The organism is Vibrio vulnificus CMCP6 (genome assembly GCF_000039765.1).
GTDB lineage: Bacteria > Pseudomonadota > Gammaproteobacteria > Enterobacterales > Vibrionaceae > Vibrio > Vibrio vulnificus_B.
This window is the reverse complement of record NC_004460.2, coordinates 1038087-1153429: the sequence shown is the minus strand read 5'-3', so window position 1 is coordinate 1153429 and position 115343 is coordinate 1038087. Positions and strand designations below refer to the sequence as shown.

The 115343-nt window shown below is 48.8% G+C and carries 104 protein-coding genes and 1 pseudogene (2 of these 105 cut by a window edge); 51 read left to right on the top strand and 54 right to left on the bottom strand.

Annotated elements, in window-relative coordinates; all coding sequences use genetic code 11:
• The 6 genes in view from VV1_RS20135 to VV1_RS20110 are tightly spaced (at most 51 nt apart) and all read right to left on the bottom strand, a layout consistent with a single transcriptional unit that may run on beyond the window.
• Positions 1–500, bottom strand: the 5' portion of a protein-coding gene (locus tag VV1_RS20135; protein ID WP_005477517.1) for a bifunctional 4-hydroxy-2-oxoglutarate aldolase/2-dehydro-3-deoxy-phosphogluconate aldolase. It extends 130 nt beyond the left edge of the window; 500 of the gene's 630 nt are visible here — the first part of the coding sequence; it begins with the start codon at positions 498–500; its stop codon lies off the left edge, out of view.
• Between the two features lie 9 nt (positions 501–509).
• Positions 510–1487, bottom strand: coding sequence for a sugar kinase (locus VV1_RS20130; protein ID WP_011081972.1), 978 nt, complete (start codon positions 1485–1487; stop codon positions 510–512).
• Positions 1488–1490: 3 nt separating this feature from the next.
• Positions 1491–2903, bottom strand: a complete 1413-nt coding sequence (uxaC, locus tag VV1_RS20125; RefSeq protein ID WP_011081971.1) for a glucuronate isomerase — start codon at positions 2901–2903, stop codon at positions 1491–1493.
• Between the two features lie 12 nt (positions 2904–2915).
• Positions 2916–4379: a mannitol dehydrogenase family protein gene (locus tag VV1_RS20120; RefSeq protein WP_011081970.1), complete on the bottom strand. Its 1464-nt coding sequence runs from the start codon at positions 4377–4379 to the stop codon at positions 2916–2918.
• Positions 4380–4430: 51 nt separating this feature from the next.
• On the bottom strand, positions 4431–5732 hold the full coding sequence (locus VV1_RS20115; RefSeq protein ID WP_005461370.1) for a TRAP transporter large permease: 1302 nt from the start codon (positions 5730–5732) through the stop codon (positions 4431–4433).
• An 11-nt stretch (positions 5733–5743) separates the two neighbouring features.
• Positions 5744–6259: a TRAP transporter small permease gene (locus tag VV1_RS20110; protein WP_005461368.1), complete on the bottom strand. Its 516-nt coding sequence runs from the start codon at positions 6257–6259 to the stop codon at positions 5744–5746.
• Positions 6260–6581: 322 nt separating this feature from the next.
• On the opposite strand from VV1_RS20110, the gene VV1_RS20105 reads away from it, so the two are divergent.
• The 4 genes from VV1_RS20105 (at position 6582) to VV1_RS20090 (ending at position 11227) form a co-directional block, all read left to right on the top strand.
• Positions 6582–7565: a TRAP transporter substrate-binding protein gene (locus tag VV1_RS20105; protein ID WP_011081968.1), complete on the top strand. Its 984-nt coding sequence runs from the start codon at positions 6582–6584 to the stop codon at positions 7563–7565.
• 107 nt (positions 7566–7672) lie between these two features.
• A complete protein-coding gene (locus VV1_RS20100; protein WP_011081967.1) occupies positions 7673–8464 on the top strand; it encodes an FCD domain-containing protein in 792 nt (263 codons plus the stop codon).
• 129 nt (positions 8465–8593) lie between these two features.
• Positions 8594–9781, top strand: a complete 1188-nt coding sequence (uxuA, locus tag VV1_RS20095) for a mannonate dehydratase (RefSeq protein WP_011081966.1) — start codon at positions 8594–8596, stop codon at positions 9779–9781.
• Positions 9782–9988: 207 nt separating this feature from the next.
• A complete protein-coding gene (locus tag VV1_RS20090) occupies positions 9989–11227 on the top strand; it encodes a DEAD/DEAH box helicase (RefSeq protein WP_011081965.1) in 1239 nt (412 codons plus the stop codon).
• 75 nt (positions 11228–11302) lie between these two features.
• Here the strand turns inward: VV1_RS20090 and VV1_RS20085 are convergent, their stop codons facing one another.
• From VV1_RS20085 to VV1_RS20075, 3 genes are all read right to left on the bottom strand, one after another.
• Positions 11303–12469 (bottom strand): MalY/PatB family protein, encoded by a 1167-nt coding sequence (locus tag VV1_RS20085; protein WP_011081964.1) that lies wholly within the window; start codon positions 12467–12469, stop codon positions 11303–11305.
• Between the two features lie 12 nt (positions 12470–12481).
• Positions 12482–13957, bottom strand: coding sequence for a Na+/H+ antiporter NhaC (nhaC, locus tag VV1_RS20080; RefSeq protein ID WP_011081963.1), 1476 nt, complete (start codon positions 13955–13957; stop codon positions 12482–12484).
• Positions 13958–14094: 137 nt separating this feature from the next.
• On the bottom strand, positions 14095–15105 hold the full coding sequence (locus tag VV1_RS20075) for a LacI family DNA-binding transcriptional regulator (protein ID WP_043921189.1): 1011 nt from the start codon (positions 15103–15105) through the stop codon (positions 14095–14097).
• Between the two features lie 571 nt (positions 15106–15676).
• On the opposite strand from VV1_RS20075, the gene VV1_RS20070 reads away from it, so the two are divergent.
• On the top strand, positions 15677–16069 hold the full coding sequence (locus VV1_RS20070) for a hypothetical protein (protein WP_043921188.1): 393 nt from the start codon (positions 15677–15679) through the stop codon (positions 16067–16069).
• A 463-nt stretch (positions 16070–16532) separates the two neighbouring features.
• Here the strand turns inward: VV1_RS20070 and VV1_RS20065 are convergent, their stop codons facing one another.
• Positions 16533–17285, bottom strand: a complete 753-nt coding sequence (locus VV1_RS20065; protein ID WP_043921187.1) for a hypothetical protein — start codon at positions 17283–17285, stop codon at positions 16533–16535.
• 120 nt (positions 17286–17405) lie between these two features.
• On the opposite strand from VV1_RS20065, the gene VV1_RS20060 reads away from it, so the two are divergent.
• Positions 17406–18551, top strand: coding sequence for a hypothetical protein (locus VV1_RS20060; protein ID WP_011081959.1), 1146 nt, complete (start codon positions 17406–17408; stop codon positions 18549–18551).
• A 257-nt stretch (positions 18552–18808) separates the two neighbouring features.
• Here VV1_RS20060 and VV1_RS20055 read toward each other — a convergent pair whose 3' ends face one another.
• On the bottom strand, positions 18809–19498 hold the full coding sequence (locus VV1_RS20055) for an MOSC domain-containing protein (RefSeq protein ID WP_011081958.1): 690 nt from the start codon (positions 19496–19498) through the stop codon (positions 18809–18811).
• Between the two features lie 45 nt (positions 19499–19543).
• Positions 19544–19786, bottom strand: a complete 243-nt coding sequence (locus VV1_RS20050) for a hypothetical protein (protein ID WP_011081957.1) — start codon at positions 19784–19786, stop codon at positions 19544–19546.
• An 84-nt stretch (positions 19787–19870) separates the two neighbouring features.
• Between VV1_RS20050 and VV1_RS20045 the strand changes: the two genes are divergently transcribed.
• Positions 19871–20686 carry an AraC family transcriptional regulator gene (locus VV1_RS20045; protein ID WP_011081956.1) on the top strand — a complete coding sequence of 272 codons (816 nt, stop codon included), beginning with the start codon at positions 19871–19873 and terminating at the stop codon, positions 20684–20686.
• A 23-nt stretch (positions 20687–20709) separates the two neighbouring features.
• On the opposite strand, the gene VV1_RS20040 is transcribed toward VV1_RS20045, so the two are convergent.
• Positions 20710–21192, bottom strand: a complete 483-nt coding sequence (locus VV1_RS20040) for an Lrp/AsnC family transcriptional regulator (RefSeq protein ID WP_011081955.1) — start codon at positions 21190–21192, stop codon at positions 20710–20712.
• Between the two features lie 121 nt (positions 21193–21313).
• Here VV1_RS20040 and VV1_RS20035 point away from each other — a divergent pair, with 121 nt between their 5' ends.
• Complete coding sequence (locus tag VV1_RS20035) at positions 21314–21913, top strand: LysE family translocator (protein WP_011081954.1); 600 nt, start codon at positions 21314–21316, stop codon at positions 21911–21913.
• Positions 21914–21996: 83 nt separating this feature from the next.
• Here VV1_RS20035 and VV1_RS20030 read toward each other — a convergent pair whose 3' ends face one another.
• Positions 21997–23310, bottom strand: coding sequence for a 6-phospho-beta-glucosidase (locus VV1_RS20030; protein ID WP_011081953.1), 1314 nt, complete (start codon positions 23308–23310; stop codon positions 21997–21999).
• Positions 23311–23425: 115 nt separating this feature from the next.
• Between VV1_RS20030 and VV1_RS20025 the strand changes: the two genes are divergently transcribed.
• Positions 23426–24346, top strand: a complete 921-nt coding sequence (locus VV1_RS20025) for a LysR substrate-binding domain-containing protein (RefSeq protein WP_043921186.1) — start codon at positions 23426–23428, stop codon at positions 24344–24346.
• Positions 24347–24445: 99 nt separating this feature from the next.
• Here the strand turns inward: VV1_RS20025 and VV1_RS20020 are convergent, their stop codons facing one another.
• From VV1_RS20020 to VV1_RS20010, 3 genes are all read right to left on the bottom strand, one after another.
• Positions 24446–25141: a VC0807 family protein gene (locus tag VV1_RS20020; protein WP_011081951.1), complete on the bottom strand. Its 696-nt coding sequence runs from the start codon at positions 25139–25141 to the stop codon at positions 24446–24448.
• A gap of 161 nt (positions 25142–25302) precedes the next feature.
• Positions 25303–26625 carry an IS4-like element ISVvu2 family transposase gene (locus VV1_RS20015; protein WP_011079619.1) on the bottom strand — a complete coding sequence of 441 codons (1323 nt, stop codon included), beginning with the start codon at positions 26623–26625 and terminating at the stop codon, positions 25303–25305.
• 142 nt (positions 26626–26767) lie between these two features.
• Positions 26768–27616 carry an AraC family transcriptional regulator gene (locus VV1_RS20010; protein WP_011081950.1) on the bottom strand — a complete coding sequence of 283 codons (849 nt, stop codon included), beginning with the start codon at positions 27614–27616 and terminating at the stop codon, positions 26768–26770.
• A gap of 114 nt (positions 27617–27730) precedes the next feature.
• On the opposite strand from VV1_RS20010, the gene grxC reads away from it, so the two are divergent.
• Positions 27731–28000, top strand: a complete 270-nt coding sequence (gene grxC / locus VV1_RS20005) for a glutaredoxin 3 (protein ID WP_011081949.1) — start codon at positions 27731–27733, stop codon at positions 27998–28000.
• Positions 28001–28044: 44 nt separating this feature from the next.
• Positions 28045–28530: a YkgB family protein gene (locus tag VV1_RS20000; protein ID WP_011081948.1), complete on the top strand. Its 486-nt coding sequence runs from the start codon at positions 28045–28047 to the stop codon at positions 28528–28530.
• Positions 28531–28596: 66 nt separating this feature from the next.
• On the opposite strand, the gene VV1_RS19995 is transcribed toward VV1_RS20000, so the two are convergent.
• A complete protein-coding gene (locus tag VV1_RS19995; RefSeq protein ID WP_043921185.1) occupies positions 28597–29325 on the bottom strand; it encodes a hypothetical protein in 729 nt (242 codons plus the stop codon).
• 523 nt (positions 29326–29848) lie between these two features.
• Between VV1_RS19995 and VV1_RS19990 the strand changes: the two genes are divergently transcribed.
• Positions 29849–31828, top strand: coding sequence for a HAMP domain-containing methyl-accepting chemotaxis protein (locus VV1_RS19990; RefSeq protein WP_015728397.1), 1980 nt, complete (start codon positions 29849–29851; stop codon positions 31826–31828).
• Positions 31829–31836: 8 nt separating this feature from the next.
• Positions 31837–33129: pseudogene (locus tag VV1_RS19985) on the top strand (ABC transporter substrate-binding protein); the annotation flags it as partial.
• A 136-nt stretch (positions 33130–33265) separates the two neighbouring features.
• Here the strand turns inward: VV1_RS19985 and VV1_RS19980 are convergent.
• The 4 genes from VV1_RS19980 to msrB form a co-directional block, all read right to left on the bottom strand.
• On the bottom strand, positions 33266–33523 hold the full coding sequence (locus VV1_RS19980; RefSeq protein WP_011081944.1) for a DUF2999 family protein: 258 nt from the start codon (positions 33521–33523) through the stop codon (positions 33266–33268).
• A gap of 186 nt (positions 33524–33709) precedes the next feature.
• Positions 33710–33958 (bottom strand): DUF3297 family protein, encoded by a 249-nt coding sequence (locus VV1_RS19975; protein ID WP_011081943.1) that lies wholly within the window; start codon positions 33956–33958, stop codon positions 33710–33712.
• 152 nt (positions 33959–34110) lie between these two features.
• Positions 34111–34638 (bottom strand): peptide-methionine (S)-S-oxide reductase MsrA, encoded by a 528-nt coding sequence (msrA, locus tag VV1_RS19970; protein WP_011081942.1) that lies wholly within the window; start codon positions 34636–34638, stop codon positions 34111–34113.
• On the bottom strand, positions 34635–35090 hold the full coding sequence (msrB, locus tag VV1_RS19965) for a peptide-methionine (R)-S-oxide reductase MsrB (protein ID WP_011081941.1): 456 nt from the start codon (positions 35088–35090) through the stop codon (positions 34635–34637). The genes msrA and msrB overlap by 4 nt, the downstream gene beginning before the upstream one ends.
• Before the next feature lie 180 nt (positions 35091–35270).
• Between msrB and VV1_RS19960 the strand changes: the two genes are divergently transcribed.
• Positions 35271–36290: a tetratricopeptide repeat protein gene (locus tag VV1_RS19960; protein ID WP_225453762.1), complete on the top strand. Its 1020-nt coding sequence runs from the start codon at positions 35271–35273 to the stop codon at positions 36288–36290.
• 63 nt (positions 36291–36353) lie between these two features.
• Here VV1_RS19960 and VV1_RS19955 read toward each other — a convergent pair whose 3' ends face one another.
• Together VV1_RS19955 and VV1_RS19950 are read right to left on the bottom strand one after the other, a co-directional pair.
• Positions 36354–36962, bottom strand: coding sequence for an exopolysaccharide biosynthesis protein (locus VV1_RS19955; protein WP_011081939.1), 609 nt, complete (start codon positions 36960–36962; stop codon positions 36354–36356).
• Between the two features lie 93 nt (positions 36963–37055).
• Positions 37056–37589 (bottom strand): dihydrofolate reductase family protein, encoded by a 534-nt coding sequence (locus VV1_RS19950; protein ID WP_011081938.1) that lies wholly within the window; start codon positions 37587–37589, stop codon positions 37056–37058.
• A 141-nt stretch (positions 37590–37730) separates the two neighbouring features.
• Here VV1_RS19950 and VV1_RS19945 point away from each other — a divergent pair, with 141 nt between their 5' ends.
• On the top strand, positions 37731–38267 hold the full coding sequence (locus VV1_RS19945) for a GNAT family N-acetyltransferase (protein ID WP_011081937.1): 537 nt from the start codon (positions 37731–37733) through the stop codon (positions 38265–38267).
• A 124-nt stretch (positions 38268–38391) separates the two neighbouring features.
• On the opposite strand, the gene VV1_RS19940 is transcribed toward VV1_RS19945, so the two are convergent.
• The gene (locus VV1_RS19940; protein WP_011081936.1) at positions 38392–40359 is read right to left on the bottom strand and encodes an alkyl/aryl-sulfatase; all 1968 of its coding nucleotides are present in this window, start codon (positions 40357–40359) and stop codon (positions 38392–38394) included.
• A 143-nt stretch (positions 40360–40502) separates the two neighbouring features.
• The gene (locus VV1_RS19935; protein ID WP_043921184.1) at positions 40503–41402 is read right to left on the bottom strand and encodes a LysR family transcriptional regulator; all 900 of its coding nucleotides are present in this window, start codon (positions 41400–41402) and stop codon (positions 40503–40505) included.
• A 444-nt stretch (positions 41403–41846) separates the two neighbouring features.
• Here VV1_RS19935 and VV1_RS19930 point away from each other — a divergent pair, with 444 nt between their 5' ends.
• Positions 41847–43046, top strand: coding sequence for a type III PLP-dependent enzyme (locus VV1_RS19930; protein ID WP_011081934.1), 1200 nt, complete (start codon positions 41847–41849; stop codon positions 43044–43046).
• Positions 43047–43101: 55 nt separating this feature from the next.
• On the opposite strand, the gene VV1_RS19925 is transcribed toward VV1_RS19930, so the two are convergent.
• Positions 43102–43881: a phosphotransferase gene (locus VV1_RS19925; protein WP_043921183.1), complete on the bottom strand. Its 780-nt coding sequence runs from the start codon at positions 43879–43881 to the stop codon at positions 43102–43104.
• A 176-nt stretch (positions 43882–44057) separates the two neighbouring features.
• Here VV1_RS19925 and VV1_RS19920 point away from each other — a divergent pair, with 176 nt between their 5' ends.
• From VV1_RS19920 to VV1_RS19865, 12 genes are all read left to right on the top strand, one after another.
• Positions 44058–44771: a helix-turn-helix domain-containing protein gene (locus VV1_RS19920; protein WP_011081932.1), complete on the top strand. Its 714-nt coding sequence runs from the start codon at positions 44058–44060 to the stop codon at positions 44769–44771.
• A gap of 101 nt (positions 44772–44872) precedes the next feature.
• A complete protein-coding gene (locus VV1_RS19915) occupies positions 44873–45787 on the top strand; it encodes a DMT family transporter (protein WP_011081931.1) in 915 nt (304 codons plus the stop codon).
• Between the two features lie 88 nt (positions 45788–45875).
• On the top strand, positions 45876–46646 hold the full coding sequence (gene agaR, locus VV1_RS19910; protein WP_011081930.1) for a transcriptional repressor AgaR: 771 nt from the start codon (positions 45876–45878) through the stop codon (positions 46644–46646).
• A gap of 331 nt (positions 46647–46977) precedes the next feature.
• Positions 46978–47766 (top strand): transcriptional repressor AgaR, encoded by a 789-nt coding sequence (gene agaR / locus VV1_RS19905; RefSeq protein WP_011081929.1) that lies wholly within the window; start codon positions 46978–46980, stop codon positions 47764–47766.
• Between the two features lie 8 nt (positions 47767–47774).
• A complete protein-coding gene (locus VV1_RS19900; protein WP_011081928.1) occupies positions 47775–49082 on the top strand; it encodes a D-tagatose-bisphosphate aldolase, class II, non-catalytic subunit in 1308 nt (435 codons plus the stop codon).
• On the top strand, positions 49082–50257 hold the full coding sequence (locus VV1_RS19895) for an AgaS family sugar isomerase (protein ID WP_011081927.1): 1176 nt from the start codon (positions 49082–49084) through the stop codon (positions 50255–50257). Before VV1_RS19900 ends, VV1_RS19895 begins: the two co-directional genes overlap by 1 nt.
• 11 nt (positions 50258–50268) lie before the next feature.
• Positions 50269–50742 carry a PTS N-acetylgalactosamine transporter subunit IIB gene (agaV, locus tag VV1_RS19890; RefSeq protein WP_011081926.1) on the top strand — a complete coding sequence of 158 codons (474 nt, stop codon included), beginning with the start codon at positions 50269–50271 and terminating at the stop codon, positions 50740–50742.
• A gap of 16 nt (positions 50743–50758) precedes the next feature.
• Positions 50759–51535, top strand: a complete 777-nt coding sequence (agaW, locus tag VV1_RS19885; protein WP_011081925.1) for a PTS N-acetylgalactosamine transporter subunit IIC — start codon at positions 50759–50761, stop codon at positions 51533–51535.
• A complete protein-coding gene (agaE, locus tag VV1_RS19880) occupies positions 51525–52409 on the top strand; it encodes a PTS N-acetylgalactosamine transporter subunit IID (protein ID WP_011081924.1) in 885 nt (294 codons plus the stop codon). Before agaW ends, agaE begins: the two co-directional genes overlap by 11 nt.
• An 80-nt stretch (positions 52410–52489) precedes the next feature.
• Positions 52490–52945 carry a PTS galactosamine/N-acetylgalactosamine transporter subunit IIA gene (agaF, locus tag VV1_RS19875; protein ID WP_011081923.1) on the top strand — a complete coding sequence of 152 codons (456 nt, stop codon included), beginning with the start codon at positions 52490–52492 and terminating at the stop codon, positions 52943–52945.
• Positions 52935–54128: an N-acetylglucosamine-6-phosphate deacetylase gene (nagA, locus tag VV1_RS19870; protein ID WP_011081922.1), complete on the top strand. Its 1194-nt coding sequence runs from the start codon at positions 52935–52937 to the stop codon at positions 54126–54128. Before agaF ends, nagA begins: the two co-directional genes overlap by 11 nt.
• Positions 54119–54973 (top strand): tagatose bisphosphate family class II aldolase, encoded by an 855-nt coding sequence (locus tag VV1_RS19865; protein WP_011081921.1) that lies wholly within the window; start codon positions 54119–54121, stop codon positions 54971–54973. Before nagA ends, VV1_RS19865 begins: the two co-directional genes overlap by 10 nt.
• A gap of 262 nt (positions 54974–55235) precedes the next feature.
• On the opposite strand, the gene VV1_RS19860 is transcribed toward VV1_RS19865, so the two are convergent.
• From VV1_RS19860 to VV1_RS19830, 7 genes are all read right to left on the bottom strand, one after another.
• Entirely contained in the window at positions 55236–57392 is a 2157-nt protein-coding gene (locus VV1_RS19860; protein WP_011081920.1) for a TonB-dependent receptor, read from the bottom strand.
• Positions 57393–57729: 337 nt separating this feature from the next.
• Complete coding sequence (locus tag VV1_RS19855; RefSeq protein ID WP_043877668.1) at positions 57730–58686, bottom strand: GntR family transcriptional regulator; 957 nt, start codon at positions 58684–58686, stop codon at positions 57730–57732.
• 171 nt (positions 58687–58857) lie between these two features.
• Positions 58858–60855, bottom strand: a complete 1998-nt coding sequence (gene fhuB, locus VV1_RS19850) for a Fe(3+)-hydroxamate ABC transporter permease FhuB (protein ID WP_011081918.1) — start codon at positions 60853–60855, stop codon at positions 58858–58860.
• Positions 60852–61748 (bottom strand): ABC transporter substrate-binding protein, encoded by an 897-nt coding sequence (locus VV1_RS19845; protein WP_011081917.1) that lies wholly within the window; start codon positions 61746–61748, stop codon positions 60852–60854. Before VV1_RS19845 ends, fhuB begins: the two co-directional genes overlap by 4 nt.
• Before the next feature lie 17 nt (positions 61749–61765).
• Complete coding sequence (locus VV1_RS19840) at positions 61766–62533, bottom strand: ABC transporter ATP-binding protein (RefSeq protein WP_011081916.1); 768 nt, start codon at positions 62531–62533, stop codon at positions 61766–61768.
• A 140-nt stretch (positions 62534–62673) separates the two neighbouring features.
• Positions 62674–63408: a siderophore ferric iron reductase gene (locus tag VV1_RS19835; protein ID WP_011081915.1), complete on the bottom strand. Its 735-nt coding sequence runs from the start codon at positions 63406–63408 to the stop codon at positions 62674–62676.
• 192 nt (positions 63409–63600) lie between these two features.
• Positions 63601–63978, bottom strand: coding sequence for a hypothetical protein (locus VV1_RS19830; protein WP_011081914.1), 378 nt, complete (start codon positions 63976–63978; stop codon positions 63601–63603).
• Positions 63979–64289: 311 nt separating this feature from the next.
• On the opposite strand from VV1_RS19830, the gene VV1_RS19820 reads away from it, so the two are divergent.
• From VV1_RS19820 to VV1_RS19800, 5 genes are read left to right on the top strand one after another with little or no spacing between them, the layout of a single operon-like run.
• Positions 64290–65426 (top strand): efflux RND transporter periplasmic adaptor subunit, encoded by a 1137-nt coding sequence (locus tag VV1_RS19820; protein WP_011081913.1) that lies wholly within the window; start codon positions 64290–64292, stop codon positions 65424–65426.
• The gene (locus VV1_RS19815; protein ID WP_011081912.1) at positions 65419–66690 is read left to right on the top strand and encodes a TolC family protein; all 1272 of its coding nucleotides are present in this window, start codon (positions 65419–65421) and stop codon (positions 66688–66690) included. The genes VV1_RS19820 and VV1_RS19815 overlap by 8 nt, the downstream gene beginning before the upstream one ends.
• Positions 66687–67901, top strand: coding sequence for an ABC transporter permease (locus VV1_RS19810; protein WP_011081911.1), 1215 nt, complete (start codon positions 66687–66689; stop codon positions 67899–67901). Before VV1_RS19815 ends, VV1_RS19810 begins: the two co-directional genes overlap by 4 nt.
• A gap of 2 nt (positions 67902–67903) precedes the next feature.
• On the top strand, positions 67904–69187 hold the full coding sequence (locus VV1_RS19805; protein WP_011081910.1) for an ABC transporter permease: 1284 nt from the start codon (positions 67904–67906) through the stop codon (positions 69185–69187).
• Between the two features lie 22 nt (positions 69188–69209).
• Positions 69210–69902 carry an ABC transporter ATP-binding protein gene (locus tag VV1_RS19800; RefSeq protein WP_011081909.1) on the top strand — a complete coding sequence of 231 codons (693 nt, stop codon included), beginning with the start codon at positions 69210–69212 and terminating at the stop codon, positions 69900–69902.
• 39 nt (positions 69903–69941) lie between these two features.
• Here the strand turns inward: VV1_RS19800 and VV1_RS19795 are convergent, their stop codons facing one another.
• Both VV1_RS19795 and VV1_RS24105 read right to left on the bottom strand, forming a co-directional pair.
• Positions 69942–70556, bottom strand: coding sequence for a 3'-5' exonuclease (locus VV1_RS19795; RefSeq protein WP_011081908.1), 615 nt, complete (start codon positions 70554–70556; stop codon positions 69942–69944).
• A gap of 975 nt (positions 70557–71531) precedes the next feature.
• Positions 71532–71729: a hypothetical protein gene (locus VV1_RS24105; protein ID WP_243742165.1), complete on the bottom strand. Its 198-nt coding sequence runs from the start codon at positions 71727–71729 to the stop codon at positions 71532–71534.
• A gap of 82 nt (positions 71730–71811) precedes the next feature.
• On the opposite strand from VV1_RS24105, the gene VV1_RS19780 reads away from it, so the two are divergent.
• The gene (locus tag VV1_RS19780; RefSeq protein ID WP_043921180.1) at positions 71812–72813 is read left to right on the top strand and encodes a GGDEF domain-containing protein; all 1002 of its coding nucleotides are present in this window, start codon (positions 71812–71814) and stop codon (positions 72811–72813) included.
• Between the two features lie 323 nt (positions 72814–73136).
• Here the strand turns inward: VV1_RS19780 and VV1_RS19775 are convergent, their stop codons facing one another.
• The gene (locus VV1_RS19775; protein WP_011081904.1) at positions 73137–73751 is read right to left on the bottom strand and encodes an outer membrane beta-barrel protein; all 615 of its coding nucleotides are present in this window, start codon (positions 73749–73751) and stop codon (positions 73137–73139) included.
• A gap of 919 nt (positions 73752–74670) precedes the next feature.
• Here VV1_RS19775 and VV1_RS19770 point away from each other — a divergent pair.
• Positions 74671–75645: a DUF1852 domain-containing protein gene (locus tag VV1_RS19770; RefSeq protein WP_043921268.1), complete on the top strand. Its 975-nt coding sequence runs from the start codon at positions 74671–74673 to the stop codon at positions 75643–75645.
• 24 nt (positions 75646–75669) lie between these two features.
• Positions 75670–76704: a methionine synthase gene (locus VV1_RS19765; protein ID WP_011081902.1), complete on the top strand. Its 1035-nt coding sequence runs from the start codon at positions 75670–75672 to the stop codon at positions 76702–76704.
• A gap of 124 nt (positions 76705–76828) precedes the next feature.
• Here the strand turns inward: VV1_RS19765 and VV1_RS19760 are convergent, their stop codons facing one another.
• Together VV1_RS19760 and VV1_RS19755 are read right to left on the bottom strand one after the other, a co-directional pair.
• The gene (locus VV1_RS19760; protein ID WP_011081901.1) at positions 76829–77836 is read right to left on the bottom strand and encodes a DUF2955 domain-containing protein; all 1008 of its coding nucleotides are present in this window, start codon (positions 77834–77836) and stop codon (positions 76829–76831) included.
• Positions 77837–77845: 9 nt separating this feature from the next.
• Positions 77846–78910 carry an HlyD family secretion protein gene (locus VV1_RS19755; protein WP_011081900.1) on the bottom strand — a complete coding sequence of 355 codons (1065 nt, stop codon included), beginning with the start codon at positions 78908–78910 and terminating at the stop codon, positions 77846–77848.
• A gap of 99 nt (positions 78911–79009) precedes the next feature.
• On the opposite strand from VV1_RS19755, the gene VV1_RS19750 reads away from it, so the two are divergent.
• A complete protein-coding gene (locus VV1_RS19750) occupies positions 79010–79870 on the top strand; it encodes a LysR family transcriptional regulator (RefSeq protein ID WP_011081899.1) in 861 nt (286 codons plus the stop codon).
• Here the strand turns inward: VV1_RS19750 and VV1_RS19745 are convergent.
• From VV1_RS19745 to VV1_RS19735, 3 genes are all read right to left on the bottom strand, one after another.
• Positions 79864–81255, bottom strand: a complete 1392-nt coding sequence (locus tag VV1_RS19745) for a heavy metal sensor histidine kinase (protein WP_052298480.1) — start codon at positions 81253–81255, stop codon at positions 79864–79866. The two genes, VV1_RS19750 and VV1_RS19745, sit on opposite strands and share 7 nt — an antisense overlap.
• Positions 81206–81901: a heavy metal response regulator transcription factor gene (locus VV1_RS19740; protein ID WP_011081897.1), complete on the bottom strand. Its 696-nt coding sequence runs from the start codon at positions 81899–81901 to the stop codon at positions 81206–81208. The genes VV1_RS19745 and VV1_RS19740 overlap by 50 nt, the downstream gene beginning before the upstream one ends.
• Before the next feature lie 86 nt (positions 81902–81987).
• A complete protein-coding gene (locus VV1_RS19735) occupies positions 81988–82368 on the bottom strand; it encodes a DUF3316 domain-containing protein (protein WP_011081896.1) in 381 nt (126 codons plus the stop codon).
• Between the two features lie 239 nt (positions 82369–82607).
• Between VV1_RS19735 and VV1_RS19730 the strand changes: the two genes are divergently transcribed.
• On the top strand, positions 82608–84575 hold the full coding sequence (locus VV1_RS19730) for an alkyl/aryl-sulfatase (RefSeq protein WP_011081895.1): 1968 nt from the start codon (positions 82608–82610) through the stop codon (positions 84573–84575).
• 13 nt (positions 84576–84588) lie between these two features.
• Positions 84589–85053 carry a hypothetical protein gene (locus VV1_RS19725; RefSeq protein ID WP_011081894.1) on the top strand — a complete coding sequence of 155 codons (465 nt, stop codon included), beginning with the start codon at positions 84589–84591 and terminating at the stop codon, positions 85051–85053.
• 53 nt (positions 85054–85106) lie between these two features.
• Here VV1_RS19725 and VV1_RS19720 read toward each other — a convergent pair whose 3' ends face one another.
• Positions 85107–87167: a sensor histidine kinase gene (locus VV1_RS19720; RefSeq protein WP_011081893.1), complete on the bottom strand. Its 2061-nt coding sequence runs from the start codon at positions 87165–87167 to the stop codon at positions 85107–85109.
• 138 nt (positions 87168–87305) lie between these two features.
• Between VV1_RS19720 and VV1_RS19715 the strand changes: the two genes are divergently transcribed.
• From VV1_RS19715 to lhgO, 4 genes are all read left to right on the top strand, one after another.
• Entirely contained in the window at positions 87306–88682 is a 1377-nt protein-coding gene (locus tag VV1_RS19715) for a sigma-54-dependent transcriptional regulator (protein ID WP_011081892.1), read from the top strand.
• Between the two features lie 435 nt (positions 88683–89117).
• Complete coding sequence (locus VV1_RS19710; protein ID WP_011081891.1) at positions 89118–90128, top strand: TAXI family TRAP transporter solute-binding subunit; 1011 nt, start codon at positions 89118–89120, stop codon at positions 90126–90128.
• 73 nt (positions 90129–90201) lie between these two features.
• A complete protein-coding gene (locus VV1_RS19705; RefSeq protein WP_011081890.1) occupies positions 90202–92322 on the top strand; it encodes a TRAP transporter permease in 2121 nt (706 codons plus the stop codon).
• 65 nt (positions 92323–92387) lie between these two features.
• Positions 92388–93590: an L-2-hydroxyglutarate oxidase gene (gene lhgO, locus VV1_RS19700; RefSeq protein WP_011081889.1), complete on the top strand. Its 1203-nt coding sequence runs from the start codon at positions 92388–92390 to the stop codon at positions 93588–93590.
• Positions 93591–93914: 324 nt separating this feature from the next.
• Here the strand turns inward: lhgO and VV1_RS19695 are convergent, their stop codons facing one another.
• Together VV1_RS19695 and VV1_RS19690 are read right to left on the bottom strand one after the other, a co-directional pair.
• Entirely contained in the window at positions 93915–94262 is a 348-nt protein-coding gene (locus VV1_RS19695; RefSeq protein WP_015728355.1) for a DUF3316 domain-containing protein, read from the bottom strand.
• 185 nt (positions 94263–94447) lie between these two features.
• The gene (locus VV1_RS19690; protein WP_011081887.1) at positions 94448–95542 is read right to left on the bottom strand and encodes an HD-GYP domain-containing protein; all 1095 of its coding nucleotides are present in this window, start codon (positions 95540–95542) and stop codon (positions 94448–94450) included.
• A gap of 113 nt (positions 95543–95655) precedes the next feature.
• Here VV1_RS19690 and VV1_RS19685 point away from each other — a divergent pair, with 113 nt between their 5' ends.
• Both VV1_RS19685 and VV1_RS19680 read left to right on the top strand, forming a co-directional pair.
• Positions 95656–99642 (top strand): response regulator, encoded by a 3987-nt coding sequence (locus VV1_RS19685; RefSeq protein WP_011081886.1) that lies wholly within the window; start codon positions 95656–95658, stop codon positions 99640–99642.
• Positions 99643–99762: 120 nt separating this feature from the next.
• Entirely contained in the window at positions 99763–101499 is a 1737-nt protein-coding gene (locus tag VV1_RS19680) for a methyl-accepting chemotaxis protein (protein WP_086016965.1), read from the top strand.
• 124 nt (positions 101500–101623) lie between these two features.
• On the opposite strand, the gene VV1_RS19675 is transcribed toward VV1_RS19680, so the two are convergent.
• The 4 genes from VV1_RS19675 to VV1_RS19660 form a co-directional block, all read right to left on the bottom strand.
• Positions 101624–101956, bottom strand: coding sequence for a cupin domain-containing protein (locus VV1_RS19675; RefSeq protein ID WP_011081884.1), 333 nt, complete (start codon positions 101954–101956; stop codon positions 101624–101626).
• 13 nt (positions 101957–101969) lie between these two features.
• On the bottom strand, positions 101970–102626 hold the full coding sequence (locus VV1_RS19670) for a Qnr family pentapeptide repeat protein (RefSeq protein WP_011081883.1): 657 nt from the start codon (positions 102624–102626) through the stop codon (positions 101970–101972).
• A gap of 226 nt (positions 102627–102852) precedes the next feature.
• Positions 102853–103158 (bottom strand): Rho-binding antiterminator, encoded by a 306-nt coding sequence (locus tag VV1_RS19665; protein WP_011152684.1) that lies wholly within the window; start codon positions 103156–103158, stop codon positions 102853–102855.
• Positions 103159–103204: 46 nt separating this feature from the next.
• Positions 103205–104191, bottom strand: a complete 987-nt coding sequence (locus VV1_RS19660) for a D-2-hydroxyacid dehydrogenase family protein (RefSeq protein WP_011081881.1) — start codon at positions 104189–104191, stop codon at positions 103205–103207.
• Between the two features lie 348 nt (positions 104192–104539).
• On the opposite strand from VV1_RS19660, the gene VV1_RS19655 reads away from it, so the two are divergent.
• On the top strand, positions 104540–106369 hold the full coding sequence (locus VV1_RS19655) for a M4 family metallopeptidase (RefSeq protein ID WP_011081880.1): 1830 nt from the start codon (positions 104540–104542) through the stop codon (positions 106367–106369).
• An 82-nt stretch (positions 106370–106451) separates the two neighbouring features.
• On the opposite strand, the gene VV1_RS19650 is transcribed toward VV1_RS19655, so the two are convergent.
• On the bottom strand, positions 106452–106988 hold the full coding sequence (locus tag VV1_RS19650; protein ID WP_011081879.1) for a DUF924 family protein: 537 nt from the start codon (positions 106986–106988) through the stop codon (positions 106452–106454).
• Positions 106989–107126: 138 nt separating this feature from the next.
• On the opposite strand from VV1_RS19650, the gene VV1_RS19645 reads away from it, so the two are divergent.
• Positions 107127–108029: a transglutaminase-like domain-containing protein gene (locus VV1_RS19645; RefSeq protein ID WP_011081878.1), complete on the top strand. Its 903-nt coding sequence runs from the start codon at positions 107127–107129 to the stop codon at positions 108027–108029.
• 552 nt (positions 108030–108581) lie between these two features.
• Positions 108582–109466 (top strand): hypothetical protein, encoded by an 885-nt coding sequence (locus VV1_RS19640; protein ID WP_011081877.1) that lies wholly within the window; start codon positions 108582–108584, stop codon positions 109464–109466.
• Positions 109467–109565: 99 nt separating this feature from the next.
• On the opposite strand, the gene VV1_RS19635 is transcribed toward VV1_RS19640, so the two are convergent.
• Positions 109566–110402 carry an alpha/beta fold hydrolase gene (locus tag VV1_RS19635; RefSeq protein ID WP_011081876.1) on the bottom strand — a complete coding sequence of 279 codons (837 nt, stop codon included), beginning with the start codon at positions 110400–110402 and terminating at the stop codon, positions 109566–109568.
• A 74-nt stretch (positions 110403–110476) separates the two neighbouring features.
• Between VV1_RS19635 and VV1_RS19630 the strand changes: the two genes are divergently transcribed.
• Positions 110477–110686, top strand: coding sequence for a hypothetical protein (locus tag VV1_RS19630; protein WP_011081875.1), 210 nt, complete (start codon positions 110477–110479; stop codon positions 110684–110686).
• Positions 110687–110732: 46 nt separating this feature from the next.
• Here VV1_RS19630 and VV1_RS19625 read toward each other — a convergent pair whose 3' ends face one another.
• Positions 110733–111929 carry a DEAD/DEAH box helicase gene (locus tag VV1_RS19625; protein WP_011081874.1) on the bottom strand — a complete coding sequence of 399 codons (1197 nt, stop codon included), beginning with the start codon at positions 111927–111929 and terminating at the stop codon, positions 110733–110735.
• An 81-nt stretch (positions 111930–112010) separates the two neighbouring features.
• On the bottom strand, positions 112011–113309 hold the full coding sequence (locus VV1_RS19620; protein WP_011081873.1) for an alpha/beta fold hydrolase: 1299 nt from the start codon (positions 113307–113309) through the stop codon (positions 112011–112013).
• Between the two features lie 264 nt (positions 113310–113573).
• Between VV1_RS19620 and nfsB the strand changes: the two genes are divergently transcribed.
• Both nfsB and VV1_RS19610 read left to right on the top strand, forming a co-directional pair.
• On the top strand, positions 113574–114227 hold the full coding sequence (gene nfsB / locus VV1_RS19615; protein ID WP_011081872.1) for an oxygen-insensitive NAD(P)H nitroreductase: 654 nt from the start codon (positions 113574–113576) through the stop codon (positions 114225–114227).
• Between the two features lie 16 nt (positions 114228–114243).
• The gene (locus tag VV1_RS19610; protein ID WP_043921179.1) at positions 114244–114534 is read left to right on the top strand and encodes a putative quinol monooxygenase; all 291 of its coding nucleotides are present in this window, start codon (positions 114244–114246) and stop codon (positions 114532–114534) included.
• Here the strand turns inward: VV1_RS19610 and VV1_RS19605 are convergent.
• A protein-coding gene (locus tag VV1_RS19605) for a LysR family transcriptional regulator (protein ID WP_011081870.1) crosses the window boundary here: on the bottom strand, positions 114517–115343 show its 3' portion. 121 nt of this gene lie beyond the right edge of the window; the window shows 827 of its 948 coding nt (coding positions 122–948); its start codon lies beyond the right edge, outside the window; the stop codon is at positions 114517–114519. The two genes, VV1_RS19610 and VV1_RS19605, sit on opposite strands and share 18 nt — an antisense overlap.

Here is a 115343-nt window from a genome sequence, read left to right as displayed (position 1 = left end):
TCTTTGATGTTCGCAGGGTTAATGCCACCTGTTGGCATTAGTTCGATGTCGGTGTAGGGCGCGAGCAGTGATTTCACCATGTTGATGCCGCCAGAAGCTTCTGCAGGGAAGAACTTCAAGGTGGTTAATCCCATTTCTAGCGCGGCTTCAACTGTGCTTGGGTTGTTCACACCCGGTACGATATCAATGCCGATTTCTTGGCACGCTTTAACGGTATTTGGGTTAAAGCCAGGCGATACGATAAAGGTTGCGCCGGCTTCTTTTGCTGCAATTGCTTGCTCGCGGTTTAGCACCGTACCTGCGCCAATCAGCATGTCTGGCTGGGTTTCACGCAGTAGACGAATCGCTTCTGCAGCCGCTGCTGAACGGAAGGTGATTTCAGCCGCTGGTAATCCGTTTTCTGCCAGTACTTTACCCAGTGGGATAATGTCTTCTGCTTTATCAATGGCGATAACTGGGATGACTTTCAGAGCTTTTAATTGTTCTTTAATACTAGACATGAATGTTCCTTAAACGACGCCAAGCGCCGGTTGTGTGAATGCTTTGGGAATGATGGCACCGCGATGTTGAATCACAGCACCTGCCAGTGCGTTGCCTCTTTGACATGAGGTCGCGAGATCGGCGCCAGCGAGGTATGCCGATAAAAAGCCACCATTGAATGAGTCGCCCGCCGATGTGGTGTCCACCACTTGGGCGACAGGTTGGGTTGGCACGGCTTGTGGAGCCAGAGCCGCGCCCGCCCCCTGATTTGTTGAGTCCTGAACCAAACAGCCATCTGCGCCGAGCTTGACGATGCATTTGCCCACACCAAGAGAGGTAAGGCGTTCAATGGTTTGCTCTGGTGTTTCGTCACCCCAGATCAATTGCTCATCATCAAAAGTCACCAAGGCAACGTCCGTCAGTTGATACATGGCTTGGTACACGTTTTTGACGGTTAGATTATTGTCTTGAGGCCACAATGCTGGGCGGAAATTACTATCAAAAGCGATTTCAACGCCTTGGGCTTTAAGCTCGACCAACAAATTAAGCAGTGAAATTCGGTCTTCCTCTGGCAAGATGGCCAAAGAGATACCGCTGAGAAACACTGCATCTACTTGAGTTAATGCTTGCTTAACCATTCCAAAGTTTGGATGTTGAAGTAAGTAACGCGCAGCTGATTGGTTACGCCAATATAGGAACGTACGCTCGCCTTGGTCATCAAGCTGAATCAGGTACAAACCCGGCGTGCGAGTCTCATCGCGTAGCACTAAGTCTGTTGAGACGCCTTCGTCTTGCCAGCGAGTCAGCATGCCCGTACTGATTGGGTCATTGCCAAGCGCCGTAACATAAGAGACTTTGACTTCATCAGGTTTGCTATTGGCTTCGCAGCCGCGGCTCAAATAAACCGCAGCGTTGAGCGTATCCCCACCAAATGTTTGATGCATTGAGCCGAACGGTTTGCCATTCAACTCAATCATACATTCACCAATAATGGCGATGTGCTTCATTGGTTACACCCTCTCTTCAAAGTAGCGTTTTGCGTTACCAAAACAGATGTCTTCGACCATAGGGCCAAGCAACGATAAGTCATTTGGAACTTCGCCGTTCTCTGCCCAACGACCGACCATGTCACACAGGATGCGGCGGAAGTATTCGTGGCGGGTGTAAGACAAGAAGCTGCGCGAGTCCGTTAACATGCCGACGAATTGGCTGAGCAAACCAAGTTGAGAAAGCTGTTCCATTTGGCGTTGCATGCCGTCTTTCTGGTCGTTGAACCACCAACCCGAGCCAAACTGCACTTTGCCCGCGATGCCGCCACCTTGGAAGTTACCAATCATGGTTGCCATCATTTCGTTATCACGAGGGTTCAAACAGTAAAGAATAGTACGAGGCAGCTCGTTGGTTTGGTCCATTTCATCCAGTAGATGTGCCAGCTCAAAAGCAAATGGGCGATCGCCAATCGAGTCAAAACCTGCATCAGCACCTAGTAGTTGGAACATGCGTGTGCTGTTGTTGCGCTGCGCGCCAATATGAAGCTGCATGACCCAGCCCAATTGCGCGTAGCGTTTGCCGAGCCAAACTTGAACCGCGGTAGAGAACTGCGCACATTCAAGCTCTGACAATACCTCGCCATTTAAACGACGAGCCAATAACACATCTAAATCAGCCTCGCTTGGGATCGGCGCGTAACGGACGATCTCAATGCCGTGGTCTGCCGCACGACAGCCATGTGCATCGAAGTGTGCCAAACGTTTATCGAGTGCACTCAATAAATCATCAAAGCGGCGGATCTCAATGTCTGCTACTTCGCCCAGTTTGTGCATGTAATCCGCAAACAGGTCCAATTCAATCTTGAACGCTTTATCCGGACGCCAACTCGGCAGCACTTTAACGTTAAAGGTGTCGTCTTCTGCGATCGTTTTATGGTGCTTTAGTGAATCAATAGGGTCATCGGTCGTGCCCGCCATGACGACGTTCATTTGCTGCATGATGCCACGAGCCGTAAATTCAGGTGTCGCAAGCAGCTCATTGCATTGGTGCCAAATTTGGTCAGCGGTGTCTGGGCTAAACAGCGTATTGGTAATGCCGAATGGGCGACGCAATTCTAAGTGCGTCCAGTGGTAAAGCGGGTTGCCCAACGTTTGAGGAACCGTCTTCGCCCACGCCATGTATTTGTCGTAATCGCTCGCATCACCCGTAATCAAACGCTCTTCAATGCCTGCTGAGCGCATACCACGCCATTTGTAGTGATCGCCTTCAAGCCAGATTTGACCCAAGTTATCGAACTGGCGATTTTGTGCAACTTCCGCTGGATTTAGGTGGCAATGGTAATCATAAATTGGCTGGTGGCAAGCATGCTCATGATACAAGCGGCGTGCAGTTTCGTTTGAGAGTAAAAAGTCTTCACACAAGAAATTCTTCATCGTTAACTCCTATTACAGCGCAGCGACGGTGGCACGAGCACCGTGATCAATCAGCGATTGGTAAGCGCTGCTCACCGCATCAATCACTTGTGGATTTTGACCAAGCTCTGCAGGGAAGATGGTTTCAACTGAGAGCAACGCAGGCACGACAGAAACGTTCAAGCCGTGTTGATCGCAGATCTGACGTAGTGTTTCTGCCATCGGATCGCGAACATCAATGTCGTTGCCTTGCTCGTCTACGCCGGATACGTAGCGCATCCAACCTGCAATCGCTGTTGCTAACCAAGAGAAGTTAGAACCTTGAGCAAGATGGAATCGTAAGCTGCCGCCCATGCGTTGTGGGATCTTCTGGCTGCCATCCATCGCGATTTGCCATGTTTTGTGTTTCAAGCTTGGGTTAGTGAAGCGCTCGATAAGCAGCTTGGCGTAGCCTTCTAGATCGGTGCCTTCTGGCATGGTCAGCGAAGGGGCTTGCGCTTGCATCATCATGTCGAATGCCGCTTTGCGGTAGCCTTCGTCTGTCATGGTGTCAGAGATGTGCGCGTAACCACCAAGGTAACCTAGGTAGGCTAGGAACGAGTGGCTACCATTGAGCATGCGCAGTTTCATTTCTTCGTAAGGCACAACGTCGGCAACAAATTCGGCGCCAGCCACGCTCCAATCTGGACGACCTGCCACGAAGTTATCCTCGATAACCCATTGGCGGAAAGGTTCACAAGCGATACCACATGGATCTTCACAACCTAGTAGCTCAGCGATTTCGGTCAACGTCTCTTCGGTTGCTGCTGGCACAATGCGGTCAACCATGGTGCAAGGGAAGGTAACGTTGGTTTCGATCCAGTCGCGCAATTCTGGGTCAAGCAGTTGAGCGAATTCCAGTACCGCTGCTTTTGCGACGTGACCGTTCTCTTGCACGTTATCGCAAGACATCACGGTAAATGGCGTTAGGCCGCGTTCACGGCGCATCTTCAGTGCTTGCACGATGTAACCCAAGGCTGATTTTGGCTCTGTTGGGTTGGCAAGGTCAGCAATGACTAGCGGGTTGTTTTTATCAAGCGTGCCCGTCGCAGGGTCAGCGCAGTAGCCTTTCTCGGTAATCGTCATTGAAACGATCGCCACTTGTGGCTCGGCCATTTTTTCTAACACAGCTTCGATGCTGTCCAAATGTGGGTGCAGTGATTCCGTCACCGAGCCAATCACTTTGACTTCGGTCGATTGTGCGCCTTTCTCTGCCACCGTGTAGAGGTGATCTTGCGCGCGCAGCGATTGAATTAACTCTTCACCGCCAAATAGGTTGATTTCACAAATGCCCCAATCCGAGCTCGTTTTGCTCAGCATTTCATGGGTGAACAGTGCTTGGTGCGCGCGGTGGAAAGCACCGAAACCAAGGTGAATAATACGGCTTTTGAGCGTTGAACGGTCGTAATCTGGCAGCGAAACAGCAGCATTTAGGGTAGAGTTTGCAATGGTTTTCATTTTATTTCCCTTCTCCCGCAGAGTGCTCTGCGGGATGATTCATTGAAAGAGTTAGTAGCCTAGGACCAGTTTTGGTAAGAACAGACTGAGTTCAGGAATAAAGGTCACCGCCATTAGTGCCGCAATCAGTGCAACGTAGAATGGCAGCAGCGGCTTGATCACTTTGTCGATGGCAACGTTCGCTACAGAACAACCGATGAACAACGCACTACCAACCGGTGGAGTACAGATACCGATCGCCAAGTTGAAGGTCATCATGATGCCGAAGTGAACCGGGTCGATGCCCATATCCAGCGCGATTGGCAGGAAGATCGGCGTGAAGATCAGTACCGCTGGCGTCATATCCATGAAGATGCCGACAATCAGCAAGATGATGTTGATGATGAGCAGAATCATCATTGGGTTGTCAGAGATCGCCAGCAGCGCATCGGCAATCATGTATGGAATGTCGGCATTTGCCATCGCCCAAGACATGCCCATAGAAGCGCCAACCAACAGCAAAACAATCGATGTGGTGACGGCAGATTCCAAAATGATCTTAGGAAGGTCTCGCCATTTCACTTCGCGATACACCAACACCGCCAAAACAAAGGTGTAGACCACGGCGATGGCAGAGGCTTCGGTAGCCGTAAAGATACCGCCGATGATGCCACCCATGATGACCACAATCAGAGCCAGTGAAGGCGCCGCTTTTAGAAATGTATCCCAAACCATCGCTAGCGTTGGGCGAGCAGCAATTGGGTAACCACGACGTTTGGCGATGATCCCTGCCACCACCATGATGCTCAGACCCATCAAGATGCCCGGAATGTAACCAGCGAGGAACAGCGCCGCGATAGAGGTACCGCCAGAGACTAACGAGAACACGATCAAGGTGTTACTTGGCGGGATCAACAAACCCGATGGACAAGAAGTGATGTTTACCGCGGCAGAAAAGTTTTCATCGTAGCCATCTTTCTTTTGCAAAGGCGACATAGTGCCGCCAACCGCTGCGGCAGATGCGACGGCTGAGCCAGAAATTGAGCCAAACATCATGTTCGCCATCACGTTCACGTGCGCTAGGGAACCAGGCAGACGGCCACCTAACACTTTGGCAAAGTTAATCAGGCGGAGTGCAATACCACCTTGGTTCATAATGTTGCCCGCCAAGATAAAGAACGGGATAGCCAGCAGAGCAAAGTTATCAAGACCCGCCGCCATGCGCTGAGCGACAACCGCAATCGCAGGCTCTAATGGTAGGCCCATTAAAATGGTTGCCAGTGAAGAAAGACCAATGGCGAAGGAAACCGGTACACCAATTGCCAGTAATACAGCGAAGCTGCCAAATAAGGTAAGAATTAATTGCCATTCCATTGTGGAACCCTCTAAGAATCAAGTTGTGAGTCGGTGACTAGGGTTTCACCAGACATTAATTGTTTGACGCGCTCATAAGCGAAAATCACGGAATAAAAGATCATCAGTGCGCCACTGATAGGCAGGCAGAAATAGATGTAGCCCATCTCTAAGCCCAATGCCGGGGTTAGCTGGCCAGTGGCCAATGTTTTGAGTGCTAATTGTGTTCCGCCGTGGACTAACACCACATAAGAGAAGAGCGCAATGGCCACTTGGATGACGATTTCATTCACCAGTTTTTTCTTGCCTTTGAGTTTCATCGTCAAAAGGTCAATGGCGAGGTGACGTTTGAGACCTGTGGTGTAAGCGGCACCAATAAGCGCCACCCACATAAAGAGATAGCGAGCCAGTTCATCCGTGACGGTGCTTGGTTTACCGAGTACGTAGCGTGAAAGCACCTGCCAAACCACGCAGAAGACAAGAAAGGTCGAAAGAGAGACAGTAAATGCTGCCAACCCCCTGTTGATATACGTGACCAATTTATTCATTTTCATTTCCTTAAAGTAAACACGCGGACTGCATAACAATTGGTTTACCAATGTGGGCGGGCGTATTTGTGTAGGGTCTCAAAATAGGCATGTTGTTCTGAGTGGATTATAAGTTAGGCGATTTGGTTGTCACGTGAGCGGCTTCACAAATAGATTGGTTAACCAATTTGAGGGTGATTAGTGTGATTTTGGTCAATCAATTTGCTTTTTTGTTTTGACGGTTGCTTTTTTGATCGCCAATAATGGCTTCGAAACAAGAAATACCGTTTAAAAACTAAAAATACCCTACACATTGGACAACCAATCCACGGAGACAAGAACAATGATGACGCGTAAGACTCTAATAAGTGCCCTTGTCGGTGCTGCAATGACCTTCGGCGCCACTGCGTCTGCTTATGCTGCGACCACTTTGAAACTCAGTCACAACCACCCACGTGACCACGCGGTGCACAAAGCAATGGATTACATGGCAAAAGAAGTACGTGAGTTAACGGGTGGGGAAGTACGCATTCGTATTTATCCTGATGCTCAGCTAGGCACACAACGTGAATCGATGGAGCTGATGCAAAACGGCGCTCTGGATATGGTGAAGAGCAACGCGGCAGAACTGGAAGCGTTCTCGCCTGCTTACTCAGCCTTTAACTTACCGTACTTGTTCCGTGATAAAGAGCATTACTACAAAGTGACCGATGGTGAAGTTGGCCGTGAGATTCTTAACTCTTCTGCCCAAAGTGGCTTTATTGGCGTGACCTACTACGATGCGGGTGCACGTAGCTTCTACACCAGCAAGCCGGTTAACACTCCTGCGGATCTCAAAGGTTTGAAAGTACGCGTGCAGCCAAGCCCATCCGCGATTGCGATGGTGAAAGCCCTGGGCGGTAACCCCACACCACTGGCCTACGGTGAGCTATACACCGCACTACAGCAAGGCGTGGTGGATGCTGCGGAAAACAACATCCCATCGTTCAGCTTGAGCCGTCACAGCGAAGTCTCAAAATTCTTCAGCTTGGATGAGCACACCATGGTGCCGGATGTGCTGGTTATCTCGACCAAAACTTACGACAAGCTGACGCCTGAGCAGCAACAAGCGTTGATGAAAGCCGCCGCAGATTCTTCAGAATATATGAAGAAATTGTGGGCAGAATCGGAAGCCAAAGAGCGCGCGAAAGCAGAAAAAATGGGCGTGACATTTGTTGAACCCAATAAAGCAGCCTTTGTGGAAGCTGTTCAACCAATGTATCAAGAGATTGAAAAGAACAATCCTCAATTAAATCAACTTGTTGAGCGAATCAAAGCAGTACAGTAATTAAAAAAAATCGTCGTAATTGTAAAATAAAAACAAGGTGTTACCACATTCTGGTACATATAGGTTGACCAATTATAATTGGTCGTTATGATGGCGTGAGTAGTTAGATGGAATATAGTGACAATATCATCATGATGCCTTTTGAACCGAAAAGACCGTATCAAGAGATAGGCTTAGTACTGAGAAAAGAGTTGATCAACGGCCACTATAAAGTGGGGGATCGATTACCGCCAGAACGCGATATTGCTGAACGTTTAGACGTTAGCCGTACCGTGGTGCGTGAAGCGATCATCATGTTGGAACTGGAAAACTTAGTCGAAGTGAAAAAAGGTTCTGGTGTTTACGTCATTAATATTCCTTCTAAAAATAACGCTCGTGAGAACGTGATCAGCGATGACGCAGGTCCGTTCGAAATGCTCCAAGCGCGTCAGTTGCTCGAAAGCAATATCGCCGAATTTGCTGCCACGCAAGTGACGCCGGGAGACATCGTGAAAATGCGTGCCGCACTTAAGCTCGAACGAGATGAGCTGGCCAGTGGCACGGAAGATTGTAACGGTGATGAGAAGTTTCACATGTGCATTGCAGAGGCCACACAAAACTCTGTGCTGGTGGACATGTTGAGACAATCATGGGAACGACGCGAAAAAAGCCCGATGTGGAAAAAACTGCATTCTCACATCAGCAGTCAAGACTATCGTGAAGAGTGGCTTGATGATCACGCAAAAATCTTAGCGGCATTACAGCGCAAAGATCCTATCGCCGCCAAAAATGCCATGTGGCAGCACCTTGAAAACGTAAAACAGCGCCTGTTGGAACTGTCTGACGTCGACGATCCTAATTTCGATGGTTACCTTTTCAGCTCAAACCCTGTGGTGTTACTGAGCGCAGAAAAAGTGTAACCACCTTGCCAGCTTCGGCTGGTTCTCGTCAGCGCAGCCGCCTTGCCGCGGCTGCATATTAAGAAGTCGTTGTGCATTTAGCTTGAAGAATTTGAGCGGGCTAAGTGCGTCTTAAAAAAGGTGAGTGTCATGGAACAAACTTGGCGTTGGTACGGCCCGAATGATCCGGTTTCGCTAGACGATATTCGTCAAGCGGGCGCAACAGGCATTGTGAATGCCTTGCACCACATCCCAAATGGGGAAGTGTGGTCAAAAGAAGAGATTTTAAAACGTAAAGCCATCATCGAAGCGAAGGGCTTAACGTGGTCAGTGGTTGAAAGTGTGCCAGTTCACGAAGAAATCAAAACTCAGACGGGCAACTTCCAACAATGGATCGACAACTACAAGCAAACCCTGCGTAACCTTGCAGAGTGTGGTATCGACACCGTTTGCTACAACTTTATGCCGGTGCTTGACTGGACGCGCACCGACTTAGAATTTGAAATGCCTGATGGCTCTAAAGCGCTGCGTTTTGACCAAATCGCCTTTGCGGCATTTGAGCTGCACATTCTTAAGCGTCCGGGCGCGGAAGCGGATTACACCGAAGCGGAACAAGCGCAGGCATTGGAATACTTCAACAACATGTCTGAAGCGCAAATCCAGCAGCTCACCAGCAACATTATTGCAGGCTTGCCGGGCGCAGAAGAAGGCTACACCTTGGAAGAGTTCCAAGCGCAACTCGACCGCTACGCGGGCATTAGCAAAGACAAACTGCGTGAGCATATGGCGTATTTCTTGTCGCAACTGATGCCTGTGTGTGAGGCGCACGGCTTGAAACTCGCGGTGCACCCAGACGATCCACCGCGCCCAATTCTTGGCTTGCCGCGTATCGTTTCAACCATCGAAGACATCGATTGGTTGACCGAAAAAGTGCCAAGCAAAATGAACGGTTTGACCATGTGTACCGGCTCTTACGGTGTGCGTGGTGACAATGACCTAGTAAAGATGATCAAAAAGCACGGCGAGCGCATTTACTTCACCCACTTGCGTTCCACCAAGCGTGAAGAAAGCAACCCGATGACGTTCCACGAAGCGGCGCACCTGGATGGCGATGTGGATATGTACAACGTGGTGATGGCGATTCTGGATGAAGAACAGCGCCGCGCAGAAGTGGGCGACCATCGTTTGATTCCAATGCGCCCGGATCACGGCCACCAAATGTTGGATGACTTGAAGAAGAAAACCAACCCAGGCTACTCCGCTATTGGTCGCTTGAAAGGTTTGGCTGAAGTTCGCGGTTTAGAGATGGCACTAAAACGCGCGTTCTACACTAAGTAACGATTTACAATGTAAAACCATTTTTAAAAGCGCAGGGTTTCGGCTCTGCGCTTTCTTGTTTTTGCCGCACGATTCTCAGACTACGCTTGGTTTGAACTTCTAAAATGGGATGGTTCGTCCTCTAGATTGTGGTAAAGTCCGCGCCTGCGATTTACTTCATCTATATTGTTTTACTGCCTCTTCAACCAAAAGCACAAGGTTAAGCTAATGCCATTTTCTACTCTCTCATTGAGTTCTGAGCTGATTCACGCACTGCCAAAAGACTTCAAGAAACCGACCGATATTCAAGCGTTGGCCATTCCTGAGCTGTTGGCTGGTCAAGATCTACTGGCTTTGGCAAATACGGGCAGCGGCAAAACCCTTGCGTATGGTTTGCCTTTGTTGGAAAAGCTAGGTGTCAATCCAGAGCAAAAAGCGCTGATTTTGGTACCAATACGCGAGCTAGCAACGCAAGTGAGCGAGGCAATTAACCAAGTTGGTCAAGCGCTTGGCCTTAACGCGGTGTGTTTGTGCGGTGGTGTGGATAAAGAGCAGCAACTGCAAGCACTAGCGACAAATCCTCACATTCTTGTTGCCACAACCGGCCGTTTGGTTGATCTGGCAAACAACGGTTTGGACCTAAGCAATATCCATTACCTAGTATTGGATGAGGCGGATCGTTTGCTGAATATGGGCTTTTGGCCTGACGTACAAAATATTGCAGGGCAGATTTCAAATCAGCGTCAAACCGCAATGTTCTCGGCAACCTTTTCAGATGAGTTGAAGGGTAAAGCGAAGCTGCTTATGCAGGCACCAAAGCAGGTGGCTGCGCATCAAGAAAACAGCACCAACCAAGATATTGCTGAAACGCTGTACCTCGTCAACAAAGGCAGTAAAACCAAGGCATTGATTGAACTGATTCAAAAAAACGCGTGGACTCAGGCGTTAGTCTTTATTGGCGCGAAAGAGAACGCCGATGGTTTGGCGAAGAAGCTGAATAAAGCGGGCATCTCAACCAATGCATTGCACGGTGACAAGAGCCAAGCAGAGCGAGAAGCAGCATTGGCGCAGTTTAAATCTGGGCAAACTCAGGTGCTGATTGCGACCGATTTATTAGCACGCGGCATTCACATTGAACAACTGCCCGTGGTGATCAACTTCGAACTGCCGATGCATGCAGAAACTTATGTTCACCGAGTAGGGCGCACCGCCCGAGCAGGTGAGCAAGGCGTGGCGTTGTCATTGGTTTGCCACGGCGAAATGGACGCACTCAGCGCGATTCGCCACCTCACTCAACGTGAGTTGCCTGTGCAAGATTTGGAAGGGTTTCCAGTTACAGACAAACCGTCGACAGGCGAGAGCAAACGCGCGCCACGCGACAAAAAAGCCAATCGCCGTACGCAAAATAAAAAGAGCGTTAAGCAGTTTCAAAGTAAGGCGAAGCGCCCAGCGCCTAAAAGTAAGTAAACAAAAAGAACCCAATAAACAAAAAGCCACGCCTCAATGCGAGAAGCGTGGCTTTTTCATTTATCGTTGGTACGACTAGCTTAGCGCTTGTTTAATTCGTATCAAGGCTTGATCTAATGTACCTACTGGGCAGCCTAGATTAAGTCGAACAAACCCCGCTCCCTCTTTACCAAAAGCAATGCCCATGCTTGGGACAAGCCCCGCTGAGACAAACTTTTGTTCTATCTCAGTGTCAGTTAAGTTAAGTACACGACAGTCTAACCAAGCCAAATAGCCGGCTTGTGGCGCAACAAACTTCACCTCTGGCAGTTCCGTTTGTACAAACCGCTCAAGTTTGGCGATGTTAGCGCGCAGGTAGTCTTTTAAGTCCACTAACCAATCAGAGCACTCTTGATAAGCAATTGTCGCGGCACTCATTGAGAGACTGTTGAACACGTCCATGCCATGCGCATCTAGCCTGCGAGTAAACTGCGCTCGAAGTGATTCATCTGGAATCATAAAGTTAGAGATTCGCAGTGACGACAAACCAAACGTCTTACTGGCTGCCGTTGCCACAATCAGGCGTTGAGTGAGCGCTTGTGGTAGACGCAAAGCAGAGTAGTATGGCGCATCGCCAACCACCAAATCGCCCCATATTTCATCACTCAGCAGCCAGACTTGGTATTGCTCACACAGTTCGGCAACCTTTGTGATTTCGCTTTCAGACCAAACTCGCCCCGTTGGGTTATGTGGATTGCAGAAGATCATTGCTTTTGCGCCATTAGCAAAGCAGGTTTCGAGATGATCAAAGTCGAGTTGATAGTCGCCTTCGGTTTCCGTCAGTGGGTTCTCAACCACAACGCGATCGTTGAATTCAATGATCTTACGGAAAGAACCGTAACCCGGACTTTGCATCACAATGCCATCGCCTGTTTCGGTGAGCATTTGCAATGCCATTGCGAGCCCAGGAAGTACGCCATGTACTGTGGTGATCCACTCACGCTCAACACAGGTATCATGCTGATTTCGATACCAGTCGATAGTCGCTTGGTAGTACGCATCATCGCGTTCCGCGTAACCAAAGATCCCATGCTCAACTCGCTGTTGTAGTGCGTCTAACACCACTTGCGGCGCTTTAAAATCGTAATCGGATACCCACATCGGAAGTAAATCCGTCCCAGTCAATCCCAGCTTTTGTTGTATAAAGTCCCACTTTAAAGAGCCACTTTCCTTGCGGTTCAGAATTTGGTCGAAAGCGTTCATCAATGATTTACCTTATTTTGTTTCTACTGCTGGTGTATTTGAATGCTCGTCAGCAATCTGTTGTTGGTTTTGCTGTGGCTTTGCTTTTGCGATACCAAAGCCAGTGAAGCCATAAATCAAAGCGAAGATCACGCCGGTGTAACATTGAATCGCCCATGGTAGGTAATCCAATGTCGCCACACCTAGCGTACCTGCCATGTAGATACCTGCGGCCGTCCACGGAACCAATGGCTCAATAATGGTGCCGGCGTCTTCGATGGTTCGAGACAGGTTTTTGGTATCTAAGCCCATTTTGCGGTAAGCGTTTTGGAACAACTCACCTGGAATCAACAGTGCTAGCTTGCCGTCAGAAGTGGTGAAAACCACCGTGATGGTTGCCACAACCGTTGAAGCAATCAGCTGACCTGTGGTGTGAATCGCATGGAGGAATTTGCCTAGCACTACGTTTAGAGCGCCAGTTAGGCTCAGGATGCCAGCGAAGGCAAAGGCACAGAATACCAATAGAATCGTGCTCATCATCGAGAACAGACCGCCGCGGTTAAGCAGTTTGGCGATATCTGGCACCAAACCATTTACGCTGTGACCGTTTGCCTCAAACATGGCTAGATTGAAGCCGTCTACGTAAGCTTGGAAGCCTTGGTTAAGAGTGAAGTCTTGAAACACCATACCCAAACCAATTGCGATAGCCGATGCGCCAAGCATCAATGGCAGAACGGGCTTCTTAGTTAACGCGCCCCATAAGATCATCACTGGTGGAATCAGAAGTAGAATGTTGAAGTTGTAGAGATTGTCTAGACCCGAGATGATTTGAACCACTTTTTCTGGCTCATGAATATTGGTGATATCCGCGCTTTGACCTGCGAAAAAGAACACCACAGACGCAATGACAAATCCCGGTAGCGTGGTGTACAGCATGTGTTGAATATGTTCGTACAAAGTGGTGCCAGAAACCACAGGTGCAAAGTTAGTTGAATCGGATAGTGGTGAGATTTTGTCACCAAAATATGCGCCAGACACAACCGCACCGGCCGCCGCAGCGAGCGAGACGTCAAGACCCGCTGCAACACCCATGAGTGCAACACCCACGGTGCCCGCTGAGCCCCAAGACGTACCGGTACAAACGGAAACGACACTGGTTACAAAAAAAGTGGCAATAAGAATGTATTCAGGGCTGATGACTTTAAGTCCCCAGTACACCATGTAAGGGATTGTGCCGCTGACCATCCAGCTGGCAATTAAACCGCCAACCGAGACCAAAATCAGAATCACGGGCATCGCTTTGGCCAGTTTTTCTACGATGGCGTTGATGATGTCATCCCAGTTGTAACCGATCTTCCACGCGATAAGACCAGTAAAGGCAGCTGAGATCAGCAACAGAACTTCAATGCGAAGTCCGAGTATTCCGTATCCGACAGCCAGAAGCGCAAACATCACCGCAATAGGGGCGAGTGCTAATCCGAACGACGGTAGAGGCTTAGAATTTGTCATGTTATTTATCCTCAGGATCGATGTAGGGTTTGTTCGCAGTGGATAGTAACGGTCGTGTAATAGGCAAAATGAGAGCGGTGTGTTGTTTTCATGTAAGCGCTTACATGGGGTGCGCGAATGCCAAATTCATCACAATTTTAGCCGTTCTTTTGTATTGCTTTGACCGTTTGGCGACAAACTAAACTCGCTTCGAACTGATGCGAACTCGGCGGAGAATAGCCATCTTTACGCAAATTTAGCGCCAGTTTCGCCGCATAAGTCGACATTTCATCAATCGGGTTATGCATGGTGCTCAACCGTGGATAGAGGTAGCGTGCAAGCAACACATCATCAAAGCCGACCACGGAAATATCCTCGGGAACCGACAATCCTTGTTCATGCAAACTCGCCATTAAACCAGCTGCCATTACATCATTAAACGTCACCACCGCAGTGACGCCCGGGCAAGCTTGGATAAGCTGTCGTCCCGCTTCTTCACCGCCAGATTCGCTGAAGTTTTGGTTAATCACCCAGCCTGTTGGGATGGCTAAGTTGGCGGCATTCATGGCATCTCGATAGCCAGCCAATCGATCTGTGCGATCTTCAATCGGCAAGTCACTGGTGATGCACGCGATCTTGCGATGACCTTGCTCAATCAAATACTCAACTGATTTTCGTGCCCCAGCTCGGTTGTCTACCCAAACTGATCGATTGGAAATTTGTGCAATGGTGCGGTTGAGCAATACCATCGCTGGAAGCTGCGCAGCGTATTGCATCAGCGTGGTGTCATCGAGCATCTTTGAGTGCACGACCATTGCCTCACAACCTTGGCTAATGAGAAAGTCGATCCCTTCTTTTTCTCGTTGCGCGTTGTGTCCGCCACTGACTACGACCAACTGGCAACCATTGGCACGAGCAACTTCTTCAACGCTTTTGGCGATGAGAGCGAAGAAGGGATCGGCTAAATTACCAGTTAATAAACCGAGCGTGTTATTGCTGCGATTCGCCAGTGCCGTTGCGCGCGCATCTCGGCGGTAGTTGAGCGCTTTAATGGCGCGTTCAACGCGTTCTTGCGTCACAGGCTCAACATAACTGGTGCGATTGATAACACGCGAGACGGTTGCCGTGGATACACCGGCTAAGTCCGCGACGTCTTTCATGGTTGCCACTCGATTTCTCCAAGAGGATAACAAGGTAAAACAAACGAAGATGAAACGGGGCAGAGTGTAGCGATTATTTATTGTTGGTTATGTTAGTAAGCTCAAAGGATAGAACTTTAGCGCAAGTGATTGCGGTGTCTTGGATCTGTGGAGAATGGCGTTGTTAGTGGTTTTGGGTGAGTACACTAGAGTGTTTCTGCCCCATTCCAAGCTAGCACGCTATTCTGTCATACTTGACGCATGAGTTTGCTCCCTACTTTTTCTAGTTAGTGTAGTGCCTACTGAACGAGGTTCTTGTTCTTAATCATGTCTAATCAAGGTTTCTTGCCATCAGTTGAATTGACGAATTTACGATCTTTGTATATCGTGTTTAAAAACCAACCGATTCACTCACAGAACGTGAACACTAGTATTAATAGTCAAGGTAACCAAGTAGGTAGAAGACTAGGGGTAGCTCCTGTTGCTAGTTGATGAGACCTCTAAAGAGCCATTGTGAATCCTAATTGAAGTTATCCCTAAGGGAAGCTTCGCTGGACGTCTAGAGCTAAAAAGACAACCAGCATGTAATTAGGATATTAATATGCCTTTAAAAACACTTCACTCTTCTTCAGAAGCAAAAAAGCACTATAAAAGTGTCTCTTACGAAACCCTATTAGCAAGCTGGCTATTACAAGACGGCTGGGAAGTCTTTATGCCCATGATCGATCATGGTATGAAGACAGATGTACTTATTTCTGACGGGAGCAAATTCTACCGCATTCAAGTAAAGTCGGTAGAGTGCTTCGATGAAAACACCGTTGTTACCGACCAATGGCAGGATGCACAGATTGACTACGTAATATACTTCTCAAGATGCGCTAATTGGGGATACATTGCTCCACCCTTTAAGGGAAAGAGGAGGGTTAATCACATTGAGCATGTAAGGTTTCACCAACACCCCAAGAACTTTCTCAAAGCTTTTGGGCGAGCTTAATAAGCTCTGCTCGGAATGAAAATCGTGAACAGTTAATCGGTAACATATTACTGCCCCATTCCTTGCCAGTACGTTCAACCTCACAAAGAACAGTGAGGTGGTTTGACCTACTTCTTCTAACCAGCATAGTGTCTATGAAAGTGGGGTCTTACTAATTTAGCCAACTAGTTCGAATAGGCCGTCTTATTTCTATTTTTTAACCTACTGTAGTGATTAACTAAAACTGGCCATGTATATAGAGTTTTTCCATACTTTGGGTCATGCGTGCAGAGTCACGACTGACGCCATTGGTAACACGAATTTGTCCAGAGGCGTCTCAGATGCCTAGCTTGGGGGCAGAAGCAATTTAGTGTTAGCAATCTAATTGCCTTGCCTATTGCAAAGGGTCACTGCAACTGCCATTTCGATTTGAAGTGAATGCTAATACCTCAAACTATTAAGGCTGCTGCATTGCAGTGCCAGATTACTTATCGTTGTAAAACTTCCAGCCGTCTTTTTTCAGAACTTCGACCCATTTGTCACAGCCAACCAGTTTATCGACTGAATCAGAGGTTTCATTAATTGCTTCAAACAGGTATCCCTTATTACCGTAGTGTACGAGGTATCTTTTACTTCTCCCAGCCTTATCTGTGACGTTACCAATGAAATGACTTCTGTCGTCATAAGAAATAGAAAAGGTTTTAAATACCTCTGATGCTACCAATAATGCTCGGTATGCAAATGCTGGAAGCTTTGTACTGTATTTTTCGTTACCGAAATCGAAAACAAGCATCGCATCTCGGTATCCGGCAAACTCTTTTAAACCATCCATGTCAGACATAGATTTAGGGTATGTTCGCATTGGATACTTCACACTGTCCCAAACCGCCGTAATTTTTGTGATAGTGTTTATTTTGAACAGAAGTTTATATACATCCAGTAGACAGCGTGAAACTCGAATACTGATAATTTCCGGTGCATAAACAGGTAGATAGTTTTTATACTGGGTGTAAGAGACTGGATAGGATTTAACTCTACAGTAGTTCCCCAAAGTTTTTCCATTTTGTTCGAGTACACTGGAAACTATATTATCTTTTTCAAATTCTGTAGGCCATGAATATAAGTTTTTCGCTTTTTCTCCAGATGAAAACGAATAGCTTTCTACACAACGTACCTTACTTAGTAATGAAAGTGCTTGTGCGCCACTTTGTATGGTTTTTAGTATGTTTTCCGTCATTATACCTTCCTCATGTTACTGTTTTTGTTAAGAGAAAATGATAAGCAAGGTTCTATTTCGCTTGTTCAGGCGGTATTCTCACTCAGTACAGACATGTAAAAAGGGACATTTCACTGAAATATGTTTACCGAACTTTCTGACCGAGGAATTCTATTTAACGGTCTTCCCGGATTCTTTCGGGTATCAACTAAAGATATAAAGTCAGGATCCGACGCATTCGTCAAACTAATGAGAATGCTGAAAAAAGATCCCAACATTACTCATGATCAGCAGATGTTCAGGGACTATCGTAACGGAGATTTAGAGAAACTCATGCGGGAACTGATGGCAGAATGTCGTCTAAAGGGATTTGACGTCGACAGTTATTTGAGTGAAGTCGAGGGTTATGAACTTAGGCACTTAGGTGCGTGGTTCGGGATGAAGGTAGCGGTCGCATCATTCAGAAAGGCTCATCATGAATACGGCAGGTTTGAACTAGATGAGTTTTTTAGTTTCCTTCTGGCTCATTGCGAGATCGAGTATTTGTGTCTCAAAGGTAGCGATGAAAAAAACAACCACGAGGTAACTCAAAAATTTGTAAGAGACTGGCTGCTTATAGATAGTTTGCAACTCCCAGAGCCGCCAAATGAACAGGTAACTGAATATGTAATCAAACTTGTGATGTACTGGGCTGCTTTGTTTGACTTAATGATGGAGCTATCGCATCAGCCTTCTCCTACATTGAGTAATTATCTGCCAAAGCTAGCTGAAAAACAGGGTAAAACTTTGGTTGTTCCTTCTATGGAGGTGTTCCTTAAACGCTTAAAAAATCACTGGGCCAAGCATAAGTACCAAAAGGATCGTATAACGTGGATACAGTTATACAGAGATATTCTGGCTGCTCAGCGTACAGATGAAAGCTACTGTCGTTATCAGCAGGAGGCTTTATTAGACGAGAAGGAACTCAAGCTTTGGATGGTTGACCCTGATACCAATGCCATAAAAGCAAGATTTAAGCGCCTTAAGGAAGGAGATTTATTATCAGCAGATGAGTTTAAAAGTAATATCGCTATCTTGTATGTTCCATTTTCTGAAGCTGATTCTCTTGTAGATGAAATCAGCCTTGTAAGGTTCATAAACATATTTACCTATGTACAGCGTGAACTGTGCCACTCAGGAAGAGAAGCAGAGGAAATTGTGCGCTACTTCAGTGAGTATCCGGATTACCGCAACTTGGTAAAGGATCGTTTCGAACGATTCAGGCAGTCTGGCGAGCTAACCTGCTGACACGCTGCTTCTAATCGCAGATCGGGAGTGTATTATTTTGAATTGTTCAAGATGAGCTTGATATCACTTGGATTTTCAGCTCAATCAGGGACAAGAGCGACTTAGTGCCACTACCCTAAAGCGTTTCTGTCCAACTTCGAGCTAGCTGGTGAGGCTAGCTCAGATTTATCCAAAAACATTTTAGTCTCTCTCCCTTGGCCCCTCATCAATGAAGGCTCGCTTGCTTCGAGCTTTCATCCTGCTGTTTATCTAATTGGCTAGGCTGTTGGGCCAACTAAGCGCATTTTCCAATCTTCGACTTCGCCGGTCTCTAGGCGGCGTTCGACAAGTTTGCCCCAAGATTCAACCAATGGCAGTTCTGCCAGTTGGCTAAGCTCAGCTTTATCCAGGCAGCCAGTAAACACCGCGCCCATGATGCGAGCTAGGGACCAGTGTGGATAAGGTCTTTCACACAGAATAATCTCGTCACCTGCGCCGATATCGCCTTCTTCTAACACTCGGAAATACCAACCCGTTCGAAGCGTGTCTTGTAGCCTTCTTGCCATGTCGTTTTGCTCAAAGCGTACGTTGAGTTTCCAACAAGGCATGCGCCCTTGCGACACTTCTAGCAAGGTTGTGCCGATGCGGATCTTATCTTTCAAACAAATGAACGCTTCCGTCACACCGCTGGAACTGAGGTTCTCACCAAACGCGCCAGCGGATTGGAAAATTGCTTTGTTACCCAGTTCTTGCTGCCAAACTGGGTAGTGCTCGCTTGGGTAAATATGAAGGGCTTTTTGAATGCCGCCATGAAAGCGCGGATCGCCTTGCTCGTCATTGGTGAAACCCAGTTCAGTTGCGTGCAGACGCTGTGAGATAACCTGTTTGTTAATCGCACTTTTCGTACCATGCGCAAAGGCAACGGTTTTTCCTGCTAATACGCTGTTAACGACGCCTAACTTCTTCATATTCTTTCCTTATTGCGTGAAACGGATTGGGCAACAAACCCGAGGTTAACGCTCGCCCAATGAGGCAAATACCGGAATCGCTGCCAGTACTTCAATGCGCTTTTCTGTGCTTTTTAAGTAGCGTGTTTCGCTATCTGAAACCAACACATGGCGTTGATACCCTTCCGTTTTTGGAAACTTAGCCAATACGGTTTCGAGCGATGTTTCGCACTTGGCTGGGTTGATGTTATCAATATCGACTTTGAATAAGAGCTGGTTTTCTTTGGATATTTCAACTTGATATCGCATACGTCGCACCTCACGGCTTCATTCACTTTGCCGAGCATGATAGCCTAGTGAACTTGTGTCAGAGTAGGGATGTAAGGACAGTTAATGATGCCAACCCGCCAAATCGATTCTCACTCCGGTGTGATGACGTCTAATGAGATGATGGCCGCGAATCCTCACTCACCTGCGCTGGTTAAAACCATAGACATGCCCAAAGGTTACATAGATGCGATGCACCAACATACTTGGCATCAAGTCATTTTCCCGATCAAAGGGCTTCTGCAAACCCAAACCGATCACTACCAGCACCTTGTGCCCCATACCTCTGCGCTGTTTGTGCCTGCGGGCATTCAACATGAATCTATCGCGCTAAGTCATACCACGTTTGTTGGTATCTACCTCAATCCGACTTTTGGAACCGAGTATAAGCATCAAGTGCGAACCATTACGCTCACGCCTTTTTTAAATGAGCTGCTACAGGAAATTCGCCGCCAGTGCGAAGGGGTTGTGAGTGAAGGGGAAGTGTCGCGCTTGCTGGCGGTGCTGCATGATCAAATCATGAAAGACAACGTGCAGACGTTTCAGTTGCTGCTGCCAGAAGATCGGCGCTTAAAGCTGATATTTGAAGCGTTGACCGACAAGCCAGCATTGGATTGGTCGCTCAAACAGTGGGGTGAGAAAGTCGGCGCGTCGGAGCGCACTTTGTCGCGCTTGTTTGCCAAAGAGTTCAACACATCGTTTCAGTTGTGGCGACAGCAAATTCGGCTGATCTATTCGCTCTCTTTGTTAGATGAAGAACTCTCTATTCAAAGCATTGCCGATCAAGTGGGCTATCAGAACGACTCATCCTACATCAAGGCATTTAAAGCCTATTTTGATGTTACCCCACAGCAGTTTCGCGTGACAGGCCGACGGAGATAGCGAGCGCAGTCTCCTTCGTCGTCTCACTCCAATGGCAACTGGAAGGTGCTCTTGATTTCCTTAACGGAGACGTTGGATTGAATGGCGCTGATGCCTTTTACACGGCGAATGGCACTGATGCGGTCAAAGTATTCGTCTAAGTCTCTTGCTACCACTTGCACCATGTAATCTGCGCTGCCTGCAATGCAGTGACACATTAAGATCCAGTCGGTTTCCGCGACGAAGTCTTCAAAAGGTGTGGTGTTTTCCACTTCATGGCTGCCTAGAGTGACCAGCGTAAACCCCGAAACTTGAAAGCCGAGTTTCTTGCGATTGAGTTTCGCGGCGTAGCCCTCAATGTAGCCTTCCTCTTCCATTTTTTTCCAACGTCGCCAACAGGGTGTCTCGCTCAAGTTGAGGGTTTCGGCGAGTTTGGAATTGCTTATGCGTCCATCTTTCTGAATATGATCAAGAATGGCGAAATCGGTATTGTCCAATTCGAAGTTGGTGGATTCTTTCTTTTTCATAATACTTTTGGAAATAGTCTGCTCAAATTGGCGTTTATCGTAGCGCAGATAGCAATTTTATTTCTAGCCAAATCGTTAGACTGTTTTCATATTAAATCACGACTTTTTGGGGAGAGAGTGCATGAGTGCTCAGTTGTTGGCGGCGTTTTTGTTGTTTGCCGTTTCTATTTCATTGACGCCGGGAGCGGGCAATGTGGCGCTGTTAGGCATTTCAAGCCGATACGGATTTTCTGCGACCGTGCCGTTTGTGCTGGGCAATGCTGTCGGGGTGATCATCATGTTGGTTGGTGCCAGTGTGGGGCTCGTCAGTTTGTTTACCCTTTACCCAGATTTGTACACGGCACTAAAGTGGGTTGGTGCGGCGTATTTGCTGTATCTGGCATGGTCGATTGCCAATATGGAGATCGATAATGATTCGAATGCGAAAAAGTCTGGTTTTTTGTCTGGAGTGTGGGTGCAAATTTTGAATCCGAAAAGTTGGGTCGCATCGCTGACGGTGTTCTCTCAATTTATCTCGCCAAACAATGATTACCTGACTCAGGTGGTGATCATTATCAGCGTGATGGTAGGAACCGGTGTGTTAGGGATGTTTGTGTGGGCCTATTTTGGCACCGTATTGAACCGCTTTATCCAGTCACCACAAAAGGTGGTGTGGGTAAACCGATGCATGGGCAGCAGCCTCGCGTTAGTGGTGGTGTTTATGCTGAGTCAGCCGGTTTAGGCTTAGTGGCTTGTTGCAGTCAGATTTTTTAAGGGGGATGGCGCTAACCATCCCCCTTTATTTTAAGGAATCACTTTTAAGGATTAACGAAACTGCGGCATGTAATCGAGGTTCGCTTGAATGGTCTCTTCCAATGCCTGCTCTAGAATCGTTCCCGTTGTGACCAATGGGTTGAGAATCAACGCTCGGTGAGCCGCATTGCGGTTGCCAGTGACCGCGGCTTCTACAGTGAGCGATTCAAAATCCTTCATCAATTGAATCAGGCGCAGTGTATCTGTTGGGAACGGCGCAACATTCAAAGCAACGGGCCCTGATTTGGTGATCATACAGCTGACTTCCACAGTGCAGTCGTCCGGCAAGCCCGCAATCGCGCCGTTGTTGCGAGTGTTCACGTGCATGATGGTGCGTTTGTCATTGTAGATAGAGCTCATCAGCTCACACGCCGCTTCTGAGTAATATTGGCCACCGCGCTTTTCGAGCTCTTTTGGTTTCTCGTTAAGCTCTGGGTTGCGGTAGATATCGAACAGACGTTTCTCCATCGCTTTGACCACTTCGCCGCGTGTGCCTTCGCCGTTCGCTTCTTCAATTTCCTGCTTCATGATGTCTTCGCTAGTGTAGTAATAGCGAAGGTAAGCACACGGGATCATCCCCATATTGCGCAGCAGCTCTTGCGGCCATTCGAATGGAGGAATGTTTTGCGGAACGAGAGGATCGTTGCCCGATAAGATCTCTTCGACTACCTCTTGCAGCTTATCGCGACCTTCATGCAGGATCTGACGCGCCCAGATAAAGTGGTTCAAACCCGCGACTTGCAATACAAAGTCTTTCTCGTCAGCCCCCAGCATTTGCGCGATGCCTTTTTGCATGATCACTGGCACGTTGCATAAACCGACCGCTTTTACTTTGGTGTGTTTGAGAATCGCTTCGGTCACCATGCCCGATGGGTTAGTGAAGTTCAACAGCCAAGCGTCAGGACACAATTCTTCCATCTCTTTACAGATTTCTAGCGCGATAGGAATGGTGCGACAGGCATTAGCAAAACCGCCTAACCCGTTGGTTTCCTGACCGATCATGCCGTATTTAAGCGAGATGCGTTCATCGCGGATACGACCTTCCAAACAACCCGCGCGAAATTGAGAACAGACAAAATCGGCGTCTTTTAATGCGGGTTTGCGCTCCAGCGTGACGTGAACATCAATATGAGACAGGTTGTTTTTCGCCAACATTCGGCGCGTTAAATCGCCAATGATGCTGACTTTCTCTTTGCCATCTTCAATATCGACCAACCACAACTCGCCGATAGGCAGTTCATGATTGCGCTTGATAAGACCTTCGATAAGCTCTGGCGTGTAACTGGATCCTGCGCCAATAATGGTAATTTTTAGATTCTTTTTCATCGTGCTGTTTCTCGTTATGGATAAGACAGTTTGATTTAAAAGCATCGTGATTCGCTATACAAACCAATTTAAACTTGCTATGCATTAGCCTTTCTAATTTATGTTGAGTGCCAAGATGGACAGAAAACAGCAGATGCTCTCCAATATGTACACTTTCGCCGTTGCTGGTAAGTGTCTCAGTTTTACCAAAGCCGCTGAAGAGTTGTTTATTACCCAAGGGGCAGTGAGCCAGCGCATTAAGTCACTGGAAGAACAATTGGGGTTCAGCTTGTTTGTGCGCATGACGCGGCGATTAGAGCTGACCAAAGAAGGAGAGCGATTGCTGCACGCGCTTAACCAATCGTTTGAGGTGATTTTCTCTGAGCTTGAAGACATCAAATTCAACGAGCTTCGTGGCGAGCTTTACATTGGCGTGGCCCCCACGTTTGCACAGAGTTGGTTACTGCCGCGTATGGTGGAATTTCAGCGTTTGTATCCTTCTCTCAATATCAAGCTTCGAGTAAAGGCAAGCCGATTAGATTTCTTACATGAGCCCGTTGATATTGCGATTTACTACAGTGACAGCGAGCATCCGGGTTTCCGTCATCAAAGGTTATTTAATGAAGAGTTGATGCCAGTTTGTAGCCCTGAATACAGCCAAATACATTTCTCCGATGGCATGAGTAGTGTCAGCCAATTTGAAGCCGTGACTTTTATCCATTGCACCGAATCACTAGAAGCAAATGAGCCAAATCATGAATGGCAGAGCTGGTTAGCAAGCCAAAGCAACCCTGAGTTGAAATCGCTTAATGTGATGGAGAAAACCTACCTTTTTAACCATGCCGATATGGCGATGATTGCCGCCAAAAACAGCATGGGCATCGCAATGGCACGGGCATCTTTGGTGCAAGCCAGTTTGGAAAAGGGAGAGCTCGTCGCGCCTTTTGAACGCGTCCACGCAGGGAGAGGGTACGATTTGATTTGTTTAAACGGCCAACAACACAGGCCAAAAAACGCGGCGTTTATTGAATGGCTAAATGGGCAGTTGGCGTGCTGAGTTGGGTGAAAATTGGGGATTATTTACCGCGTTTAGCCCGTGGATGAGGCTTTGGCTGCCGCCATCCCGTTAGGCTCAGTAAACAATCCCACTTACAGATCATTTCGTATGAAAAATCTGCTCGGTTTCCAGTGATGTCATCGAGCGAATCTGGCGCCAAACGTAATAAAAAATACCAAACATCATCAACATGCTCGGAATGGCAATCACGGGGTAGCTGTATAAGGTCAGCTTACCGAGCTCTTCATTGAATTCCACGGTGCCTGCCGGGCTGGTGACAATCCAAGTGGCAAGGAAATAGTTCATCACAGAAGAAAAAGCAAAGGTACTGGCGAACAGGTAGTTGGACGACATTAAACAGCGCTCGAAGGCGTCTGTTTTGCCTCTTTCTTTGAGACGCTGGGTGATCAAATCAAGGTTCAATACGGTGTCGTTGAGCACCATCTTCTGCATTAACGGGTAGCGTGTAAAGGTCGAGCCAAATACCGCGAAGCCGATCAAACCTGGGATCAACGCTTCTTTTAGGGCGAGCCATTTTGTATCCAGTTCCAGCAAACCGATGCCGCCAGTCAGCAATACACTGACAAAGCCAAGGGCGGAGATGAAGTTGAATTTTTTGTTGCGGATCAGGTCCATGCCACCATAAACAATGGGAAACAACAAGGCGACCACAAGGGCAAGTGCTGTTCCTAGGTGTTCTTCTCCGCTGAATTTCATCAAGATGAATGAAGGGACAAATACGTTAAAAAGGATCTCGACAAGGGGATTCGATTTTTTCGCCGTCGTGTTACTCATATTTTTCTGACTCTATGTTATCGGCTGCGATTTTACGTTGAGGGGCAGTGTTCCTTCCCCAACTCCAGATGTAAAGCGTTAATGTGCCAAGTTATGTAACGACTTATGAAATAGGTGAGCAGAGAAACAATTAAATGACCTCAATGCCTAATGCCAGTCAGTTAAGCTGACTGGCTTTTTTTATTGGGGTATTTCTTTGCCTTTGGTTTTATTGCTCTCGGATATATCCGCTCTTCTCGTTTAATGGACAAGACATGGTGTATCGCCTCCTCTTGCAAGTGAGTAATGCGCTTAGGGATTGTTCCCGCTGACTCCAACCAGAACCCCAAAATTACGTGAATGATAGAGTGAGCACACGTTGTGAAGCTCAGTTGGTTGGGGTAGATGCCTGGCACAGCTTTAGCCATGTTAACCATCTGATATCTAATAATGTTATAGCTAAGTAATAAGCCCCATAGTTCTTGTTTTACCATCTCTGGCTTCTTGCTTCTCAGTGTGAACTCGTTGTTCAGAAGTGAAGACTTCATTTCACGATATCCCACTTCGATTTCCCATCTATGACTGTAAAGCTCTGCTATTTCCGCTGGCGGATAACGACGATGATCAGTCATCGAGGTCAAGATACTCACTTCTTTCCCTTTGATAGTTTTCTTTATCAGGCGAACTTCGATGGTTTCAGGTAGTGACAGGGACTTCTTTCTCGCTTGAGGCGTTGTCTTGAGTTCGACAATCCGATCATTGCGACCCAGCTTTCTAACTTCAGTAAATTGGGTATTCTTGCGCATTGGCATTAGCCAATGCCTTTCATTACCTGTATTTGCCCAACGATGAAGAAGGCTAAGAGAGTAAAAACCTCTGTCGAACATTGTGAGGCTGTAGTCTGGTGTTGTTTCAATCAACTGTTCCGCCAATATCATCTCATTGGTTTTGTAACTCGCGAAAGCACTGGCGACCAGCATGTGACTGGTCAACTCCATCTGGCAAACCATACGCACCTGAGGAAAGCTACCTTCACCATTCTGATTTGACGCAGATTGAAACGCATCACGGTTTTCCTTAGTGTCTGGCGTTCGCCATACCACGCCATCGACAGCGAGGAGTTTTAATCCACACCAAGTCGGATGGTCAGCTGTTTCATTCCATAAGCTCTGGCTTTGATGAAATACTTCTTTCATTGCATCAGCCCCGAGCCGTTGTCTCGCTTGAACGATAGCACTAGGGGCAACCAGACTTCGCTTCCCGGGCAACATTAATTGCGCTTTGGAGACAATTGACCACAAAGGCTCTTGTCGGTAAAGCGACATAGCAACGACCGCCCAAACGGCCATGTCGAGAGGGATACGACGTTTACGAATAGTGGCCACACCAGAAGCTTCTAAGCATTGGTTGATGAAATCAGGGCAAAGAATGTCACTGAGTTTTCCAAGTTGTTCAGTATTGGGGGCATAACGATTGGCGAGTGTTAGGGCTGTAGTTAATTGCAAAATAAAAGGCTCAAAGTTTTAGAAACTTAGAGCCTTTATAAGCCATCTGCAGGATCGTTCAACCGATCATTTATCTCTTAACTGATCGGCATTAACCTCAATGCCTCTCATTATCCTATCGCTTTGACAATTCATTTGCTCTCTACTGAGCCCGAAAACGCTTCGGTGTGGTGCCGGTGTGTTTTTTAAACGTCAGTGTGAATGCTCGCTCAGATTCGTACCCTACTTGTTCGGCAATCTCGTCAATCGGCAGCAAGGATTCGAGTAGTAATTCTTGTGCTTTTTGCATTCGCAGATTGGTTAAATACTCAAACATCGGTTTACCAACCAAGCTTGAAAAGCGATTGGCAAATGCCGCGCGTGACATACCAATTTGATTGGCGACGGTTTCCAATGTCCAGCCAGTTTCCGGATGGTCATGGAGAAGCTGCAGTGCTCGAGAGATGCGTTTGTCGTTGAGTGCTTCCAAAAAGGGACTGGTTTGCTCACGTCCAAAATTAATCCGAATCAGCTCGACCAAAATGATTTCGGTGAGCTTATTGACGATAAGCTCTGAACCAGGCCCTTGTGAAAGATACTCTGAACTTAATTGGTCAAAGGTGCTGCGTAGCCAAGGGTATTTCGCCAAATCTTGATCACGAACGATGGTGACGCGCGGAAATACATCCAGCAGCGGTGTGGTCGCTGTGCGTGTAAAGCTAAAGGAACCACATAAAAGCAGTGTCGATTCGGTTAAATCGGATTTCCCTTTTTCAGGTGATTGACTGGAGAGAAGGTGATTTTGCCCGGGGCCGAGAAAGATAAGATCGCCCGCGTTCAGCTGTTCGATACGCCCATCCACATTGGCCCAACAGGCACCACGGCGGATCATGTGAAAGCTGGCGTGATCCAAATCGTTGAAGGTTTTGGTCCACGGTGCTTCGACCTGACTGCAAAAATACACACTGCCGACAACGCGTATTGCTCGAAGAATATCGCTCATCACTTCCATGTATTGCCTCCTATGAATATACGATCGATGTATTAATTCAAGATTATTGTGCATAGATAGTACGAGTGGCAAGCGCTAAATTAAACCCATAGCGAAACACACGGGAGCAAGACCATGCCAAAGATTGAAATCTACACCAAAAGCTACTGCCCACACTGTAAAGCAGCCAAACAGACCTTGGCGAGCATGGGGTTGGTTTATCGAGAAATCGAAGTCAGCGATGACCAAGCACTGTTTAACGAGATGCTAAATCGCAGCCAACGCAGAACGGTGCCGCAAATTTTTGTCGGCGATGTGCATGTTGGCGGGAATCAAGACCTTATCACAGCAATCCGAAAAGGCCGATTTGAGAAGATTCTACGTAGCCAAGCAATCCGTCACTAAATCATTACCTATTGAATAAAAATCAGAATTGAAAGGAGAACACTATGTCAACGCTCATCAATACTCATCAAAATCGCAGCGAATTTGCCCATTCACTCAACCAGTTTGCAGATCAAGCGGTGCGTTTTTCCATCGTCATCGTACTTGCATGGATAGGGGCGATGAAGTTTACCAGCTACGAAGCGGGTGCTATTGAAGGTTTAGTGGCTTCAAGCCCTCTGACTAGCTGGTTGTATAGCGTGTTTAGCTTGCAAGGCGCATCAAACCTCATTGGTTTTGTGGAAGTGGCGACGGCGGTTGCGCTACTGTTAGCCCCAGTTCATCGTGGCTTTGCGATACTTGGAGCCGCCAGCGCAACATTGACTTTTGCTGTAACAACCAGCTTCTTGTTTACTGCTCCTATTGCTGAAGCGAGCCTAGGCGGATTCCCTGCCATTTCGGTTGTGCCGGGACAATTCTTGCTTAAAGACATTGTGTTACTTTCGGCAGCGCTTTCTTTACTCGCAAAAGCTTTGCTGCGTGATGAGTAATCTGAGCTTGGTGTGAAAGACAGAGTAAAGATAAGAATATGAAAAGGGGCTGATGCCCCTTTTCGATTAATAAACGGTTTGGAAAGTCGTACGATATGTCCAACGTTTTCCTTGCACAATGACGATAGCTCGGCTGTCTTCCGCCACCTTATAGATAACGCCGTGCATATTTGAGTCGATACGTGGATCGTTTGGATCATTGCAGGTTATTGCACCATTAGAGACACGATAGAAGTTCGACATCCTCTTTACATCAGCATTTAATTGGCACGTCAGCATAAAGTCCAATTGAGCAAACATACGATCATCATTAGAGAAGATGAGTGTCATACGCTCCCAATCCGCATAGCTTTGATACATCAGATCAAAATCAGCGAGTGTTGGCAGTTTGGTGTACGTGGTGTCAACAAGTGTTCTGTCACCCTCATCTTTGACTAGTGCGGACACATTACCCTTTGAAAAATGAAACTGAACGGTGGAGTTTTGGTAATGATAGTAGTCGCCAAGTTCCGATTTCACGAAATGGTTCGTATCTATATAAGGACCAATTAAATTGTTGTCGACCACAATGCTACGATTTGAGCTGCTAATATAACCATCCTTGTATTGTTGTGGTGGTCTATATAAATAGATCGCATCTTCATTCGAGCTATAAAAAAGCGACTCCCCGTTTTTATCTTTATAAACACCATCGTAACTTTCTGCTAACTCTGATGAAGAATCAGAAGAACCATTACAGCCCGATAATGCGATTGACAATGTTATTGTCATTAACAAGCTTAAATATTTTTTCATTTTCTTTATTAATCTCTCTTAAAAAATGCCATTAAAACATGACCTTATGATTATTATGCGAATGGTTATCATCAGCAAGATAAATATGATTGAACGGGCATATATATCTGTATTTTTCTCAGGTTTGAAAATTAGAAAAAGCTAACGTTGAATGATGTTATGAACGTAGATCTAATAACTAAAATTCGAGAGGAAATTCGCTTCGCTTGTTTTTTATTGTCTATGAATGATTTTTTTTGAAGAGGTGGATTTTTCGTCAGCGTAAAATTGCATAACTTGCTTTATTGTTGAGCAATGATGGCTATCATCTGATCATAAAGCGTGTTGATAATTGGCAGTATAAAATAAACAAATCATTAGAAGAGCTAGTCGACGTCCTTCTCTTACCGTGTAAGCTTTCGTTGTAATAACCCTTCTCTTACCAACACTCTCAAACATCACAAATCTTGATCTTCTTCCCACCAGTTTGGCAAATCACAACTATGTTTAATTTATCTTTTCATGCATCAGTGAGGATATGTTCATGAGCTTATCTATCGTGCAGCGGATCTCCGCTGGATTCGTGTTAATGCTCCTTTTGCTCATCCTGTTGGGGGTCATCAGTACCCTTAAAATTCAAGGGATTAATGACGGTTTGTCTGAAGTTTCTGATCGCGCGACACCCTTGGTGGTGGCGGTCGCTGGGCTGAAGGAAGCACTGCAAGAGAGTAACCGCTGGGTTTTGGAGTATCGAGCCAGCGAGGAGGCGGCAGAGTTGCCACAACTCTCGAGTCGATTTAAATCTCAGCAGGCACGTTTTCGTGAGTTAAGCCAAGAGATGAACCAGTTTACCTCGGCAGAAGAAAGCCAAGCGCAGTTCCAGCAAGTGTTGCAGGCAACCAATCAGTTTTACGCCGATTCGGATAAGGTGCTGGCGAAACATGGCGAGTGGGTGGATGCCTTAGTCAAACGTCGTGAGCTCGAAATTGCGTTTATTCGTCTTGAAGATACTTACCAATGGGCAGCGGATTTGCTTTTGCAACAGAGCTCTAGCCAACGCTCCATGCGCAATAAAGCGGAATTGATCACCTCTGGGATTGCGCGAGATCTGAAAAATATTCGCCGTGCCGACGCTAAAACCGATCTCAATGCACTCGAGAAGGTACTGAGTAAAGATATTGAGATGGCGCGTAAACGCCTTGAGCGCGTATTAGTGCCAGAAGATGTCAAAGCACGCTATGTGGCGAACCTCAATCGCTTGCAAGAGCTGGCGCTGGGTAAGCAAGGCTTACTTGAAACCATGCGCCGAGCTCAGCAACTGGAAAACGATCTTGTGATTCAAAACCAGCAGGTGGATACCAGCCTTTCCAACAGCTTGGCAAAATTGGATGACATGGCCAGAGCGGCGGGCACCATTGCAGAGAGAAGCCGAACGTTGGCGGATGAAGCGGTGAGCAGTGCCAACTTCTGGATCATGGCGGTCTCGGCGATTTCTGCCGCCGTGGCTTTGATCATCGGTTATACCACCGCAATGAGCATCAAAAACCCACTACAGAAGATCAACAAAGAGCTCGCCTACATGGCCAAAGGGGATATGACGCGGCGCATCAATTATCAAACGGGCTGTGAGTTTGGTGAGCTTTCACGCTCCATTGACATGTTGGCGGACAAAACGGGGGAATTATTGTCGCAAATTACCGCCGGTTCTCGTCACTTAGTGGATGAAGCGAGCCGTTCGGCGGAAATCAGCGAGCGGGCCATGGCGCGGGTGCAAGAGCAGAAAAGCCAGACAGATCAAGTGGCTGCGGCAATTACCGAGCTAGAGGTGAGCGCAACTGAGGTGGCTCGCTCCACCGATGGGGCGAAAGATGAAGTGGATCGTGCCGATGCCGAAGCGAAAAGTGGCCGCCAGAAAGTGGCCAACACGCGCAAAATCACCGAGCAGCTGGCTCATGACATGGAAGCCGCTGTGGGTATCACGCACAAGCTGGGTGAGTTCAGTAACAACATTGGCAGCATTTTGGACGTGATTCGTGGCATCGCGGAGCAAACCAACTTACTGGCACTCAACGCGGCGATCGAAGCGGCGCGTGCGGGGGATGCAGGGCGCGGTTTTGCGGTGGTGGCCGATGAAGTTCGTGCCCTCGCAACACGCACGCAAACCTCAACCGAAGAGATCCAGAAAATGATTGAGAACCTTCAGCACTCCAGTAAGGAAGTGGTTGAGGTGATGGGACGCAGCCAAGATCAAACGCGAACTTGTGTGGAGCAGACGCGAGAGATGGACACGGCGCTGCAATCGATCGCCGAGCGCATGAGCGCGATCAAAGAGATGGCCGATCAAGTGGCGCATGCCGCACAAGAGCAGATTTTAGTGAGCCAGAGCGTTGCACACCACGTGACGGGCATTTCAGAAGTGGCGCACGAGACAGAGCGTGAAGCGAGAGAGTCGGCCAGCAGCAGCGAAGTGTTGGCGGATTTAGCGGCCAAACAGCAACAACTGATTGCACATTTCAAGGTTTAGGAGGGCGTATGATCAACAAGTGGATTGGAGCGCTGGGTCTCCTAGTGTGTAGCCAAGTCATAGCAAGTGAGTTGGTGATTGAAAGTTGGCGAGCGGATGACAAGGCGCTGTGGGAGCAGAAAATCATTCCAGCGTTTGAAGCTTCACATCCGGGCATCAAAGTGACCTTTCGTCCTGTGAAAAACGTCAACTACATGCCGACGTTGTGGGAAAACCTTAAAGCAGGCAAAGCGGGTGATTTAATTACTTGCCGTCCTTTTGATGATTCCTTAGCGCTCTTTAAAGCGGGGCATCTGGCCGAGATTACCGAAATGGCTGGGATGGAGAATTTCCCGAGCTTTGCACAAGCACCTTGGCAAACCGATTCTGGCGCGCAAACGTTTTGTGTACCAATGGCATCGGTGATTCACGGTTTCTTTTATAACAAGCAGATTTTCAATCAGCTTGGTTTGAGTGTGCCAAAAACGCGTGAGCAATTTTTCTCTGTCCTCGACAAAGTGAAAGCAGATGGGCGTTATGTACCTTTGGCGATGAGCGGCAGCGAGAGTTGGGTGTCGTCCGAATTGGGCTTTCAAAACATTGGGCCGAATTACTGGAAAGGTGAAGATGGCCGCTTAGCGCTGATTAATGGTCAAGAGCGTTTAGATGATGGACAATACGTGCAGGTGTTTGAAGAACTGGCGCGTTGGCGTCGCTACTTAGGAACGGGTGGGGAAAACCGAGATTATGGGGCCACCAATGACCTGTTTACTTCCGGCAAGGCGGCGTTTTATGTCGCAGGCTCGTGGGAGATCGCCCCTTTTACCGACAAACTCGACTTTGGCGTGATGCCGCCACCGGTCGCCAATCAGGGCGATGGCTGTTTTTTCACTGACCATACCGACATCGGCATGGGGATGAATCCGGCCAGTAAGAATCCGCAAGCGGCGATGGCCTTTTTGCAATGGCTGACCACGCCACAGTTTGCAGAGCTTTATACCAACTCTTTGCCGGGCTTTTTCTCGCTTTCAAACCACTTCTTTGAGGTGAGCAATCCTGCGGCGCGTGAAATGATGGAATGGCGCGACCAATGTGATTCCACCATACGTGTGGCCACGCAAATTCTCTCCCGTGGTCAGCCTAAGCTAGGGGATGAGCTGGCGGAAGTAAGCCAAGCGGTGCTGCTTGGTAAAATGGCACCGAAAGCGGCGGCAACGCGCTTAGAAAATGGACTGAAAGATTGGTATGCACCCCATAAAAACAGCAAAGCCAAAGGTCAGGAATGCCAATGTTCAGCGGTGACGCCATTGGCGACCTCAAGCGTCAATGTTGCAGAATCGGCTGTCGTTTCGGTGGAAGGAGAAGAGAGCCTTTCGGAATAACATCGACTCTGGGGTATGGCAAAAAGCGGCTGTTTCAGGCCGCTTTCTATTACTCAGCAGCCTGAACAGTGGTGGTTTATTGAGGCTGTTGCAGTTTTGCTTTCGCTTCTTCCACTTTAGAGAAATCAAGCCCAAGTTCTTCCACGGCTTCTTTAATCAGCGCAGGATTTTGCATCACTTGCGCCATCAGCATTTGCAGTTGCTCTTGAGGTAAACCAAGTTGCATGATGGTTGCCATAGCGGCCAGTGGGTTCTGCGTTAGGGTTTGAAATAGCTCGTTGATTTGCTCGTCGCTGATATTGTTCTCTTTCAACATTGCTAGAATCGGGTTCATCACAGTTCCTTTTATTACCAAATGAAATAGTCGTGAATTCTAACATTGGCAATGGCTGGCGTGAACCTTGATTCGCTGGCAGCAGCCTACGTTGTTTTAGAGCCACAAATAGAAAAGCCCAAGTTGAGAAGTCTCTCCACTTGGGCTTTTGCATTGGAACTGAGGCGTTCGCGTGAAACGTGCGAATTACACGTAGTACGCTTCAACCGTACCTTTCAGTTGAATCAGCATTGGGTTGCCGTAGCGGTCTTTCGCTTTTGGAGAAGCGATTTTGATCCAACCTTCGCTAACACAGTATTCTTCAACGTCGTTACGCTCTTTGCCGTTAAAACGGATACCGATTTGGTGATCAAAGCACTCTTTTACGAAGAATGGGCTACGTGCGTTGCCCGATAGACGGTCTGGAAGTGCTGGTTTTGCAGTTGTATCGTTCATGTTCTTTAACCTGAAATCGCTAAAAAGTGCGCCATTGTAGACAGAGCCAGCGCTCTGTTCAAGCTCTCTGCTTGCGGAACGTGGCTGGGCAAGTTTGCACGAAGGAAAAAGCCGCCTTGCGCTAGGCATAAAGGCGGCTTGCAACACGAAAACTAGCCGAGGAGATCGGCATAGCGTTCTCTCAAGCGGCGTAACTTAGGTTCAATCACCACCGCGCAGTATTGCTTTTCAGGGTTATCGCTGTAGTAATTTTGATGGTGAGTTTCTGCTTGGTAAAACTGCTCGAAATCCACCACCTCTGTCACGATTGGCTCATCAAAATAGGGTGCGACCTCAGCAATCACTTGTTGTGCGATGCGTTTTTGTTCCTCATCATGCGCCAAAATGATGCTGCGATATTGCGTACCGCGATCCGCCCCTTGGCGATTTAGCGTGGTGGGGTTGTGTGTGGTTAGATGAACCAACAACAGCGCTTCATAACGAATTATGTCGGGGTCGAAACTCACTTGAATGACTTCGGCGTGGCCCGTTTTCCCACTGCACACTTCACGGTAGCAAGGGTGTTTAACATGGCCACCACTGTAGCCACTTTTCACATCAAGTACGCCTTTGAGCTGAGAAAACATCGCCTCGGTACACCAAAAGCAGCCACCACCAAAGGTAGCAAGTTGCGTGGTCATGATGCCTCCTGGTTTACTTTTTCAATTGAAACGGCATTCACACAATAGCGAAGCCCGGATGGTGCCGGCCCATCGGGAAATACGTGCCCAAGGTGCGATTCGCATTGGTTGCAGCGTACCTCGATTCTTGGTCTGGCCAAGGTTTCATCCAGATGGTAGGAAATCGCATTGCTTTTCATTGGCTGAGCGAACGATGGCCAACCGGTTCTTGAATCGAACTTACTGCCCGAATCAAACAGCAGGTTTTGGCAACCTGCACAGCGGTACAAACCCGGTTCAAACAGTTCGCACATTTGGTTAGAAAAAGGACGCTCAGTACCATGTTGCCTCATCACGTAGTACTGCGCTTCGCCAAGTTGCTCACGCCACTGCGCATCGCTTTTTCTCACGACGGTATCAGGCTGAGGATTTCCTTGGTGGGTGAAGGTGATGATATCTTGCCATGTCAGCATAACGCCTCCTTTGTTTATTCTTTCAATCAGACCGCACATCGCCCCGATTTCTTTCACGCTCTCTTGTACGCAGGGTGACGATAAAATGTGCAGAATGTCACGTCCTAAGCAACCATTGGAATAAGTGCTCGGTTTGGTATTCATCAAGCCGCTACAATGCGAGTTCTTAAAACAATCATAATGGACTTATTAACTATGACACGTCGTTGTACCGCGTGGTTGGCTGCGCTTCCCCTTCTTCTTTCCAGTGTTTCTCATGCGTATGATCTTACTTACGAAGATTTTGACGAAGAAACGTTAGCAGTGTTAAAGCAAGCCGAAACGTCTAAAGATGCACAACTGCTTTTCAAAGCGTCAGAGATCCTCATCGACGAATCGATGATGCAAGAAAACGTTGATCAAGGGTTGCTTTATCTCAAGCAGTCCGCCGATCTCGATAACCTAGAAGCACTGAGTACTTTGGCGGAGCACTATTACTATGAGGAAGCATATCAGCAGGCTCTACCGCTCTATCAAAAACTGGCCGAGAAAGGTGATGCCATTGCGCTTTACTACTTGGGTGTGATGTATTTTGATGGTGAAGGTGTTGAACAGGATCAGAAAAAAGGCAACGAATACTACCTCGCATCCGCGCAGAAAGGCGATGAAGATGCGATGTTCCAACTGGCTTTTTCATACAATGACGGTTTAGGCATTGAGCAAGATTTTAAGCAGGCGAACCATTGGTTCGCGAGCGCCGCTGAAAAGGGACATGCATTGGCGACTTTTAATCTTGGTGTCAGTTACTTGCAAGGTGAAGGCGTGGCGCGTGACTGCCAAAAAGCCATTACTCTGTTTGAGCACGCCATTGAACTTGATGACGAATCAAAGGCCTATCAGATCATGGGTAAAATCTACTCCGAGCCTAGATACATGCGATCTTGTGGAATCAAATCGGCAGACTACAAAAAAGCGCTGGAGTATTTCCAATATGCAGCGGAATGGGGTGAGGAGTACAGCCAGTTTATGATTGGTTCTTTCCACTTTAAAGGGCGTGGTGTGGAGCGTAATTACGTCAAAGCACTGGCTTGGTACAACATCGCTTATGAAAATGGTTATGATGAAGCTGAAAAGGCGATCAAAGAAGTGAAAGGAAAAATGAACGAGAAAGAGATCGCCAAAGCAGGTGAATATCAAGAAGCGATTGAAGAAACGCTATAAGAGTTGTGCTTGGTTTTGACCTTATCGGCAGCATGAGAGGACTGAGCACAGTCCTCTTTTTTATTAAGAAAGAATCAAAAAATAGCCAATTCCACCGATGGACAGCATCCCCAGTAAGAATGAGCCAATTTGCAATAAACCGTCACGTTCCATCAAACCAAGCCCCATGATCATCACCACAAATGCCGGTGCGATATTGGTAAATGGGAAAGGCAGCGATATCAGTAAACCGAGTAGCAGAATAATACAACCGTTCACTTGATCGACGACAGGCGCTTCCATGTACTGAATTCGAGGGTAGATATACTGCTCAAGTTTACGTACCTTGGGCTCGAACGCTCGAAGAATCGCTTGTACTTTTTCGTTGGGCAGTTCTCTATCCAAAATGACACTTGGTAGCCACGCTTTTCTCCGTCCCAAAATCATCTGCAACCCGAGTGTTGCTATCAAGATTCCGCCAATAATCGAAACGAGCGGAAGGACATTAAATAATGCGATGAGCATGAGTAACATACCGAAGGTTCGGTCACCCAATCGATCGGTTAAGTTTCTCAAGGTAATTCCGGGAGATTGAGCTTGTTTAATCAGCTCAACGATGACATCTGACGTTCTGCTACGCTGGTTTTCCGGTACAGCAAATAGCGCCTTATTGTCATCTCCTTGTGGTTCCAAAGTCGAATATCCTTATTGGTGTTTTTAACGCGCCCATCGTAGGGTAGATTGCCTTTCTCATCAATTCTTCTTGTTGATTTTTTTGTATGTTATTTAACGCACTCTGACATAGTGATTTTTCACCATGTGGTCCGCTAAGCGTTCAGCATGAATATGCTTAAAGTTCAACGCCTTTGGTAAGCGGCCAAACAGTGGAATGCCAGCGCCTAACAGCACAGGAATGGTGGTGATGATCATCTCATCAATCAAATCCTCGGCCAAAAAACTCTGCACGGTTTTTCCACCATCGATATAAAGGCGTTGATAGCCCTGTTGATGTAGCTGTGCAACCATCGTTGGTAACGCCCCTTGCACCAAAAATACCTTGTCTTGATAGCCTTCTGGCACACTTTTCAAGGTATTACTCAGCACAAAAACCGGCTTGTTGTAAGGCCATTCCACGCCAAAACTGAGCACCATTTCAAAGGTGTTTCTGCCCATCACCAACGCATCAACACTGGCCATAAAATCGGCAAAGCCAAAGTCCGAACCATCTGGATTGGGCACTTGATGCAGCCAGTCCATTTCGTTGTTTGGTCCTGCGATATAGCCATCTAAGCTGGTGGCAATGTAGACAATGTTGGACATCGATTTTCTCCAGTAGGTGATTGAGGGCTGAGGGTGTCACAACCCACTGACAATTACTGTCAGTATGGTGTGCAGCGTCCCAATTTGGGATAGGAAATCCGCTATAATGACGGCACGTTTGTTGTGATACAGGATCTCCCGATGCACTATACCTTAGCAGATAAGAGCGCGATTGAAGCGATAAAAACACTTTTTTGTCAAACCTTTACCGATTCGGAAGGTGAAGCTGAAGGGCAGTTGATTGGCCAACTGGCGTCGGATTTGATCGAGCAAACGCACAATGACGATCTTTTTATCTATATCGCAGCGGAGGGTGAAGCGGTGGTGGGCGCGATTTTGTTTACTCGTTTGCATTACCCCTGTGGTACGCCCGTGTTTGTGATGGCTCCGGTTGCTGTGGCCACTTCCTGTCATGGTCAAGGAATTGGACAAGCGTTAATTGCTTTCGGCTTGCAGGAGATCAAAGCACAAGGCGTTGAAGTTGCCGTCACGTATGGGGATCCGAACTTTTATCACAAGACAGGTTTTGTCCCTGTTGATACCCAAACCATCGCTGCGCCGTACTCGTTGCAATTTCCTCACGGCTGGCAAGCACAGTCGCTAACAGGTGAAGCACTGCCCGTTTTAAAAGGGCCTGTGACGTGTGTGGCGGCGTTTTGCGATCCGCAATTTTGGTGATGATGATAGAGAAAACGATGGTGTCGCCGAGTTGCATCCCAAACGGTGGATTTCGACGCAAAAAGCCCGCGATGTGACTCGCGGGCTTTGTCGTTAGAATGAGGCTACCTTTATGGCGTTACTCTTATGGTGTTACCACACCGAACCACATGTCGAATTTATCAAAGACCGACATCAGCGTTTGGAACTGCGCTTGGTTTGAAACACTAAACTCACCGGCTTTGACCTGATCTTGCAGTGTCGCTTGCTTGGTCAGCATTTTCTCAAACGCTTGGCGGGTTAAGTTAATGGTCAAATCCGCATTATCAAATTGGCTACCAGAGTACGATTTCAATACCGAGTTGCTCAGCTCCATCGAGTATTGGCCGTCGCCTTTGACATTGATGTTCACTTTGATATCGAGGCCATTCGCCGCGTCAGGTTTTACCGTCACGCCGAGATACTTCATGAACTGATCAAACGGCATATTCTTAGCAATTGCGGCCGTGTCTGGCGTTGCGACGGGTTTGATGCCTTGGCGCAGCTCTTTCGCACCGCCAAGATAGTAGTTACGCCAAGGGCCAGATTCCGCCTGATAACCCAATTGCTCCATTGCATCCGCTTCTAAGTAGCGAGCGTCCATATTGTTTGGGTTGGAGAAAGTCACGTTGTTAAGCAGTGTCACCGCCCAGCGGTATTCACCGTTTTTCACTGCTTGCTCAGCCAGTTCTATCACTTTCTCTTCCCCGCCCATCGCTTCAACGTATTTTGCGCCTTGTTCACTTGGTGTCAGCGGGTTTAGGTTGGCTGGGTTGCCATCCCACCATGCACCAAAGTAGAAGTCGTACGTCGCGCGAGCATTGTGCGATACCGTGCCGTAGTAACCGCGGTTGTACCATTCTTTGCCTAGCGAATCTGGCAGGGTAATTTCTGCTGAAATCTCATTTGGTGTATAGCCTTTGTTGGCGAGACGCAGGGTTTGGTCATGGACAAACTTGTACATGTCGCGCGTTTTCTCAAGCTGAGTTTGGATCTTCTCTTTGCCAAAGGTTGGCCAGTGGTGAGAGGCGATCATGGTATCGGCTTTGTCACCGTAAGTTTTCAGCGCTTGGTCAATGTATTCAGCCCAAGAAGAAGCATCACGTGTTTTCGCGCCGCGCAGTGTCGAGATGTTGTGGATGGTGTGCGTCATTACTTCCGCCGCCATCATGGTTTTGTATTGTGGGAAGTAGAACATAAATTCTGACGGAGCTTCGGATTCCTGCGCCATGATCACTTCCAGTTCCACACCATCGACCGCCATTTTCTGCCCGGTGATATTGGCAATGTGCGTTGGTTTCACGATGCCAGGCGCTCCGGATGAGGTGGTTTTACCCAAACCGCCATCCACTTGCCCTTGGCTGCTCGCTTCAAGCAGGTTGCCATACATGTAAGAAGCGCGACGCGACATGGTGTTGCCTGCCATCAAGTTCTCGGCAATCGAGTGAGAGAAAAAGCCCTCTGGCGCAAGAATATCGACTTTACCAGCATCAATCGCTTTTTGGCTGGTGATGCCAAGGATGCCACCAAAGTGGTCAACGTGTGAGTGGGTGAAAATCACGCCCGTTACCGGCGCATCTTCCACTTTGTCACGCAGCAATTTCAGCCCTGCCGCGGCGGTTTCTGGTGAAATGAGTGGGTCGATCACGACCCAACCTTTGTCACCGCGGATAAAGGTCATCACCGAGAGATCAAAACCGCGTACTTGGTAAATGCCCTCTTTCACTTTGAACAAGCCATCGATGTTGTTCAGTTTTGCTTGGCGCAGCAGTGAAGGGTTGACGGTTTGAATGTTCTTCTCTTGTTCAACAAAGTCGTATTTGCTGAAGTCCCAAATCACATTGCCTTTGGCGTCTTTGATGGTTTTTTCTGGCCAAGTAGCAATGTAACCGCGTGAGGCATCTTCAAAATCACTTTGATTGGCGAAGTCGAGGTAGCTTTTGAGTTGGTTGTTTTTCTCGATGGTGAACGAAGAAGCTTGTTTAGGCTCGCTGCTGGTTGGGGCAGCGAACGTTAGAGCTGGGAATAGAGTGGCGATAATCGCTAGCGATACAATCGATTTTTGTCGTTTCATGGTTTATCTCTCTCTGAAAGCGGCGCGTTGAGCATCCGTCGTTAAGGAGAGATTAATGAGTGTGGATTAAACAATCGATAGACTAAGCCTGAAAAGTAAATTTAGTTTTATTTAATCCACTTTGGCGTTAGCCTTCAACATCGTTAACGAAATGTCGCAGTTGCTTGCATCAGAGCACTCTTAAGCCATTGATGTCCGGAATCTTGTTGCTGGCTATGGTGCCATGTCATGTAGATAGGCAACTTATTAAGCTTAAAGGGCAGCGGCATCACTTGCAGTTGGTGCGCTTTGGCCATCAAATCGGCATGCCATTGGCCAGTGACGCAGATCCAATCGGTTTGTGCTGCCATCATGATGGCGTTGCAGCTGGAACCGGTTTTATAGGCGATGTTTCTTTGTGGTTGTGGCTCCAGCGCCAGTGAGTCAACGATGTCTTGGTTTTGCCGTTTGGTTTCCCACAACAAGTGCTGCTCGGCAAAAAACTGTTGATGAGTGATGGTGTTTTGAATGCGTGGATGATCTTGGCGGCACACCATCACCAGAGGCAGTTCGAACAACAATTCGTTGTGATAACCGTGTTCATCAAACGGCACAGTGGCGAGAATCATGTCCACTTTGCGGGTACGCAAATCCGCTTGGCGATCGCGCTCGTCTAAATGTTCCACATCGGCACAGAGCTTGACGTTTGGAGCGTGCTGCGCGAGGTGATCCATCAAGGGAGGCAGCAGCATTAAATCGATGTCTTTATGACTGGAGAGACGAAAAGTGCGATGGCTGGTGTCAGGATTAAACTGCTGACGGGATTTAGCGCCATTAAGCAGCAGGCTAAGTGGCTCTTGGATTTCAGCATGCAGCTCAATGGCAAAATTCGTTGGCGTAATGCCCCGACCTTGGCGAATAAAGAGCGGATCTTGGTACTGCTCGCGCAAGCGATTCAGGGCGTGGCTGACCGCTGGGGCGGTAATGCCCAGCGTTTCTGCCGCTTCGTTTACGCTGCGCGTTTTCATCACCACATCAAAGGTTTTCAGTAAGTTTAGATCCATCGTCATCTCGTTAGGTGCCCATCTTGTGCGCTGCTGAAACGTTGATTTTTACCCATTCGTCCGTTTGGCTCAAGTGATGTTCGGTGAGCACAAACCCTATTTCTAAAGTTGGTGGGCTACTTCATTCCTTTAAACACGCCAACCTAAATATATAAGCAAATTATATAAATATTTATCCATTGCGAGATGTAATCCTGACAACAAAAAATTGTTACCTTTCTTGGGACATTTTTTATTGCGCTGAGTAAATTATGACCTTACTATCGCATCGCTTCTTGATGATAGCCAATCCGAGTACATCACAGCTGTTTTATGTGGCAAGGCGATAGAGCAACTATCCAAGAGTGACTTTGACGGCGCACCAGCGCTTTTATTGACGCTCCACTTTTCATACCCATTCATCTCTTATGTATGAAAAGTGCCCCATTACTTTGGAGGTTTGCTATGGCACATTCACAATCTATTTTTGATATTCATTCACTAACTTCACCAGTGCTAAGCGCAGAAGAAATCCACTTGATCGAAGCGTCGGTTGAGCAATTTGGTGCGCCACTCTTGCTATTGGACTGCGATGTGATTCGTCAGCAGTACCGCGCTTTGAAAAACGCGTTGCCAAACGTGACGCTGCACTACGCATTAAAACCGCTGCCACACCCAGTGGTGGTGCGTACTTTGTTAGCAGAAGGGGCGAGTTTCGACCTTGCAACAACAGGGGAAGTGGAGTTGGTCGCTTCTGAAGGCGTACCGGCGGATCTCACTATCCACACTCACCCAATCAAGCGTGATGCCGATATTCGTGATGCACTGGCTTACGGTTGCAACGTATTTGTAGTGGATAACTTGAATGAACTGGAAAAATTCAAAGCGTATCGCGATGACGTCGAGTTATTGGTGCGCTTGAGCTTCCGCAATTCAGAAGCGTTTGCTGACTTGTCGAAGAAGTTTGGTTGTTCACCAGAGCAGGCATTAGTGATCATCGAAACGGCAAAAGAGTGGAATATTCGCATCAAAGGTTTGTCGTTCCATGTGGGCTCACAAACTACTAACCCAAACAAGTATGTTGAAGCGATCCACACTTGCCGACATGTGATGGAACAAGTGGTTGAACGCGGTTTGCCAGCGTTGAGCACGCTTGATATTGGTGGTGGCTTCCCTGTGAACTACACCCAACAAGTGATGCCGATTGATCAATTCTGCGCGCCAATTAATGAAGCGCTAAGCTTGTTGCCAGAAACGGTCCACGTTTTGGCTGAACCGGGTCGCTTTATCTGTGCACCTGCGGTGACCAGTGTGGCTTCAGTGATGGGGCAAGCCGAGCGTGAAGGGCAAATTTGGTACTACTTGGATGACGGTATTTATGGCTCGTTCAGTGGTTTGATGTTTGACGATGCGCGTTATCCGCTCACCACCATCAAACAAGGTGGCGAGCTGATCCCAAGCGTACTTTCTGGCCCAACGTGCGACAGCGTGGATGTGATTGCAGAAAACATTCTGCTGCCAAAATTGAACAATGGCGATTTGGTAATTGGCCGCACCATGGGTGCCTACACCAGTGCAACCGCGACCGATTTTAACTTCTTTAAACGCGCTCAAACTATTGCGCTGAATGAATTTGTTGCAAGCAGCGAACGCATGATTGGCTAAGCCAAACACACTCGAATATCAAAAACGCTCACTTCGGTGAGCGTTTTTCGTTGTGTTACGACAATCCTGATTCGACTTCTTTGAGCCAGTTTGGTATCTGTTTACGGTACCAATCGATGTACATCTTGGCCTCTTGTTTTTCTCGGCTAACGAGCAAATTGGTCACTTCAACGATGAGCCATCCTTTTACCAAGATCAGTTGCCGAACAAGGGTGTCGTTGGATAGGCGAGGGTTGTGTTGGCGATACAGACTTGCGATAGCATGGTAGTCAGTGAGTTTACCAAGGCCACGTACTAACGGCGCCAGATCAATCGCAGGGCTGCCCAAGCCAAAACGTTCCCAATCAAACAAAACCAGTTCTCCTGAGGCGCGAGTGCCCCAATTGCCCTCGTTAGAATCACCTGAGATCAAGCCGTCGTGTTCGAAGATCTCGCCACTGATGGTTTGTAGTGCGCGTATGCTGTTTGCATTTTGATTAGATAGTGCCAGCGAGCGTAATGCTTTCTCGGTGTCTTCGGCTTGCCAACGGTGTGTTTTTACAGCGAAGTCTGGGCGATATTGTGTTTGATGAATACTTGCTAACTGCTCAAAAGTGTTTGTATTTTTAAGCAAGTCGGCCAGGGTCACTTGGTGAGGAATCTGTTCGATATACAAGGTATCGTTACACACGTCCAACAAGCGAGGTGTGTTCACACCGGTAAGTTTGTCTGCTGCATGTTGATAAAAGTGAATTTCAACCGCTGAAGCGCCCTGCTTTTGAATACAAGGTTGGCCATGGTGGTTGACGAGCGATACTTTTGCCGCGCCCATTTTTGATAAATCTTTATTGCTCATGTCGGCTTATTCTCATGTTGTCATACTGCAATTTGAACGGCTGATTGGGTGATGAAGGTCTGTTTTACGACAAATTCAGTAAAGCCGTCAAAACCAAAGCGCATTTTCGCTGATTAATTGCTCAGTCAGTGATGCCACCGATATACTGGCCCTTTCGTCTCAATGGAAATGAACCGATGAAAAACAGCTTGAGCATTCGCGCGTACACCAAGCAACTGCAGAGCCACACTCATGAAGACTACCATCAGCTGGTTTTGCCTTTACAGGGCAGCATCGAAATCACCATGCCGCACTACTCGGGTAAAGTGGTCGTTGGTCACTGCGTTGTGATCTGCGCGGGTCGTCAGCATGCTTTCAAAGCCGATGAAGAGGCTCGTTTTATCGTTGCGGATCTCTTGTCTTTGCCTGTACATCTGCACGAGAGTGAGATGCCAGTTTTTCGCATTACCCCCCCATTACAGAGCTTTCTCTCTTTTGTCGAAAAACAGCTTGAGTTCCAAGTCGACAGTGGCATTGAAGCGTCGATTCTTGATGTTTTCTCGATGTTGTTGACTCAACAAGCCTTAAAGCAGGTGGTGGAGCCGCGGATACGTACGGTGCAAAGCTACATTGTGGAACATCTCGACCAGCCGCTCACCATTGAGTTGCTCGCAAATCGGGCGTGCTTAAGCCCAACCCAATTTAAAAAGCGTTTTAAAGAGAGCGTCGGTGAGAGTGCATTGCAATACATAACCGCGCTGCGAATGGAAAAAGCCAAAGCCCTGCTGACTCATACCGATTTACCGGTGCAACGTGTGGCCGAGCAAGTGGGCTATAGTGACCTCTCTGCCTTCAGTCGCCGTTTCTCGCGACATTTTGGTTTGTCGCCCAGAGCCTTTTGTCGCGCTTAAAAAGAGCGTCTCTACAATCAACTAATACGTCCTTTTGGCCAAGTTATTCTGTTCTTCTATGGTTAGCATATCGTCATCATTTAACAAAAAGAGTAACCCTGATGACGGATTTGGCATTGGCTTCCTCCATCACCTCTAAGACGAAAGGACGTGGGGCGATCTTGCTGGCGTGTGTGCTCTGGGGCACGACAGGTACGGCAGCCAGTTTGACACAATCGGTATCGCCATTAGCAATAGGTGCATTTGCGATGGGCTTTGGCGGGCTGTTGCAAGCGTTTTTGGCCCGTCGTGCCATCGTCTATCAATGTCGCATTTTGCTTGAGTTCAAGCGGCCTCTGCTGATAAGTGCCGTTGCCTTAGCGGTTTATCCTTTGGCCTTTTACACCTCAATGCAACTGGCGGGCGTGGCGGTAGGTACGGTTATTTCCATCGCCAGTGCGCCATTTTTTACTGTGATGTTAGAGCGTCTTTTTGGCCAAGGTGTGAACATCTCGCGACGCTGGTGGCTCAGCTTTGCCATTGGCGTGCTGGGTATTACGTTATTGGCCACGGCAAAAGCTCCTCTACATGGTGAAAGTGGCGCAAATTATATGCTGGGCATTTTGCTCGGTTTGGCGGGCGGTTTGGCCTATGCGATCTACTCTTGGGTGGCCAAAGCGATGATTTTACAAGGCGTAAAATCCCAAGCGGCAGTGGGGGCGATTTTTGCGCTTGGTGCCAGTTTATTGTTACCCAGTTTAGCGTGGACAGGCGATCAGCTATTGGCCACTCCGCTGAATACCAGCGTGGCAATTTACATGGCGCTGCTGCCGATGTGCGTAGGGTATTTATTGTTTGGTTTTGGGCTGCGTTATGTTGAAGTACACAGCGCCAACTTACTCACTTTGTTTGAGCCGGTGATCGCCAGCCTATTAGCGGTGTGGGTTGTCGGCGAGTCCATTTCACCGCTTGGCTGGCTTGGCATCACCTTCATCGGTGGGTGTTTGGTGATGCAAAGTGCAGCAAAAAGTGACTGAACGCAAACCCAGATGGTATGCATTCTTTTGACCATGACCAACAACTGCTAAACTGCGACCACATTTACAAAATTGCCAAATTGAACGTATGACATCCAACGAGCGCCGCGACGCGATTCTTAAACATATTCAGCAACATCAAAGTGGTTCGGTGAACGACTTTGCGGTGAAGTATCAGGTTTCTGAAGTGACGATTCGTAATGATCTCAATATTCTAGAGAAAAAAGGCTGTGTTACGCGCTGCTATGGTGGGGCGATGATCAACGCCCAATTCGCCTTTGATAAGCCCCTTCAGGATAAAAAACAGATCAATCAAGACATCAAAAGCTTATTAGGCCAATACGCCGCTTCTTTGGTGGAAGATGGCGATACCTTGATTTTGGATTCCGGTTCAACCACGGAGCAAATTGCTTTTCATTTGACGGAAAAACAGCACCTAAAAGTGATGACCAATGCCATCAACATTGCCTACCACTTGGCCAACCGCGACAACATCGAAGTGATTGTCACAGGTGGTTTAATGCGCAAAAACTCCTATTCCTTACATGGCGAATCGGGTGAGGCATTGCTGGGGCAATTTCGCTTCAACAAACTGTTCTTAGGGGTTGATGGTTTTGACAAACTGGCGGGGGTGACAACGCCGCATTCTGGCGAAGCCAGCATTAACCGCAGAATGGTTGAGGCAGCACAAATGGTTATTGCGGTTACCGATTCAAGCAAATTTGATCGGCAAAGTTTTTGTCTGATTGCGCGCCCAGAGCAACTGGATATGCTGATCACCGACAGTGGCATCCCCGAAGATTACCACCGAGAACTCACCGAAATGGGGGTGGATGTTCGCCTTGTAGACCTGCTTTAAAGCAGGTCTATTTTTCTCTCAATTTCACAAAGTGTGATCTTACGCAGGTCTCGATGTGAAATCCTGCCGCTATTTTGACCAATCCTCTCTCTTTCACTTTCATTTCTCCGTTTTTCTTATTTTCCTTACGTTTGGTGGGTTTTTCTGCCGTTTGAGTGAAAGTAAAACCTTTCACTTTGCGTGAAACGAAAGGTTTTTTGACCTAAAAACGAAAGGTTACCCACTGTGATCTCCCTTTCACTTTTCATTTTTTAGCCCTGTTTTAATAACAACGAAAAGAGAGCGAAAGCTTTCTGATGGAAAGTGAAAGGTAACGAAAGGCGAGTAAGTGATGACCAGTGCAGAGCGTAGACAACGAATTATGTCTCACATCCGACAACACGGCAGTGGCAAAGTCGACGATTTTGCTTTGGCGTTTAATGTGTCGGCAGTCACCATCCGTCATGATCTCAATCTCTTGGAAAAAGAGGGATGCGTTTTCCGCTGTTATGGTGGCGCCAATCTCAATCCCAACTTTGCTTTCGACCAGCCGCTTTATCGCAAAGATCAAATCAATCGCGATATCAAACAGATGATTGCTTATGCCGCCGCGCAACTGATCGGGGATGGTGAGGCGATCATTTTGGACTCCGGCTCCACCATCGCTTTGATGCCTCAGCACCTTACCCAGAAAAAATTGGTGGTGATGACCAATGCCCTCAACACCGCGTACCAACTGAGTCACAACGACAACGTGGAACTGCACGTCATTGGCGGCAGTCTGCGCCGTGCTTCTTGCTCGCTGACAGGGCATCACGGTGAGCAGCAGATCCGCACTTACCTGTTCGACAAATTGTTTTTAGGTGTGGATGGCTTTGATCTGCAAGCGGGCATTACCACGCCGGACAACCACGAAGCGCAAGTGAACCGCGCGATGTGCGATGTGGCGAGACAAGTGATTGCAGTGACCGACTCGAGCAAATTTGGCCGCAAAAGCTTTTGCATGATCCGCGCTGCCAACCAAATCGATGTGCTGGTGACGGACAGCCACATTCCTCATGCCACCCATGAAGCGCTTCTAGCGATGGGGGTTGAAGTGATTCTCGCCGACCAAATGGCGCCAAACCGTAAGTTGAACTAGGACCAAACATGAAAACGCTACTTTCTTTAATTCAGCAACACAAACAAGGCCACGCGAAGGGCATTTACTCAGTGTGTTCCGCACACCCTTTGGTGTTGGAAGCGGCGATCAAACAAGCGGCGCGTGATGGTCAGTTGGTGCTGATTGAAGCAACCTCAAACCAAGTAAACCAGTTTGGCGGCTACACCGGGATGACACCACAAGTGTTTGCCGACTATGTAATGACCTTAGCGGAGCGTTTGAATTTCCCGAAAGCGCGTTTGGTGCTGGGTGGGGATCATCTTGGTCCAAACTGTTGGCAGCATTTACCCGCAAGACAAGCGATGGAGTACTCCGCACAACTGATTCACGATTACGTGATGGCGGGTTTTAACAAAATTCACCTCGATTGCTCCATGGCGTGTGAAGGCGATGCCATTCCCCTCAGTGAGCAAGTGATGGCCGAGCGCGCTGCGCAGCTCTGTTTAGTCGCCGAGCAAGCGTGGCAAGCGCGTGGGGGCGAAGCGCCTTTGTATGTTGTGGGGACGGAAGTGCCAACTCCGGGCGGCGCGTTGGAATCGCTGCAAGAACATGAGTTGCAAGTGACCAAACCAGAGCAAGCTTTGGCGACGCTTGACGCGCATCACCAAGCGTTCAGTGATTTAGGGCTGGGCTACGTGTGGCCTCGCGTGATTGGTTTGGTGGTGCAGCCAGGGGTGGAGTTTGATCACCACCATGTGCATCACTATCAAAGTGATCAAGCACAAGCCCTGAGCCAGCTGATCGACACTCAGCCGCATTTGGTGTTTGAAGCACACTCGACCGATTACCAAAATCCGGCGGCTTATCATGAGCTTGTTCGTGATCACTTTGCGATTTTGAAGGTGGGCCCAGCATTAACGTTTGCACTGCGTGAAGCGCTATTTGCCCTCGATCGCGCTGAAAAAGAGTGGCTGGGTGTTCATCAGGCCTCACACCTACGTGACACCATTGAACAAGTGATGCATGAACAGCCCAACTATTGGCGTTCTCATTATCAAAGCCAAGGCCATCAACAGTTTCTTGATTGCAATTACAGCTTGAGCGACCGCATTCGCTACTACTGGACACACCCAGCGGTGCAAGCGGCGCAACAAGCGATGTTTACGCACCTTATTTCCCAGCCTCTGCCGACAACGCTGCTGAGCCAATATTTGCCAGCGCAGGCACGAGCCATTGCCCAGAACCAGATTTGTAACCATCCCGCTGACATCATCATTCACAAAATTATGGAGGTCACGCAGCTCTATTCCGACGCGTGTTACCACAATGCAGCGGTATGCAAGGAGACCATCTAATGACGACTTTTTTAGGCTATTCATCCACTTGGCTTGAAGCGCACAACGGCATTCATACCGCGCAAGAGATCAGCCATCAGCCCGCACTTTGGCGTGCATTGGCGGAGATTCTGCAGCAGCAAGCGCCAAGCATTGAAGCGTTTCTTGCGCCGTTGCTGGCACGCCAAGATCTACGCATTATTTTGACAGGCGCGGGCACGTCTGCGTTTGTCGGGGATGCGGCGCTGCCGTTTATTCAAGCCGATCTGCGTTTTCAAGTGGCGTCGATTCCAACGACGGATTTGGTTTCCAACCCTGAACAATATTTGGATCCCACTCGCCCGACGTTACTGGTCTCTTATGCGCGCTCTGGTAACAGCCCAGAGAGCGTGGCGGCCGTTAAACTGGTTGATCAGTTAGTCGACGAGGCTTACCACCTGTTTTTGACCTGCAATGGCGAAGGCGCACTCTCTCGCTATGCTCAGCAAGCCAGCAATGCGCTGTGTGTGTTGATGCCCGAGGGCTCAAACGACAAGAGCTTTGCCATGACATCGAGCTTTAGCTGCATGTTGATGTCGACGTTAGCCTTGCTTGGTGAATTCTCAGCGGAGGCCATGTTCGCGACGGCGGCTTTGTGCGAAAGCAAATTGACGCAATGGCCAGAAGCGGTCAAACAGCTAGCCGCGCTGCCGTATGAACGGCTTATCGTACTTGGCAGTGGCGGTTTTGCGGGTTTGGCGCGCGAAGCTTCGCTCAAATCTCTCGAATTGAGCGCAGGCAAAGTGATGACCGCGTTTGATTCCTCGCTGGGTTTCCGCCATGGGCCAAAATTCACCATTAATGACAAAGCGCTGGTGGTTCAACTGCTGTCCAGTGATGACTACACCCGCCAGTATGACTTGGATCTGCTGCGCGAAATTCGCCGCGACAACCAAGCCCTGCGCCACGTGGCCTTAACGGAAAAACCGTTGAGTGAAGAACACGTCTTCGAGTTAGGGCAGCTCGGCCTTGGCGACCGCTGGCTCTGTTTCCCATACATCCTATTTTGCCAAATGCTGGCGTTTGAAAAATCGCTCCAGCTTGGCTTTGGCCCTGACAATCCATGCCCAACAGGGGAAGTGAACCGCGTGGTTCAAGGGGTCACCATTTACCCGTTTCACACCAATCGTCCACAACCATCTACTTCGAATCTATAAGGAAATTGAACATGCCAAATATCGTACTCAGTCGTATTGATGAACGTTTAGTCCATGGCCAAGTCGGCGTGCAATGGGTCGGGTTTGCTGATGCCAATATCGTGGTGGTGGTGAACGATGACGTTGCTCAAGACACCATTCAACAGAATCTGATGGAGATGGTGTTAGCTGATGGCATTGCCATCCGTTTTTGGACGGTGCAGAAAACCATCGACACCATCCACAAAGCGGCCGATCGCCAACGCATTTTGTTGGTGTGCCGTACACCGAAAGATTTTCGCCAGTTGGTGGAAGGGGGCGTGCCGATCCAAAACATCAACGTCGGCAACATGCATTACGCCGACGGTAAAAAACAGATTTCTAAAACGGTTTCGGTCGATGCCGAAGACGTGGCGGATTTTCAACAACTAAAAGCACTAGGCGTGCGCTGCTCCATTCAGGGCGTCCCAACAGAAAGTGCAACCGATCTCTTTACTCTACTCTGATAAAAGGACATCTATCATGGAAATAGGACTCTTACAGGCATTGTTGCTAGGCATACTGGCCTTTCTGGCCGGTCTTGACCTCTTCAATGGCTTGACTCACTTCCACCGACCTGTGGTTTTGGGTCCTCTCGTTGGTCTGATCTTGGGCGATCTGCAAACCGGTATTTTGGTGGGCGGTACGCTAGAACTGATCTGGATGGGCTTGGCGCCTTTAGCGGGTGCGCAGCCACCAAACGTTATCATCGGTACGATTGTGGGCACCACTTTTGCCATCACCACCAAAGTGGAACCGAACGTGGCGGTTGGCGTGGCGGTACCGTTCGCCGTTGCGGTGCAAATGGGCATCACGTTGCTCTTCTCTGCGATGTCTGCCGTGATGTCGAAGTGTGACGAATACGCACAAAACGCCGACACCGATGGCATTGAACGCGTTAACTACTTCGCGCTTGCTGTGCTTGGCACCTTCTACTTCCTGTGCGCATTTTTACCTATCTATCTTGGTGCAGAACACGCAGGCACCATGGTTTCTGCCCTACCGAAAGAGCTGATTGATGGCCTAGGTGTGGCAGGTGGCATCATGCCCGCTATCGGTTTCGCGGTACTGATGAAAATCATGATGAAGAATGCCTACATCCCTTACTTCATCTTAGGTTTTGTTGCTGCCGCTTGGCTTGAGCTGCCTATCTTGGCGATCGCTTCTGCGGCCACGGCCATGGCGATTATCGACTTTATGCGCAAATCAGAACCGACTCCTGTGACTGCCCCTGCTGAGGATCTTGAAGATGGAATCTAACGTAATCAAACAAATGGATCTGGACAACGTGAATCCAGACGTAAGACCGGCTCCCGGCGTGGCGGCGGACGAATATGAGAACAAAGAGATTGGCGCTGAGTTGACGAAAGCAGACATCAACCGCATGGCGTGGCGCTCTTTGCTACTGCAAGCCTCGTTCAACTTTGAACGTATGCAAGCGTCTGGTTGGCTTTACGGCTTGTTGCCAGCGTTGAAGAAAATTCACACCAACAAGGCCGATCTCTCCAAAGCGATGCAAGGGCACATGGGCTTCTTCAACACTCACCCGTTCCTTGTCACCTTCGTGATGGGCATCGTACTGGCGATGGAGCGTTCAAAACAAAACATCAACAGTATTCAGAGCACCAAAATTGCCGTGGGCGCGCCAATGGGCGGGATCGGCGATGCGATGTTCTGGTTAACCCTGCTGCCAATTTGTGGCGGTATCGGCGCGGACCTTGCGCTACAAGGCTCCATCATGGGCGCGGTGTTCTTCTTCGTCTTGTTTAACGTGGTGCATTTTGGTTTGCGCTTCGGTTTGGCGCACTACGCCTACCGCATGGGTGTGGCGGCGATTCCGATGATCAAAGCCAACACCAAGAAAGTGGGTCACGCTGCTTCCATGGTGGGTATGACGGTGATTGGTGCGCTGGTGGCCACTTACGTTCGCCTCTCAACCACCGCAGAAATTACCGCCGGTGACGCCGTGGTGAAACTGCAAGCCGATGTGATCGACAAGCTAATGCCAGCCTTCCTACCACTGCTTTACACCTTGGCGATGTACGCATTGGTGAAACGTGGTTGGAGCCCACTCAAACTGATTGCCATCACGGTGACATTGGGTGTCGTGGGTCGCTTTATGGGCTTCCTATAAGCGCGGATACATCGCAACAACAACGAAAGATAACGCAGTAAAAACGGGGCTGGTACGCCAGCCCCAAGAAGGAACCAAATATGATAGCGGTAATTTTATCGGGTCACGGCGGGTTTGCCTCTGGCATCGCTCAAGCCATTGCACAAGTGATTGGCGAGCAAGAGCAGTTTCGATTCCTCGATTTCCCAGAGCAGATGACCACGCCTCAGTTGGAAGTGGCCATGCGCCAAGCGATTGAGGAAATCGACAGCGGTGATGGCATTGTTTTTCTCACCGATTTACTGGGCGGCACACCATTTCGTACCGCTTCCTTGCTGAGCCAAGAGCGCGATGATATCGAAGTCGTGACGGGCACCAACATGCAAATGGCCGCCGAAATGTTGCTTGAGCGCGACGAGCTGACCTTAACCGCGTTTCGTGAGATGGCGGTGGAATGTGGCCATCGTGGCATCACCTCTTTAGCGGCGGAAATGGCACTGAAAGCGCAACAAGCCGCCACACAACCGAGTGCAGTGGTAGAAGAAGATGGCATCTGAACAACAACACTATCGCGCTCAGCGAATTTTACACGGTGATCACTGGTTGCAAGACGCGGTGCTCAGTGTGGATTCGCAAGGCAACATCAGCGCGATAGCGGCATATGACCCGCAACAACATCGAACAGTGACCGACTTGGGCGCTGTGAACTTAATGCCCGGCTTGATCGACAGTCATGTCCATGGCAGCCAAGGGTGCGATGTGATGGACGCAACACATGCCAGTTTAAATACCATGTCGCGATACTTCGCCAGCTTAGGCGTCACCGCTTTTGTGGCCACCACGGTCACTGCGCCAGTGGCCAAGATTCGCTCGGCACTAGCGCAAGTGGCGAAAAGCAAGCAGCAAGGCGTTGAGGGGGCCGAGATCCTCGGTGCGTATTTAGAAGGGCCTTATTTCACCGAGAAGAACAAAGGCGCACACCCAACGCAATGGTTCCGCGAGTTGGCGGTGGAAGAACTGGATAACTGGATTTCCTACAGTGACAACCAACTGTTGAAAGTGGCACTCGCGCCGGAAAAAGAGGGGGCTCTGGCGGCGATTCGCTACTTAGCCAACCAAGGCATTAGCGTCATGCTGGGCCACACCGACGCCAGTTACCAGCAGGTCAAACTCGCGCTTGATGCGGGCGCAAAGGGCATCGTCCATTGTTACAACGGCATGCGAGGCCTACACCATCGCGACCCCGGAGTGGTCGGGGCGGGGCTACTTCACCCTGAATGCTATGTCGAGATGATCGCCGATGGTCATCATGTTCATCCCGCGGCGATTGAAGTGGCGCACCGCTGCTGTGGCTCACGCATGACCTTAATTACCGATGCCATGTGCGCCACAGGCATGCCCGATGGCCAATACACCTTGGGGGAATATCAGGTGGAGATGAAACAAGGTGTGGTCACGACTCAAGAAGGGGGGCTCGCGGGCAGCACATTAACCCTGATTGAAGGGGTAAAAAATATTCAACGCTGGCTCAATTTGCCGTTTGAGCAAGCGTGGTTGATGGCGTCACACACGCCCGCCAAATCGTTAGGCATTCAACATCAACTAGGCACATTAGAAGTCGGCAAACGCGCTTCAATGGTGGCTTTAGGTTCCGATTTCTCAATTGATAAAACGTGGGTGAATGGTCGTCTGGTGTTTGACGCCGTGGTTTCCCCTCGTCAGGAGGCTTTATGTATCTGATTTCTTCTCGCGAAATGTTAAAACGCGCGCAACTTGGTGGCTATGCGGTTCCTGCCTTCAATATTCATAACCTTGAAACGGTGCAAGTGGTGGTTGAAACCGCATCGGAAATGGGATCGCCGGTGATTTTAGCCGGCACGCCAGGGACTTACGATTACGCGGGTACCGATTACTTGATCAGCATTTGTAAAGAAGCCGCGCACAAGCATTCGATTCCTTTGGTGCTGCATTTGGATCACCATGAAGATTTGCAAGACATCCGCAACAAAGTGGAGCACGGCATTCGCTCGGTGATGATTGATGGTTCACACCATGCGTTTGACCAGAATATCGACATTGTTCGCTCAGTGGTGCAGTACTGCAACCGTTTCGACGCCAGTGTCGAAGCTGAGTTGGGCCGCTTGGGTGGCCAAGAAGACGATTTGATTGTCGACAGCGCCGATGCGTTGATGACGGATCCTGCCTCTGCTGCTGAGTTTGTTCGTCGCACTGGCATTGATTCGTTGGCCGTGGCGATTGGCACTGCACACGGGCTCTACAAAGCCGAACCAAAACTCGACTTCGCTCGTTTAGAGAAAATCCGTTCGGTGGTCGACATTCCATTGGTTTTACACGGTGCCTCTGGTGTGCCAGATGAGATGGTTCGTCGCTGTATTGAGCTTGGCGTATGCAAAGTGAATGTGGCGACTGAGCTGAAAATTGCCTTTGCTGATGCGGTCAAAGGGCACTTCGCTGAACACCCAGATGCAAATGATCCCAGAAAGTACATCACCCCAGGTAAAGCGGCGATGAAACGCGTGGTGATGGATAAAATCCGCATGTGTGGCAGCGAAGGTAAACTGTAATTACCGTTTCACTTTACTAATACTTCCCCCTAATTTGGTATTAGTCGGGCACTGGAAACAGTGCCCTTTTTTACACTGTAAATTTTGTGAGGGGAGAGGCTTTGAACAACTTCGAACCCATCAAAGCGCTCGCATTTCTTAGAAGCGTTGAGTTAAGCGTAATCTGTTTCGGTAGGTTAATCCTGCAGATATTTCGCGGTGGCGGAGACAAAAAACCGCCCATCGAGAGCGGTTCCATCTTTAAACCTAAAACCTACATATCTTAGAACTTCACTTGGTAATTGAGCGTGTATGTACGGCCACGGCCTTTGTAGTCGTAAGCGGCGGATTCATAGTGTGCTGAGTAAATCAGCTGTGCGCGTTGACCCCAAGCGGTGGTGTAGTCTTTATCCAACAGGTTCTGAATGCCAAAACCTAAGCTACCGACAGGAAGCTGATAGCTGCCCACAAGATCAAACAGGGTGTAGCCGTTGAGCTTGTTGTTGGACGCATCTTCGTAGTCAAACATGGTTTGGCTTTGCAGTTTAACGTTGAGATTGGCATCGCTCCAACCGGCCCAAGCGTTGGCCTTCGACGTGCTAGCGTAGCCCGCATCGTAATCTTCCCAGCCCTTGTCCACTTTCACTTCAGAGACCACATAGTGACCAGAAGCACCCAACTGAATGTTGTCATGAATCCAGTAAGAGAGCATCGCTTCTAAACCGTAGACTCGTTTTTTGTCTTCGATTTCTTCAATCAGCAAGGTGGTCTTGTTGTACTTAATGTTCTTGTCGGATTGCGAGTAGTATGCCGCAGTTTGCAGATTCACATCGCCACTCTCTAGGCGGTAGCCCAACTCGACGCTGTTGGTCTTAATCCCTGACATTTTTGACTGATTGACATTGATGCTGTCGTTCAGTTGCCAGTGATCGCCAACAAGCGTGTAATTACCCTGCCCGTAGTACTTGGCTGGATCGGCTAGATCAAAACCTTGCGAGAAGTTAGCCCAAACTTGTGAGTCGCGGTTGAGGTGGTAGATCGTCCCCAAATTGAACAGTGCAACGCTGTAATCTGTTTCTCCGCCGGGTACCGCATCGGCTGAGGTGCCACTGCCTGCGGCGATTTTCTTCTGTTGGTTGTAACCCACGAAGTCATCGATCTTGTTCAACATGTATTGGTAGCGAACACCGCCTTCAACGCTCCATTCGTCGGTGATGGCGTAATCGACTTGAGCAAAAGCCGCCACCGAACTCACTTCCACGCCAGGATAACGGCCCACTTGGGCGTAAGTCTTGTTCACCAAATTGCCGGAATTGTTAGCGATGGTGGGATCGTAAAGCGCTTGATTGCTGTCGAGCTTGTCTTGGTAGGCATCGATGCCATAGACAATGTTGAGCTTGTCGAAGCTTTTTGCCAGTGCCGCTTTTAGCGAGATCACGTCGGTAATCTGTTGGCCAGAAGATTGATAATAAGGTGTGTAAGTTTGGTCTTCTTTGCGGTACGAGGCTTCTGCGATGAGCTGCTGGCCAAGAAACTGTGCATCAGCATAAGAGGCGCTTAGCATAATGCGCTTGGTGCCGTGCTCACGGTCAGATTCAAAGCCTTTACGCACATCAACAAAGTCTCTGCCGACAATGTACAGGCCATATGGCGAATCTTGCTGGCTATCATAGTATTGCGCTAGAAAGTTCAGCTTTTTCGTCTCTGACACGTCAACGCCAACCGTGGTTAAGAAATCGACGGTTTGGTTAAACTGCAGTGAGCCTTGTGAGATATCCGGTGTCACAATGGTGCCGTTAGCATCAAAGAAACCTTGTGTTTCGGTGTAAACCACAGAGGTGCGTGCTTGAACCTTTTCATTGCCGCCAGAAATAGACTGAGCCACTTTGTAGTCAAAATCTTCGCCGGAGTTAAAGCCAGAAGTCCCGCCCACATACGATTCAAACTCAAGCTCTTCGCTGTGCGCTTTTTTGGTGATGATGTTGATGACACCACCCGAGGCGCCTGCGCCATAGATGGAAGTGGAACCCGACAACACTTCGATACGATCAACGTTGAATGGATCGATGGAATCAAGATGACGGCTGATGGAGCGTGAAGATTGCAGAGAAACGCCGTCAATCATTACCAACATCTTACGCCCACGTAGGTTTTGGCCTAGGTTGGTGCGAGCGCCACTGCTGACGTCCAGAGACGGAATTGCCGATGCCAGAATATCGCCAAGAGTCTTACCACCGCGGTATTCTTGTTCAATTTTGTCGGACTCGATATACCAAACCGTACCAGGAATATCGCTGATCGCTTTTGGAGTGCGGCTTGAAACCACCACCATTTTGTCGTTGGTTGAGGTTTCTTGTGCTTGGGCAGTCAGTGCAGTACTTGCGGCGATAATCGCAAGTGCCATGGTTGATAGAGGGAACTTCCCTTTACTTGCTGTCATTATTTTCTCTATGTTTATCAATTATAAAGCGGCACAAATCCAAGGTTTGAGCGGCGCGAAGGCTTGTAATTAATCTAAATAAGAATTGTTATTATTGTATTTCTGTTGTGAAAATACAATATGCAAATGCGAATTATTTTCTTTTAACTCAATAGCGCTGATGGCGATGGTTTTTTGGGAGAGGAGAGAGGGACGAAGAACGAGGGACTAGGTGAGAGGGACAAGGGGCGAGTAGGGAGGAACTAGAAGGGGAGCCTCGCGTTGAGAAATTATCCCCTCAGCTAAGCGACTTAAGCTAAGGGGCATGCAGGTTTTAATTGGCGCACGACTAAGCGAGTTAGATGTCGGTGTGGGTGATGCTGTTGACCAGCTTTTCCCGCTCCGACAGAGAGAGATGGATAACATTGCTGTAGGTGCGCTGCATGACACGAATATCATTTTCTAGCAGCTGAGTGAGTTTTTTTGCCGCCTCTTTGTTTTTGCCCTCAAGCAGCAGCTCGAGGATCTCAAGCCGACGTTGGCAAGATTTAATGACTGACGTTTGGATGTGCATTGAGACCAGGTCGGTCGCTTTGCGCATGCGATTATGCTGCTGCATGTTGCTCAGTAAAAAACGGTTGCCTGAGCAGGCGGCGAGCAGCTCATGAAAGTCCGCACTTAGGCTGAACAAATCGCTGGCGCTGACGGTGTCTGGTTTTTGAATCGCTTGCAGATGACGATCACGACACTGCTCTAATGCATTGAGATCGGCTAACCAACTTGGTTCGAGCAAGCCTGCTGGTTCGAAAATCAGCCGACATCGGTAGCTTTCGGTGTGCCTTTCCAGCGTATTGAGAACACCGTCGAGGTGCCACTTATAGCCGGGGCTTCGGCGCAAGATACCATCATTTTCGAGCAAACGGAGCACGCTTTGTATCTCGCCTCGATTGGCGTTGTAGCGCTCTTGAAGCTCCTTTTCTGAAAACGCCGCGGCGATCTCCCCAAAGAAGAGATCCATCAGCAACCTAAGATACAGTTTCTCCTGACGAGATGTTTTATTGTCGGCATTCTCGTTAGTTTGAATGGCATGAGCATCGATCTGTAACGTGAATCCCTTATTAGGCACAGCTTTAGCGATGCCTAAGGCAGACATGTAGCTGAGCACGGCGCGCATCGGAGTTCTCGATACTTGGAACTGATTAGCCAATGACGATTCATTCAGGCTGGCGCCGATTTTCGCATCGTCGGCTTTGAGTTTGCTGACCACTTGATTGAACAAATCTTGCTGAAGTTTGGTGATGGGGGCTTTTTCCATGAGTGACATAGGCTTAGTGTTTTCCCCACATGGTAAACACAAATTTATCTTATTGCCATTTATTGCTTTTTAGTTCCCAAAATACAATCGAAAAAGTCACGCCACAGTGACCACAGAAGGCCAACGTTAAGCCTTCTGCGGCAAGAGATTTTCTTTTAACTATGAGGAAGACTAACGCCTCATCAGATAAAGAAAGTAGCCACCCCCAATCAAAGAGGCCAAGAGACCTGCGGGGAATTGCCAAGGGAACCAAAGGGTTCGCCCAATCCAGTCCGCCGAGACCATAATGGTCGCCCCCAATAGCGCAGCGGTGAGCATCTGTGGTCTTGCTTGGTATTGATGCAGTGAGCGCGCCATATGCGGAGCCAATAGGCCAACAAAGCTCAGTGGGCCAATTACAATGGTGCACAGCGTGGTGAGTGCGGCCACTAGCAGTAACAGTACCAACCTGACCAGCGTAGCGTTCATGCCGATGCTGTTGGCGGTGATTTCGCCTAGGCCGATTAACGCTAGCCAACGGCTTAGTGACAAGGCGATGCCACCCACCAAAACCACACCGATGGCGAGCAACACAACGTCATTGCTGGCCACTAAGTAGGTGGAACCCGATAACCAAGTGAGCAGAGCGGAGGCATTGTCGTGTCCTGAGCTCATGGCGATTCTGAGTAGGGCATCCAAACCTGCGCTCAAGGCAATGCCGGTCAACAAGGTTTGTGTCGGGGCGAAGTGATGCTTTCTGCCCATGAACCACACCACCACCGCGACCGAGACCGCCCCCAGCGTACCCAACAACATTTGCTGCTCTCTACCCACGGCAACCCCAAACAGCGTTCCGAGCACAAGGGCGAGCGCCGCGCCAGAGCTGATCCCCAATACTTCTGGGCTGGCCATTGGGTTGCCAGAGATGCGCTGGATAATGGTGCCAGCAAAGGCTAGCCCTATTCCCGCGATCAGCGCAACCAGCAGGCGTGGCGCACGCAGCTCAAAGAGCGATTGAGTTAGGCCAAAGCTCCAGCCAAATTGGTTTTTACCCAACAAGAGTGCGAACAGAGAAACGATGAAAAGCACCAATGTCAGCGCGGTTAGCACGTAGCGAGTGTTAACCCGCTTATAGTGTTCGACGTGTTCAGAGCGCGCCTTAAGATCGGATTGGAGTTTGCTTCGTTGCAGCAGCCACAACAAAAATGGTGCGCCGATTAAGGCCGTCATGGCGCCGGTGGGCAGCAGTTCCCCTCCCACACCAGAGAAAGGTTGGATCAGCAAATCGACGATAAGCAGAATGGCGCTGCCAATCACGCCGCTGGTAAGAATTTGCTTCGCCAGCGTTCGAGCGCCAAGCATTCTCGCCATAGCGGGCGCAACGATGCCAACAAAACCGATCAAACCGACTTCGCTGACCACCGCGGCCGTAATGAAGATGGCGAACGATAAGCACAACAGTTTAATTTGCTTGATGTTAACGCCTAACGAAGTGGCGACATGGTCACCAAACTGCAGCGCAGACAATGGCCGTTGCAGCAGCAAAAGCAACATCGTCGGGATCAGAACCAAAGGCAACAGCATTTGCGTGCTCGACCAGTCGTTTTGGTTGAGCACACCGGCACCCCACACAAAAATGCTGGTCAGGCGCTGCTCATTGAGCATCAAGAGCATGGTGTTGAGTGAGCCCAAAAACAGACTCACCACCATGCCCGCGAGCACCATATGTAAGGGCGAAAAACCTCTGGCGGCGCTCAAGACAAACACCAGCCCAGTGGCTAGGCAACCGCCGATAAACGCGGGAACAAACCCAGGTACCGCCAAGCTCGCCGGGAGCAATAAAATCCCTAGTACCATCCCCAGCTCGGCGCCCGCCGCGACGCCCAATGTGGTTGGTGAAGCAATCGGGTTACGTAACACAAACTGCATCACACACCCAGCCACCGCTAAAGCAAACCCACAAATGATGGCAACGCTCAGCCTCGGCAAATAGGTTAAATGCGTAATGAGATGCTGATAATTAGACGCATCAAAATGGAAAAGGGTATTCCAAATCAGGCCAATACCTTGGGAATAGGGCGCGGTGATTTGCAGCAGTAAGCCAATAAGTAAAACCGCCGCGCTCAGTAACGCTGCGGTTTTAAAAGGAAATCGCCCCTTGACTGGGTCTGTGATGTCTAAGGTGTTCATTGTGGCTGGGTGAGTCGTCCAGTAATGTGGTCACTCAAGCGTTGCGCGGCCAGTAATCCACCAAACGTCCAAATGGCTGGAAGTTCGTAAACAGAATCGGTGCGGCTAAATTCCATGGCTTGCCAAAGCGGAGACTGCGTCAGTTGCTGGCGTTCTTCTTGGCTCAAAGGGCCAAAAATCATCACATTTGCTTTTTGATGTTCCGCCAGTTTTTCCGTTCCGGTGGTGGTGAAACCCCAAAGATTGGTGGGTTCCTGCCAATCGTTTTTGAGCCCCATCGCATTGATGGTGTCTTGAGCCAAAGAGCCTTCACTGTGAATACGTAGGGTTTTGTCGTTAATAAAACGAGCAAACAGCAGGGGCTTGTCGGCTTTTCCGGCTGAGGTGATTTTTGCCCCGTTGGCCGTAAGGCGCTGGTCAGTTTGTGCAATCACTTGCTCCGCCTGCTGCTCTTTATCGAACAGCTTACCGAGTGAGCGAGTAATGCGTTTGGCCGATTCCAACGGCTGCTTGTCTTCACTGTAGACGCTGTAAACCAGAACCGGCGCAATCTTACTGAGTGGCTCATAAGCCGCCGCAAGATGTTTGCTGATCAAGATGACATCGGGCTTGATGTTGCTCAGTAGCTCTAAGTTCGGCTCACGGCGTGAACCGACATCAATCGCATCGGCGTTTAGATGGGGTTCGGCCACCCATTGTTGGTAGCCGCTTATGTTTGCCACGCCTTCAAGTTCAATGCCTAGGCTGAGTACGGTTTCGGTGAGCACCCAATCGAGTGCCACCACTTTCTTTGGTGTGGTTTCAAAAGATGTGGTACCCATTTCGTGGGTGATGTCGAGAGCATAGCTGTTGAATGCCAAGGCCGCAGAGAGCATCAGGATGATTTTTTTCACAACAGATTCCTTCTGATTTAAGGGATGTAACTGATCGGTTTTCCCGTTTTGGGGTGAGCGAATAACGCGAGCTCCATACCATAGATTTTCATCAATGTTTCTGGCGTCATTAGCGCTTGAGGATTGCCTTCTGCAATCACCTTTCCAGAGTGGAGGGCAATGAGGTGATCGCTAAACTTGGCCGCCATATTGACGTCGTGTAGCACCATGATCACCGTTAAGCCCATGGTTTGGTTGAGCTCGCGGATCAACGCCAGCAGTTCATGTTGATGCGCCACATCCAAGGCGGAAGTCGGTTCGTCGAGCAAAATGCACTGACTTTGCTGCGCGAGCAGCATCGCGACCCAAGCGCGTTGCCTTTCCCCGCCGGACAAGGTGGCAACGAAGCGTTGAGCGAACGCCGTTAAACCCACTTTTTCAATGGCTTCATCGACAATCGCATAGTCCTCTTTGCCATAACGACCAAAGGCCCCTTTCCACGGATAGCGCCCAAAGTAGACCAGCTCACGAACCGTCACTCCGTCTGTGATGGGGGGATGTTGGGGAAGGTAGGCCACTTGATGGGCAAACTCTAAGCTGTTGAACGAAGCGATCGGCTGTTGGTTAAACAGAACTTGCCCCTGCGTTGGCGCGTTTTGTCGACTCAGCAATTTAACTAAGGTCGATTTACCACACCCATTGTGACCAAGCAGTGTAGTGACTTTCCCCGATGCAAACGTGAGGTTGGTCGGAGAGAGGATCACCTTATCGTCGATTTCGAACGACGCATCGACAAGTTGATACATAAGCGAAATAGGAAGTTGAGTTATTGGCTACGAGCCGTTCACTTTAGCATGTTGAAATTGCAATGAGAATTGTTTTCATAATCAATCTCTCTATCGTTGGGTGTGTGGCGCACCGCTGATGTGGATGATCGCGCTTGGCGTTATTCGCGTTTGTTGTCTGGATGCCTTGGGCAGTCGCGACACAATTCTCGCCCTTGGCATTTGTAGACTAAACAGCAACTGGTGCGCACCAAGCTAAGTTGTCGAGATGTTTCATCGTAGCGAAGAGAGTGGATGAGTTTTTCAGGCAACTGGCAGGCTGCAAGCCACAACCGTGCTTGTTCTAGGAAATAGTCACCCGACAAGGTGGGATAAAACTGACTGAGTTTCACCAAACAGCCGAATACACCATCCGCAAACAAGTGTTGGGTAAAACCGGGGCGGATGCGGGTCCAGAGACTCATCTCTTGGCGGAAGTAGTCGAAGAGCGCGCAGAGTTCTTTACCTGCATGGGCAATCAATTCTTGCTCGCTGCCTTGGCGATATTCATCGTCGTCAAATTGATAGCCACTGACGAACCTTGGCTGAACGTGTTGGCCCATGGATGAAAGCTTTGGCAAACCTTGGCAAGAGTAGATGGCAATAAACGCCACATACAGCGGTTGCCAGCAGAGCAGCGTCCAAGTGCGCGTTAGCCAATAGGCCGACCCAGCTTCGGGATGCGCTAATTTGAGGCTTTCATACAGCGCGCGGATATGGTCGGAACTTGCGTGTTCGATATGGATAAACCCATGCTCGGCGCACCTTTCTGGTCGCGGTTTGAGCGCGCCATGCAGATATGGGGTGACGTGTTGTGAGTGCTCGAACAGATGCTCAAAAAACGAATGGCCACTCATGTTGTTGTGCTTATGCCGTGAAAGGGTGAGGCAAGAATAAAGAAACTGCGTTGTTATTACAATTGATTCTCATTTAAATGTTTGATTGGAATTTCTGATGCAAAGCGGCCAACGTTTGATGACAAAAAAGCGTTAGCCACGCAAGGGGGCTAACGCTTTCAATCAAGCTTGAGCACGATGAGGCGTGTTGAGTTATTCCTCAACTTCGCAATCGGTGCAGCTTTGCAGTGCGATTTCATGTTCGAAAACCACGACTTCTTTGCCATCGGCGAGTAGCTCAGCGATTTCATCCGCGACTTCTTGCTCGTCTTCTGCTTCCACTTGGTCTGCCAGTTCTTCGTCTGAATAGCCGTAGAAGTTCAGCAATAAGTAGTCACGCGCTTCTTCTTTTGTGCACGTTACGTTCACAGAAAAATCCGCTTCAACGTTTTCTTGCGCGATGATTTCAGCCACTTGAGCAAGAACATCTTCTTTCATCGCCGCCGTTAACCAACCCAGATCCGTGCTTACTGTGGTCTTTTTGCAGTCAAAACAAGGAAGTTGATGAAAGTAGTATTGAAAATCAGTCATAAGTCATTTCTTCTTTGAGTGTTGATAGCAAAATTATGCGCGTTTTTTGGCAAATTACTATCTCAATCAATGTGGGAGGCGATATTGCCGATGTTGATTGGCCAAGCTGAATGTTGCCATTGCACCTGTAATTTGCTTTTTTATCCGCAGTTGCAATGGATTTCATGACTTTTCCGCATAAGTTTTTGTCAATTCCATCTGACATAGCAATACCAAATCTGACAACGTCCAGACATTAAAGCCGATATGATTCCAGCAACTTTGTATGTGAGGCGTAGTCATGCGACTACCCAATAATGGCTGGAATCATAATGACGAAACGTTGGCTTGTCTCTGCTGTGAGCGTTGCGCTGCTCGGTGGTGGTGCGTATTTCTATCTGCAATCTTCGGCGGAGCCGGACGCTTTTCCCACGCTTGTGGTCACAACGGGCACCATTGAAAAGCAGGCGGTGGCTGTCGGCAAAATTGTTCCAGCTCATTCTGTGTCTATCAAGTCGCAAATTGATGGTATCGTCGGGGAAATCTACGCAAAAGTGGGTGAAAAGGTCACACAAGGTCAGCCGCTGATCAAGGTGCGCCCAAATCCGACTCCTCAAGCTCTGACGGATGCCTCGGCGGCGCTAATGCGCAGCGAAGCCGATTTCGAATCCGCCAAGCAAAAACTCACCAACCTAGAAAGTTTGGTGAAGCAAAATATCATCCCGAAGAACTACGATGAGTACGTCAGTGCGCGCTCGACGGTCAAATCTGCCCAAGCGGATGTGCTGCAAAAACGGCAAAACCTCGAACTGATCCGCAGTGGTGAAGCCTCTATCGGTGATGCGCGCTTAACCTCCACGATCTACGCGCCCATTGATGGCACGGTGCTTAATCAAAAAGTGGAAGTTGGCGAGCCGATCATTTCCACGCAATCGAGTCAGGCTGCGACGGAAATGATGTCGTTAGCCGACATGAATAATTTGATCTTTAAAGGCAGCGTCAGTGAGCATGATGCGGCGCAGCTCTCCCCAGGGATGCCCGTTCTGCTCACCGTTGCTCCCTATCCTGATGTGGCGATTTCTGGTGTGCTCACCAAAGTGGCGATTCAATCAGAGAATCTTAACTCCCCAGGAGGTAATGCCTCTGCCAAGAGTTTTGATAACGGTTTTGAAGTTGAAGTAGGGCAGCTCAACATTCCGAGCGAAGTACTGCTGCGCTCGGGGTTCTCGTCAACGGCGAAAATCACGTTGAAGAAATCTGAAAACGTCTTAACGCTGCCAGAGCGCGCATTGCAGTTTGAAGGCGATGCGCCGCATGTGCTGATCCCAGATAGCTCTGAGCAAGGTTTCCACGCGCAGCCAGTGCAGTTGGGGCTCTCTGACGGTATTAACGTTGAAGTGTTGGATGGCGTGACGTTGGATGAAGAAATCATCGACAACAGCATGGTGATGGGAGGCGCGCATGGTTAACAAGCACTTATCGAAAATCGGCTTGGCCGTGTTGGCGGCGACGCTGAGTTTGCCCAGCCATGCCATCTCCATTGAGCAAGCGTGGCAGCAAGCTAAGCAAAATGATCCGAATTACGAAAAAGCCAAGATAGGTGTGCAACTGGGCCAAGCGGGCGTGGACAGCAGCCGTAGCGCGTTGTTGCCGGATCTCAGTGCCAGCGCCTCACTCAATTGGAGTGAATCGGCCGACAGTTCCAACAGTTATGGGGCCACCTTATCGCAAACCATTTGGGACAGCAGTTTGTGGTCGAGCTTAGATCAAGCAAAAGCCAACTACCTCAAATCGGAGCTGGAACTGTCTCAAGCACACAACGAACTCGCGCAGAAACTGCTCGCTGCCTATTTGGATCTCGCCAGCGCACAAGGTGACCTAGTATTGGCGCAAACCAAGCTGGATGAGGGCAACAAACTGTTGCAAATCATCGAGAAGCGTTATCAAGCGGGTAAGGTCAAATCGGTGGATGTGGAAGAGATGCGCGCGACACAAGTCTCTGAGCAAGCGACGATTCTCAATGCCCAAGCGGATCTTGAAGTGAAAAGAGCGGAGCTGGCGGCGCTGATCAACCAAGTGCCAGACAGCGTGGATCAAATTCGCACCGACACTTTGATTCAACCGCCGATGCTGGTGACCTCTCAGGCGCAGTGGCTCAAATTAGCCAAAGACAGCAGCCCAGAGCTGCTGGTGGCGGCGCAAATGGTCAAAGCCAGTGAGTTCGCAAAGCAGTCCGCCAAAGGGGGCTATTACCCGACCCTCAGAGGCAGTGTGGGTTACAGCGATGGTGATCAACGCTCCAACGGCGAGTTTAATGCGGGCCTGACGTTGAGTGTGCCGATTGATCTCAACGGCTCGGTGAGGAGCAAAGTTGATGAAGCGTCGTTGAACATTTTGAGTGCCAAACAAGAGATGCGCCGAGTCGAAATCGACATCCAAAAGCGCGTGATTCAGCAGTTTACTCAGGTTGAGATCAACTGGAACCAAGTGTTGATCGCCAACGAGCTGGTGGCGTCGCGTGGTAACGTATTGGCCAGCAAAGAGAAACTCTATGATGCAGGTTTGCTGGAAGTTTCCGATGTGATCAGCGCGCACAACAGCTTGTTTGAGGCCAAACACAGCCTGCAAACCAACTTGTATAACTACTGGCGTCAGCGAATTGCATTGCTGCAAACCGCGGGTAAGCTCGATGACGACATCATGGTCCTCATCTCCCGAGCTTTTCATTCATGAGCGCGTTATTGCAACAAACATGGCAAACGTTGATGGCGCACCGCATGAAAAGCGTGTTGGCCATTATTGCCATTGCTTGGGGGGTGATCTCCGTGGTGGTGCTGATCGCTCTCGGTGAGGGGTTTTATCGTCACCAAACTCAGCAGTTGTCATTTCTGGTGAACAACGTGCAAGTTGCTTTTCCATCCAGCACCAGCAAACCGTGGCATGGCCTTCCTTCGCGACGCCAAATTCAGCTCTCGCAAGATCACGTCGATATGATCACACAATCGGGCTCTGTGAAAGCAGCCTCAAGTGTGTACGCCAAATCGGACGCCAGAGTCACCAATCAGCGAGGGCAAAACTTAATGAGTAACGTCAGTGGGATTGATTCCTCTTACTTGTCGCTGCTGCAACTCAAATTGATGCCCGGCTCTCGTCATTTGTCACCTAGCGATATTCGCAACCATAGCCGTGTGGCTGTGTTGGGGAATCAAATCGCGCAAATGGGGGGAATCCAAATCGGTGATACGCTCAATGTGAATGGCATTCCTTTTTTGATCATTGGCATTACCGCCAGTGAGGATATGGGTATTTCATTTGGTGAAAGCCGCAGCGTACTTATTCCGCAAACCACCTTCCGCGATTTGTGGAATGCCAAACCATGGATGATCATGCTCAAGCCGATGGATGGCATGGATGGCGCGTCATTCCGACAAGCGATAGTTCAATTTTACGCTAAGCAACTGCACTTTGACCCGAGCGACAAAGAGGCGATCAACTTGCCCGATTTCAGCGAAGGCGCAGCACTGATCACCGCGATTTTCCGTGGCATTCAGATCTTCCTTGGTGCAAGTGGTGCCATGACCATGGCGGTGGGAGCCTTGGGAGTGGCTAACATCATGTTCCTCTCAGTGACGGAACGCACGCGAGAAATTGGGGTGCGTTTGGCCATTGGCGCGACGCAAAAATCGATACTCGGCCAGTTTATTCTCGAAGGGCTGTTTTTAGTGGCGGTGGGGACGGCGCTTGGATTGCTGGTGGCCTATTTGGTGGTGGGGTTACTGAGCTCTATCGCCCTGCCTGATTGGTTGGGCTTTCCGGTGATCACGGGAGATTCCATTCTCTGGTCTTTGCTTGTGACCTTGATTCTGGCGCTGTTGGCGTCGTATTTCCCCGCAAGACGAGCTTCACGCCTCACGCCCCTGATTGCGTTAAGTGCGAGGGCGTAACCATGCTGCTACCGACGAGACAAATCTTTCAAGAAATGGCCGCAGAGAAGCTGCGACTGGGCTTGACCATTCTTGCCGTGGCATGGGCAACGCTGTGTATTGCGGCGATGTTGGCGGTGGGGGAAGGCATTCGTCAGGGCGTGTTGCGAACCGCGCAAAATGGCAACGGCAACCTGATTTATTTAACGGGTGGGATGGCCAGTATCGATCACGGCGCATTCCATCAAGGCAAATTTCTGACCCTGAAAATCGAGGATGTGGGTGTGGTTCAAGCCTTGCCAGAGGTGAAAAGCGTTGCGCCAACCGCGCGATGGAATGAGCCGATTACCGTGGGTGACCGCGGTTCATGGCAACAGCCGTTAGCCGTGACCACTGAATTCGCCGCAATGACCAATCTTGCGCCTAGAGAGGGAGGCCGCTGGTTCAATCCGCTCGATCAAAAACAGATGCGCAAAGTGGTGGTGCTGGGTTACTCCTTGGCGGCGGATCTGTTCAACCCTGTGGAAGACTTCAGTTGGTTCGCACCGGTGACCTTACAAGTCGACCCTGTCGGGCAAAAAGTCAAAATTGGCAGTGAAGAGTTCACCGTGATTGGGGTGTTGAAAAAGAACGGTGCCGAGATCGAACAAGGTGATTTGATCAACTACTCAAGCTTTGTCCCGCTGGCAACTTGGAAGCGATTCCATGCCAATGGCGAGATTGGCGGCATTAATGTCGAGCCACAAACGGACGCCAATCGCATTCAATTGGCGCAGACCATTCGCCAAGTGATTGCACGCAAACACGGCGCGAGCGTGAGTGATGAACAAGTGGTGCAAGTGGATGACATGTTCCTCAAACAAAAAAGCATGCAGCATTTCTTGATTGGCCTGCAAAGCTTCCTTGGCATTATTGGTTTCGTCACCCTGGCGGTGGCGGGTGTCGGCATTGCCAACGTGATGTATGCCACGGTGAAGCGCTCCACACGAGACATTGGCGTGCGTATGGCCGTTGGAGCCACGCCCACCGCGATTCGTTTGCATTATTTGGTGCAATCGTTAATGACCATGATGCTCGGCGGCGTTCTGGGCTTGGGCGTGACGTACGCGCTGGTTTCGGCGATCAGCGCCATCAATCTCGATGGCAACGTCTTCTATGAAGATCTTGGCAAGCCTGTGCCAGAGCTGTCGTGGATGGTGGTGACGATTGTGATCGCCACCTTGGTGATCATCGGTGTGGCCTCGGCTTGGTTGCCAGCTAACCGAGCTGCCAAAGTGAGCCCATTGGAGGCGTTACAAAGTGAATAATAAGCAAGATTGTGGAGAGAAAATGTCGAACACGCCGCTGGTTGAACTGACCAACATTTGCAAATTTTACTCCAGTGGCGAGGCGGAGGTACGCGCGCTAGATGGCGTTGACCTCACCATTCACCAAGGCGAGTTTTTGTCTATTCTGGGGCCGTCGGGCTCAGGCAAATCAACGCTAATGAACATGCTTGGCTGCCTTGATAAACCCACCGAGGGCGAATATCAACTCGCTGGCCAGAACGTTGCTAGTTTAAGTGCCAACGAGCTGGCAAGTATTCGCAATCAGAAGATCGGTTTTGTCTTTCAAAGCTTCAACCTGCTGGAATATGCCACTGCGCTAGATAACGTGGCCTTGCCGCTTGTGTACTCTGGCATCAAAGCCAAAGAGCGTCGCCAGCGCGCGGCCAAATTGTTAGCGCAAGTGGGGCTGGGGGATAGGCTAGACCACAAACCAAACCAGCTTTCTGGTGGCCAAAAACAGAGGGTGGCGATTGCCAGAGCCTTGGTGAACGATCCGCAAATCATTCTTGCCGATGAGCCGACGGGCGCGCTGGATTCGAAATCGGGCGCTGAGATTGAGGCGCTGTTTAATCAACTCCACGCCGAAGGCAGAACGCTCATCATCGTAACGCACGACAACGCTTTAGCCGAGCGCACCAAACGCATCATCACCATTAAAGATGGCAAGGTGATCTCAGACAGAGCGCCGAGTTAGCGCTGGGATCTTGGAAAGGAAAGCTTGAATCGCCGCGCGTTATGCGCGGCTTTTTGCCAGTAGCTGAGCCACTTTGCCTTTGGTGGTTTTACTCACGGTTTGCATAAACTGAAAGCTTGGATTGGCGATACCCGAGTGCTCTAGTTCTTCCACCATCAGTAGCCACAATTTGGCCGTCATTTGAGCATCGGCTAACGCTCGGTGAAATATACCGTCGTTGTCGATGTTTTTATAACGAACCAACTCACCAAGCTTGTGTGACGGCGCGTCTTGAATCAGCCGTCTTGCCACCAACAGTGAACAGGCAAACTCGCCTGAATAGTCGCAGTTGATTCGCTCCAGCTCTGCATCCAGAAAGCGTTTATCGAACGACGCGTTGTGCGCAATCAGGTTTTCACCCGCAATAAACTCGCTAAAAGATGCCATCACCTCATCGCAACTGGGCGCGCTGCGCAGCATGTTGTTGGTGATGCCAGTGTAGCTTTCAATAAATGAACTGACCCGAAAGCCAGGATTCATAAGTTGTTGAAAACTATCGACCACCTCACCATCAACGATCTTAACCGCACCGATTTCAATCGCGCGATCCCCCAAGTTCGGTGAGAGACCAGTGGTTTCAAAGTCGAGTACGACAACGGAATTGGCTTGAGGCATAAGGGTTTCCAACTAAACAATAACGCGCAGAGTATCTGCGAAAGTGGTGAAAAAGGGAAGAAGGGGGCGAAGTAAGGTGGTTCTCAGTGCGTTTTGGGGCTAAAACAATGGGCAATAGGATTTTATAAGTATCACGTTTCTTTCTACGTTTGAAATTCCATATTGGCAATATTCTTTGACTTACAAAAACATTGATAAATCAACAATATTATTTTTATTTACGGTTAAGAATAAGCCGATCAAAAAATTAGCACTTTTGTACCGCTTATCGCACTAGGCATCATAATGTGAGTGCCTACTTACAGTTTTTTGTATTTTTGCCACTTATCCACAAGTCATCTCGAGACTGTGCCTTGAAAACCGATGCCATTATAATTATCGTAAAGTCTGTAAGGGGATAAGTAGCTACTTTCTTCTTCCAGAAACGACAAATCCCACCCAAAGGCGGGATTTGAAGCGGTGCTAATCAAAAGTGGCGGCAACCACTTCCAACGAGCTTGCCTGTATCTGTCGATACGAACAAAGCGATGATAGATCGCAGGCTCTTGATTGGCAAATTTATTAAATCCAAATGCGGAGCCAGATATGAATATTCTGAACCCTCGCGCTTTTTGTCGTTTAGTGTTTTCGACTATTAGGCGTATTTTTATTTCACATCCGGGATGGTTTGTGAAAGGGTTAATTTTTGTCATTGACTTCTTGAGAGATGACGGATAATCCTTCTTGGGCGTAATTTTGTTACGCCTTTCTTATATTTTCGGTCACGATTTTTGTTGTGACTGTTTAAAATTTGTGCCCGTCCTAAATGATTTCTTTCCCCAACTCTATTTTCAAGCCTCACCGCAACCAACCCCTAATGGTGATCAAGTCAATCAAAATCACAGACATGGTGATAGAAGTTGCCGCATTCCGAGCAGGTGTTTTTGTACGGTTTGTTTTTGATCACCAGATAAACTTGGGCGTCGACAAACAGCGTCACCAAATCACCGTTGAGTTGCCTTCGGCATCGGAAAGTGCGATGTAAAATTCGGCCGTTGACTCGGCGCTCAGACCACGGTTTACGGTACCTCTGGGAAACGCGTAGAAGTAAGTATTGACGGGCCAATACCAGTCCATATTACGTGCTGTCACTGGAAATTTATCGTTTAAGTTGTTGAATATACGTGTGCACATATGCATTGATGTCCTTGTTATCAATAAGTTAATCAGGTTATCATACGTGATGTTTTAAAGCATTGAGCCCATGGAAGGAAATATGGACATAAACGAGCTTGATGGCAGCTTGACGCTACGCCTCAAAGTGCTCAAAGGCATGAGTCTTGGGATCGGAAGCTTGGCTGCCTTGATGGCTATCGGTAACTTTGTTATTAGCCAGAGCTACATCTACGGTACGTTGGAAGGCTTATACGCGCTTTACTCTTGGCACGTTTATCGCCAAATCGATAGGGGTAGTGTATTCAACGGTCACAAGTACATTATGTCATTGTGTATTACGTTGCTCGTTATTCTTGGCACCTTCCTCAAGCCAACGGTCAATGGCGTGTTCTTTTGGTCGCTGGTTTTGCCAATCGTTTACTATTTGTTGCTGGGCTACAAAGTGGGTTTTGCGGCGACCGCATGTTTGTTCTTAATTCAAATCGTCAACATCACCTATCAATTTTACTTAGAACAGTACTTTGACATGTTGACGATGATGATCAACTTCGCCTTTTGTTATTTCAGTATTGCGGCTATCGCGCACGTGTATGAGTTCAATCGTGTGTCAACGGAAAACAAGTTAAGTAAGTTGGCCACGCTCGATCCGCTGACTGGCACCAATAACCGCCTTGCTCTGAAACATCGCTACCAAGCGCTGAAAACTCAAGGAACAGCCTTCTTCTTATTGGTATTGGATATCGATCACTTTAAAGCCATCAATGATGAATACGGCCACGACGGAGGAGACTGCGTGCTTCGGTCCGTGGTGAAAACGATGGCTCATGTGGTGGGAGAGGAGAATGTGTTCCGTCAAGGGGGAGAGGAGTTCTGTATTCTGTTAGCGGGTGTTTCTCACCAGCATGCCCTAAAGACTGCGGAAACCATCCGTCAAAACATTGGTGATACTCCCATTCACTATCGAGAGGGGGCGATCTCAGTGACGGTCAGCATTGGCTTGGCTGAGGCGCATGCATCGAGTTGCGTCGATGAAATTAATCGTCAAGCCGATGCCAATCTTTATGATGCTAAATCCCAAGGACGCAATAGAGTGGTTGCGTAACGCCTTGTAAATTGCCTGCTGTTAGTTGAGCTGTGGCGAAAAATGAATGCTCTGGGTTTTGTCATGGTGGGCGAGCTTTGGTTCCTCGAAAAGAGATTATCGCTATCTGGTTGTAAATTAGAGACTTAGTTCGAATAGCCTGATAGAAAATTCTAATCTAAGGCTCAAAAGAAAAACGAGTGATAATCGTTCTGATGTTGGCCACATTTTTCTTACCAAAAGATGAGGCCAACACACAGATACATTTAACTTGACAGATTAACGCTACCAAATTTTTCGTTTTAACCGGTAGATATTACCACCAAGAAATTTTCCGGAAAATTTTAAAAATGATAGCTAGCGCCTAAAGAGAATACGCTAATGTCTGATTCAATACTGATATTTTCCGTGCCAACTTTCACGACATCCAATTCTGGGCGCATGAAGTCCCAAGATGCTCGAATATGAAACGTTGGTGATAATTTAAGTTCAGCACCTAAACCATACATACCCGTTAAAGTGCTATCAGAAAGGGTAGAGTAGCCCGGTGCATTTACCAGAGCATTCGACACTTTAAACTCTGCGTTGAAATAGGCTACCCCTGCCTTCGCATACAATTCAAAAGTGTCGGTTAATGAAAATGATAATTTGGGTTGAACGGATAAAAAGTACATATTACCGACAGTTACATAAGTGTCTTCTAAAGCATCGTACCCACCAATAGCACCTTCAAGAGCGAGAAATGAATTGAACTTATAACCGCCATAGATACTGCCCGCAACGCTTTGATCATCGTCTAGTGCCAAGTCCATCGAACCAGAACCAAAACTCGTGTTAGCATTCCCCACCGCATTTTTAAACGATGCTAAGCCTAGTGAAGCACCTAAGTACGGCTCTGACTGCGCTCCAAAAGAGATTGTTCCTGCGATAACTAGAGTAAGAATGGATTTGTTTGTCATGTTTGTTCCTATCTTTAAATTAATACAACACTTTGTTATCCAGTTACTTCCTAGTCTGAACCATTTCCTTAATGATCAAGATAACTGATGAACAGTGTGCAATATTTTATTGATAGAAAACATGAATAATTTTGTGAAAAATCTGCATGATTTAAGTAAAAGTGTTCGTAGGTATGTCAGAGTAAAGATTTTGTATACGATTTAAAAATTAGACATTAGTAAATTAGTATTTTATTCGATGTTTTTTTCCTATTTCCTATTTCCTATTATCGTTTATCTCTAGAGAAGCAATTTTTATTGCATTGATTGGTATTGCCTAAATAGCGAGTGAAAATTGAGTCGGAAAATCTATTTCTTTTTTGCTGAATATTTATTGATATTGCTTTCGAACACCTCACCTCGATTTTTACTAATGACTTCCAAAATTATTTTCATTAAGTCAGGCTTTTCGTGCGTAAACTCATTGATGAAGATGAGATAACAATTTTTGTGGATGTTGGGGGTAAATCTTCTCAATGTACGACAACTGTTTTTTATCGCTATCGTTATTGGCAATGTTGCATGATCTTAATTTTTGAATGATTGGGTAGCGTGCACATTGAGCTCGCTACGGACTGTCATTGCAAACAAAACCTTCATCGTTCATGTTGTTGGCGGCTGGTGGGTGCTTTTCCTGCCGCCGCTCATTCCTAAACCATGAATTTCCTTCATGTTCAATGTGAAACAATACCAATATTCTTCAAGTCGCGAAGCAAGTATAAAAACCGGACTGCTCTGGTGCTTGCCAAGGTGAGTGCGTTTTTGTGTCAAAGACGAAACGCAGCGCAAACTGGCGATTGGGAAAACCAAAAAACACAACCACCCCATGCCCAGAGAGGAAAAGTCAGCGTTATCTAAGGAAATAGGAGACCCACTCACCATGAACAACGATTTCACGTTTGCGATCAAACGCATTCGCTTTGACGAGAACTACCAGCCCTCGGACAACACGCGCATCACCACCAACTTTGCCAACTTGGCTCGTGGTCAGCGCCGTCAAGAGAACCTGCGCAATGCGCTTCGCATGATCAACAACCGTTTTAACGCCATGGCGAGTTGGGATAACCCAGCCGGCGATCGTTACTCGGTGGAGTTGGACATCATCTCCGTGGATATCGATATTCACGGCAGTGGCGACGCTTTTCCCTCGATTGAAGTGCTCAAAACCAACATTCTTGACCGAAAAACCAATGAGCGCATTGAAGGCATTGTCGGCAACAACTTCTCGTCTTATGTGCGTGATTACGACTTCAGCGTGCTGTTGCTGGATCACAACAAAAATCAGCCTCAGTTCAGCATTCCAGCGAATTTTGGTGAGCTGCACGGCAAGCTGTTTAAGGCGTTTGTCAGCTCGGCTGAGTATCAACAGCATTTCAAAAAGCTACCCGTGATCTGCCTGAGCGTGTCGGACAACAAGATCTACCGCCGCACGGAAAACCAGCATCCGGTGTTGGGGTATGAGTATCTGCCCAACGACTCCTCGCTGACCGAGCAATACTTCCAGAAAATGGGCTTGCAGGTGCGCTACTTTATGCCGCCAAACAGCGTTGCGCCGCTGGCGTTTTATTTCTTTGGTGACTTGCTGAACGATTACTCGAACCTTGAGCTCATCAGTACCATCAGCACCATGGAGACGTTCCAAAAGATTTACCGCCCGGAGATTTACAACGCCAATGCCGTAGCAGGGCAACGCTACCAACCCAACTTGAAGAACCTTGACCACTCGTTAACTCAAATCGTCTACGACCGAGAAGAGCGCAGCCAATTGGCTATTGAACAAGGTCGCTTTGCCGAAGCGCATTTCATCAAACCGTACCAATCGCTCCTTGAGCAATGGTCGGCCAATTACGCGTAAGCAATCAGTAGAATCGAGAAGGGAATGACGATGAAAACACTATTACCCACTTCAACCGCGGGCAGCTTACCGAAACCTTCATGGCTGGCTGAGCCGGAAACACTTTGGTCGCCATGGAAACTGCAAGGCGATGAACTGACGGACGGCAAACGCGATGCGCTGCGCCTCTCTTTGCACGAGCAAGAACGAGCGGGTGTGGATATTGTCAGTGACGGCGAACAGACTCGCCAACACTTTGTGACGACTTTTATTGAGCACCTGAGCGGGGTGGATTTTGAAAACCGCAAAACGGTGACCATTCGTAACCGTTATGAGGCGAGCGTGCCGACGGTCGTGGGGCCGGTGAGCCGCACTAAGCCAGTGTTTGTGGACGATGCCAAATACTTGCGCCAGCAAACCAAGCAGCCGATTAAGTGGGCGCTGCCGGGGCCAATGACGATGATCGACACACTCTATGATGATTACTACGGCAGCCGCGAAAAACTGGCGTGGGAGTTCGCTAAGATCCTTAACCAAGAAGCGAAAGAGCTTGAAGCGGCGGGCGTCGACATCATCCAATTTGATGAACCCGCGTTTAACGTCTTTTTTGATGATGTCAACGATTGGGGCATTGCTTGTTTGGAGCGCGCTATCGAAGGGCTGAAATGCGAAACGGCGGTGCATATCTGTTATGGCTACGGCATCAAAGCCAACACCGATTGGAAGAAAACGCTTGGCTCTGAGTGGCGACAATACGAAGAAGTGTTCCCGAAACTGCAGAAATCCAACATCGATATTATCTCGCTGGAATGCCACAACTCGCGCGTGCCGATTGAGCTGCTTGAGTTGATCCGCGGCAAGAAAGTGATGGTCGGCGCAATTGACGTCGCCACCAACGAGATTGAAACGCCAGAAGAAGTGGCCAACACCCTGCGTGAAGCGTTGAAATACGTCGATGCAGACAAGCTCTACCCATGCACCAACTGCGGCATGGCACCACTTGCTCGTGATGTTTCCGCCGCCAAGCTCAATGCTTTAGCCGCCGGCGCTGCGATTGTGCGAAAAGAGCTGGCGAAATAACACGGGGCATTTTCCCCACTCCTTAGATAAAACAAAGCCAAGTGATCAGCGCTTGGCTTTTGTTTTATCAGCATGTCACTCGCCAGAGTGGGAATCTCCGCAAGGTTCTTTTTTCCCAACTTCTCTATACATTCTGAATTTCAGGATGCTTCAATAACAACGCGCGAATGCCATGATGCACTACCCACATCAACATCGCTGTGGCGGTCACGGCGACAAAGATGGAGCTAAAGCGGTACAAAATCGAAAAGAACGCGTCTTTGCCTTCGGGGACAATCGCCGTCAGCGGCACGGCCAGTGCCGACATCGCCGAAAATGCGATCGCACCTTTGATTGGCCCCTTGGTGAGCAAATAACAAAATGGCCCCATGGCGATGGTCAGCGCGAGCCAAAACAGCAAGCCATTGCTATACCAACCGCCTAACACCAGTTGAACTGCCAAACCAGCTAAGCAACCCAGCGCGGTGCCAATGACGCGGATTTTTGCCATCGCCATGGAGCCAGCCAAGGTCATTGGTGTAAGAATGATGATGATTGACGCTTGCGCTGAGAGCGAGTCGTAAAGATCGGCAAATTGAAACAGCAGAAAAGCGGCCATGGCGACCACCCAACCCATCGCTACTTGGCTGATGTAGTCCATATCGCTTTTGACGGGTGTGGTCATGGCATCCTGAAACTCGTCGCGTTTAGGCTCGGGAAAGAGCCAAAAAGCCAGCGCACAAATGGCAATGTTCGCAAGGGAAATGACCCACAAGTTGAGGTTAAAATCTTCGATATCGATGAAATCATAGCTGGCAAAGTTCAGTACGATCGACCCAACCAACAGCCCCATATAGCCAAACAAGTAGGTGTTGGGATTCATCATCGCAATGCATTTGATGAGGAAAAACAGCCCCACCGCCACCGTCATGAGCACGGGGTGGAACTGCAGATATTCCAACAAAAAGGTTGCTTGTACTGTGGTCCAGACGGCGGAAAAAACCACCATCAGTAGCCGTGAGAGCTGAAAGCTATCGGTTCTGCTGAGAATAAACAGTGGCAGCATGATGGCGAAAAAACCGTAAGACCAGCCAAAGAGCATGCTCAGGGCAAGGCCGCTGGCGCAGCCAAACCAAATTCGCTGAGTTTTCATCTTGCCCCTCTAGTACACGTAGTGGAACAGGCTGGCGAGCTTGATTTGCCAAGTGGCCATCCAACGCCATAAGGTCTCCTCTGGTGGGTAGAGCACGATAGTGGCGCGAGAGCCAACAAACAGTGCCGCAGGCATGGCATCGTCAGTGGCGAGATTGACGCGTGTTCTCTGCGCATCGCGTACCCAGCGGTTGTTGATTTCTACGCTGGTTAATGAGCCGTTAGGTTTTTGCTGCGCGGCAGCAACACCGTAATCTCGGCTAGAGAGCGAGAAATCAAACACTTGGCCCGGATAGGCATCAAACGCCACCATGGCATGATAGCGATCATCTACCTTGGCGACGGATTTTTCGCGAAAATCCCCCGTTACCCACAGTGAACCGGTTGGAATGAAAGTCAGCAGGGGCTGGTTGGCGTTGGCCATGCTGCCCACTTCCAATTGCAAGTTGGTCACCACACCATCGCTGGGGGCAAGCACCTGAGTATTGGCTAAATCCAACTGCGCTTTTTCAATGCCGTTTTGCGCCACGCGCACTGCGGTGCTTTGTCCTTCACCTTGGCCTAGTTGCGCTTCAATCACGTTGAGGCTTTGCTGCTCGGCTTTTAAGTTGGCGTTGGCCACTTGGTTTTGCGCAAAGGAGTTATCGAGGCTTGAGCGGGAAATTACTTGCTGCGTCGAGAGCTTTTGCAGGCGCAGATACTCTCGATGGGCGTTGTCATAAGTCGCTTGTGCTCGCGCAATATTCGCCAGTGCCGCTTCGCGTTGAGAATAGAGCGTCGCTTCTTTTTCTAAGGCAGATTGCAGCGAGAGCTTGGCTTGCTCTAAGGCAATGCGGTATTTACGTGCATCAATGCTAAACAGCACATCCCCTTGTTGAACATGTTGGTTATTGTGGATCTGCACTTGGGTCACTTTGCCCGACACTTCAGGGGCGACTTGCACAACATAACCTTGAACGCGACCTTCGGTGGTGATGGGAGCGTGTTGGTCAGCCAGGATGATGTAGAAAAATAGTGCGATGAATAGGACAATCAGGCTTCTCATCCAAACGCGAAATTTATGTTCTGCAGTCATAGAATCTATCAGTTTAAAAAGAAAGAGTGCGATTATAGAGAAGGGAGACGTTGTGCAGTAGAATGTGAAAAAAGACATTAATGAGCTAAAAGTAGGACAATGAACGTCAGTCTCGATGATCTCTATCTGTTTACCCAAACGGTGATGCATGGCGGCATCAGTGCCGCAGCCAACGTGCAGAAAATGCAACGCTCTAAAGTCAGCCGCCGTTTGCAAGAGCTGGAAAAGGCGCTGGGGTGTCAGTTGTTGATTCGCACCACGCGCTCAATTGAATTGACCGAGCAAGGTCAACGCTTGATTGAACTGGTGGGTCAGCCGATGACGCATTTGCAACAAGGGTTGGCGGTGATGTCTGAGCACAATCAGCCATCGGGGGGTAAAGTACGTTTGGCGATCCCTTCGGCTTTGATGACCTCGGCGGCGTTTAACGCCATCATCAGCCAATTTAGCCTGCGTTTTCCCTCGGTCTCCTTGGAGATTGAAAACCATCAGCAAAGTGTCGATCTGCGCCGTCAGGCGTTCGATCTTCAGCTCTTGCCTGATGGGGCGAAGGTCAGTGACGACAGCTATGTGCAGTTTAGCTTGCTTCCCTATCGCTCGCATTTGGTGGCCTCGCAAGCTTACTTAGCAACGCATCCTGCGATTCATTGCTTAGAAGATTTGCGCCAGCACCGCTTGCTGACCAACCGCTACAATGCTGACTTGCTGGATCCCAGTTTGCCGCTGGCACTGAAATCGGACGATTTGCATTTGCTGCGTTCCATGGCGATGGCAGGGCAAGGGATTGCGTTTATTCCGCAAGTACATTCCAAACCCGCGTTGGAAGAGGGCAACTTAGTGGAAGTGTTGCCCCACCTCACCCATGCGAAACAACACTTGACCTTAATCTACCCGTCAGCACTTTACCTTCCGGAGAAAGTGAAAGTGCTGATTGAGCTGTTTCGCGAAAAATTTCAGTGAGCCGGATGGATAACTACATCACTCAAGGTGAGCGTAAAGGTGGTTAAGTCGTGCTTGGACTGGGCGTAAATATCGCCGCCATGCAATTTGGCTATGGAACGAGAAATGGGTAAGCCCAAGCCCGCGCCACCACTTTGTTGGTGAGTGCGCGATTTGTCGGCGCGATAGAAACGCTCGAATAAGCGTGGGATTTGCGTGGATTCGATGGTCTCTCCGTGATTGGTCACGGCAATTTGGTAGCCGATCAAATGCGGGAAAATCTCGACGGTGATATTGCTCTCTGGGTAACTGTGGCGCACCGCGTTGGAGAGCAAGTTGGCGAACGCACGCTTTAGCATGGTTCTGTCCCCGACCACTTGCCCTTCACCAAAACAAGTAATGGTGAGGGACTTTTCATCCCCCGCTAACTCGTAGTATTCCGCCAGATCCTCCAGCAGCAATTTGAGGTCGATCGGCTCGTTGTTTTTCATCAACAAGTTGTGCTCCGATTTGGCCAAATAGAGCATATCGGAGATGGTTTTGGTGAGACGACTGAGCTCTTCGGCGTTGGATTCCAAAATATCGCGATATTCTTGCTCACTGCGCGGTTTGGCCAGCATCACTTGGGTTTGCGTCATCATATTGCCGATGGGGGTGCGCAGCTCGTGGGCGATGTCGGATGAAAATTCCGATAGGCGTTCAAAATCGCCCTGAAGGCGAGAAAGCATGCGGTTGAAACGTGCCACCAATGGCAATAATTCCTCCGGAAAGGGCTGCTGTGGGACGCGGACACTGAGCTCTTCCGTAGAAATGGCATCCACGTATTGTTCAAGTTTGGCCAAAGGTTTGAGCCCTTTGCGCGCAATGAACCAACTGAGAAAGCCACTGACGATGCTGGCGAAAAAGGTGATCCACAGCAGCACCTGTTTGAAGTTGGACAGAAAGGTAATGTGCAGGTCGATGTTCAGCCCCAACACCGCGTACCACTCTGGCGAGCTACTCAGCGGGAAACGGATGGCTCGGTAATGGTGGCCATTTTCCTGCCAATCTATGCGTTCCATGCTGGCTTTGTTGATGAACCTTTGCGGCAAAGCGAGCGATTGAGACTGGTATTCCACCTGATTGCCATTGAGCAGCCAGAGTTTGGTGTCGCCTTTTTCAAAGAAAGGGCCATATTGGCTGATGAAATCGCCTCGCACTCTCAGTTCGTTAATCGTGTTGAACTTTTGCTGTAAGTTGTAGCGATCTTGCTCGTAAAGATGATGTTTGACCGCCCACAGTACCGCGGCACTCAGTGACACAAGTACCAACAGAGAGGCAAAAAAGTAGGAAAAAGTCAGCCGAGTGGTGATCGATCTAAATCCCATAACAAGGCTCTCGCTCCTCAAGCACGTAGCCCATGCCACGTTCAGTGTGAATCAATTTCGGCTCAAACGGTTTGTCGACTTTATTGCGCAGCCGCCGCACGGCCACGTCGATGACATTGGTGTCACTGTCGAAATTCATGTCCCAAACGGAAGAGGCGATTTGGCTGCGCGACATCACTTCCCCCGTTTTGCGCATAAACAGCTCCAACAAGGCAAACTCTTTGGCGGTGAGGGCAATGGGTTCTTTGTCGCGAAACACTTTGCGTCGCAACAGATCCAGATGGAGATTGGCGATGGAAAGCCGGGTGGTGCTTTGGGTGGTGGGTTGTTGGCGTTTGAGCACGGTGCGAATGCGCGCCAACAGTTCGACAAAGGCGAAGGGTTTAACGATGTAATCATCAGCGCCCAGTTCCAGTCCTTTGACTCGATCTTCGACTTGATCGCGTGCGGTGAGCAGAATCACCGGGGTGTCGACTTGGTTACTGCGCAGAGCGCGCAACACTTGCCAACCATTGAGGTGGGGCAACATCACGTCCAATACAATTAAATCATAGCGTTGGCTGGTGGCTTGATAGAGGCCATCAACCCCATCGCAGGCAAGATTGACGAGATAGCCTGCTTCTGAAAGTCCTTTTCTTAAATACGTCCCGGTTTTCTTTTCGTCTTCAATGATCAGAAGTTTCATAACTGCCTTAACCGAGTGTCACAATGAGGCCAGCTAAAGCGTGGCAGGGCTAGGGGTGAGCCCTACCAAACGCGGTTTGATGGAGATTAGCTGTTCTCATCTCGTTTCAAATATTGATAACCCACGTTGACCACACCTTGGTAGCGGGTGTCACCTTGCTCATCGATGATCACTTTGGTGCTGATTTCTGCGCCATCTTTGAGCTCAATGCTGTTGGTTTCCGTTGGGTCATAGGCTATGACATTGAATTTGGCCTTTAGTTCTTGTGGCGATGCGGCTTGCAAGTTGGCCAGCAGCACCACACCAGCATCGTAAGCTGCTTGCTGGCTGCCATACAACTCGGTGGTTTTGCTGTAGTGCTTAGTGGTAAACGTGTAGTTTGGCGGTGGCGTTTGCAGCGCCGCCCAACTGGTTGACGCGAAAATTAAGCCAGCAGAAGCAAGAAGAGTGGTGGTTACTTTTTTCATTGTTGCTTCCTTAACTCTAGTTATCTAGGGGTTAAGCAAAGTGTATCGATCGGCGCTGACGAGAAAGGGTCGTTGAGATGACAAATTTGTCATGTTGTTTTGTTGCGTGGATGCAACGGCTCTCATTCGCAAGATAAGTTTGATTCTGTGCCCGATATCTCAATGAAAAAACAGTAGAAAATGGCGAACGCGATGAGCGTGGTCTACGTTGTTGGAGTGCAGTTAGGTTCATAAAAGGAATGACAATGAAACCACTCTCTTTGTATATCGCGCTCGCGCTCACGTCAGGGGCCGTTCTGGCCGAACCCATCCCATCTAAACCGGCGACACAAGCCACGATTGAAGCCAATCAGGCGGTGTATCAAGCGTTAAATTTTAAGGATGAAACCGATTTTAAGAATGCCCAACGAGGTTTGATCGCCAAACAAGATGTGGTCATCATCAAAAACGCCAATGGCGATGTGGTGTGGGATCTGGAAGCGTACAAGCAGTTCATCTCGCTAGAAAATAAAGCGCCAGATAGCGTGAACCCCAGTTTATGGCGTAACGCGCAGCTCAATATGATCAATGGTCTGTTTGAGGTGACTGAGGGCATTTATCAGGTGCGCGCTTACGATCTTTCCAACATCACCTTTATTAAAGGGGATAAAGGGTGGATCGTCTTCGACCCGTTGATTTCCCAAGAAACCGCTAAAGCGGCGCTGGAGTTTGTTAACGCTCAGCTTGGTGAGCGCCCAGTGACGGCGGTGATCTACTCGCACAGTCACATTGACCACTTTGGTGGGGTTCGCGGCATCGTGAATGAAGAAGATGTGAAAGCGGGCAAGGTGGAGATCATTGCCTCACACGGCTTCACGGAACATGCAGTGTCAGAAAACGTGATTGCAGGCAATGCGATGGGCCGACGCGCGATCTATATGTATGGTGCTTTGCTGCCGCGCAATGAACGTGGCGGGGTCAACGGTGGCTTAGGCCAAACCACGTCAACGGGCTTACCAACCTTGATTGTCCCCACCCGTATTATTGAAAAAACCGGTGAAGAGCTGACGGTGGATGGCGTGCGCATGGTGTTCCAATACACCCCAGGCACGGAAGCACCAACCGAAATCAATACTTGGTTCCCAGACAAAAAAGCGTTGTGGATGGCAGAGAACTCCACCAACACCATGCACAACATCCTCACGTTGCGCGGAGCGCAGGTGCGTGATGCGCTCAAGTGGTCCTCTTACCTCAACGAAACCATTGAAATGTGGGGTGATGAGGTGGAAGTGAAATTCCAAAGTCACCACTGGCCAATGTGGGGCAGCAAAGAGATTGTTGCTTACTTTAAAGGCCAGCGTGATATGTACAAGTACACGCACGACCAAACCGTACGCTTGATGAACCAAGGGTACATCGGCTCTGAAATCTCGGAAGTGATTCAATTCCCAGAGGAGTTGGAGAAGAACTGGAGTACACGCGGTTACTACGGCACCTTGCGCCACAACAGCCGAGCGGTTTATCAGCGCTACATGGGTTGGTATTCTGGTAATCCTTCCGATCTCAACAACTTACCGCCAACCAACGCAGCGGTGAAATACGTTGAGTACATGGGCGGCGAAAGCGCAACCATCGACAAGGCGCAAGCGGATTTCGATAAAGGCAACTACCGCTGGGTGGCGGAAGTGCTCAAACATGTTGTTTTTGCTAACCCACAAAGTAAGCGTGGCAAAGCGTTGCTCGCCGATACTTACGAGCAGTTGGGGTATCAAGCGGAATCTGGCCCTTGGCGCTCGGTCTACTTGCAAGGGGCTTATGAGCTAAGAAACGGGACGCCCAAAGCGGGAGGCACCAATACGGCCTCGCCCGACATCATCAAAAACATGCCGCCAGAGATGTTGTTTGATTACCTAGCGGTGCGCATTTTGCCAGAAAAAGCCGCGGGTAAAACCTTCGCCATCAACATCAATTTCACCGATTTAGATGAGCAGTACACCTTGTATGTGGAAAACTCGGTGCTCAACCACACGCGTAAGCAAGCGAAAAAAGCCGACGTGACGTTGAATTTGACCAAGGCGACTTTAGACGATGTTCAGCTTGGCAACATTACCTTGGAGAAAGCAATTGCTGATGGTGATGTGCAACTAAAAGGCAATACGCAGGTGTTTAAAGACTTTGTTGGCATGCTGGATAAGTTTGATTTCTGGTTCAACATTGTGACGCCATAGAGAGGGCATAGTTATGGTGCGAAGTAGGCACTTACCTCTCTTGGGTTTGTTGTCCTTAATGGCAAGCCAGCCTGTGCTGGCTTGCTCTTATGATGGGCAATTTAATAACCCGTTTGCGGAGAGTTATCCCGGCGCGTTAGACATCGCGATAGCCACTCGCGAAGCGATTGATGCGCAACACATTACCAAACCGCAGAGATTGGCGGGCAGCAAAGGACTGGCGCGTGCGCAGTGGTGGTTAACCTTGCTCAACAAGCAATGGCCGGATGCGGTCGCAGCGGAAAGCTACATCTATTTGGTGGACAGTCAATTGTGGTCAAAGCGGCAAATGGATGGGCTCACCATTCATGTGCCTCCGCCTGAAAATGCGCAACAGGTGATGCTGTTAAGTGAGGCGGCCCTTGGCGCCTTAATCAATAATGAGCTTAGCTACGAGCAGGCCTATGAGCTGCAGATTGTGCAGGCTGTGACGCAGTAATTTGCACAGTCGTTCGCGCAGTCGCTTAACGGCCATGCAGCCTAGAAGTCTATTTAGGATATGGAAGGCTCTGCGAGTAAAAACGTCAATGTAAAGGTGAGTCCGGCACTGGCGTTTTTGTTGACCGCAATCCGCCCTTGCATATCGCGCATGTTGTTGGCGGTAATCGACAGGCCCAAGCCCAGCCCTTCGCCAATTTTTTTGCTTGTCGCAAAGGGTTCAAACATCTGGCTCAGTTGCTCCTCGCTGACGCCGCAGCCGTTGTCACTCAAGGTGAGCGTCAGCGCTGTTGCTGAGGTGGTGGCTGAGATCATCAATTGTGGCTGCACGGTGTGTTTCATTGCGTCCACAGCGTTGGAGATCAGGTTGCCCAGCACTTGTCGTAAGCGTTGTTCTTCTCCCAACACATCGGCCAGTGGATGCGGTAAACGCACCCGTACATCAATGGGGGCGAGCTCGGCTTGGTAAATGCGCAAGGTTTCTTGTAACGCATCCGGCAGGGAGACTGGGCAAAGCTGGTCCGGCTTTTGATAGGCGAAGGATTTAAGCTGGCTGGTCATTTTGCCCATGCGATCAATCAGGCGATGGATAAGTCGATTGTTGGCTTGCAACATCGCCATTTCACCCCGCTCAAGCAGTATCTCGTTACTGGTGAGCAGGGTTTTTAGCCCTGTCAGCGGTTGATTGAGCTCGTGAGTGATCGCGCTCGACATCCTACCCAGCGCCGCTAATTTGCTGCTTTCGATTAATTCTTGTTGCGCTGAACGCAGCGCCGCGGTGCGTTCTTCCACCCGTTCCGCCAGCTCTTGGTTGGCCTTTTGCAGAGCTTGTTCGGCTTTTTTGCGTTTGCTGATGTCGAGCACTGTGGCGAGATAGTAAAGCTCGCCATGCCAGGGAAAAGCGGTGAGAGAAAACAGCAACGGAAATTGGCTGCCATCGCTGCGCCTGCCCATGGTTTCCACTGCACTCACCTCCGCAAGATCGCGATGCTTGGGTAAGTTTCTCAGCAGTTGCAAGGTGGTGGAGGCGGCATTGCCGGTATCAAACAGTTGCCATGCAGGGGCGCGTTTACTCATCGAATCGGAGAGGCTGAAATAGCGTTTGGCCATCGGGTTGAGGTCTTCAATCTCACCATGACCATTCAGCAGCAACAGCCCGACATGGGTTTTGTTGATCATCTGACTCATCCGCTGGCGCGACTCATCCAATAAACGTTGGATGCGTTGGTTGCTGAGCGATTTTTGATGGCGTTGATAGGCGATCACGCCCACCAACAGCAGCACAAAGTTGGCCAACAGGATCGCCCAACCTGCGCGGCTGCTCGCTTGCTGTATCGGCTGGTAATCCGTGAGGTAGGTGAGTTGCCATTTGAGATCGTCCAAAACAATGGTTTGAGCAAGAAAGCGGCGTTGTTCCAGTTGCCAGAATTGCAAACGCGTGCCATCGCGCAATGTCGCCTCGCTTTGCTGGATCTCACTGAGGCGGTCATTCAGCTCATCGGCGGTGAGCGTCGGGTGGCTGGAAAGAAAATAGTGACCACGTTGGTTTTGAAACAAAATGGCATCGCTACTGAGCAGCCATTGTTCGGTGAGTAGGCGCAAATTGATTTGCACCACGGCAATGCCTGCGATGCCAAAATCGAGGTACACCGGCGCCGCCAGATAGAAAAATGGTGACGCCCCCTTGGCTTTGCTGACCAGAGCGACCCCTTCCCCTTGTGCGTGAATTTGTTCCACAATGGCATCGAGATCTTGCTCGCTCAATGCTTCGTTTTCCAAGCTGGACACCAGCACATCGCCACTGGCAGAGAGCAGATACCAGCCTTTGGTATTGGCCGCTTTATCCAGCAGAGTCAACTCGCGTCTGAGTTCAGAATAGAGTGAGCGCTCACCATTGAGAAACCGTTCGCTGTGATTGTTGCTGGTGAGCAGATAGGGCAAGTGATAAAAACGCTGCAAGGCGCGACGCACATCGCCGATGTAATCGAGAAAATGTTGCTGCGCGTCAACCACTGAGCGCGAGGTTTGCCACTGGCGCACCAGCTCTTTCCCCGCCCATTGGCTGACAAATAACCACATGACGATAGCGATGAGCACTACCACTCGTTTTTTCATCGCGTTGCCTCCTTGCTTGTTTGGCCCAAGATTGCTCTGCTTGTTGGGTTTGTTAAAGCTTTGTTGTTGAGAAGTGAGATCCAGCTCCTTTTCCCTTCGGCGCTTTTTGCTAACGTAGCAGCAGGAAAATTTGACACGATGGACAAGTGGTATTTCTCGATGGATGCAGTTTCTTTCCCCCATATCGCCCTGATTGAAGACGATGAAATCGTCCGCCAAGCAACCGCCCAATGGTTGCAACTGGCCGGCTTCCACGTTGAGGCATTTAGTCATGGCCTCCCAGCCCTTGCGGCGATCAAAACCGGCGATTTTGACGGTATCGTCAGCGATGTGCGTTTGCCGGATTTGGATGGCATCACGCTGCTGGCCGAGTTGCAGCGAGAACAAGTAGGCTGCCCAATCATCTTGGTCACTGGGCATGGCGATGTCGATATGGCGGTGAAGGCGTTGCAAAATGGCGCGTACGATTTCATTGAGAAACCGTTTAATCCTGATCGCCTCGCGTCGACACTGCAGCGCGCGGTGAGCGAATATCAGCAGCAAGCAGACTATGGCAACCGCAGCCACTATCTGCAGCAGCTCAGTGGCATTGAGCAGGTCTTGATTGGTCAAAGCGCGATCATGCGCCAGTTACGTGAGCAAGTCGCCCGCGTAGCCAGCATGGACACCAATGTGATCATCTATGGCGAAACGGGAACCGGAAAGGAGTTGGTGGCGCGCAGCTTACATACTGAAAGCGCACGACGAGCCAATCCGTTTGTTGCCATCAACTGTGGCGCGATTCCGGAAAATCTCTTTGAAAGCGAGCTGTTTGGTCATGAGGCTGGCGCGTTTACGGGCGCCAGTAAGCGCCGCATTGGCAAGCTTGAGTATGCCGATAAAGGCACCCTGTTTATGGACGAAATTGAAAGCATGCCGATGGCGATGCAAGTCAAAGTGCTGCGCAGTTTGCAAGAAAATCAGGTGGAGCGTGTGGGTGCCAACCGGCCAGTAAATGTGGATTTACGCGTGGTGGCGGCAGCGAAGGAGAACTTGTTTAACCATCCCGCTTTTCGTCAGGATCTGTTTTATCGTCTCAATGTGGCGCAGTTGCACTTGCCGCCATTGCGTGAGCGAGAGGAAGACGCATTGCTGCTGTTTGAGCATTTTGCTGCGCAAGCGAACCCGAATAAGCGTCGGCTCAGCGCTGCCGATTCGCGCGCGTTGTTAAGCTATGCGTGGCCGGGCAATGTGCGTGAGCTGCGCAATGTCGCGGTGCGTTTTGCGCTGGATGAGAGCTTGTCGGTGATGGAGATCCTTTCGAGCCGCGCGGCGATGGTGCAAGAGAGCTTGCCCGTCGGTGTGCCGCTGGCCATCCAACTGCACAATTTTGAGCGCAAGGTGATTCACGATGCTTTAGTGCGCCACCAAGGCAGCATTTTGGAGGTGATGAACGAGCTTGATCTTCCTCGTCGCACCCTCAACCAAAAAATGCAGAAGCTCGGTCTGAATCGCGCCGATTACACCGACAGCTGATTTCTGCCGAACGAGTCGATCGCGTCTGTTCTTGATCAAACAAAGAGATGATCAGACAAAGAGATGCGTAGACAATCGATAAGCTGACGATCAAATGAGCAGATAATCAGAGGCAAGCAATGAGCAAGATTTTGCTCATTGCCATTGTTAACAATTTTATAACCTTGATCACGAAGTACGAATTCACAAGCGAACGGCTTACTCTCTATTTTGGTTAACCATTTGATTTAATGTTACTTTATGGTTTCTGGTTCTCATCACCAATAAGCAAGATCTTGCTCATCTTCAGCAGAGTAAATCAGCCAAATGTTGCTCATTTTACTGATTTATTATCATGTGTCGTTTATATATCAATCACTTAAAAACTGGCATCTTGTTTGCTCTAAGGCTGTAGGTAACAAAACCATAACAACTACCCTACAACGGAGTGTAACCATGAAAAAGAACCTATTGATGAAATCTCTCGCTGTCGCCATGGTCTGTTTCTCGGCCAGCAATGTCGCTGCCGCAGATAACCGCAGCTATATTTTGGCCACAGCCTCGACGGGCGGGACGTATTATCCGGTAGGGGTGGCACTGGCAACGCTAAGCAAAGTGAAGCTTGAGCCACAATACAAGTTTTCTCTCTCTGCGATCAGCTCGGCGGGATCAGGCGAAAACATCAAGCTAATGAACGACAACGAAGCGCAGTTTGCCATCCTACAAGGTCTTTATGGCGCTTGGGCTTCAACAGGTGATGGCCCATACGCGCAAAGCGGCCCGCAAACCAAACTGCGTTCAGTCTCCATGCTGTGGCAAAACGTCGAACACTTTATTGTACGCAGCGACCTGACCAGCTCTGGCACAGTGGCCGATCTGAACAATATGAAAGATAAGAAGTTTTCTATTGGTACCAAAAACTCCGGGACAGAAAACTCGGGTCGCCAAATTATGTCGGGTTTAGGTGTGAACCCGGATGAGTTCAATCTGGCATACATGGGCTATGGCGCGAGTGCGAGTGCGATGCAAAATGGCACCATCGATGGTATGAATACCCCGGCTGGCGTGCCAGTGGGCGCGGTAACACAAGCATTTGCTGCATTGGGGAACGATATCCAGCTCCTTTCGTTTACCGATGAGCAAATCAAACAAGCCAATGGCAAATATCAGCTTTGGACTAAGTACGTCATCCCAGCCAACACTTACCCAGGTGTGGATAAACCAGTGACGACCATCGCTCAGCCCAACTTCCTTGCGGTACGCGATGACATTTCCGATGAAGACGTTTACCAGCTCACCAAAGCGATCTACGAAAACCTGACCTTCCTACAAGGCATCCATAAAGCAACCAAAGCGATGGCGATAGAAAAAGCGATTGCGGGTCTTCCGCTGCCGCTGCACCCAGGCGCGGCGCGTTACTACAAAGAAGTGGGCATCACCATTCCTGATGCTCTGATGAGCAAGTAACCGACTTTGCCCACCAATGAACATTGGTGGGCGTAAGGCTTGTTATTGTTTCTTGTTCCCTCGGAGTCTGACCATGAGTGATTCTTTACAACAACAGTTGCAGCAGTTTGAGTTACCGACACGAACGGATTTTCCGTGGGTAACCGCCGCCATCACCGGCATTGGTGTGGTGCTTTCTCTGCTGCATATTTGGTTCAATACTTTATCGACCTTGCCGGAACTGTGGATCTCCGCGACCCATTTCGCCGGCTTTGCGCTGATATGCTTGCTGTGGTACCCAGCGCACGCCAGTTTGAAGCGCAGCCGTATTGCGTTAGCGGTGGATGTGCTGATTGGCATCGCCGCACTGGCGTGTTTGATTTATATCCCCTTTGCGGAAGATGCCTTATACCAGCGTGGCGTGAAATTTGTCGCCTCGGATTGGGTGGTTTCTATTACCGCGATTTTGATTGCGATTGAGATCATTCGTCGCACCATGGGCTGGTTTATCCCGGTTTTGATCGTCATCTGTTTGAGCTACGTGGTGTGGTGGGGCAAATGGGCGGGTGGCATTTTCCATTTCCCCGGTTTGAGCATGGAAACCCTGCTCTACCGTAGTTTCTTCTCCTCAGAAGGGATGTTTGGTTCTATTTCACGCATCAGTTGGACCTTCGTATTCATGTTCATCCTCTTTGGCGCGTTTTTGGTGAAATCAGGCGTGGGGGATTACATCATCAACGTTTCACGTGCGGCGGCGGGCAAAATCATCGGTGGCCCCGGTTTTATTGCGGTTCTGGGTTCTGGGTTGATGGGCTCGGTGTCGGGATCTAGTGTCGCCAATACCGTTTCGACAGGCGTGATCAGCATTCCGCTGATGCAAAAAGCGGGCTTTCCATCGCGCTTTGCCGCAGGGGTAGAAGCCGCGGCGTCAACGGGTGGGCAGTTGATGCCTCCGGTGATGGGGGCGGGGGCATTCATTATGGCCTCTTACACACAAATTCCTTATGTCGATATTGTCGCGGTGTCGTTTGTTCCGGCACTGATTTACTTTTTGTCGGTGGCATTTTTCGTGCGCATCGAAGCCAAACGCAGCGGCGTGCAGAAGATCACCACCAGTGATGAGTCATTGGGCAAGGTACTGCTGTCGGGTTGGCATAATCTGATCCCACTGGTGGTACTGGTTACGCTCCTGGTGCAGGGCTTTACTCCGACCTACGCGGCGGGTTTGTCTATCCTTTCGGTGGTGGTGGCGTCTTGGTTCTCAAAAGATCACAAAATGGGCCCCAAAGAGATCATCGAAGCACTTGCCCAAGGGGCAAAAAACATGGCGACCACCGCGGTCTTGCTGGTGGGCATTGGCTTGGTGATCAACGTGATCAGCACCACCGGGATTGGCAATACCTTCTCATTGATGATCAACGGTTGGTCGCAGGGAGATTTGTTGATCATGCTAGTGCTGATTGCATTGGCTTCACTGGTGTTGGGCATGGGCCTACCGGTTACCGCGGCTTACATTGTGCTGGGTACCCTTTCTGCTCCTGCGTTGTATCAATTGATTGCGGAAAACCAGCTGTTGAGCTTGATGTCTGCGGGGCAATTGCCGGAACAAGCGAAAGCGATTTTCATGCTCGCTGCGCCCGATAAGCTCGATTTGCTCAATGCCCCTATGGCCATCGAGACCGCGAAAGAGATGCTGGCTTTGGTGCCCGTCGATTTCAAAGAAACCTTGCTTCAGCAAAGTTTGGGTATAGAAGCCGTAGGTTTGGCACTTTTAGCCGCACATTTGATTATTTTCTGGCTTTCACAAGACAGCAACGTTACCCCACCTGTGTGCTTAACCGCGTTTGCTGCTGCTACCATCGCCAAAACACCGCCGATGCGCACCGGGCTTACCGCGTGGAAAATCGCCAAAGGGCTCTATCTTGTGCCGCTACTCATCGCCTATACCGGCTTGGTAAGTTGGGACGTGACCACGGTGCTGATGACGGGATTCTTCGCCATTTTTGGCACCTATGCCTTGATTGGCGCACTGGAAGGCTATTTAGAAGGTCAAATCAATTGGCTGCTGCGCCTCGCGCTTGCTGCTTCTGGCGCGTTGATGGTGTGGCATGATGTACCACTTTGGTTACGTGTGGCATCACTCATCATATTCGCCGTCATTTTCGTGTACAGTGGTCGCCAATATCAGGCGCAACAAGCGGCAGCGGTTTCTTAATTTTCCTGCGCTCATCGTTTGAGCGCAGTGCAAATACGCATCCTGAATGAAAAGGGAGTAGTGAAGTGTACGATTTTATTGTTGTGGGTGGCGGGATTGTTGGGGTCTCAACGGCTTGGCAATTGCAGCAGCGTTATCCAGAAAAATCGGTGTTGTTGGTCGAAAAGGAATCGGGCTTTGCTCGTCACCAAACGGGGCATAACAGCGGCGTGATTCACGCCGGGGTTTATTATGCGCCGGGCAGTCTAAAAGCGGATTTCTGTAAACGCGGCGTGGAAGCCACCAAGGCATTTTGCGCCAAGCATCAGATTCCGGTTGAAAACTGTGGCAAGTTGCTGGTGGCGACGACGGCCGCAGAAGTGGAAAGAATGAATGCGCTTTATGAGCGCTGCCATGTGAATGGCATCGAGGTCGAGCTGCTCGACGCTGCGCAATTGAAACTGGCGGAGCCCAATATTGTCGGTTTAGGGGCCATTTACGTGAAGTCCACCAGTATTGTCGACTACCGTTTGGTGACGGAAAAAATGGCGCAGGAGCTGGTGGATTTAGGAGGAGAGGTGCGCCTCAACGCTAAGGTGATCGCGCTTGAAGAGCATGCGGATGAAGTGCAAGTTACCTGCGAGTGCGCGGGAGAGACGTTGCAGCTTAACGGGCGCTTTTTGATTTCCTGCGGCGGGCTGATGGCGGACCGATTGACCAAGATGCTGGGTATTGAGACGGACTTTCAGATCATCCCCTATCGCGGTGAATACTACCAGTTACCTAGCAAGCACAACCAAGTGGTGAAACATCTGATTTACCCGATCCCTGATCCGGATTTGCCATTTTTGGGCGTGCATTTAACGCGCATGATTGATGGCTCTGTGACGGTGGGGCCGAATGCGGTGCAAGGCTGGAAACGCGAAGGCTATGGCCGAGTCAATTTCAGCATTCAAGACACTTGGCAAATGATGCGCTTTGCTGGGTTTTGGAAGGTGACCAAACAGCACTTTGCCACTGGGGTGAAAGAGTTTATTAACTCTTGGTGGAAGGCGGGGTATCTCAAATTGGTGAACAAGTATTGTCCGATGATCCAAGTTGAAGACTTGCAGCCTTATCCCGCTGGGATTCGCGCCCAAGCAGTGCTCTCAGACGGTTCATTGGTGCACGATTTTCTCTTTGCCGAAAGTCCACGCAGCTTACATGTGTGCAATGCGCCTTCACCTGCGGCGACATCGGCGATGCCAATTGGAGAGTACATCTGCAATAAAGTTGAAGCGAAGCTTTAAGGCGGAAATTCAACATCAAGCTTAAAAGAAAGGGGCACTCAAATGAGTGCCCCTTTGTTGGAATTAGGAACCTAGGAACTAGGAACTAGGAAGCGAGGTACGAGGGACTAGAAATTAGGTACGAGGGACTAGAAATTAGCAACTAGGAAGTAGAGACTAGCTGCTAGAACCTAGAACCTAGAACCTAGAACCTAGAACCTAGAACCTAGAACCTAGAACCTAGAACCTAGAACCTAGAACCTAGAACCTAGAACCTAGAACCTAGAACCTAGAACCTAGAACCTAGAACCTAGAACCTAGAACCTAGAACCTAGAACCTAGAACCTAGCTATTGCCGCTTTCGCGATATTGGTATTGGTAGTCAACATCGACAATCGCGCGGTAAGCCACTTTGCCGCTTTCTTTCGCAAACTCTTCCACTTTCACTTCAATGTCTGAGATTTTCAGTGAATCGTAAACAGGGCGTTGGCTAAATACGGAAAGCTCGTGCGTCAGTTCAGTGGGTGTCATGGCACGCAGCTCTTGTGCTTTCATCAAACCTGCATCATAGGCAGCTTGTTTGTTTGCGAACGTATCCGTGTGAAGAGACGTTTCGCCAATTTGAGTTTCAACGGATGCAAAGACAGTAGAGCTTAGTGTTAACGCTGTAGCAAGCAGAATCATTTTTTTCATGATGTTCACCTCTATATGGGCTTGGTTGTGATTACCTGATCCATAGTAGAGATTTGTATGTAAAGAATCCGTCAAGCTACGTAAAGAGCTGTCTAGCTGGTGCAAAATATTTGTCAGGACGTCAAAAGCGCGTCATGGCATTGATGTTGTCAATTATTTAAGTGATCTATGTTTTTCCTGATGAATCATTCATCCGCAAATTCGCTGGCGATCTTGATGAACATATCCTCTTGAGCAAGGAAGGCATCGATCACCTCGGGATCAAAATGTGTCCCATTACCTTCGAGAATGATTGAGCGTGTCTCTTCATGGCTCATCGGATCTTTATACACACGTTTGCAGCGCAGCGCGTCATACACATCGGCAATGGCCATGAGCCGAGCACTGAGCGGGATACGCTCACCCGCATAGCCATTGGGGTAACCAGAGCCATCCCACTTTTCATGGTGCCCATAAGCAATCTCTTTTGCCGCAGAGATGAGATCATTTTGCGCGCCGGAGAGTTTCTCTGCTTTCTCTAGAGCCAATAATCCCAGTGTGGTGTGAGATTTCATCTCTTCAAATTCTTCTGCTGTGAGCTTGCCAGGTTTGAGCAAAATAGAGTCAACAATGCCCACCTTGCCAATGTCATGCAGTGGTGCGGCTTTAAAGTAGGTATCCACAATTTTGGGGGTGAGAACCGTTTGGTATTTGGGAAGCAACGCCAACTGTTCCGCCAGTAAACGCACATAATGCTGAGTTCGCAAAATATGGTTGCCTGTTTCCGGATCGCGTGTTTCCGCCAAACTGGCTAAGGCAAACACCACCGCATCTTGCATGCGGTCAAGCTCGTGTGAACGTTTGAGTACCTCTTTCTCTAGGTAGCCATTTTGATCGCGTAGAAAATCTTTCGAGCGTTTATTTTGCAGATGGGTTTTCACGCGCGAGCGCAGCAAAGGAATACTGACGGGTTTGTGAATATAGTCGGCCGCCCCGAGCTCGAAACCGAGTTTTTCATCTTCGGGCGAGTCTTTACCCGTCAAAAAGACCACAGGAATATCTTGAGTTTTGTGATTGGCTCGAATTTTTCTGATCACGTCATAACCCGATAGCTCGGGCATCACGATATCGAGCAGCACTAAATCAATCTCAAACTGCTCTAAGATATGCAACGCCATCTCCCCAGATTTGGCCGCTTTCACGTGGTAGCGATTGGAGAGTCCTTGAGCCATAAACGCCAGATTGTCTGCGGAGTCGTCGACAATCAAAACGGTACAATCATCCAGATTTTCAATGGGCATATATCAATCCTGAAAAAGTTTTCCTGCAACTTGCTGAACAATAACTAAACTTATCAGTAACTATAGACAAGCATCGATTTATTGCACTGTTATCTTGCAAGAAGGCCCAGCGAATGCGCTCAATTAGAACTTTATTTATGCTGCTGTTTTTGGCGATGGGGATCTGTTCTATTGCCATGTTGTCTGTCACGCAAAAGGTGGCGGAGCTTCGAACCCAAAGTCGAGATTATCAGCAAGATCTCTATCGGTTTTACCGTCTTTCTCAAGAGCTCAAACAAAGCTCAGATCATTTGACTAAGTTTGCACGAGCTTACGTGGTGACCGGAGATGATTACTGGGAAGCGCTGTTCAACAAGGTGCTGGATATTCGTGACGGCAAATTGCCTTTGCCTGCGGGAAATGAATACGAGTATTGGGATCTCGCTGCCAGCTCTGCCGAATATGTTCCACCGTTTACCAGCGAGACAGGCGTCCCGCTACTGCAAAGGCTACGTGATTCTGGCATCAGCGCCACCGAGTTTCTTGAGCTGAAAAGCGCCTTAATGCTGTCGGATAACTTGGTGAATCTGGAGCGTGAAGCATTTTTAGCCGTAAAGGGATTTAAGTTGGAGCCTGATGGTAAGGAGTTTTATACGGGCAAACCGGATCTGCCTTATGCGCAATCGTTGCTGTACGGCAAAGTCTACTTTGAAGAAAAAGCCAAGATCATGAAAGCGATCGGCTCGGCGCATCAAGCGATCGTTCACCGTATTGAAGGCAACATAGAGCAAACCGACACTCAGGAGCTGCAATACCAGTATGTATACCGAGTGTTGGTGGCCATTTTACTTGCATCGATCGTTGTTTCGTTCACGCTGTTGTGGCGTTTGTACATCAGCCCATTGAGTAAGCTACTACGTACGGTGGTGAATCAAGTAAAAGCGCAAGATTACGCTTTTACGATTACGCAAACCGCGTATGCCGAGCTGCAAAAATTCATCGACAGTTTGAATGTGGTCTTCCACCATATTTCCGAGCAGCTGAGCCAAAACACCTTAGTGAAAGATTTCAACATCGTGCTGCGAACCAGCCAATCGACGCAGTCTTTGTGCCATGAAGTCACGCAGTTTCTGCTTCATCAATTTCCTGTGCAGCAAGTCAGTATTGCGATCTACCGCGATGACAAACTGATTCGTATTGCCGGGGCGGGTTATGACGATACCATCAGCCGTGAAATCAGCGATCAGAGCTCAACGCAGCTCAGCGTGTTGCTGTCCGATAAACCCTACAGCATGAAATCGTTGCAGGGAAAATACACCACGCACGTCAACGGAGGCGTGCTGGAACTGAATGAAATTTACTATTTCCCATTGTGCGTGAACAAACAGCCGGTGGCGCTATTGGAACTCGGTACGGTCGATACGCTTACCCCGTTACAGTATCAATGGCTATCACAGATGCTGGATGATCTTTCTGTGAGTATTCAACTGAGCCAGAATGTGGAGCTGCAAAGAAAAGCGGAGCAGAAAGTACTGGAACAGTCGCAGCTCAATCAAGAAATCCTCAACGCGACCCCCAATCCGATGTACTGCCTCTCAGCGCAAGGCAAGTATTTAACCGTCAATGCCAAATTCAGTGAGTTGACGGGCTTGGCGATGCACGAAATTGTCGGACGCACCCCGATAGAAGTGTTCAGCCAGCAAGACGCTTCGCATCATTTTACCCAGGTACATCAAGAGCTTAGCCAAGAGCAGTGCAGTAAGAACTATGAGCTGTCGCTGCTCGATAGCCAAGGTGGATGCCGCGATATGTTGGTCTGCGAAGCGTCGTTCAATAATAGCCAAGGTCGTGTTTCTGGGATCGTGGGGATCTTGTTGGATCTCACCGAGCGCAAGCAGATGGAGTCAGAGCTGCGAGATGCGAAAGACACCGCCGATGCGATGAGTCGAGCGAAAGGGGATTTCCTCGCCAATATGAGTCATGAAATCCGCACCCCGATGAATGCCATCTTAGGCATGGCGCATCTTGCGCTCAATACCGAACTGGACCCTTCCCAACGCAAGTACCTCACACGCATTAATGAGTCCGCGAAGAACTTACTGGGCATCATCAATGACATTCTCGATTTCTCCAAAATTGAAGCGGGCAAACTGAGTGTCGAGTCGATTGATTTCAGCTTGGATGAAGTGTTTGAAAATTTGACCAACGTGATCTCGTTTAAAGCACAGGAAAAAGGCATTGAGTTCTTGTTGGATATCGATCCAAGAGTGCCAGTTGGCTTGGTGGGTGATCCCCTTCGTCTTGGCCAAGTGTTGGTGAATTTGTGCGGAAATGCGGTGAAATTTACCGAAAAAGGCGAGATCTTGGTGTCGGTCATGCCGGAGTCGCAATCCAGTGATGATGTGACGCTCCGCTTCTCGGTGAAAGACACCGGCATCGGTATCGATAAAGAGAAAATAGCCGATCTCTTTAACGCTTTCTCACAAGCGGACACCAGCATTACTCGCGAGTTTGGCGGCACAGGATTAGGGCTTAGCATCAGTAAGCAGTTGGTGGAACTGATGGGCGGGCAATTGTCGGTCAGCAGCGCCGTCGGTATGGGGTCGACGTTTACCTTTACCATTCACTGCGGCTTGCAAGAGGCGAAAATGCGCGACATAGCGAAACCAATTAGTGGTTTGGCAGGCAAACGCGCCTTGATTGTCGATGATAACGATTCCGCACGAAACATTTTAATGACGCTACTGAGCGCGATGCAATTTGATGCCAAAGCGGTGAGCAATGGCTTCGAAGCCTTAGACGAGCTCCGCCAAGGCGCCTTTGATATGGTGTTTGTTGACTGGAACATGCCGGGCATGAACGGGTTAGAGCTGTTGCAAACAGCCCATCAAGAGCGATTGCTTGCAGAAACGAAAAACTTCTTGGTGACCGCCTATGGACGCGAAATTTCCATGGATGAAAACAGCAGTAAGCTGGTGGATTCTTTAATCGTCAAACCAGTGAATCCGTCCAATTTGCTAGATGCCATTATGGACAGCTATGGCATTGAACACGTGACGCGAAGCAGCACAACCGTGACGTTTGAGAAACCGGTGTTTGATGGACAAACCTTGTTACTGGTGGAAGATAATGAAGTGAACCAAGAAGTGGCGATTGGTCTTCTTAATGGTACAAATCTCAACATTATCACCGCAGATAACGGCAAGTTAGCCATAGAAGCACTCGAGCATCATCCGATCGATCTGGTTTTGATGGACATGCAAATGCCGGTGATGGATGGCATTACCGCCACCAAAGCGATCCGCGAGCGAGCTGAGTGGGCAACATTGCCGATCGTCGCCATGACGGCCAACGCGATGCAAAGCGATGTAGAACGATGCCATGAAGCGGGCATGAATGACCACGTCGCAAAACCCATCAATGTGCATAATCTTTACCAAGTGCTTTCTCAGTACTTGTCGGCAAGCAACGCAGCGAGTCACACCTCGTCATCACATTCGACCTCGAGTTCACAGAGTACCCCGGATCGGACAGCCTCTGCCGATGAAGACGATTTGCCCACTTTATCCGGTATTAATCTAAAAGAAGCGATTTTTAACACTGGCGGGAATAAGGAAAGTTATTTGTCGATTTTAAGTCGTTTTTTAGAGATGCAATTGGAAGAGTTGCCTATGTTTAAAGAGGTAGTGGAAAAAGAAGATTGGGATATGGCGGCGCGTATGGCTCATACCCTCAAAGGCGCTGCAGCCAATCTTGGCGTCACTCCTCTTGCTCAGCTGGCAATAAAAATGGAGAAGAGCATCGATCATCGCAGTAAAACCGTGATCGGTGAGTTGGAATTAGCGGGTGTCGCGCTCGATAAGCTGCACGCACAATTATCGGAATGGCAAAAACGGCATGTCAATGTGAGTGAGCAAGAATGCGAAGAAGCGGCAGAGCTCTACAAACGGCTGGTCGAGCTTGTCGAGCAATACGATGTGGCGGCGGTGGATGTGATTAAGCAAGCCAAAGATTGCGATGTGTGGACGGATGAGCAAAAGCAGCAGCTTATCAATGCCATTGAAAGTTTTGAGTTTGAGCAGGCTAAAGAGATGCTGGCGGCATTTCCAAAACCTGAGTAAACGGAGAAAAAGCGCAACGACGAAGAGCGAAGCGTTAATGATAACTGGAGGGATGCTGTTCCCCAATTCCCTATAACAACAACGTAGTTGGCAAAGTTAAATTAACAAGGAATGAACAGTATGAATATCAATAGCACGATGAAACTGGTGTTTGGGGTCATTGGCCTTGGCATCGTAATCAGTGTGGTAACGGTGTTGCAGCTCAACGGATTACTGCAAAAAGTGAATCAGATGTCGCAGGTCCGTTATCAATCGTATCAAGCGGCAGATGAGCTACGCCAAAGCTCTGACGATTTGACACGTTTAGGGCGTACTTATGTGCTGACAGGTGATGAAACCTACGAAAAAATGTACATGGACATCCTTGCCATTCGAAATGGTGACAAACCGAGACCGCAAAACTATCACACCATCTACTGGGATTTGGTGTTGAACTATGGGCAAAAACCCAAAGCCGATGGTGCAAGAATCTCACTACAAAAAATGATGGAAAATCTGGGCTTCACCCAATCTGAGTTTCAACTTCTTAAACAAGCCCAACAAAATTCCGATGCTTTGGTGAATATGGAAGTCAAAGCGATGAATGCGGTGAAGGGGCTCTATCCGGATAGTTCTGGCAACTACACTCGTCGAGCAGAGCCAGATATGGCAATGGCGGCGAAACTCTTACACAGTAAAGAATATCACCAAGAAAAAGCCAAAATCATGGCGCCGATTGATGAGTTCTTTAAAGAGCTAGAAGCGCGAACCAATCGTCAATTTGATGCAGCAGCGCATGATGTCACGACGACCGTGATGATCGGCAATGTATCGCTGATTGTGGTGTTTGTCATTGCGATCATCGGTTATGTGTTGGTTAACCGCAAAGTGGTAAAACCCATCGACCAAATGGCCAATATTTTAAAAGAAGTCGACGTCAATTCGGATCTAACTTTACGTGTGGATGACAAGAGCAATAACGAGCTTGGCGTTATCGGCACCACCATTAACAAAGTGTTGATCAGCTATGCGAAAACCATCAATAAGATCAATCAGGTGAACGACACCATTTCCAACATTTCTGAAGCGATTCAAAGCATTACGCATAGAAACATTTCTATGGCGGGTCAGCAGAACCAAGAGATGGAGATGGCGGCTACCGCGATGGAAGAGATGACAGCGGCACTTTCGAATGTGGCACAAAGCACCAACATGGCTGAGCAGTATGCGGGCAGTGCAGAAAAAGAGGCTTCCACCAGTAAGTCGGTCTTTGATAAAACCACGCGAGAATTCTCGGTGCTTGAAGGGGAGTTCACCAACACCTCGCAGATCATCCAGCAATTGGCGGAAGAGTCCAATAACGTCGGTAATGTGTTGGATGTGATCAAAGCGATTGCCGAACAAACCAACTTACTGGCACTGAATGCGGCGATAGAAGCGGCGCGGGCAGGGGAACAAGGCCGTGGTTTTGCGGTGGTGGCAGATGAAGTGCGTTCATTGGCACAACGTACTCAAGATTCCACCGGTGAGATTGAAAGCATCATCATGACATTGCAAGAGAAAGCGAAACAGTCAACGTCGACCATTCAAAGCAGTGCCGATAAGATGCAATCAACGCGATCCAATATGGGGGTTGCTAACGAGGCCTTAGGCACCATTCAAGGTTCTGCGGTTGAAATTCATAAACTGAACACGTCGATTGCCGCAGCAACCGAAGAGCAATTGGCGGTCAGTGATGAAATCTCCAGTAACTTGGCCAATATCAAAAACCTCTCTTCAGAAATGAACGAGGCGATCAATCAACTTGGTCCAATTGTCGTCGATCTGCAACGTAACGTTGACGATCTCAACGGTGTTATTAAACATATTCGTACCTAACCGAATCCCCCTTTTGCCAGTGGTGCGGCGAGTGAACCGAGCTGGCAAAAGGGGGCTGTTCGTGGAGGCATTCTGTTTATGAGAAAGCCCGTTTATAAGAAAGCCCGTTTATAAGAAAGCCCGTTTATGAAAAAAACACCGCCAACCAAATGGTTTGTTCGCTGGGCGTTGTCCAGCGAACTTTGTGTTTTTGATGGGCCGGAATAAAAAGATGCTCCCCTTTGGTTAAGTGCACGATATTCCCAGCTTCGAACTCAATCTCCCCTTCACCTTGTAAAATCACGACCCATTCATGTTCCTCTTGATCATACCAGCCGGTTTCTGGGGAATGATGTCCGTGGGACACAATGCGTTCAATACGCACATTATCCAGCTTGAGTATGTCATCAAATTGTTCTTGGTCTAACGAGCTCGGTAAGTTGTCGAAGAGATTTTGTATCATCGGTTGCTCCTTCATTGTCAAGGGATAATCAGCCAGGTACCACAATCAGGCCAAACGACTCCAACAGCTGAGCTTGTTGCCAGTCACATATCTTCGCACCGTGCAGTGACACGCGGCGAACATCCAGCCCATCGAGTTCGATATGGGTTAAGTCACACTCTTCAACAATGAAGCTGCCCCATTGCTCTGGGGAAAATTCGCCTCGTGATAAATCAGAGCCTTTGAGACTGGCACCCGAAAGATTGGCGCCTCGCCAGCGATTTTCAAACAGATCACACTTTTCTAACATGGCGCGTTCAAAATTACTGTAATTCAAGTTGCAGCCAGTGATGTAGGCGGAGCAAAAATAGGCTTTATGACTAATGCGATTCGAGAAGTTGGCTTGGCTGAAATTGGAGCCCTTTAAATCGCATTCGCGAAACTCAATGCCGAAACAGTCTGCGCCAGTAAATTGAGCCATTGCCATCATACAGTGCTTAAAACTGGCCTCTCGCAGTTTGGTGTAGCGGAAACTGCATCCTTCTATGGATGACGCTTCGATAAAACGACAATGGATAAACTGGCTGTCGGTGAGATCGGCTCGATCAAAGTTGCACTCAATGAAATGGCAGTGGTCAAAAATGGCTTGCTGCAAATCTTGGTTTGAGAAATCTTCGCGATGGAAGTGTTGCCCTTGGTACTTCATATCAACTCCTTAGTTGAGCCAAGGCTATCATCTTAAGTTATTGAAAATCCACAAAAATAGCTTGTTTAAAAACAAAGACTTACAAGTGGCTTAAATCGCCAAAATAAGGGGTCTAGAAGCGACTCTAACCCCTTTGTTTTTTTGTTTTTCTATGGGCGGGTCTAGAAAAAAGTTTTGTTGCTCCTCGTGCGTAAGAGGGCGAATTTCAAAGTGACATCAATGACCGCTATTGCTCAAACTCAATCTTAGTAAAATGAGGATTTTCTGTTAGCGCTTGCATGGTTAAAATCATGTCGGTCGGTACCCACAGTGCATCTCCTCCCGTCTCGACTTCCAAGCACTCCTGCTTATGTTCATTAAAACCAGTGTTGACTGGCACGCCAGAGATCTCGCTGCCGTCTTTTAACGTGAGGCAAACCCCGATACGGTAGAGACAAGCGATTTCCAAATAGTCATATTGATTGCAACTGATCATTGAGTTTCCTCTAAAGGGTTGGTCTGTGCTTGCAGGTGATCGAGCTCTGTCTGCCATATGGCCAACAGACCTTACACATGGCCAACAGACGTTAGTGGTAACGTCACTCCGTGCGGGACAACACTTCTGGATTGACGATATTTTGCGCTTGGCCATGAGCAAACGCCACAATATTGTCGAACGCATAGCGGAAGTATAGTTCATAACTGTTTTGTTCTACGTAGCCGATGTGCGGCGTGCACAATACGTTGGGCAAGGTCAGAATCGGTTCTTGCGCCATTGTCGCGGGTTCATGATGATAGACGTCGATGGCCGCGAACTTGTCTGAGCGGAGCTGCATCTCTTGAAACAGAGCACCCGCTTCCACTAACTCGGCTCGGCTGATGTTAACAAACAAACTGCCCGGTTTCATCGCGGCCAAATCGGAAGCTTTGACAATGGCGTGTGTTGCCGCGTTGAGCCGCAAATGCAGAGAGACAATATCACACTGTTGGAAAAACGCTTCTTTGCTGTCAGCGGCGAGAAAGCCATCCTCTTGCGCTTGGCGACGTGAGGACTCACTGCCCCAAACCATCACTTGAAGACCAAAGGCTTTGGCATAGCCCGCGATACGTTGGCCGATTTTGCCATATCCCCAAATGCCGATGGTTTGACCATGCAGCGTTCGACCTAAACGGTGCGTTTGATTTTGTTGCCATTCACCTTGCTGCAACTGCTGCGCGTAGCTGACTATCTCTCGGCTTGCAGCCATGATCAGTGCCCAGCAAAGCTCTGACGGAGCAATTGGCGAGCCCACGCCTTCTGCCACCGCAACGTTGGCATGATTGCACGCGTGAAGATCCAAATGATTACTGATTTTCCCTGTTTGGCTAATGAGTTTTAAGTTTGGCAGCTTCGCTAAGAGGGAAGCGGTGATGGCTGTGCGCTCACGGATCAACACCAAGGCATCAAATTCAGTTAGCGCGCTGGCGAGGATGGCCTCATCAGTTTCAGTGTGGTGAAACACGGTTACCTCAAAGGGAGCGAGTGCGGCAAAGCACTCAAGCTGACGAACTTGATCTTGGTAGTCGTCGAGAATGGCGATTTTCATAGTTATTTCCTACATGCATGTAACATTAATAAATCAAATTTGTAACTTTATTTCTGAGATGACTGTCCCATTTATCTTATTGATAAATCTGCGTAAAAAAGAAAAAGCACAATTTTATTACTAGTGTTTATCGCTATGATTTATAAAATTAAATTTGAAACGAAATCGCAGTGAGATGGATTCTTTGTATAACATTGCGTCAGAGTTTCTATACAGGGCGTAAAAACATTTTTTTGGTGAAGTTGGCTGGTGGTTATTTTCTGAACCATGGTTGTTGAGCTCGCAGTGTCTGCGAGCCTTCGGGAGGAACCCGAAGAGATAAAATACAACATCAACAGGAAATCGATAATGAAACACAACCAACGTCATCGTCTCGGTCTTATGATTGCCGCAGTCATGTGTTCTCTTCCAGTCACCGCTGCAGAAATGGTGTCCGTCTCCGATAGTGCCGTATTGGAACAGGCTTTATCCGTTCAAGCTCGTAGTCTCGCGCCAGTCGAAAATGGCTTCGAGGCGGTTAAAACGATTCAACTGCCGAATGGCAAAACCAAAGTTCGATATCAGCAAACCTATTTGGGCCTGCCTGTGTTTGATACCGCCGTTGTCGCGACAGAAGGACGCTCAGGGTTGAGCAATGTGCATGGCACCATGGCACAAGGTTTGGCAGCCGATCTGCCTTCTGTGTCGGTTAATCTTGATCAGCAACAAGCCATCGCCCTCGGGAAGCTGCGCCACCAAGCGCAGCATGCCAATGCTAAAGCGCTCAACACCGAGAACGAAACCGCACAACTGATGGTGCGTTTAGACGCAAACAACAAAGCTCAATTGGTCTATTTGGTGAGTTTCTTTGTCGCGGAAGAAGAGCCTTCTCGCCCCTTTATGTTCATAGACGCCAACAGTGGCGAGATATTGCAGGTGTGGGATGGCTTAAATCATGCGCAAGCAGGCGGTACTGGACCTGGAGGCAACAGTAAAACGGGCCGTTATGAGTTTGGTACTGATTACCCAAGCTTTGTCATCGATAAAGTCGGAACGACTTGTACGATGGAAAACAGCGTGGTGAAAACGGTCGATTTACAAAACCGAACTTCGGGCTCAACAGCGTACAGTTACAGTTGTCCAGGAGCCAGCAATTATAACGATCACAAAGCGGTCAACGGCGCGTATTCGCCTCTGAACGATGCACACTACTTCGGCAAAGTGGTGTACGACATGTACAAAGATTGGATGAACACCGCACCATTGACGTTCAAGCTGACGATGCGTGTCCACTACAGCAGCAATTATGAAAATGCGTTTTGGGATGGCTCTGCGATGACGTTTGGCGATGGTGCGTCTACCTTCTATCCGTTGGTGGATATTAACGTCAGTGCCCATGAAGTAAGCCATGGCTTTACTGAGCAAAACTCAGGTCTGATATACAGCAATATGTCGGGAGGCATGAATGAAGCCTTCTCTGATATTGCGGGTGAAGCGGCAGAGTTTTACATGAAAGGCAGTGTTGACTGGATCGTTGGCGCAGACATCTTCAAGTCGAATGGCGGTTTACGCTACTTCGACCAACCCTCAAAAGATGGCCGCTCCATCGATCACGCGTCTCAATACTATGATGGCCTCAATGTGCATCACTCCAGTGGCGTGTACAACCGCGCGTTTTATCTGTTAGCCAATAAAACTGGTTGGAATGTGCGTAAGGGTTTTGAGATTTTTACCTTAGCCAACCAACTGTATTGGACGGCAAACAGTACGTTTGATGCGGGAGCCTGCGGCGTGGTCAAAGCGGCTCAAGACATGGGTTATAACAGCAATGATGTTGCCGAGGCGTTTAACCAAGTGGGCGTGAATGCCAGCTGTGGTGTCACACCGCCAAGTGGTAATGTGTTGAAAAACAACACGCCAGTGAGCAACTTAACGGGCAATAAAGGTTCGGAAGTCTTCTATACCTTTACGGTCGATCGTAATGCGACGGCAATCGTGTCCATTTCTGGCGGCAGTGGCGATGCCGATTTGTATCTCAAAGCGGGCAGCAAACCGACCACAAGTTCTTGGGATTGCCGCCCTTATCGTTACGGCAACAACGAAAGTTGTTCCGTCAGTGCGGCGCCGGGGACCACTTATCACGTGATGATAAAAGGCTACAGCAACTACAACGGTGTGACGTTAAAGCTACAATATTGATCTGACGTTAGAGATACCGATATGAGAGGAGGCACCGTCGTGTGCCTCTGTTTTCGTTACCGTTCTTAGTTAGATACGGTTGCTAGAATCCTGAACCCGGCTGTTTGAGAAATTCCACCTCTTCCGGAGTGCTCTCGCGGCCTAAAATGGCATTGCGGTGAGGGTAGCGGCCAAACTGATCGATAATGGCTTTGTGGCGCAGCTCGAAATCGTAGTTGTGCTCCAGCCCAGGTTGTGCAAATAAGCGCACCGCTTCTTGATGGATGAACGGCGATTCACTGTGCATGTATGGCATGTAGAGAAAGCTTTTCTCTTGGAGTGACAGTTCGCCATCGGCTCCGAGGGCTACGGCTTCCTGAGCGAGAGCCAGCGCCAGCGGATCTTGAGCGAAGGCTTGTGGCGTGCCACGGAAAACATTTCGAGAAAATTGATCGAGCACGATGATCTCTGCCAACCGTCCTTGAGGATGTTGCCGCCATTCTACCAATTCACACTGTGCCGCTTGCATTAACAGCGAGCGAAACTTATCAGTGATCATGCGATCGGTATCGTCACCGCCAGAAAACCAATCTTTCGGTTGTAGCTGTTCAAACCAAAATGTCAGAACCTCACTGTACATGACTCTCTCCTTAATAATTTCTGTTTAAAAAGCGAACTGTAAATAGTTGGTATTTTTGCTGCGAGGGAGACCGCAAGAACCGTCACGTGTTAGCGCAACAAGTCCCATATACTAAAAGAAAAACGTAACAGGGACGTTATGGAAACACAGTTGGCGAAATACACGCAACAAAGCTTTTTTACCCACCCCGGCCAATTTCTCAATACAGAACATCCGATACCAGACGATATTGCCGCAATGGTTCGTTTGGTTCAGCATAACCTGATTCATGCCTACTGGCTTGAAAAATATGGCGTCTCCAAGCCATTCAGCGAGCGGTTTAGTGAGATGCAACTGAGAACGGCGCAAGAGATCTTGGCAGAGTTAGCCAAGCGTACTGAAGGATGGGTATTAGGTGATAAACCGCAAGCCAAACGAGTGATTGGTATCTGCCGGGATTTCTCACTGCTACTGTGCAGTTTGCTGCGTCATCATGGTATTCCTGCGCGGTTGAGATGCGGTTTTGCTTGCTATCTACGCCGAGGAAAATGGGAAGATCATTGGATTTGCGAGTATTGGCATACCCAGCAGCAACGATGGATTAAGGTTGACCCACAGCTAGATGACATTCACCAGCAAGTCTTGAAGTTCGACTTTGACCCACTTGATCTACCCGATGGCATTTTCCTGACGGCTGGTGAGATGTGGCTGGCCGTTCGAGAAGGCAAAGTGGTAGCAAAGCGATGTGGCATTATGCAGCTTCGTGGCACGCCCTATCTGAAAGCCAACCTGGTGCGCGATTTATTTGCGCTGACATCAATGGAACTACTGGCTTGGGACTGCGGTTGGGGGATGATAGAACAACCGATGCATCCTATTGCGTCGGAAAGCGAATGGCAGTTGTTGGATGAGCTGGCGCGGATGAGTGCCAACTCGGATAGTGAGATGGCCAGCGATTACACGCAACATCATCAAGCGATATGTCTGCCCGAGCAATGGTGTTGGAGCCAAGCACCAACGATAGCCCAGCTGTTTGACCGAGCCAGTGAAGAGCTCTACTGAGAACGATCAGACGTATCTAGCCATGGAGGCAGGCAGTGGCTTTAACCGATGGTCCAGCAAGGTCAGGTTAGAGTATAGAGCTAACGTGAGCGGTGTTTGAAACAACGAAAAGTCAAACTGTCTCGTCATTGCTACCTTTGAGGAATCCGTAATATTTATTGAGTAAAAACGTATATTTATCTTTCCATACAGTTCAGATTCGTGGCCAGTCTATGGCCGCGATAACGCCAGTTACCAATTGGTATACTCTATGTGTTTTTGGAATAAAGCTTTGATTTTTAATGCCTAAATATTTGGTATGGCGTTCAATAATAAGATGAAAATCAAATTGTTGGTGAAGAAAACAGCAGAGACTGGATCATAATCCAGACATTTGATATGGTCTCTCACCAAATCTAAATTCATAAATTGTTACAACTGCTCAACATCGTTTTAAACGAGATTCGGTTGTATCGTATTGATATTAGAGCTTTTGTTCTGTTTCTTCCTCTGGCCAAACCAATAAGAAACAGTGTCAGGTGAATGACTGTTGGATGAGTTGTAGACAGAGCGATGAAAAACGGAGCTGAGCGGGTCAACGTAGCGGTTTCTGATCAAGAAATCGAAAAAATGGACATGCTACTAAAAAGCATCGATACCGACATGGCCGTATCGATGTCCTATGTTAGGCGTGCTCAAGGGGTCTCATTTGAACAACTGGAAAGTCGCTTTTCTGGTATCAATGGCTCTACGCTCAAGCGCTACATGCAGCAAAGTTACCCATCAATGCGACCCATTCACGTCGTCGCGGCACTGACGTGGGTGATGATGGTCCCCATGACGACGTTTTATTATGGCCTGAAAATGAAAGAACAGTATCGTGGCATGGATGACAAAGCCATCGAAGCGTTGCTGTGTATCGGCCGTTTGCCCAGTGATCAGTTCAATCTCTATTTAGAGTTGGTGGCGAATTTAATGGACGAAGCCACACGGCAAGAGTTTCTCGCCTTTAAAGCGGATCTGGAATCCCAATGCTCGTTATTGGCCAACTATAATGACTTATTACCCCCGCCTGTCTTAGATATTCACGCCTTTGCCATTGATTACTACCGCTCGGTTGCCATCACCGTAAAACGTTTTCGAGAGGAGTACAATATTCCGGTCGAAACCATTTCTCGAGTGCTTGGGTTGTCGGAATATCAGTATCATATCCTAGAAGATGTAAACAAAATTCGTGATTTTCCCGTTGCTATCGGCTTTCGAGTTAAGCTCGGTTTCCACTTAAGCTCACACGTTAACTTTACTAGCGAGATGCGTCAGTTCCCAGAGTTCCATCAACTGCGCCAAGTGCAGCACGTTCGCGATATGCTGATTGTCGAGGCCATGAGCAAGCTGCGTGGAGCCAAGAAAAAGAGCGCTATCGAAATATTGAGTCATTTATCAAAAGTGTACACATAGAACTGTGATCTGTATCGACTGAGTGAAAATAACCAACTCAAATTACACAGTGACTTGAGTTGATTATAAATCACTGAGAATTGAAAATAGCCACTGTAATTAGATTAAATTGGCCAGAGTTCTCTTTAAGGAAATTGCCGAAGCGGCTTGTGCGATCATAATAGCTGCGACCGTTTCTGGGTGTTGTAAGTGAACAAGATGGTCCGCATTTTTGATCACCACAAAATGGCTATTTTTAAGTACGGATGCAAATTCATAGGCGACCTCTTTAGTAACGTAGGGATCATATTCACCCACGCAAATCGTGCAGGGAATATTGATGTTTTTAACATTAGTTGGGGTATGAACTAATAGCCTGACGGAGTTTTCAAAAAATACGTCAATGCGTTCTTGGTGCATTTTAGATATTTCTCGTTCGGTGGCGCGAATAATCGCCTTGTTACGTGGAATATCCGGATGTTGAATGGTCAGAGAGTGCGTAAAACTCTGCGCAAAATGGTTCGGGCTGTGCATCGCGGCGGCGATCATCTGTTTGGTGGCGAGACGCCCTGAAGAGGGGATGCCGGGGACACCGCCACAGATAGAAAGGCTCAGCACATTTGGCCAGATATCGACAAGCTCCACAGCCACAGCGGTGGCATACGAAAAGCCCATGACATGGGCTCGATTCACGCCAAGATGGTCGAGTAACTCTTTGAGCATCAAGGCTTGCTGGCGAATCGATATAGTGGAATCCAGCGGAGCGGTACGACCGGTTCCTGGGACTTCAATGGTGAAAACATTTAAGTGGCTAGCAAACGCAAGGGAAAATTGCTGCACGCTTTCAATGTCTTGCAAAGCGCCAAGCAAGAATACGGCAAATTGGTCACTTTCTTGATGGCGATAGGCCGCGTAGCGATAGTGATTGCCGTTCAGGACTATTTTATGGATATCCATAGTGTTCTCCTTTTATTAAAGAAGTACACAATATAAATGATGATAAGAATGAGAAGTTTGGGTTAGGTGCTACAATGAAAAACGAAGATTTGGAACAATATCTTTCTCAGGCTGAACAGCCTGTTAAAGACTTTATGGCTGAAGTGCTAGAAACTCTTGGAAAAAAAGTAACGAAAGAAGAAGAACCCTTAATTAAGCTTCAGTATTTTGGTGCCAATATAGAAATTAAATTGACCTCTTTTGAAGGGGTTTACGAATTAGAACGTCATCATATTAATATGTAATTTAACAATAAAAAAGCCAGCTTTCGCTGGCTTTTTTACATTTAAATTATTCAGGCTGGTTATTTCTTTTGTGTTTTGGCACATAATTCAAAATTGAAATTGGCACGGCTTTCTTCGGGGTAAATCCTTCCACTTCTCGGCGCTCAAGCAGGTGTCCGAGACGACTCTCAATCATGCATAGGTTTTTGAAGTTATCCTTTGAAACCAATGAAATCGCTTCACCCTTGGCATTGGCACGACCCGTACGGCCAATTCGGTGGACATATTCATCGGCAGGGAAAGGCAAGTCGTAGTTCACCACGCGTGGTAGTGCTTCAATATCGATACCACGAGCAGCCACGCCCGTTGACACCAAGTATTTGATTTTTCCCGCTTTAAAATCTTCCAGCAGTTGCTCTCGCACCGCTTGGCTGCGGCCACTGTGAAAGGCTTCGGCCACGATGCCTCGTTTTTCCAACTGAGAGACCAGCTTGGCGGCACCATGTTTGGTCTCAATAAAAATCAAGGTTTGATCCCACTGATTTTCTTTGATCAAGTGACTGAGCAAGGCCGATTTTTGGTCTTTGTCTACGGTGATGATCCATTGCTCTATGTTAGATTTAGACGCTTGCTTCGCGGCAATGCTGATCTCGAACGGATTGTGAATGGCGCTTTTGGCCAGATCACGCACTTTATTCGAGAGGGTGGCAGAGAACAGCAAATGCTGAATGTTTTCAGGCAAACGATCGAGGATCTTATTGATGTCATCAATAAAGCCCATGTCGAGCATGCGATCGGCTTCATCAAGCACTAACATCTCGATTTCTTCGAAATAGACGGCGCGTTGACCGTACATATCCAGCAGTCGTCCTGGCGTGGCGACAAGAATATCTAAACCTTCAATTAAGGCTTGTTTTTGCGCTTTTTCGTCAACGCCACCGAACATGGCCAATGAGCGAAGCGCTAGGTTTTGCCCATACTGTTTGATTTTTTCGTCGACTTGGATCGCCAGTTCGCGTGTTGGAACCAAAATAAGGGCGCGGATACGCTTTTTCTTTTGTGTTTGACCATGACGCAATTTCTCAAGCATTGGCAGAACAAAACTGGCGGTTTTACCTGTCCCCGTTTGCGCCGCCGCAATCAAATCTCGGCCTTCTAGAATGACAGGAATGGCTTGGGTTTGAATGCGAGTGGGTTTTGGGTAGCCAAGTGTATCAATGGCGTCAGTGAGCGACGCACACAAGCCGAGTTGAGTAAAGGACATAGTTAATCTCAAACGAATAAAGGTAGCTAGAATGCAAAGGGCTGCATTCTAGCATAGTACAAGTCAAAACGCTGTTTACAATCAATGCTGATTCGCCAAGGTTTGTTCACCCATGGCGATCAGCACATCAAGAATACGTTCTCCATCCGCACGCAGGCCGTTGTGTTCATACTCATTGGTGATCCAGGCTTTGGCGTTCGGTATTAAGGCCAAGGTTTCACGGCTAAAATCCATTTCAACAAACATATCGTCCGCGTAGACCGCACAACTCACAGGGACGCGGTTTTGCGCCAGTTGCTCTGCGTCATAGAGTGGCGTCCAATCCACTTTTGCCGCTAACAATTCAGCCGCTTGTTTGAGAGGCTGTAGGGTCGCGTATTGTTCAAACATCCAAGGAAACACCATTTCGCCAGTGAAATAAAACGCTTTGCCTTTTTGATAATTAAACGCTTCAAGTGATTGGCGCACGCGATGTGCACTCCATTGAGAAGCAAAGCCTTGGCAATAAATGGATTCGTGTAATAGGGCGTAAATCGGGTTGGTGTGGAAAGATTGCTGCTGCAGCATTTGATGCAAAAATTCGTAGCGCAGCACGGTTTGACCATTGAGCTCGATAAAGGCGTTTTCCAACAAGTAATAGGTTGAAAGGAAGGTGTCACTCATGCCGAAATGAATGCCAAGCTGTTGAAACTGTTCAACCGTAAAACGCTGTCCGTTTGGCAGATACTCGTCGTTTTCCAGCAGATGATCTGCAATGCGCTGGCATAGTGCTTGAGCTTGGGGAAATTGCGCGAAAAAGGCTTGGTTTTTGTCCATCGTACGCTTGAACGTCGCCTGATAAACCTCATCGGGATGACGAGAGAGAGAAGGCACACCACCAGTGATATAACTTTGCAGCAAGCTATCTGGATACAGGGAAAGATAGGTCAGGGAGCAAAAACCACCAAAACTCTGGCCGAGAATTGCCCATTTATCGACGCCAAACTGCAGGCGAATAAACTCCGCATCACGCACGATATTGTCGGCGCGAAACAGGCTGAGGTAGTCCGATTGCTGCTCAGGCGTGAGATGAGCAAGAGTCTGGTGGCTGATGACGCTACTGTTTCCTGTCCCACGCTGATCAAGCAACAAGACGCGGTATTGCTGCAGTGCTCGTTTTATCCAGCCACTATTGCCCATCGGCCTCCCCGCAGGAAAACCAGGACCGCCCTGAAAATAGACCAGCCAAGGTTTGTTTGCTGCATTGTCGCCATGTTGATTCACTTCTCGCGCGAAGATCTCAATGGTACCTTTGGACGGATCATCATAATCAAGCGGAACGGTAAAAAAATGAGGGACAAATTTTAATCCTTGATGGACGTAATGAGGGAGCGAGGGCATGGTTTCTTTCCTTGTAGAGTGTCCTGACTGACAACAGTCATAGTGGCGGGAGTATAACGGAAATCGCTGCCCAGTTTAATCGTGCTCGATGCCTGATGTGTGTCAGCTTCGACTTGCTTACGGAGTCTGTGGCTTGACGTATTTTCAAAAAAAATTTGAAAAAGAATTCACTGCTTGATGGTTTTTCACTGTGCTTCAAACGCTTACAGTACTCGCAACAACATTGAGTCTTAACCTATTACCGCTATTTTATCGGAGAAAAATATGACTATTGTTCAAGCTGCCCAATCCCGCTACTCCACCAAAGCCTTTGATGCTTCGCGCAAATTGCCTGAAGAGAAAGTCGCGGCAGTGAAAGAGTTAATCCGCATGAGTGCGTCCAGTGTCAACTCGCAACCTTGGCATTTTATTGTCGCGAGCAGTGAAGAGGGAAAAGCGCGCATCGCCAAAGCAACACAAGGTGGTTTTGCTTTCAATGAGCGCAAGATTTTGGATGCTTCTCACGTTGTGGTGTTCTGCGCCAAAACGGCGATTGATGAAGCGTACCTACTCGACCTTTTGGAAAGCGAAGACAAAGATGGCCGCTTTGCCGATGTCGAAGCAAAAAATGGCATGCACGCTGGTCGTTCATTTTTCGTCAACATGCACCGCTTTGACTTGAAAGACGCGCATCACTGGATGGAAAAGCAAGTTTACCTCAATGTGGGGACGCTGCTATTGGGTGCTTCTGCGATGGAGATCGACGCGGTGCCAATTGAAGGCTTCGATGCCAAGGTGCTTGATGAGGAGTTTGGTCTGCGTGAGAAGGGCTTTACCAGCGTGGTGATTGTGCCGCTGGGTTACCATAGCGAAGACGATTTTAATGCTAAGCTGCCAAAATCACGTTGGTCAGCAGAGACTGTTTTTACCGAAATCTAACGATGGGTAACGCATGATGATCCATTTAATTGCTGAAATAAAAGCGCATGCGGATCGTGTTGACGAGGTACGCGGTTTGCTGCAATCGCTCTTGGAACCCACGCGTCAGGAACAAGGCTGCTGCCAGTATGAGCTGTTTGCGGACAACCAAATTGAGGGGCTGTTTTTAATGCAAGAAATTTGGTGCTCACAGCAGAGCCTAGATAGACACATCGCCAGTGAGCATTTTCAACGGTTTAAAGACCGTATTGAAGAGGAAGAATTACTGGAATACTTGCACCTTCGCCCATTAACCTTCGTCGCCTGAATAGTCGCAGAGTTCAATGGCTGCCAGTACTGCCTTGCGCTGCTGGCAGCATTTTTGTTGGACGAATTCCTGAAACTGCCGCATTAACGGCGTGAGCGCTCGGCGATCCGTGCACATCATGTAGATCGGCACCGAGCCGCCATCCCATTCTGGTAAAATGCGTACCAATTTACCTTCCAAAATATCTTGGCTGACGTCCATCAGCGATTTGTTGGCGACCCCTTTGCCTTTCAATGCCTGTCGATGCACGACTTCACTGTCATTGGTGGTTGGATTGCCACTGACCAGAACATGCTCACTTTGCCCTTCGAAATGCAATGTCCATTTGTTGTAAATCGCCCCAGACACCATATAGCACAGGCAGTTGTGTTGCAGTAAATCACTCGGATGCAAGATGGGGGGCTGACTGGCTAAATAATCGGGAGAGGCGCACAAAATGCGCTCATTGGAACGACAAAGAGGGATGGCAACCAGATTGGAGTCTGCGGGTTCTCCATAGCGAATCGCCAGATCGACAGGTTTGGAGTACATATCGGTCAGGCTATCGGAAAGGTCGAGTTTGATGGTCACTCGAGGGTGTTGTTCGATGAATTCGTCAATCCACTCCAGCAGCATATTGCGACCAAAATCCGAAGGAGCGGTGATGTAGAGTTGCCCGGCCAACTCGCCTCGCGCGCTGTTGATTTCGTCTAGGCCGTCTTGGAGTAAACTCAATGCCGCGGTGGTTTTTTGCAGAAACAACGCGCCGTCACTGGTTAAGCGCAAGCTTCGTGTTGAACGAACAAACAAGGGAAAACCGACTTGCTCTT

Coding starts and splice junctions, on each gene's coding strand:
- VV1_RS19800 (WP_011081909.1), top strand. CDS start 69,210: ATGTCGAACACGCCGCTGGTTGAACTGACCAACATTTGCAAATTTTAC.
- VV1_RS24105 (WP_243742165.1), bottom strand. CDS start 71,729: ATGTGCACACGTATATTCAACAACTTAAACGATAAATTTCCAGTGACA.
- VV1_RS19930 (WP_011081934.1), top strand. CDS start 41,847: ATGGCACATTCACAATCTATTTTTGATATTCATTCACTAACTTCACCA.
- VV1_RS19860 (WP_011081920.1), bottom strand. CDS start 57,392: ATGACAGCAAGTAAAGGGAAGTTCCCTCTATCAACCATGGCACTTGCG.
- VV1_RS19740 (WP_011081897.1), bottom strand. CDS start 81,901: ATGAAACTTCTGATCATTGAAGACGAAAAGAAAACCGGGACGTATTTA.
- VV1_RS19975 (WP_011081943.1), bottom strand. CDS start 33,958: ATGAACGATACAACTGCAAAACCAGCACTTCCAGACCGTCTATCGGGC.
- VV1_RS19630 (WP_011081875.1), top strand. CDS start 110,477: ATGAAAAACGAAGATTTGGAACAATATCTTTCTCAGGCTGAACAGCCT.
- VV1_RS20010 (WP_011081950.1), bottom strand. CDS start 27,616: ATGGAAGTGATGAGCGATATTCTTCGAGCAATACGCGTTGTCGGCAGT.
- VV1_RS20090 (WP_011081965.1), top strand. CDS start 9,989: ATGCCATTTTCTACTCTCTCATTGAGTTCTGAGCTGATTCACGCACTG.
- agaW (WP_011081925.1), top strand. CDS start 50,759: ATGGAAATAGGACTCTTACAGGCATTGTTGCTAGGCATACTGGCCTTT.
- VV1_RS19770 (WP_043921268.1), top strand. CDS start 74,671: ATGAACAACGATTTCACGTTTGCGATCAAACGCATTCGCTTTGACGAG.
- VV1_RS19680 (WP_086016965.1), top strand. CDS start 99,763: ATGAATATCAATAGCACGATGAAACTGGTGTTTGGGGTCATTGGCCTT.
- agaF (WP_011081923.1), top strand. CDS start 52,490: ATGATAGCGGTAATTTTATCGGGTCACGGCGGGTTTGCCTCTGGCATC.
- VV1_RS19640 (WP_011081877.1), top strand. CDS start 108,582: ATGAAAAACGGAGCTGAGCGGGTCAACGTAGCGGTTTCTGATCAAGAA.
- VV1_RS19915 (WP_011081931.1), top strand. CDS start 44,873: ATGACGGATTTGGCATTGGCTTCCTCCATCACCTCTAAGACGAAAGGA.
- VV1_RS19865 (WP_011081921.1), top strand. CDS start 54,119: ATGTATCTGATTTCTTCTCGCGAAATGTTAAAACGCGCGCAACTTGGT.
- VV1_RS20055 (WP_011081958.1), bottom strand. CDS start 19,498: ATGAAGAAGTTAGGCGTCGTTAACAGCGTATTAGCAGGAAAAACCGTT.
- VV1_RS19765 (WP_011081902.1), top strand. CDS start 75,670: ATGACGATGAAAACACTATTACCCACTTCAACCGCGGGCAGCTTACCG.
- VV1_RS19710 (WP_011081891.1), top strand. CDS start 89,118: ATGAAAAAGAACCTATTGATGAAATCTCTCGCTGTCGCCATGGTCTGT.
- VV1_RS19760 (WP_011081901.1), bottom strand. CDS start 77,836: ATGAAAACTCAGCGAATTTGGTTTGGCTGCGCCAGCGGCCTTGCCCTG.
- nfsB (WP_011081872.1), top strand. CDS start 113,574: ATGACTATTGTTCAAGCTGCCCAATCCCGCTACTCCACCAAAGCCTTT.
- agaR (WP_011081930.1), top strand. CDS start 45,876: ATGACATCCAACGAGCGCCGCGACGCGATTCTTAAACATATTCAGCAA.
- VV1_RS19670 (WP_011081883.1), bottom strand. CDS start 102,626: ATGAAGTACCAAGGGCAACACTTCCATCGCGAAGATTTCTCAAACCAA.
- VV1_RS19650 (WP_011081879.1), bottom strand. CDS start 106,988: ATGTACAGTGAGGTTCTGACATTTTGGTTTGAACAGCTACAACCGAAA.
- VV1_RS19660 (WP_011081881.1), bottom strand. CDS start 104,191: ATGAAAATCGCCATTCTCGACGACTACCAAGATCAAGTTCGTCAGCTT.
- VV1_RS19675 (WP_011081884.1), bottom strand. CDS start 101,956: ATGAAGGAGCAACCGATGATACAAAATCTCTTCGACAACTTACCGAGC.
- VV1_RS20045 (WP_011081956.1), top strand. CDS start 19,871: ATGATGCCAACCCGCCAAATCGATTCTCACTCCGGTGTGATGACGTCT.
- VV1_RS19665 (WP_011152684.1), bottom strand. CDS start 103,158: ATGGCAGACAGAGCTCGATCACCTGCAAGCACAGACCAACCCTTTAGA.
- VV1_RS20100 (WP_011081967.1), top strand. CDS start 7,673: ATGGAATATAGTGACAATATCATCATGATGCCTTTTGAACCGAAAAGA.
- VV1_RS19715 (WP_011081892.1), top strand. CDS start 87,306: ATGGACAAGTGGTATTTCTCGATGGATGCAGTTTCTTTCCCCCATATC.
- uxuA (WP_011081966.1), top strand. CDS start 8,594: ATGGAACAAACTTGGCGTTGGTACGGCCCGAATGATCCGGTTTCGCTA.
- VV1_RS19690 (WP_011081887.1), bottom strand. CDS start 95,542: ATGCCCATTGAAAATCTGGATGATTGTACCGTTTTGATTGTCGACGAC.
- grxC (WP_011081949.1), top strand. CDS start 27,731: ATGCCAAAGATTGAAATCTACACCAAAAGCTACTGCCCACACTGTAAA.
- VV1_RS20025 (WP_043921186.1), top strand. CDS start 23,426: ATGGACAGAAAACAGCAGATGCTCTCCAATATGTACACTTTCGCCGTT.
- fhuB (WP_011081918.1), bottom strand. CDS start 60,855: ATGAACACCTTAGACATCACAGACCCAGTCAAGGGGCGATTTCCTTTT.
- VV1_RS20130 (WP_011081972.1), bottom strand. CDS start 1,487: ATGAAGCACATCGCCATTATTGGTGAATGTATGATTGAGTTGAATGGC.
- VV1_RS20085 (WP_011081964.1), bottom strand. CDS start 12,469: ATGAACGCTTTCGACCAAATTCTGAACCGCAAGGAAAGTGGCTCTTTA.
- VV1_RS19735 (WP_011081896.1), bottom strand. CDS start 82,368: ATGAAAAAAGTAACCACCACTCTTCTTGCTTCTGCTGGCTTAATTTTC.
- nagA (WP_011081922.1), top strand. CDS start 52,935: ATGGCATCTGAACAACAACACTATCGCGCTCAGCGAATTTTACACGGT.
- VV1_RS20050 (WP_011081957.1), bottom strand. CDS start 19,786: ATGCGATATCAAGTTGAAATATCCAAAGAAAACCAGCTCTTATTCAAA.
- VV1_RS19805 (WP_011081910.1), top strand. CDS start 67,904: ATGCTGCTACCGACGAGACAAATCTTTCAAGAAATGGCCGCAGAGAAG.
- VV1_RS19780 (WP_043921180.1), top strand. CDS start 71,812: ATGGACATAAACGAGCTTGATGGCAGCTTGACGCTACGCCTCAAAGTG.
- VV1_RS20030 (WP_011081953.1), bottom strand. CDS start 23,310: ATGAAAAAGAATCTAAAAATTACCATTATTGGCGCAGGATCCAGTTAC.
- msrB (WP_011081941.1), bottom strand. CDS start 35,090: ATGCTGACATGGCAAGATATCATCACCTTCACCCACCAAGGAAATCCT.
- VV1_RS19900 (WP_011081928.1), top strand. CDS start 47,775: ATGAAAACGCTACTTTCTTTAATTCAGCAACACAAACAAGGCCACGCG.
- agaV (WP_011081926.1), top strand. CDS start 50,269: ATGCCAAATATCGTACTCAGTCGTATTGATGAACGTTTAGTCCATGGC.
- VV1_RS20035 (WP_011081954.1), top strand. CDS start 21,314: ATGAGTGCTCAGTTGTTGGCGGCGTTTTTGTTGTTTGCCGTTTCTATT.
- VV1_RS19920 (WP_011081932.1), top strand. CDS start 44,058: ATGAAAAACAGCTTGAGCATTCGCGCGTACACCAAGCAACTGCAGAGC.
- VV1_RS20115 (WP_005461370.1), bottom strand. CDS start 5,732: ATGGAATGGCAATTAATTCTTACCTTATTTGGCAGCTTCGCTGTATTA.
- VV1_RS20120 (WP_011081970.1), bottom strand. CDS start 4,379: ATGAAAACCATTGCAAACTCTACCCTAAATGCTGCTGTTTCGCTGCCA.
- VV1_RS19980 (WP_011081944.1), bottom strand. CDS start 33,523: ATGAACCCGATTCTAGCAATGTTGAAAGAGAACAATATCAGCGACGAG.
- nhaC (WP_011081963.1), bottom strand. CDS start 13,957: ATGACAAATTCTAAGCCTCTACCGTCGTTCGGATTAGCACTCGCCCCT.
- VV1_RS19775 (WP_011081904.1), bottom strand. CDS start 73,751: ATGACAAACAAATCCATTCTTACTCTAGTTATCGCAGGAACAATCTCT.
- VV1_RS19835 (WP_011081915.1), bottom strand. CDS start 63,408: ATGAGTGGCCATTCGTTTTTTGAGCATCTGTTCGAGCACTCACAACAC.
- VV1_RS19990 (WP_015728397.1), top strand. CDS start 29,849: ATGAGCTTATCTATCGTGCAGCGGATCTCCGCTGGATTCGTGTTAATG.
- uxaC (WP_011081971.1), bottom strand. CDS start 2,903: ATGAAGAATTTCTTGTGTGAAGACTTTTTACTCTCAAACGAAACTGCA.
- VV1_RS19960 (WP_225453762.1), top strand. CDS start 35,271: ATGGACTTATTAACTATGACACGTCGTTGTACCGCGTGGTTGGCTGCG.
- VV1_RS19830 (WP_011081914.1), bottom strand. CDS start 63,978: ATGACTGATTTTCAATACTACTTTCATCAACTTCCTTGTTTTGACTGC.
- VV1_RS19755 (WP_011081900.1), bottom strand. CDS start 78,910: ATGACTGCAGAACATAAATTTCGCGTTTGGATGAGAAGCCTGATTGTC.
- VV1_RS20000 (WP_011081948.1), top strand. CDS start 28,045: ATGTCAACGCTCATCAATACTCATCAAAATCGCAGCGAATTTGCCCAT.
- VV1_RS19655 (WP_011081880.1), top strand. CDS start 104,540: ATGAAACACAACCAACGTCATCGTCTCGGTCTTATGATTGCCGCAGTC.
- VV1_RS19645 (WP_011081878.1), top strand. CDS start 107,127: ATGGAAACACAGTTGGCGAAATACACGCAACAAAGCTTTTTTACCCAC.
- VV1_RS19815 (WP_011081912.1), top strand. CDS start 65,419: ATGGTTAACAAGCACTTATCGAAAATCGGCTTGGCCGTGTTGGCGGCG.
- VV1_RS19635 (WP_011081876.1), bottom strand. CDS start 110,402: ATGGATATCCATAAAATAGTCCTGAACGGCAATCACTATCGCTACGCG.
- VV1_RS20060 (WP_011081959.1), top strand. CDS start 17,406: ATGTTTACCGAACTTTCTGACCGAGGAATTCTATTTAACGGTCTTCCC.
- VV1_RS19685 (WP_011081886.1), top strand. CDS start 95,656: ATGCGCTCAATTAGAACTTTATTTATGCTGCTGTTTTTGGCGATGGGG.
- VV1_RS20105 (WP_011081968.1), top strand. CDS start 6,582: ATGATGACGCGTAAGACTCTAATAAGTGCCCTTGTCGGTGCTGCAATG.
- VV1_RS19935 (WP_043921184.1), bottom strand. CDS start 41,402: ATGGATCTAAACTTACTGAAAACCTTTGATGTGGTGATGAAAACGCGC.
- VV1_RS19840 (WP_011081916.1), bottom strand. CDS start 62,533: ATGTATCAACTTGTCGATGCGTCGTTCGAAATCGACGATAAGGTGATC.
- VV1_RS19720 (WP_011081893.1), bottom strand. CDS start 87,167: ATGAAAAAACGAGTGGTAGTGCTCATCGCTATCGTCATGTGGTTATTT.
- VV1_RS19695 (WP_015728355.1), bottom strand. CDS start 94,262: ATGAAAAAAATGATTCTGCTTGCTACAGCGTTAACACTAAGCTCTACT.
- agaR (WP_011081929.1), top strand. CDS start 46,978: ATGACCAGTGCAGAGCGTAGACAACGAATTATGTCTCACATCCGACAA.
- VV1_RS19705 (WP_011081890.1), top strand. CDS start 90,202: ATGAGTGATTCTTTACAACAACAGTTGCAGCAGTTTGAGTTACCGACA.
- VV1_RS19895 (WP_011081927.1), top strand. CDS start 49,082: ATGACGACTTTTTTAGGCTATTCATCCACTTGGCTTGAAGCGCACAAC.
- agaE (WP_011081924.1), top strand. CDS start 51,525: ATGGAATCTAACGTAATCAAACAAATGGATCTGGACAACGTGAATCCA.
- VV1_RS19625 (WP_011081874.1), bottom strand. CDS start 111,929: ATGTCCTTTACTCAACTCGGCTTGTGTGCGTCGCTCACTGACGCCATT.
- VV1_RS20020 (WP_011081951.1), bottom strand. CDS start 25,141: ATGAGTAACACGACGGCGAAAAAATCGAATCCCCTTGTCGAGATCCTT.
- VV1_RS19620 (WP_011081873.1), bottom strand. CDS start 113,309: ATGCCCTCGCTCCCTCATTACGTCCATCAAGGATTAAAATTTGTCCCT.
- VV1_RS20110 (WP_005461368.1), bottom strand. CDS start 6,259: ATGAATAAATTGGTCACGTATATCAACAGGGGGTTGGCAGCATTTACT.
- VV1_RS20040 (WP_011081955.1), bottom strand. CDS start 21,192: ATGAAAAAGAAAGAATCCACCAACTTCGAATTGGACAATACCGATTTC.
- VV1_RS19795 (WP_011081908.1), bottom strand. CDS start 70,556: ATGCCTCAAGCCAATTCCGTTGTCGTACTCGACTTTGAAACCACTGGT.
- VV1_RS19950 (WP_011081938.1), bottom strand. CDS start 37,589: ATGTCCAACATTGTCTACATTGCCACCAGCTTAGATGGCTATATCGCA.
- VV1_RS19820 (WP_011081913.1), top strand. CDS start 64,290: ATGACGAAACGTTGGCTTGTCTCTGCTGTGAGCGTTGCGCTGCTCGGT.
- VV1_RS19940 (WP_011081936.1), bottom strand. CDS start 40,359: ATGAAACGACAAAAATCGATTGTATCGCTAGCGATTATCGCCACTCTA.
- VV1_RS19925 (WP_043921183.1), bottom strand. CDS start 43,881: ATGAGCAATAAAGATTTATCAAAAATGGGCGCGGCAAAAGTATCGCTC.
- VV1_RS19610 (WP_043921179.1), top strand. CDS start 114,244: ATGATCCATTTAATTGCTGAAATAAAAGCGCATGCGGATCGTGTTGAC.
- VV1_RS19995 (WP_043921185.1), bottom strand. CDS start 29,325: ATGAAAAAATATTTAAGCTTGTTAATGACAATAACATTGTCAATCGCA.
- msrA (WP_011081942.1), bottom strand. CDS start 34,638: ATGACCACGCAACTTGCTACCTTTGGTGGTGGCTGCTTTTGGTGTACC.
- VV1_RS19855 (WP_043877668.1), bottom strand. CDS start 58,686: ATGGAAAAAGCCCCCATCACCAAACTTCAGCAAGATTTGTTCAATCAA.
- VV1_RS19945 (WP_011081937.1), top strand. CDS start 37,731: ATGCACTATACCTTAGCAGATAAGAGCGCGATTGAAGCGATAAAAACA.
- VV1_RS20070 (WP_043921188.1), top strand. CDS start 15,677: ATGCCTTTAAAAACACTTCACTCTTCTTCAGAAGCAAAAAAGCACTAT.
- VV1_RS19730 (WP_011081895.1), top strand. CDS start 82,608: ATGACAATGAAACCACTCTCTTTGTATATCGCGCTCGCGCTCACGTCA.
- VV1_RS19725 (WP_011081894.1), top strand. CDS start 84,589: ATGGTGCGAAGTAGGCACTTACCTCTCTTGGGTTTGTTGTCCTTAATG.
- VV1_RS19810 (WP_011081911.1), top strand. CDS start 66,687: ATGAGCGCGTTATTGCAACAAACATGGCAAACGTTGATGGCGCACCGC.
- VV1_RS19750 (WP_011081899.1), top strand. CDS start 79,010: ATGAACGTCAGTCTCGATGATCTCTATCTGTTTACCCAAACGGTGATG.
- VV1_RS20065 (WP_043921187.1), bottom strand. CDS start 17,285: ATGACGGAAAACATACTAAAAACCATACAAAGTGGCGCACAAGCACTT.